Raw genomic sequence first — 115,343 nt, 5'->3', positions numbered from 1 at the left:
TCTTGGCTGTTTCGCCCACCACCTGCCCGGAGAAGATATTGCCGACCGTGTTCATCACCACTTTCGCCTCGCGGTCCCCATAGTCACGCACCAACTGGCTGAAATCCTGAAAACCCAGACACACGGCAACCTTGTTGCTTCGCGCGGTGGCGATAAGGTTGTCCAGCCCCTTGAAGTATATCGTCGGCAGCTCGTCTATGATGACCGACGACTTCAGCATCCCTTTCTTGTTGATAAGTTTAACGATACGGGAATTATACAGACCGAGAGCCGCCCCGTATATGTTCTGTCGGTCGGGATTGTTGCCCACGCAGAGAATTTTCGGTTCTTCGGGATTGTTGATGTCCAGCGTGAACTCGCTGTCCGACATTACCCAATAGAGCTGCGGGGAAATCATGCGTGACAGCGGAATTTTCGCCGAAGCAATCTGCCCCATTAACTGCTCCGCAGCCCCTCCGAGCCACGCGTCCATGAATGGCGAGAGATAGTTCTCCAGTTCGGGATAAGAGGTCAGAATCGGGAAAATATCCTCGTAACGGCGGTTCAGGAACTCGATGGCATGGGGGAACGTGCAATACTTGCCGTTCTGAAAAATTTTAAGATACCAGATGATAGCCGCGAAAAGGATGATGGGCGATTCCACAAAGAAGTCGCCCTGCTTCTGCACCCAACTCTTGTTTAAATTGAGCATGATGGTGTACGCGCTCTCGTAAGCGTCCGTAATGTCCTCCATGAAATCTGGGTGAATGGGATTGCAACGGTGGCTGCGTCGCGGGTCGTCGAAGTTTATCACGTAGAACTTCGGCTTCACCTTGTATCCCTCCGGGTGGTTGAGCAGATGATTATAGGCTATCGTGGACAAGTCACTGAATTTGAAATCATAGACATACATCGAGAAGCCCTTCTCAATCTGCTGCTTGATGAAACTGTTTACCACCGCGTATGACTTTCCGCTGCCCGGCGTACCCAGCACGATGGAGGCGCGGAATGGGTTCACCACGTTGATCCAGCCGTTGTTCCAACGTTTCCTATAATAAAAGCGGGTGGGCAGATTGACCGAATACTCGCTTTCGATGAGCCGTGTTTCCTGCATGAAGCTCTCGTTCTCGTTGTTGAACACGTCATCCATAAGGTTGTGTTTCAACAGGCGGCTCATCCACAGACCGCCCATCAGCAGGCAGACATAGCCCGTGCCTACGGTCAGCGCGTAAAGTCCCGTCACCGCTTCAACCGGCAGCGGCAATGCCAGTATCCACCAGTTGAGGAAGAACAACACGAACCCTGCGGCAAGTGCCGTCCAGATCCTTCCCCAAGTGATTTTCTCTCCCTTGACGCCCTTCGTCCCCAGACAGGACAGGGCAAGCAGGAGGACGGCGAACAGTTTCGTGTAGAGGATGGAATGGAACAGCCCCGCCGTGCGGTTGAAGTTCATCAGGATTCTGTCCACTACGCCGATGTCCACGCCCCAGAGCCGTATGGCTTCATAGCAGAACCAGTACACGTTCATGACCACTAAAATAATACTCACGGCACGCAGAAAATCCATGATTTTCGCCAATGCCCTCAAATCGTCTTCTTGTTGTGACATAGATTGAAAAATTTTGATGTTGATACTTACGGTTACATTCCCAAGCCCTTGCGCCTCTTCTTTTTCCTCTTGCGCTGCATCGCCCGGATAAAGGCTTCCTCCTCGGCATCCACAGCCGGACCTTCGGGAGTGAGCAGACCGACACCGCCCGCCGTGTTCTCGTGGTCGGATGCGGTCTGTCCGCGCATATCCTCTTCTGTTTCCACCGGAACGGACAGCGGAATCGGCGGCTGTCCGGCATAAGGCAGCGTAAAGTGTTCCTGCAAGGCGTTGGCGGAAAGTTCCTTGCCCATGCGCGAGCCGTTCAGCACGCAGCCCGTTCGGTGGTCTATGAACGTGGCTCCGTAGATGCGCCCTTCCTCCGTGTAGCGCAGTACGGTGTCGATGCCCTTTTCCTTGAGCCGCGAAACGAACTTCTCCTTGTCATACGTGCCTTCAAGCACGGAAAGCACGGTGCGTTTCGTCATGTCGGCGAGTTTCCGGTCCTTAATCTCCTGTTTGGAACGGGCAAACTTCTTCTGCACGGCTTCATAGCCTGCGGACTTCCCGAAAAGCGAGGACTTGAACGGGTTGCCAGTCTTGTTCCCGGCATCATCGGTGACGGAATAGACCAGCCCGTGATACTCACGCCCGCGCACGTTTCCCCGCGCTTCCTCCACCGTCATATTATATAAGGATAGGAGGGCGCGATATTCGCCCATCGTCCGGAAACGGTACTGTCCACTCAGAGCCTTGACGGTATTTCCGACCTGCCTCTTCACGTCGCCCGCCGAAGCGTCCACCTTGCGCAGCGGATTTTCCAGCCGTAGGTTCTTACGCTCCGCCGGGTGCAGCCCGTACTTCCGTTCCAGTTCCCTGCGGATGCGGTCGCTGCGGCGGAAGAGGAAATCCTGATTGAGCCGCCTGCCTTTCTCGTCCACATTGATTGTCACGATGTGCAGGTGGTGACGGTCTATGTCCTCGTGCTTGACAACAAGGTACGGCTGGTTCCCGTAGCCGAGTTTCTCCAGATACTCGCGTGCGATGTCCTGCAATTCCGTATCTGTCAGCACGTCGTCGGGATGCGGGTTGAGCGAGATATGGAGTACCGGTTTCTCCACCCTCGTATGCTCCGGCATACAGGCGAGAAAACCTTCCATCGCCTTGCGTATGTCCACCGTCCCCGTGCCGTCATTGTAGATGCGGTTGGTGGTGAGCAGCCGCCCTTTCGCCCCGTTGATCTTTTCCCCGTTGTAGGCAAGCGCGCCGTACAACGACTTTCCTACACTGATTTTTGCGACCATTTCGCCTCCATTTCCCTTGAAAGTTCCACAATCTGACGGCTCAGTTTCACGAGTTCGACGGTCTGTTGCTCCAGCTTGTAGAGCAACGCCATCGCCTTTTTCTCGGAAAAATGCAGCCTGAGTTCCTTCACGACTTGGTTGTAGTTCGTGCCTACCGCGCGGAACTGCGCATGGAAATCGGACAGTCTGGTGTAGTAATCCACCAGCGTCCTGTCCACTTTCAGCACCCTGAACGGTTGCCCGAAGAAGTGCGCCTTGATGAAAACCGACTTGGCGTAAACGCCCGACTTCTCGAACATGGCGAGGAAACGGTTGTGTTCCTCCTCGTTGAAACGGACGGTGTAACGGAACACCGCCGGGTCAAGTTTGGGATTTCTCCCGGTCTTGTTTCTTTTCTCTTTCATATAAACTTTGGATTTAGCGGATGGACGGCATAAGCCGCCGCTTCTTGGCACAGACACCGCAGGTTTGAAAGGCTTCCCGACTTCGGAGAGGAAGCCCGCCCCCTGCAAGGGCAAGTGCTTTTCGTGGCTGCTCAAAACGTTTTGAGCGGCTGAAAAGACATCTTGCTATGTTCAGGTGAACATAAAAATCCGTCGGGGACGGATTGGGGGAATGCCTTTCAAACTCCGGGCTGCGCCACCTGCGGCGAACCCTGCCGTTCGGGTGCAAAGTTACGCCCTTAAAGCGGTATCGGACAGGGGCTTGACCCGGACAATCAGTGCCAACCGACGCAACGTGCTGCCACTTGCCGGAGAAGTAATACAAGTTCCAAAATATCCTTGTTTATTTGCAGCGTGATTCGGATGTGGGACTGAAAATACACTCCTTCCGCCGGATGTTCGGACACCAATCCGGGCATCAATCCAAACGGTTGAAAACAGGTGTATGTATTCAGACAGTTTTCCAAGCACACGTCCATGCGGACGGATAAAAGCATGGGCGGTTGGACAAACCGATGATTACCCATAGGCACAGCCGGATTAAGGAGTGAATAAATAAATGAATGGGAGCGCGTGCGTACGTACTAATGGCAATACGCTACCGCCACCGGACAGATGTATAACCAAATAAATTATCAAACAAATGAAAGAAGCAACTTATGTGGCAATCTCCACGCAGAAAGGTGGAGCGGGTAAGACAACCCTGACGGTGCTTGTAGCAAGCTACCTGCACTATGTGAAAGGCTACAACGTAGCCGTGGTGGACTGCGATTTTCCACAGTACAGTATCCATGACATGCGCAAGCGCGACATGAAAGCTGTCATGGAGGACGGGCATTACAAGGTGATGGCGTATGAGCAGCTCAAACGGCTGAAGAAGAACCCGTACACCATCAGATGCAGCCGTGCGGAAGATGCGGTAAAGACTGCCGAAAATCTGGTGGCAGCGCAGCCCGACCTTGATTTCGTGTTCTTCGACTTGCCGGGAACCATCAACAATGCCGATGTGGTGCAGACCATTTCCAAAATGGACTACATCTTCACGCCCATCATCGCCGACCGTGTGGTGATGGAGAGTTCCATCAAGTTCGCCACTGTCATCAACGAACAGATGATAAGCACGGGCAAGTCCGGTATCAAAGGGATTTACCTCGTGTGTAACATGGTGGACGGGCGCGAAAAGACGGAACTTTACAAAGCATACGACAAGGTCTGTGCCGAGTTCGCCCTGTCCATTCTGGAAACACATCTGCCGGACAGCAAGCGTTTCCGCAAGGAGACGGCGGCAGAACGCAAGGCAGTATTCCGCTCCACGGCGTTTCCGGCGGACAAAATACTGGTACGCGGCAGCAACCTCGACAAACTCGTCGATGAGATTCTCGGCATCATCAAAAACTGAATGGCATGGCAAAGAAAACAAGAATCGAGGACATCGACAGCGAAGCCGTAATCAACTCGTTTCGACTGGACGATACAAGCATTCCGCCGGAAGCGAGAAGCACGGACGGAAACGCTACTTCTCCACCTCCGAAAGAAGCGATACAGGAAGCCGTTTCTCCACCTGCCTCGCACTCCAAAGAGGAGCCGGAACGCAGGCGCAGGAACAGCAAGCCGGAAAAATTGGATTATGACACCGTATTCATATGCGGGTCCAACGTCACGGCAAGACTCGGCAAGCAGGTCTATATCCGCAAGGAGTACCACGACCGCATACAGAAGATGCTTCATGTAATCGGTGGCAACGAGGTGACTATCGCGGCTTTTCTTGACAACGTGCTGACACACCATTTCACGCTGTTCCAAGACGAGATAGACGAATCGTTCAAACGGCACATGGAATCCTATAATTTATAAATACCCCAAAAACAACAAAGAAGTATGAAAAGAACAAAGAAGAACCGTCAGGCTGAGTGCCTGCAAACAGGAAAGAGTGAAAGAACCGCTGCCAATGCAGCAAAGTGTGCAAACGGATACGGTCAGGAAAAGACCGGCAGCGACTTCCGCAAGGATGAAGGCAGGGGCAAGCCGCTCTCTGTTTTCTTGGAAGCATCGGAAATCAAAACGCGGCAATGTATATACATCAGCCGAGAAATTCATGAGAAAGTCACTATCGTTGCCAGTCGGATGGGAAACGGTTTGAGCATCGGCAAGTTCGTGGACAACATCCTCCGCGACCATTTCCGGCAATACGGGCAGCAGTACATGGAACAGATTGAAAACGCCCAAAAAGTAAGATTATGACAAAGGCGTTTTTAATCGTATCGGTTGCTTGCAACGTGTGGTTCCTGTTCCTGCTGTTTTATGACCGCATCATGGACACGAAGCTCATCCGTTTCTTCAGACATATTGCCGGGTTGTGGCGATCATTGGACAGTACAGTGGCAGAGCAAGGAAAGGATAAGGAAATACCTCACGCAGACACCTCGGACATCATTGGCAAGAGCCGTTTCAAGATGGCATCGACCCGGACAACCGCTGCCATACTGGCGCAAGAAGCCGCCACTTCGGATAAAGGCATTGAGCTGTCGGAGGAAGAGGCTACTTTTGACGACGGAAACACGGAAACCGTCTCACGCCCGACACAAGTACCGGAGGACAAACTCGATGAAACCTTCACGAGCATCCCGCCCTCGGAACTGGAGTACGGAGAAGATGAACCGGAGGATGAAGAACCAGACAAAAAGCAGGCTTCGGGAAGCAGCTTCGAGGATATTGACATGGCAGTACGCACCATACGGAAGGAATCACCATCCGATGAGGAAATGCGACACGCCGGAAAGGTCATGACGGAACTGGACGGGACAGAGCTTTTCACAAGAATAACGGAACGCCTGACCGATGATACAATGAGCGAGAGGCTTGCAAAGGCGATGGCAGTTTTCGTGGACACGGTGAACATGACCGTGACACAACAAAAGGAAAAGGTGTTCGTGATTCCCGACAACATCGAGGAGTTCGACTTCCGAAACTATGTATAACAGCTAAAAAAGAATGGAAATGAAAACGTAAAATGACGACACCCATGCGCACGGCGGTACAAGGTACAGCCAATCCGCAACGGACACACCCAAGTCCGTAGAAACAAACGGGCAACCACTAAACCAAAGTAAAGTAATCAAGTATCAACCGCCCGAAAAAGGACTATCCACCCTTTGGACGGCACAAAACAAGAACTGTTTATGAACAAGAACATCAGACAAAAGTTCATCATCTCTGCGGCACTCATGATTGCCGCAACCGCCTCCGTATTTGCGCAAGGAAACGGTCTGGCAGGTATTAACGAAGCCACCTCTATGGTGAGTTCGTATTTCGACCCCGGCACGAAATTAATCTACGCCATCGGCGCGGTGGTCGGTCTTATCGGAGGCGTGAAAGTCTATGGCAAGTTCTCGTCCGGCGACCCCGACACGAGCAAGACAGCCGCCTCATGGTTCGGGGCTTGTATCTTCCTGATTGTCGCTGCGACTATCCTGCGCTCATTCTTCCTTTAATAAACAATGTATGGCTGAATACCCGATAAACAAGGGTATCGGCCGTCCGGTTGAGTTCAAGGGTCTAAAGGCTCAGTACCTCTTCATCTTCTGCGGAGGTCTGCTGGCTCTCTTCGTCCTGTTCGTCATCCTCTACATGGTCGGCATCGACCAGTGGATATGTATCGGCTTCGGCGCGGCATCGTCTTCCGTCCTCGTATGGCAGACCTTCGCGCTGAACGCCCGGTACGGCGAACACGGGCTGATGAAATTGGGAGCGGCAAGGAGCCATCCCCGATACCTTATCAACCGGCGGCGGATCACCCGATTATTCAAACGGCAACGAAAGGAAGAAACGACATGAGAAATACATCCAAAATGACAACACTGGAAAACAAGTTCCCGCTGCTGTCGGTGGAGCATGGCTGCATCATTTCCAAAGACGCCGACATCACGGTGGCTTTCGAGGTGGAACTGCCGGAGCTTTATACCGTGACAGGCGCGGAGTACGAGGCAATACACGGCTGCTGGTGCAAGGCTATCAAGGTGCTGCCGGACTTCTGCGTCGTGCATAAGCAGGACTGGTTCATCAAGGAACGCTACAAGCCGGAACTGCAAAAGGATGACATGAGCTTTTTGAGCCGCTCCTTTGAACGACACTTCAACGAGCGTCCGTACCTGAAACACTCCTGCTATCTCTACCTGACCAAGACGACGAAGGAACGTAACCGGATGCAGAGCAACTTCAGTACGCTGTGCCGGGGACATATCATCCCGAAGGAGCTGGACAGGGAAACCGCCGGGAAGTTCATGGAAGCCGCCGAACAGTTCGAGCGCATCATGAACGACAGCGGCTTTGTGAGGCTGCGCCGCCTCTCCACCGACGAGATTGTCGGGACGGAGAAGTCCGCCGGGCTGATAGAGCGTTACTTCTCGCTCATGCCCGAAGGCGACACGACCTTGCAGGACATCGACCTCTCGGCAAAAGAAATGCGTATCGGTGACAACCGCCTGTGCCTGCACACCCTCTCCGACGCGGAGGATATGCCAGGAAAGGTGGCTACCGACATCCGCTACGAGAAACTCTCCACCGACCGCTCGGACTGTCGCCTCTCCTTCGCCTCCCCCGTGGGGCTGCTGCTTTCCTGCAACCACATCTATAACCAGTATGTGATTATCGACAACAGCGAGGAAAATTTGCAGAAGTTCGAGAAGTCCGCAAGGAATATGCAGTCGCTATCCCGATACAGCCGGAGCAACAGCATCAACCGCGAGTGGATAGACCAGTACCTGAACGAAGCCCATTCCTACGGGCTGACCTCGGTACGGGCGCACTTCAACGTCATGGCGTGGAGCGATGACGCGGAGGAACTGAAGCATATCAAGAACGATGTGGGCAGCCAGCTGGCAAGCATGGAGTGCGTGCCGCACCACAATACCATCGACTGCCCGACGCTCTACTGGGCGGCGATGCCCGGCAACGCGGCGGACTTCCCGGCGGAAGAGAGTTTCCATACATTCATCGAGCAGGCGGTGTGCCTCTTCACGGAGGAAACCAACTACCGCAGTTCGCTCTCGCCCTTCGGCATCAAGATGGTGGACAGGCTTACGGGAAAACCGTTGCACCTCGACATCAGCGACCTGCCGATGAAGCGGGGTATCACGACCAACCGCAACAAGTTCGTGTTGGGTCCTTCGGGCAGCGGCAAATCCTTTTTTATGAACCACCTCGTGAGGCAATACTACGAGCAGGGTACGCACGTGGTGCTGGTGGACACGGGAAACTCCTATCAGGGCTTGTGCGAGATGATCCGGTGCAAGACAAACGGGGCGGACGGCGTGTACTTCACCTACACGGAGGAGAAACCGATTTCGTTCAACCCGTTCTACACCGATGATTACGTGTTCGACGTGGAGAAAAAGGACAGCATCAAGACATTGCTGCTGACGCTCTGGAAGTCGGAGGACGACAAAGTGACGAAGACGGAGAGCGGCGAACTGGGCAGTGCGGTGAACGCCTATATCGAGCGTATCAGGGCTGACCGGAGCATCGTCCCCTCGTTCAACACCTTCTACGAGTATATGCGCGACGACTACCGCCGCGAACTGGCGGAACGTGAGATAAAGGTGGAGAAGTCCGACTTCAACATCGACAATATGCTCACCACCATGCGGCAGTATTACCGGGACGGACGCTACGACTTCCTGCTCAACTCCACGGAGAACATCGACCTGCTCGGCAAGCGGTTCATCGTCTTCGAGATTGACAGTATAAAGGAAAATCGCGAGCTTTTCCCTGTGGTGACCATCATCATCATGGAAGCCTTCATCAACAAGATGCGCCGATTGAAAGGCGTAAGGAAACAGTTGATAGTGGAAGAGGCTTGGAAGGCTCTATCTTCGGCGAACATGGCTGAGTACCTGCGCTATATGTACAAGACCGTGCGCAAGTATTACGGGGAGGCAATCGTGGTGACGCAGGAGGTGGACGACATCATTTCCTCGCCCGTCGTCAAGGAGAGCATCATCAACAACTCCGACTGCAAGATACTCCTTGACCAGCGGAAGTACATGAACAAGTTTGATGCCATACAGTCCCTGTTGGGTCTGACGGAGAAAGAGAAGTCGCAGATACTCTCCATCAACATGGCGAACAACCCGTCAAGGCTCTACAAGGAAGTGTGGATAGGACTGGGCGGCACGCAGTCGGCAGTCTATGCCACCGAAGTTAGTGCTGAAGAGTATCTGGCGTACACCACCGAAGAAACGGAAAAAGTAGAGGTTTACCGTCTGGCGGAACAGTTGGGCGGCGACATTGAAGCCGTCATCCGGCAGCTTGCCGAAAGGCGGAGAAAAAAGGAATAAATAGAAACAGATTCATCAACTAAAAAAGAAAATGCGTATGAGTATATCAAGAACGAAAATGCTGCAAGTCAGCAAGTGTTTAATCGGGCTGGCGGTCATGGTGCTGCAATCCTGCGACATAACGGACAACCGACGCGACCTGCTTTGCGGAAACTGGGAGAGTGTGGAGGGCAAGCCCGACGTGCTTATCTACAAGGAGGGCGAAGCCTATAAGGTGACGGTGTTCAAGCGTAGCGGGCTGCGCCGCAAACTGAAGCCGGAAACCTATCTCTTGCAGGAAGAGAACGGCAACCTGTTCATGAACACCGGCTTCCGTATCGACGTGTCCTACAACGAAGCAACGGACATCCTGACCTTCTCGCCCAACGGGGACTATGTGCGCGTGAACCCGAAACCGGACCATCCGATAGGCAAGCAATAAATAATGAAATCCACTAAAATCCAAAGTAACATGAGAACAAGAATAACACTTATTATCTGCCTGTGCCTGTTTGCAGTCGGCAGGGCAAGCGCACAGTGGGCGGTGATAGACCCGTCCAACATCGCGCAGAGCATCGTGAACACCTCGAAGAACGTGGTACACACTTCCACGACCGCCCAGAATATGATAAAAAATTTTCAAGAGACGGTGAAGATTTACGAGCAGGGCAAGAAGTATTACGACGCGCTCAAATCCGTGAACAATCTGGTAAAGGACGCCCGGAAGGTGCAGCAGACCATCCTGATGGTGGGTGACATCACCGACACCTATGTGACCAGCTTCCAGAAGATGATGCGTGACGACAACTTCACGGTGGAGGAACTGGGAGCCATCGCCTTTGGCTACACCAAGCTGTTGGAGGAATCCAACGACGTGCTGACGGAACTGAAGAACGTGGTGAACATCACCACGCTCTCCATGACGGACAAGGAGCGCATGGATGTGGTGGAACGCTGTTACTCCAAGATGAAGCGTTACCGCAACCTCGTGAGCTACTACACCAACAAGAACATCAGCGTGAGCTACCTGCGGGCAAAAAAGAAGAACGACCTCGACCGCATCATGGGGCTGTACGGGAACATGAACGAAAGATACTGGTAGCCTATGAATTTCGACAACCTTCACCAGATTCTGCGCTCGCTCTATGAGCAGATGATGCCGCTATGCGGGGACATGGCGGGTGTGGCGAAAGGCATTGCCGGGCTGGGCGCGCTGTTCTACGTCGCCTACCGGGTGTGGCAGTCGCTGGCGAGAGCCGAACCGATAGACGTGTTCCCTATGCTCCGCCCCTTTGCGATAGGCTTGTGCATCATGTTCTTTCCGACGGTGGTATTAGGTACGATAAACAGCATCATGTCGCCCGTCGTGCAGGGTACGGCAAAGATGCTGGAGGCGGAAACGCTGGACATGAACCGATACCGTGAGCAGAAGGATAAACTGGAATACGAGGCGATGATGCGTAATCCCGAAACCGCCTACCTCGTGTCGAACGAGGAGTTTGACAAACAGTTGGAGGAACTGGGCTGGTCGCCCGGCGACATGGTGACGATGGCGGGGATGTATATCGAGCGCGGGATGTACAACATGAAGAAGGGCATCCGCGACTTCTTCCGCGAGATATTGGAACTGATGTTCCAAGCCGCCGCACTCGTGATAGACACCATCCGCACGTTCTTCCTCGTGGTGCTGGCGATACTCGGTCCGATAGCCTTCGCCATATCGGTATGGGACGGCTTCCAAAGCACGCTCACGCAATGGATATGCCGCTACATACAGGTCTATCTGTGGCTGCCCGTGTCGGATATGTTCAGCACCATACTGGCGAAAATCCAAGTGCTGATGCTGCAAAGCGACATCGAACGGATGCAGGCTGACCCGAACTTTTCGCTGGATTCGAGCGACGGGGTGTATATCGTCTTCATGATAATCGGCATCATCGGTTACTTCACCATCCCGACGGTGGCAGGCTGGATTATCCAAGCCGGAGGCATGGGAAGCTACGGTCGCAACGTGAACCAGACGGCAGGACGAGCCGGAAGCATGGCGGGCAGCGTGGCGGGTGCAGCCGCAGGAAACGTGGTCGGACGTGCCGGGAAACTGCTGAAATAATCAACTGACAATTAAAAACGAATAAACAACAATGGAATTTAAGTCACTCAAAAACATCGAATCATCGTTCAGGCAGATACGCCTGTTCGGTATCGTCTTCCTCTCGCTGTGCGCCGTGATAACGGTATGGAGCGTGTGGAGTTCCTACCGCTTCGCTGAGCGACAACGGGAAAAGATTTACGTGCTGGACAACGGCAAGTCGCTGATGCTGGCTCTCTCGCAGGACTTGTCGCAGAACCGTCCGGCGGAGGCAAGGGAACACGTGCGCCGCTTCCACGAGCTGTTCTTCACGCTCTCGCCCGAAAAGAGCGCGATAGAGCATAATGTGAAACGCGCCCTGCTATTAGCGGACAAAAGCGTGTACAACTACTATTCGGACTTCGCCGAGAAGGGGTACTACAACCGTATCATCGCCGGGAATATCAACCAAGTGCTGAAGGTGGACAGCGTGGTATGCGATTTCAACGGCTATCCCTACCGTGCCGTGACCTACGCCACGCAGAAGATCATCAGACAAAGCAACGTCACCGAGCGCAGCCTCGTGACGACGTGCCGCCTCTTGAACTCGTCCCGTTCGGACGACAATCCCAACGGTTTCACCATCGAGGGATTCACCATCATCGAGAACAAGGATTTACAAACCATCAAAAGGTAACGGACATGAAGAAAATCAGGAAATCATTTTGGCGTGCGTACTGGAAACTCCACGACAAAAAGAAAATGCTGGTGGCAAGGCTCAAAGGCTATCTGGACGGTTTGCCTCCGAAGACACGCAAACGCATCGTGCTGACGATGCTCGCCGCCTTCACGGTGCTTGCCCTCTACACCTTCGGAAAAGCCGTCTATGACATCGGCAGGAATGACGGCAGCCGTATGGTGACAGACCATGCCGGACAAGTGGAACTGTCCGTAAAGCCGGACAACAATCATAATGTAATACCTTATTTATATGGAACAGACGAAGAATGAACCTAAAAACGAGAACAAGGCGGCTCCCGACAACGGGAAACCGAAGAACCAACGCCAAGCCGAGAGCCATCAAGCCTGCTTGAATGGCCAAGGCGCGAAGGAGGAAGGCAAAGCCAAGGAGCGCAAGCCGCTGACCGAAGCCCAAAGGCTGAAACGTCAGAAAATGATAGTGTTGCCCGCTATGGTGCTGGTATTCATCGGGGCGATGTGGCTGATATTCGCCCCGTCTTCCGACAAGGAGCAGCAACCGGGGACGGGAGGTTACAACATCGAAATGCCCGACGCGGACAAGACGAACCGCCAGATCATCGGCGACAAGGCGAAAGCCTACGAGCAGGGGGCGATGGAAGAACGGCAGGAGAACCGCAGCCGTGCCATGCAGGAACTGGGCGATATGTTCGACCGCGAGGTGGCGGAAACGGACGGCGGCAGGGACTTCGACCTTGCTAATCCCGGAAATGCGGAAGAAGCAACATCAACATCATCCGCTCCGAAAACCATCCAATCATCCGCAGCCGCCTACCGCGACCTCAATGCCACGCTCGGCAACTTCTACGAGCAGCCGAAGAACGACAACGCGGAAATGGATGAACTGTTGGAGCGCATCGCCTCGCTGGAATCGAAACTGGAGAGCGAGAAAGACAAGGCGTCCGCTATGGATGACCAAGTGGCACTCATGGAGAAGTCTTACGAGTTGGCGGCGAAGTACATGGGCGGACAGAACGGCACACAGCCACCTGTCGGACAGGCGGCTGAGCCTTACCCCGTGCAGAAAGCCGGAAAGAACACGGCTGCACCTGTCAGGCAGGTGACGCATCAGGTGGTATCCTCGCTCTCACAGCCGATGAGCAACGCCGAGTTTGTCGCCTCATTCTCGCAGGAGCGTAACCGCAGTTTCAATACGGCGGTGGGCGTCACGACCGTATCAGACAAGAACACCATATCGGCGTGTGTCTATGGGGCGCAGAGCGTGACCGACGGGCAAGCTGTCAAACTCCGGCTGCTGGAGCCGATGGAGGTAGCGGACAAAATCATCCCCCGCAATGCGGTGGTGGTAGGCACAGCAAAGATTCAGGGCGAACGGCTTGACATAGGAATCACGTCGTTGGAATATGACGGCACTATCATTCCGGTGGAGCTGGCGGTGTATGACACGGACGGGCAACCCGGTATCTTTATTCCCAACTCGATGGAAATGAATGCCGTCAGGGAGGTTGCCGCCAACATGGGCGGCTCGCTGGGCAGCAGCATCAATATCTCCACCAACGCAGGGGCGCAGCTTGCCTCCGATTTGGGCAAGGGGCTGATACAAGGCACAAGCCAGTATATCGCCAAGAAGATGCGTACCGTCAAGGTGCATCTGAAAGCCGGGTATAAGGTAATGCTCTATCAGGACAGGAATTGAAAACAGAAAAAGTAACAACAATCCAATTTTTATTTACCACTAAAATCCAAAGTAATGAGAAAAGTAATCATCATGTTTGCCCTCGCTATGGGCATCGTAACTGCCAACGCGCAGGAGAACGTAACCGTTGGAAAGGACAACGGAAGTGAACCGACGAACGAAGCGAGAGCAGAGACAAGCTCGCTTGACTATGCCTCGCAAGGAGGAGGAAGGCAAAGCCAACAACCGACCTTGACAAAGGAGGTCTATCCGTAGAAGGAGGCGGACGGCGACCTGTATCACGGGCTGACAAAGAAGCTGACCTTTGACCGCATGGTCCCTCCGCACGGCTTGGAAGTGACCTACGACAAGACCGTCCACGTCATTTTCCCCTCGGAGGTTCGTTACGTCGATTTAGGTTCGCCCGACCTGATTGCGGGCAAAGCCGACGGAGCGGAGAACGTCATCCGCGTGAAGGCTACCGTGAGGAACTTCCCGAACGAAACCAATATGTCCGTGATAACAGAGGACGGGAGTTTCTATACCTTCAGTGCGCCCATAATAGGGGCTTGATAATAATCACTTTGGCAAGTGATTAGGTTAGTATTCCAATTTATAAACCTATCCCAGACCGACTTATCCGAATGGGAAACCAAACGGGGAGTGAAGCATGTCGGTAACGCGATAAGTCAGTTAATTGCTAAACTGCGACTGAATTGCTATGGGAAAAGACAGGCACGAGGATGAAACCTGATTGGTTGAACAATAGTCCTATGACTAATGTAGAGGTGGCAACGGAAAGCAGTTATATACGTTGCCTCGCAGTACCCACGCTTATTGAACGGAGTGATGGGCAAGGAATTTACTGCGACATATCCGTCAGAGAACAGAAAGGGATGTACGTTGCATCCGACAGTCTGTCAAGCCAAGTTATCAAGTCCACTAAATGGGGATTGCCTACACGGAGATGCCGAAAGGCTATGAGCACAGGCTCTGAAAACTCCGCATGGCAACGGAGTTCCCGTAGTAGTCTGAGCGTGGGAAAGCCACGTACATGGCGAAGGGGAACAGCTCGGTAATTTTAATATTGTCAAACGATAACGTGTGAGACGTATGAGAAATCCAGAGACCATATTAAACAGTTTATCTGCACATAGCAAAGATGTGCATTACAAGTACGAAAGGTTGTACCGCATCCTATTCAATGAACAGATGTTTTATGTAGCCTACCAGAGCATTTATGCGAAACCGGGCAACATGACACCCGGCTCAGACGGTAAGACCATTGACGGAATGAGCGTTGATAGAATAGGACATCTGATAGCTGCGCTAAAGGATGAAAGTTACATGCCAACGCCTGCCCGAAGAGTCTATATCCCTAAAAAGAATGGGAAGAAAAGACCATTGGGCATCCCATCAATCGAAGACAAGATGGTGCAAGAGGTCGTCAGACTTATTCTTGAAGCTGTCTATGAGGGACATTTTGAGAATTCCTCGCATGGATTCAGACCAAGAAGAAGCTGTCATACGGCTTTGCGTTCCATCCAAACTCTTTTCACTGGTGCGAACTGGTTCATCGAAGGTGACATCAAAGGATTCTTCGACAACATCGACCACCATATTCTGATTGAAACTCTTCGTGAGCGCATATCAGATGAAAGATTTCTTCGACTGATATGGAAATTCCTAAAGGCTGGATATATCGAAGATTTTACATTTCACAAGACGTATTCGGGAACTCCCCAAGGAGGGATAATAAGCCCTATCTTGGCAAATATCTACCTTGATAAGTTCGATAAATACATGCGTGAATATGCGGAATCATTCGACAAGGGCAAGAAAAAGCGGGAAAACCCACTCCACGCAAGTTACAGCCGAAAGGCTGTAAGATTACGCAAGACTATCCGAAACGCCACTGATGAGGATACGAAACGTGAATTGCTGACACAACTGAAAGAGGTGGAAGCTAAGACACGGAGAGTGCCGGCATCTATGGCAATGGATAGTAATTACAAGAGACTTAAATATATCAGATATGCCGATGACTTTCTAATCGGTGTAATTGGTAGTAAAGCAGACTGTGCGAAAATGAAAGAGAACTTTACAATATTCATGAGAGACAAACTAAAGCTTGAACTCTCCGAAGAAAAGACCCTTATCACAAATGCGCAGGATTCAGCAAAGTTTCTTGGGTATGAAATCTCTGTCAGAAAATCCGAAGCCATGAAGCGAAACAAGCTGGGATGGCTGAAGAGACCGTTCAGCGGACGCATAATACTGGCTCTGCCTATCGCCTCCGTCCAAAAGAAATTATTGGAACTGAAAGCAATGGAGCTTAGGGTAATCAATGGAAAGGAAATCTGGTATGCCATGCCACGCAATTACCTGACCAAAGAAGACCCAGCCACAATCTGCGCACGCTATACAACTGAAATCAGAGGTTTGTACCAATATTATAGGATTGCGGACAACATCTCTTTTGCAGGAAGTAAATTCGGTTACATAATGCGATATAGTTTCTGCAAAACTTTGGCAAAGAAACTAAATTCATCAACTGCCAAGGTTATACGAAAGTACAGAAGAGACCATGACCTGGCGATACCTTATCAAGCAAAGAAAGGAGAAACCAAGTTCCGAATACTCTATAATGACGGCTTTGCAAGGCAAGAGCCGGACAAAGACGCAACCTGCGATAATCTACCTAACACGTTTGTACTTCCTTTCCCCACTCTTGCGGAGAGACTCATGGAGCACAAATGTGAATTGTGTGGAGCAACCAATGTCAAGACCGTAATGTATCAAGTCCGTAAACTCAAAGGTATAAATACCGATACGGAGTGGCACCGACTGATGATTAAGAAATGGCGTAAGACGTTGGCAGTATGCAAACATTGTAATGCAAACATTCATGCTCATGACAAATAAACTGACATTACCAGTGGAGAGCCGTATGCAGGGAGACTTGCACGTACGGTTCGGGGGCAGGCTATGGGAAACCTACCACCGAAAGGTGGTAAGGCGCCCATCGCCGAGCCTACACGTGAAATATGCCTCCGAACCGTTGCTGCTCAATGTGGAGATGTGCGACTTCATCCATGACGGCGAGAAGGTGAACCGCCCGAACAATGCGCAGGAAATCTATCTGAAGGAACTGGGCAGCGAAAGCCCGATGCTGGTACGCCTTATCATGAAGTCCATCCACAAGCAGAACAAGCGCGAGGTGAAGCACATCGGCTGCAAGCGATTCGGTATCCAGTATCTGCTGAAAGGTATCTACACGCATAATGGTTTGCTCTATTTCCACACGGAGATAAAGAACCAGAGCAATGTGCCTTTCGATGTGGACTACATCACATGGAAAATCGTGGACAAGAAGGTGGCGAAGCGTACCGCCGTGCAGGAGCAGATCATCCTGCCGCTCCGTGCGCAGAATTACGCCACACTCGTGCCGGGCAAGAAGAGCGAGCGCACGGTGTTCACGATGGCGAAGTTCACTATCCCCGACGATAAATGCCTCGTGGTGGAACTCAACGAGAAGAACGGGGGGCGTCACCAGTCTTTCGTGATTGAGAACGAGGACTTGGTACGTGCCAATACCATCAACGAACTTCAAGTGCGCTGACCATGAGAAAGTACATCGCAATAATCATCGCGTCGCTTGCCCTGGTTACGGGGCAGGCGCACGCCCAGCGATGCCTGCCGAAGATGCAGGGCATCGAGGTCAGGGCGAACATGGCGGACCGCTTCAATCCCGGCGGCAACGACGGCGGGTACAGTTTCGGGGCGGCTCTCTCCACCTACACGAAAAAGGGGAACAAATGGGTGTTCGGCGGCGAATATCTGTTGAAGAACAACCCTTACAAGGACGGAAAGATACCCGTGGCGCAGTTCACGGTGGAGGGCGGATACGACTTCAAGATACTTTCCGATGCCCGTAAAATCGTGTTCGTCTATGCAGGTGCTTCGGCTCTTGCCGGATATGAATCGGTGAACTGGGGCGAAAAGGTACTGCATGACGGCTCCACGCTCCATGACCGGGACGCCTTCATCTACGGCGGTGCGCTGACGCTCGATGTGGAGTTTTACGTGGCAGACCGTATCGCCCTGCTCGCCAACCTCCGGGAGCGTTGCCTGTGGGGTGGCGACACGAGGAAGTTTCATACGCAGTTCGGGGTCGGAATCAAGTTCATCATCAACTGACACGGACATGGAACGGACGGAAATAGACATCATCAGACAAATGCCCATTGCGGTTTTTCTCGCACGGCTGGGGCATGAGCCTGTCAGAAGGAGCGGTAACGAGCTGTGGTATATCGCCCCGTATAGGGGCGAGCGCACGCCCTCTTTCCGTGTGAACGTGGCGAAACAGCTCTGGTACGACTTCGGTCTGGGCAAAGGTGGTGACATCTTCACGCTTGCCGGGGAGTTTATCGGAAGTGGCGACTTCATGGAACAAGTGAAGTTTATAGCGGGAACCTCTAATATGCAGATTGCAGAGTTTGACAAACCGACCTACATTCCGAAGCAGACAGAACCTGCCTTTGAGGGAGTGGAAGCCGTCCCTCTGCTTCGTTCTCCACTGACAGACTATCTGGCGGAACGGAGCATTCCTTACGTTGTCGCATCACGCTACTGCTGCCGACTGAATTACTGTGTGCGTGGCAAACGATATTTTGCCGTCGGTTTCCCGAACGTGGCGGGTGGATATGAGATCCGCAGCCGCTTCTTCAAAGGATGCGTGCCTCCGAAAGATGTGTCGCTGGTCAAGGCGGAAGGCTCTCCGGCTGACGTGTGCAGCGTTTTTGAAGGCTTCATGGACTTTCTTTCTGCTGCCACGTTCGGATTGGAAAAGGGTGAGTGCCTCGTATTGAACTCTGTTGCCAACGTGGAAAAGGCAATGAGGTATCTGGACGGCTGCGGGTGCATAGACTGTTATCTCGACCATGACGCAGCCGGACGGCGCACGTTGAAAACGCTGAAAGGACATTATGGAGAACGTGTCTATGACCGTTCCGCTCTCTATGACGGTTGCAAGGACTTGAACGAGTATCTGCAACTGACAACCAAAAAAGAACAATAACTTAAAAATCAAATGACAATGAACATACTGAACAACAAAAACAAGAGAATATCAATCTTCAAGACGTTGGCACTCTGCCTGTTCGCTGCCGTGTCGCTCACGCTCGTATCGTGTGACGACGACATGGACATACAGCAATCCTATCCCTTCACGGTGGAAACCATGCCCGTGCCGAACAAGGTGACGAAGGGGCAGACGGTTGAAATCCGCTGTGAGCTGAAAAAGACGGGCGACTTCGCCAACACCCTCTACACCATCCGGTATTTCCAGTTCGAGGGGGAAGGCACGCTGAAAATGGACAACGGAATCACGTTCCTGCCCAATGACCGCTACCTGCTTGAAAACGAGAAGTTCCGGCTGTACTACACGGCGGCGGGTGAGGAAGCGCACAACTTCATCGTGGTAGTGGAGGACAATTTCAGCAACTCCTACGAGTTGGAATTTGACTTCAACAACCGAAACGTGAAGGATGACGGGGTTATCACTGTTGTCCCCATCGGGAACTTCAAGCCCCTTACACGATGATGCGTGTATTCATGGCTATCCTCTGTTCGCTTCTGGCGGTCTGTTCCGTGTCCGCACGGAACAGACGCCATGAGGGAACGGACGGGCAGGCGGCTATCTACCGGCTGCCGCTTTTCGAGAGGGCGGTGCGATGCACGAAGTATTTTGAGGGCTGGCATTCGGAAAAACATCACCCGTATGTAGGATATGGACATCGGTTGCAGCCGGGGGAAAGGTATTCGGCACGCACCATGACGAAGCGGCAGGCGGACGCGCTTCTGCGAAAAGACCTGCGGAAGTTCTGCGCGATGTTCCAGCAGTTCGGGAAGGATTCGCTTCTGCTTGCCACGCTCGCCTACAATGTCGGTCCATATCGACTTTTGGGTAGCGGAAAGATTCCCAAAAGCACGCTGATCCGAAAGTTGGAGGCGGGCGACAGGAACATCTATCGGGAGTATATCGCTTTCTGCAACTACAAGGGGAAACGGCACGCCATGCTGCTCAAACGGAGAAAGGCGGAGTTTGCACTGTTGTATGTACCATAAATAATAAGTACCTGACAAAAGAAAATCCGATGAAGCCGCAACTTCATCGGATTTTCTAATATATTGCTGCTATCAGATAGTTTGAGATGGCAGTTCTTTTATATGAACTACATTATATTCTTTGCCTTTCTTTATGTCAGTTATCTCAAATTTTGTTCCTCTTTCAAATTCCACTTGATATTCAGGATACGGACAATCCTCTCCATGATTATATATTTTATATATTTCATAAGCTTTTGTTTGACCTTCCGGTAAAGGCTCAATTATCCATTTTATAGAATGAGCATTATCAAAATCATCTATTGATGTCGTAAAAAAGCCATTTACGGTAAAAATATCTCCAATCCTATTATTACCACGCATAAAACCATCATTGGCATATAACACAGGGTGAGTATTTTTAGGAGCTTTTCTTAATGCACTATCTAAGTTTTGGATTAAAACTTCTGTTAAGGCATTCAATTTACGCCTATTATACAGAGGTTCTTGTATGAACCGAGAACTACCAAAGCCTTCAAGGATGACGATACTTAATGCTTCTAAATCAGTCAAATTATATTCTTTATAATGTATTTTATTGACCTCTTTCAGATGTTGTATCGCTTTTATATGAGAATTCAACAACTCAACATCTCCTCCTCGTTTATATGCAGATGGATTGTGCTGATATATTGTTTCTACAATTAGTTGTAAATCTTCTATATTCATATTAATATACAAAAAAATAACAATGCAAAATTAGCCTTTTATGGCTAATTTTACATATTCAAATAAGAATTTTATCGAAGATTGGAACAAAGGTTTCTTTGCTACTTTCTTTGTCCGCCATCATGCTCACTGAAAGAAAGTAGGCGGCTTTCGCCGCCCATCGTTCAAAAACGGGTGTAAAGCCCCGTCACCATCGTGAACATTTCCTCCAGCATATCGCAATATATCCCCTCGTGCGTTTCTATGTCTTTCGTCTTGCACTCGAATGTCTTTTTGCTGAACGTCCTGCGGTAGAAGCGCATATTGTAGAGGTCTGCCCCTGCATCATAGATGATGTCAAGGCGGTTGGCACTCGTCTTGTTCCTCGCAAGGCTCATGCGTAAGCCGTTGCCCATGTCTATGAAGTCTTTGCTTCCCGTCATGGTGGCAAAGCGTCTGCCACCTATCTGCTCCAAAATTGTCTTCGCTATCATATTCGTTGTATTTTAGGCGTTATGTTGTGGCGGTGCGGACACCGCCACAACGTTCAAAATTCAGTTTTCTCGGCTATGGGTGTGCATCTTTCCAGCCACTCTTTCAGCCACTCCATGTTATACTCGCTCGTTATGACTGCCGTATGGCTGTCAATGGCAGTAAACCTGCTACTTTCATAGTTGTCTATCCACCCCTTCAGGGTATCAACTCCCCATGCTTCGGCATCATCAAACATTCCGTCCAATGCCTTGATTGGCTCGCTGAACTTGACTATCAGCGTTTGGTAGGCAACTTCGTTCATCGCTTGTCCTCCTTTCTTTCCTTTGCCGTCAGCCACTTGTCCCGTGCGGCTCGGCACTCGTCTAACGTGGGTTTCACACAAGAGAACAATTCCCCGTCCGTGTGGCGGTAGTCGTATTGCATAAGTGTCCGCTTACGTCTGCCGATACCCGTTTGGGACTTCTCGTATTTCTCTGTCCCTGCTTGCGTGCAGGTGCTTACTCCGTTGATGGTCATCCGTGTACTCATAATCGTTATTTTTAGATGGTTAGAAATGTACTGACAACACTCTGTTCTGCATCACTATTTCGGGGTTACTCGTATAGCGTTGGTGCAGGTAGAAATGATGTGAGCCGAAGCCGTAATAAAAGAACTTGTCAAGTTCGTGTTTCTCGGCAAAGTCCTTGACGCTCGCCCTTAATTGCTCCTCACTCTGACAAAGAGTGAGGAGGTTCATAAATTCAAGGAACATCGTGGGGATTTTATCATCCCATAGGAAAACCATGCTTTCAAATCTTACTTCCATAATGTTAGTTGTTAGATGTCGATATTATGCCGCTTTCATCCGCTGGCGGATAAGGTTGGCGTTCTTGTTCACAAGGGCGATGATGCGGTCGTGGTATTCGGAGTTCTCGTTGCATACGCCACGACACTGCACCACCTCAAAAGTTTTTAGTGACACCTCTATCGTTTCAATTCGTTTTCCGTCAATGGTGGCGGATAGGATAAGGGAGTCTTTTCGTTTGTGGTAACCGCCCACACAATGGTGCATCGTCCTTCCTTCCTCTGCCATTTCTTCCACGCTCTCTATGACTTTGACGCAAATAAGGCTGTCGGTAAAGGCAAGTCCGAAGAATATGCCCTTAGCTTTCAGATATTGTTTCTCGTCCTCAATCGCTTTCCTGCGTTGCTGTTCAGTCCACTCATGTTTCCTTTGCAGGTTGCGCTTTGCCACCAACTTGTCGTGTTCAACTTTGAGGTCGGCAGGGCAAACGTATTTCGGGCTGTTTGTGTCCTTGCCGAAATGACGCAGGAGGTCTATGGTGTCACGCCACATTGAGCCGTCCTCAATGGTATAGCCGTTGCGGATACATATCTTGATTGAAGCCCAATACTCTCCAATATTGAAAGAGTGGTACAGATAGTAGCGCAACATGGGATATTGCCCTGCCTTCAACAGCGTTTCCGCACGGCTGTCCGACAATAATGCCGGTATTAGTTTGGTGGGTACAATGTCGTGGAAATTGCCGTTAAAGCCGTTTCTGCGGAGCGTCGGCAACACCTTATATCTTGGATATATCGGGGAATATGAGATATGGCGGTACGCTTCATTGTCATTGCGGATAGCAAAAGGAGAAGCGAATGAGAACGTGTCGATGTAGCATCCCAATGTGCGTGGAATGGCAACAACAGCCTTACGCCCTTGTTCATTCCACCAATACTGCCCGATTTCAAGGGCATAGGACTTGGCATTAACCCCTTTCTCCATACCCACGACAAGCAAGAACATTCGTAGCACTTGGTATTCTCCGCTTGTGGTAAGGGTTGTGAAATACTGCTTTTGTCTTACCTTGCGCTGATAGGTGAGGCAGACTTTCAAACTTGCTCCACATTCGGGACACGTACAATGCTCGGTCTGCTCCGTCATTACCCAACTATGACCGCAATCCATACAAGTGGTACGACCTTTCGGCAAGCGGTGTGCATAATGCTCCACGCAATTACGGAATGCCCAATTTATCTGTATCGGGGTTATCGGGCGTAGTTTCTTGCTTTGGGCAAGAACTGCTTTTTCAAATTTGTTTCTCGGTTTCATAAGCCAAAATCAAATAATGAGGGTTGAACTTGGGTTTCTGTTTTCGCCTTTGTCGGCTTGGTGCGGTTCTGCAACTTGCGGAGTTCCTCGTCTTGGTATCTGCGGACTGCCTGCTGACGTGCTTCTGCTTTTTCCTCTGCCGTGAGTTCCACAATGTGGTTCACCGCCACTTGGCATTGGATAGGCTTGCCCACCTCAATCTCGTTCTCGTCATAGTAGTGTACTGCTTGTCCGTATATCTCTCCGTCCGTGAAGCCGTTACAACCGCTTTTCTGCACATAGTTCAGAATGTAGGTAACGCAATCGTCAATGTTCTTGGCTGGATTGCGGTAGTTCTTCGCAAAGAGCGTGTCTTCCTCCGCACGTTGTTCCAAATACATCTGTATCGTTCTCTTGAAATGGTCTGTTCCTTTCATATCGCTGTCGTTTTTATGAGTTGTCAAATAGTATGTTTCAAAATCTCCCTCCAATAAATCGGCTCAACCTCGCTCAATAGGAAGTCTATAAAGTCCTTCCGTGCGTCCTTGTTCAGTTCGTGGTAGAGTCCACGGAACACGGACATATTGCCGTTGAGGTATGTTTCCACCATGTACTCGAAGATGTTGCCCACCTCGTAGTATCTGCATTGTTGCTCCACTGTCTTGCTTCTTCTCTTTGCCATGTCGGTAGGGATTAAAGGGTGAATAACCAAAGAATGAAGCCGAAGAACAGGATAACGGAAAGAATAGCCACGATTACCCCTATTGCCACTCGGAACACTCCGTTTATTATCTCTCTGACGATGTACCAAAGGATGCCGGACACCCAAAAGGCGGTGCGCATGATTAGGGTGCATATCGCAAGCCCTATGTATTGCGCCATTTGTCTGAAATTTACCGTTGCTGTCATAGCCGTATCATTTGTTAAGTTCCACGATGCTGTCTATCCTGCCGTATAGGAAACTGCGGAGTGCGGTCTTGTCGGTAGCCTTGTATTCCGCCCAATGTCCATACTGCTTTACAATGTAGGTTCGGAGAATGTCGGAAAAGTCAAACATCCAACCTTGCAAGGGTACTGCGCTCTTGAAATAGGTGTTGCTGTTCACGTTGCGTGTAAGCCAATCCTTTTCCTCTCGGCTCAATTTCTCACCATTGTTCAGTTTGGTGCGAAGTCCGTACACCTTGCTGCCTTGCAGGTTCTCCAAACTTGGTACTTCCCATGCCACGAATTTTGTTGCTATTGCCGTTCTCATATCCGTTTTGTTTTTGATTTTTTGTTTTTTAATGCGGATTCAAGAGCTGAGGGAGTTGAGTTTCAAACTATCTTATCTGCTTCTCGTTTATCCGACATTTTTTTTAATGCGTCTTTCTGTCGCATCGGTCGTTTTCGTTTCGGGTGCTTAAAAAGGTAGGGATTAGGGAATGCAAGGTTTTTCGGAAAAATACTACCCGAAAGGCTGGAGATTTTTCCAGAAAACAGGAGGCTTGACCTTGCTTTCCCGTACAATCCCGGAGTTACCTTTGCACCCAGCACGAAAATGACTGCCTGATGCGGCTCACTGAAAGGCGCGAAAATGGAGGTAAACGGAAGTGGAGGCAGATTAGACAGGAAAACTTCAAAAGAGAAATCCGTGAAAAAGACATCCCCAACAGAAAAGAACATAGCCGGTAGCGTGAAACCGAGCAAACCATCGGCAAGGAAGTATGTTTTTATCTGTTTGGCCAAACGTGTTTGGTCGGATGGATAAAATCATTCTTCCCGGTTTGTCTGCCGTGAGTGACGGCTTGTTCCATTTATGGAATGTGCGGTCATACACGGCTTTCCGCTTCCGGCTCAAAAGGACAACGAAAAAAGAAAAATCGTCAAAACCCCGTAAAAGCACCTCTTTGGCATAAGCACAAAAGAAAGGGGCCTTGTCTCATCAGTCTAAACTATTGTTTAGGCATGAGGCAAAGCCCTTTTCTCCGCTTATGCGGCAGTCGGCACACGTTCGTTCAAAATCTTTTTGGGCGATGGTGTGCTGACGGATAAAATCGCTTTTACGGAAAAACTTGTGTGAGAAGAAAAATCAGGAGATTCATTTCTAAATCTCCCGTTTTATTGTTACTTTTGCATACGAAGAGTTCTTTGAAGGTTACGCAACGCACAGAAGAATAATGCAGTAGATAACTAACTAATTCGTAACCTATTACTATTATGAGCGATTACCCAATGCTCATTTCCAATAAATTACACTCTTTTCGTAACTTCACAATACAAAACAAAGAAATTCTCAACATCCTCATCACTAATTTTTATGTTATTACTAAAATTACCGGATAGCAAACCTAGTACAGACTAAACAAACGACCATAAACCTTATATCCAGGCCATGATCATCGTTTAGCCTGCACAAACAGTAACGTTTAATAAATATAAGCGTAATTCCAAACCAAAGCATTCAAACTGGGATCCCATCGATTCCACTGACGCCCCAGCATATCATATTTAACTTGATATGCAGCCGTTTTCATATAGAATCTATTACCTGTTTGACCATCTACCGCACAACCTCGCAGTCCCCCACCAATTGAGTTCGGATCAAATCCACATTTTGGAGACTCTTTAGTTACTCCCAGGGTTCCGTCCGGAAGGGTCACCATTTTTCTAACAATATAGATATCACAAAAGTAATAACCAGTAGGAATATTTGTAGGTGATTTGTTGATAAGAACTTTTTTATTTTCTTCCACTAAGAATGTGTTATCATATCCTGTCACACTAAAAGTCTCACTCGTAGCCTTAGTCTCAATTAATGGGGATTGTTCTGATTCCATAAATTCACCCATAAGTTCAATAAACTGATTCCACGTAATTGCACCATTAGCTTCCGCACATTTCCTCAAATCTTCTTCACTCATGTTATCATAGTCAAGACCATCTCCTACGATAACCTCTTCTTGGTTAGAACAAGAAGACACAAAAAACAAAAACAAACATGATAAAATTAGAATCTTTTTCATACAAAAAACTATTTATAAATTAAACATTGAATAATCAAAGAAATTAAATATTACAAATCATCCTCACATTCAATTTTAGAAAAGAATAAAAAACTCTTCATAGATGTTGTCTCCTTCTACTCTTATTAAATAAGGTTTAAATAAAAGACCTTGCATGGAAATACAATAGCTCTGAGAAGTAGAAAGAGGTACAGACTCTTCATATACGAGCATCCCACTATCATCAACAATTTGTATAAACACATTGTCTAATGGCTTCATAAAATAGAACATGATTCCATCATTTACAATCTTCACTTCTACCGGATTAGGAGAAATAGAGCGCTCCTCTTCCTCATCACGCTCATTCTTATGCTCTCTTCCAGCCACCGTATGTGTCCATAAGCATACACAACTCAATAAAGTCAAAAATAAAAATCTTTTCATCCCATTCATTTTTTGACTGCAAAAGTATCCGATAAGGTTGGATTCGGGGCTAAAACACTGTTCGCTTTTTGTTCGCTTTTTGTTCGCAGAGTTGTATAAGGCTAAAGACCAGCGATTAATTCATCCAGTTCATTCGGGGTTCCATCCTCTCCCTTTATTTTTTTATAAAGCCGTTTACGGGATGAGGATACGGAGGGTTTGGAGCGACCCAAGATTTTTGCCATATCAGTTACCTTGACTGATATCTTTATCAAGTAACAAATCCGGAGTTCTATCAATGACATTCCCGAATATAACTGATATAGACGATTCGTAAAATTATTGTATGTCTTATCTAACTCCTTCCGTAAAGCATTCCAATCTTCTTCCCTGATTATCTGATCTGCCTCATTCGTGGAATGGAATTTCATATAGATATCCGAATGCCTTAAATCCGACTCTAACAAATCACGCTCGGTACGCCGCAACTGTATTTGTTCATTGGTCACTTGCAAAAGTTCTTTTCGCACATGAAGCAATGAATTTGTATCTTCATGGTCTTTAGATAGTAAGGTTCCCAATTCATTCAATTTCACGTTATTCGCTTCTACATATTGAAAACTTCTCTCATATTGTTCTTGCTTTTCCCGCTGAAGCGCCTCAAACTGCCTAGCCAACCGCTCTTTCTGCCGTTTCAGTCTATATATAAACAATAAGGTTATCGAAAGCCCCAATCCGAACAAGGATAATATCCGGTAAATACGAATCTGCATCCGGTCATTCTCGCCCTTTAGCCGTAAATTCTCAGTTTCCCGCTTTTGATAATTATATAAAGAGGTCATTTTACGGATTTCCTCCGAATCGGTTATCTTGCGGATGGAATCTTGCACTTGCTGGCCAAGACGGACATAGCGAATAGCCTCCCGATAATTCAACCGACGCTCATACAAAAACGACAAGTACTCATAAATAGCGTCTCTAACATATAAATCAGGACTATCCAAGCATCTCCTTAAATAGTAGTCGGCAGAGTCCAATCTTCCCACCTCTAAATAAATATGTCCCAATGTAGAATAAGTGGGGTACATATTCCGGCCTACGGAATCTTTTAATGATTCAAACAAACATTCCAATGCCTTATCATACATTCCCAATTCCCGGTAAAGATCACCCTGCTCAGTCAATATACCGGAATATCGATGTCTATTTCCTGTTTCATTCGCTATAATTGCCGCTTTTTGAAAATAGAGAAGCGCACTGTCATTCTTATCGACCATATCATATACCCGGGCAATATCTCTCAGCACAAGAGACAAACTAGTACTATCTCCTTTCAGTAATTTATACTCAGCCGCTTTCTCATACATACGGATCGCCTCTTCATATACATTCTGATAATCATAAAGCATCCCCATCTGCGAATAGACATTGGACAATAATCGGTACTTTCTCGTATCTCCCGCCACATCCAATGCCTTTTGGAAATACTTCAACGCTTCCGGAGCATCGTTCAGATCCCGGTAGACACGTCCCATATAGTAATAAGACTCCAGTAATTTATCCCGATCGCCATATACCTCATAAAAAGCGGTGATTCGCTTGATCAGGGAATCGGAAGTATGCCGGACATACATCTTATCATTGACCTTCAAGTCGAGCAAGTCATAATACATACGCTGTTCCTCATCAAAGGACGAAAGGCTATCCCGCAATCGATCCAACAAAGGGGGGGCTTCCTCCGGATTTGTATCCGCAAGGGATTCGATCTGCGACAGGGTAGCGGGATAAGGCTTCCCCCGATGATCGCAAGCATAAAAAGCCGAGATCAAGACCGACATCAAGAGGATGTATATACGAGGCATTGGAAATCTGTTTTATCACTTAAACGCAACAAAGGTAAAAAATTAAAGTGTAATAGTTTCATTGATATTTATACAAACTTTTGAAAACCAATACGCAAAGTACGCTACGACCGGATACTTACAGGTTTTGCTTTCTACTCTTAACAGATCTGGGTACTTTTTGCTATCTATCTTAAACAAATCGTATATTTCTCATTCAATCAATCAGCGTATGGATAGCCTATTTATTAAACAAGAACGATTACTGGCACAAACGAGCACCCGTATCATAAGAATAGCGGATCTCCCCGATTCCTTCATCTTGGCTGACAATATGGAGTTCGCCTCTGGCAAGAAACTACCGTTGTGGATCGTGGGATTAACCTATTAAAAAAACACGTACGACTTTTTTTTTAAAAAAAAAGCGGTATCCAGCTTGCCGCCGGATACCGCTTTTCATTTATCTTTACCGATCAAAGAATCAGCAACGAGGCTTGATCTGCTTGAAGAAGTCATTACCCTTGTTATCTACCAAGATAAACGCGGGGAAGTTCTCTACCTCGATCTTCCAGATCGCTTCCATACCCAATTCCGGATATTCCACGCACTCGATGCTCTTGATATTGTTCTGAGCCAAGATAGCCGCAGGGCCACCGATAGATCCTAGGTAGAAACCACCGTGGTTCTTACAAGCGTCCGTAACTTGCTGGCTACGGTTACCCTTCGCCAACATGATCATGCTACCGCCATGGCTCTGGAACAAGTCAACGTATGAGTCCATACGACCCGCCGTCGTCGGGCCCATCGAGCCACAAGCCATACCTGCCGGAGTCTTAGCCGGGCCCGCGTAATAAATAGGATGATCCTTGATATATTGGGGGAGATCCTCGCCACGATCCAGACGCTCCTTCAACTTAGCGTGAGCGATATCACGGCCCACGATGATCGTTCCGTTCAATGACAAACGAGTAGATACCGGATATTTATCCAATTCCTTCAAGATATCCGCCATCGGTTGGTTCAAGTTGATCTTGACAGCGTCGCCCTCACCCGCTTGACGAAGTTCCTCCGGAATCAATTCGCCGGGATGGCTATCCAACTTCTCGATCCAGATACCTTCCTTATTGATCTTACATTTAATATTACGGTCCGCGGAGCAGCTTACACCCAAACCTACCGGGCAAGAAGCGCCGTGGCGAGGCAAACGGATGATACGGACATCGTGAGCCAAATATTTACCGCCGAATTGAGCGCCCAAGCCAATATTCTGAGCGGCGGCCAATACCTCTTTCTCCAACTCCACGTCGCGGAAAGCACGGCCACCCTCGCTACCGGTCGTAGGCAAGCTATCGTAGAAACGAGTAGAAGCCAACTTCACCGTCAATAAATTCTTCTCAGCGGAAGTACCGCCAATCACGATCGCGATATGATACGGAGGACAAGCGGCCGTACCCAACGTCTTGATCTTCTCTACGAGGAAGGGAACCAATGTACCCGGATTCAAGATCGCTTTTGTCTCTTGGTATAAATAAGTCTTATTGGCGGAACCACCTCCCTTTGTCACGCAAAGGAACTCATACTCCATGCCTTCCGTAGCCTCGATATCGATCTGGGCCGGCAAGTTACATTTCGTATTTACCTCATCGTACATATTCAGCGGAGCGTTCTGGGAGTAACGAAGGTTCTCTTCCGTATAGGTCTTGTAAACACCTAAGGAAAGCGCTTCCTCATCGCAGTAACCGGTCCAGACCTGCTGGCCCTTCTCGCCGTGGATAATAGCCGTACCGGTATCTTGGCAGAAAGGAAGTACGCCTTTAGCCGCTACCTCGGCGTTGCGAAGGAATGTCAAGGCCACGTACTTATCGTTGTCCGTAGCTTCCGGATCGCTTAGGATCTTAGCGACCTGCTCGTTGTGAGAACGGCGAAGCATGAATGATACGTCGCGGAAAGCGGCGTTAGCCATAGCGGTCAAACCTTCTTTAGCGACTTTCAAGATCGGTTTTCCTTCAAACTCAGAAACGGAAACATAATCTTTTGTAAGCAAATAATACTCTGTTGTGTCCGGTCCCTTTTGGAACATCGGCTCGTAGTGAAACGGAGGTGTTGCCATATCTTTAGAATTTAATTATATATTGGTTTTATTTAAGTTTGTCCGTACTTTTCGATTGGCAAACTTAGCGAAAAAACTTGATATATAGATCATGGGGTAAAGAAATATAGCTATATTTGCCCGATATGAAAAAGTTGACCTCTTTATACATTGTATTCCTGCTAACGATGCTAGGTTTTCAAGGAAATCTGAAAGCGCAGGTTAGCCACGGAGGCCGCCCGCTTCCGCTATCGCTCATGCGAAGTACAAACGGACAGATGTTTAAAGAAATGCCTCCGTTCGACGTCCAAGAGGAATTGCGTATCGACTCGCTGAATGAGAGCGACCTAAGAAGCGGTTTCCGTTTTGCCTATAAATTCATAACGGATTACAATCGGTACAACTCGGGCGTAACTTTCACCGGGCCGGATGGGACACGTGTATGGAGACTCGGGATCTACTCGCCCGGGGCCCTTTCCATCAACGTGCTCTTCACGGAATATGAACTGCCCGAAGGCGCCCAGCTCTTCCTATATAATGAGGACCAGACACAGATATTAGGCTCGTTCAATCACCTAAACAACTCGGAGTTAAACCTATTGCCGGTCTCTCCTATCCAAGGGGATCGCCTGATCATAGAATATCAAGAACCGGCCAACGCCTCTTTTCAAGGAAGACTGACCGTCGGGGAAGTCAACCATGGCTACCGGAGCTTGCGGGGGTTAGAACCGGGAGACAACACCTCACTGATCGGTAAAATTCCACCGTTAGCTTGCTATCAAGATGGGACAAACGATTACGCCCAATGGGGGCAAAGCGTCGTTCTCCTGATCATAGACGGAAGTGTAGGGTGCACGGGCACACTGATAAATAATACGGACAATGACGGAAAGCCTTATCTACTCACCGCCTCCCATTGCCTAAACAAGCAATTCACGATGAAAAACCCCGATTATGAGAAAATAGCCGGAAGTATCGTCTGCTTTTTCAACTTCAACAGCCCTTTCTGCGACCCGATCCTAAGGGGAACGGAAGAGATGTCTACCGCATCCACTTACTTCAAGGCGGTTAATGAAATGGCAGACATGGCCTTGTTGGAACTTACCGCCACACCTCCGGTTTATTACAGGCCTTATTACGCGGGCTGGAACGCACAAGAGGTAGGACCTGCCCCCTATACGTGCATCCAACATCCCCAATACTCGGTAAAGCGAATCAGTATATCCGATGAGGATCTGGCTCCCTTTACCTTGACAGATCCAAACATGATTTTTTACGAGAACGCTCATTTACATGTCAAGACTTGGGAAGTAGGTTATACGGCCAGCGGTTCCTCCGGATCTCCTTTATTCAATGCCGACGGAGAGATTATCGGAGCGTTATCCGGCGGGCAGTCCAGTGAGAATAGCCCGAAGAATGATTACTTCTTCTCTTTGAAGAAACCCTGGGACGCGATCGATACCCCCGAGAGACAGCTCAAATATTGGCTAAACCCGTCCGATGACGAGACCAAGGTTTGCGAGGGACTTGATCCGTATAAATCAACCCCTTGTTTCCGGTTGAGCAACATCTATGACTCCGGTAATCAAGAAAACGCCGAATGTACGCTCTATCCCGGGTCTGAAAAAGCGTATTTGTTCGGGAACAACCCCGCCAATATCACTGAATACGCGGAAGCTTACCAAGTAGCCAAAGCGGGTACCTTATACGGAGCTTATTTCGTAACACCGCCTGCCGGAGCGAATTACAAACAAATGGAAGTGGAAGTTACCGTTTACAGCGGTGACTCTAAGCCCTCTACATTATTATATACGGAAACATTCCAACCCACCTACAGCAATAAATCGATATTGGACGATACGTTTATTGAGACCGCTAAATCCCTAAATCGGTCACAGGAAAGTTATATCCATTTCTCCAAGCCCGTAAACGTTAGCGGAAAGTTCTACATCGGCTATAAGCTCAAGAGCGTCCCGGAGAACACGTATTTCTCCGCTTACAATTTGCCCAAAGGCAAAACGACCCGGAATACGGCTTGGGTTCATGATAAAAACGGCTGGAGACAAGCTACCGAATATACGCAAGCAGGTTTTAGCACCTCCTTGTTTATCGATCCCGTCATTCAATACGGTAACCCCGTCAGCAACGAAAAGCTCGAGGCGAACGAGCAGGTACTCATTCATCTCGGTCCGGAGAAAGGCATGGTACACCTTGTTTTGCCGGATGGAATAGAGAAAGCGACTTATACATTGCACTCGGCACAAGGAAAAGTGTCGGAAAACGGAGAGATCACGGACAGGCAAGCTACACTCCATTTCCTAAAATTAACATCTGGAGTCTACTTTCTAACCGTGCACTATGGCGAGGAGCATTATACACAAAAGATTATATTTTAATCAAAAAATATACAATAAGACTTCTGGGAAACCATCCATTGAAAAGAATGGCAAGAGGTACACAGCCATATTTTTTCAATAATTCTACCCATATTTTATGTATAAAACAAGCCTAGGATTCATTAATAAGTATTAATTAAAAAGATTTTATCGCTTCTTTGCTATCCATAACAAAAAAATACTTTAGTTTTGCACGATAATGGCTAAGGGATAATTTGGAAGTGAATATATTAACATAGTAACATTTTAAACTTACATCAAGATTATGAACAAAAAGTTTTTATTGCCATTCTTCGTATTGGCAGCCATTTTAACTCTTTCTTCTTGTTCAAACAAGTTGAAACCGTTGGCAGAACAGTACATTAAAGCAGAGCCGCAGCCGCTAGAGGCTATCGGAGGCAAAGTTCCTGTAACGATCAACGCGACTTTCCCCGCTAAATGGTTCAACAAGAAAGCTGTTGTAACTGTAACTCCGGTATTGCGTTACCAGGGTGGCGAAGCTTGGGGCACTTCTTACACTTACCAAGGTGAGAAAGTAAAAGGTAACAACCAAGTAATCCCTCAAAAAGAAGGCGCTAACGTAACTATGAAGTCTTCTTTCACTTACAAACCCGAGATGAAAAAATCAGAATTGTATTTGACTTTCGACGCGAAGATCAAAAACAAGACTGTTAAATTGCCGGACGTAAAGATCGGTGAAGGCGTTATCGCTACTTCCGAATTGGCAGACGCAGCTACCGCTACAGCAGCTATCGCAGCTGATAAATTCCAACGTATTATCAAAGAGGCTCATGACGCTAACATCATGTTCTTGATCCAACAAGCTAACCTTCGCGCTAAAGAATTGAATTCTGACGCTATCAAAGAATGGAAAGATCTTGTTAAGAACGCTGACGAGGCTCCGAACCAGAATGTAGCTATCGAGATCAGCGCTTACGCTTCTCCTGATGGTGGTTTCAAATTGAACAACACGTTGGCTGAGAATCGTGAAGGAAACACTACGAAATATTTGAACAAGGAATTGAAGAAGATGAAGGTTGACGCTCCGGTTGACGCTCGTTACACAGCTCAAGACTGGGAAGGTTTCAAGGAATTAGTTTCTGCTTCTAACTTGCAAGATAAAGACTTAGTATTGCGTGTGATCTCTATGTACCAAGATCCTGAGACAAGAGAGAAAGAAATCAAGAATATCTCCGCTGTTTACTCTGACTTGGCTGAGACTATCCTTCCGCAATTACGTCGTTCTCGTTTGACTGCTAACATCGAGATCATCGGTAAGTCTGACGACGAGATCAGCGCTTTGGCTAAGAGCAATCCTTCTGAGTTGAATATCGAGGAAATCCTTTACGCCGCTACATTGACTAACAACGACGGTGAGAAGATGGCTATCTATACAAAAGCTTCTGAATTGTATCCTAACTGCTACCGTACTTGGAACAACATCGGTATGATGGCATTCAAGGCTGGTGATTTGGCTAAGGCTGAGCAAATGTTCAACAAGTCTAACTCTATTAAGAATAACGCTTCCGCTAACATGAACTTAGGTTTGATCGCGTTAACTAAGGGTGACCAAGCTAAGGCTCAACAATTGTTCGGTAACGCTGCCGGCGTAAACGAATTGAGCGAGGCTCTTGGCGTTCTTTACTTAGAGCAAGGCGAATATGCTAAGGCTGTTAACTCTTTCGGTTCTGTTAAGACTAACAACGCTGCTTTGGCTCAGATCTTGGTTAAGGATTACAGCAAGGCTTCTCAGACTTTGAACGGTGTCGCTAATCCTGACGCTGTAACTTCTTATTTGAAGGCTGTTGTTGCCGCTCGTACGAACGACGCTAACGGTGTTATCAACAACTTGAAGGCTGCTATCGCCGCTGATAAGAACATGGCTAAGGAAGCTGCTATCGACTTAGAGTTCGCTAAATACGCGACTAACTCTGACTTCGCAGCTTTAGTAAAATAATTAGAAAATATTCTTTCTAAATAAGAAAAAGACCTCATCCTTTTGGATGGGGTCTTTTTTTATATCCCACCATCCAATCCTACATTTGATAAAAACGTAACAGGTTGAAATAAATACTGATTATCAATGATTTTTCATGAAATAAATTCGTAGATTTGCAAAATCTAACAAAGTTGTTGTAAATATTAATCAAATAGGGTAAAGAAATTATGAGATCACAAATCAGGAAACAAATGGTGTGGGTATTTTGTCTGCTCTTTCTAATGGGGTCATGCGTTAAACATGACATTTTTCAAGGAGAAGACCCCACGGTAGATCCGAAAGAACCTACCAAAGAAGAAGAAGATTACATAGCCCAGTTCGAGAATTTCGAGAACATACAGGTTAACATATCTTCTCAGCATGAAGGGACCCTATATTCTATTTATTATGAATATCCTTATGAGGAAGGCTCTTTAGTCAAAGATCCTTATTTAATTGGTAAAACTCCGATCCATATGGCTCTGGAAGTACCTACACACGTAAAGAAACTCTATATCCTAAGAGGGGATGGGGAACTTATCGAGAGTGATGTAAAGGACATCACGATCGGCAGCGATACCAAAAGTAGTTTACGGGCTACAAGTGCGATCAGTGATGAAGTCCTTCATTTGATCAATAACAAATACTTTCCAGAAAAAGCATACAATGTAAAAAGCGAGGATTTATATAGATGCTCTGATCTAAAAATCACGGAAACCGTTTTTACCAGTAGCTTTGAGAAAGCGGATATTTGGCTGACCTATATAAGCGATGGAGGAATGTCCAAAGACAATATGTATGGTAAAATTTGGTTCTATACATATCCCTTCGAGAAGATGGAGAATCTCACTTTAGACGACTGCACCTTCTATGGAAAGACTAATGGCACCATCCAAGTCATTGACTTCAATATGATCAACCAAGGCGAGAATTATATCTTTTACTCCAAAGAGGAACAGCCAAAGGCTAAGACAGAAGAATATACCCGAATCCCCCTAGGAAGATTCGACAAGGGGCTTAACGTCGGTTTCGTATATCGAGGCACAGACCGTCCACAATTCTCCACCCCGGCATTAAATGGGCCGGATAACAATAAAGTGCCAGACAATGGGGCATTCTCCCATAATTATATAGGCCATACCTTAAAATACGGCAATTCTTCTTTCAAAATAGAGAAAAACGTAGCAAACGGATTCATCCACCACATTCAAGAAGGTGATTTTGAAGGAAATATATTGGGAATGGAAAATCGCTGCCCAAACTATAGGGCCTACGACGGAGACTACAACGATATGCTTTGTCTAATCGAAAGTAATCCCGTTGCCATCGAGCCGGCAGAGCCGGTAACCCCTCCCGTCATAGAATCGCAAACGAACAAGAAAGGATTCCTCTTGTTCGAAGATAATTATCCAAACCAAGGCGATTTCGATTTCAATGACGCTGTCATATATTATAGCATCACAGCATATACCGATAAGAGTACCGCAGATGTTTATGCCCAGTTACTGGCTAAAGGCTGTACATTCCACAACCAATTTGGATTTAAGGACGCCAATGGACTAACTCCCTTTTTCTCCGATGTCAATGGATATGTCAATGTGAGAAAATTCGACAAGGAACCGGAAAGTGGGATTACAAAGACATTAACATATAGCTCAACTCAACTGATCATGCCTTACATTGATAACGGGAAGGGACCGGTAAGTAAAAACGTAAAGAATACGGATCTATACCCATATGTGTTGGATATCCCTTATTCGGAAAATAAACCTTTCCATTGGTGTATAGAGAATAAGAGTATTGACGATGCCTATAATTTTGATCAGGATTACCGCAAAGCGCACGGAGATTGGTATGAGACTCCTAAAGATGAATCGCTTGTAATAAAATTCACGACTTCGGATGAAGAGAAGAAAGATCCGGAAAATAAAGAATGAAGTTACGCGAACCCATTGAAGGATCTCTAAAATCCTATAACACATAAAAACGGCGGCCTTTTTAAAAGGTCGCCGTTTTTTATATTTATTCAATAGAAGAATTTATCTACCTTGGCGCTTACGCTCTGTCTCATCCAAAATGATCTTACGCATACGCATATTATTCGGGGTGATCTCTACGTACTCATCGCCCTTGATGTACTCAAGCGCATCCTCTAGGCTGAATACGACAGGAGGAGCCAAGGAAACCTTGTCGTCCGAACCAGAGGCACGCATATTCGTCAACTTCTTGGATTTGGTGACATTTACCACCAAGTCATTGTCTTTGGTATGCTCTCCGACCACCTGTCCAGCGTAAACCTCCTCGCCCGGGGCGATGAAGAAACGCCCGCGGGATTGCAAGTTATTCAGGGCATAAGCGAAAGCCTGACCTGTCTCCATAGCGATAATCGAACCATTCATACGTCGTTCAATATCACCCTTCCACGGTTGATATTCCAAGAAACGGTGTGCCATGATAGCCTCACCGGCAGAGGCGGTCAATACGGCGTTGTTCAAACCGATAATACCACGGGAAGGAATCGTGAACTCCAAGTGCATACGACCATTCTTGCTTTCCATCATGGTCATCTCGCCCTTACGCTTCGTTACCATATCGATAATACGGCTAGAGCATTCCTCCGGAAGATTCACCGTCAATTGCTCTACCGGCTCACATTTCTCACCATCGATCTCCTTGATGATAACTTGAGGCTGACCTACCTGCAACTCGTATCCCTCACGACGCATCGTCTCGATCAATACAGACAAGTGAAGCACACCACGACCATATACCAACCAAGAATCAGCGGAATCAGTAGGAACTACGCGTAAAGCCAAGTTCTTATCCAATTCTTTCTGCAAACGGTCAAAAATATGACGGGAAGTAACAAACTTACCATCCTTACCAAAGAACGGAGAATTGTTGATCGTGAAAAGCATAGACATCGTAGGCTCGTCGATAGCGATCGTTGGCAATGGCTCCGGCTCGTTCACGTCGGCGATTGTCTCACCGATCTCGAAACCATCGATACCGATAATAGCGCAAATATCCCCGGACTGCACGGAATCAACTTTCGTACGTCCCAAGCCCTCAAATACATCCACTTCCTTGATCCTCGATTTCACCATACTACCATCACGCTTACAAAGCATGACATCTTGGCCCTCTTTCAACTCGCCACGGTGTACACGTCCTACGGCGATACGACCTACATACTTAGAATAATCCAAAGAAGTAATCAACATCTGCGGAGTACCCTCCAACATCTTTGGTTCGGGGATATACTTGATGATCGCATCAAGCACAGCCGTGATATCCTCTTTCGGCTCCTTCCAATCCTCGGACATCCAGCCCTGCTTGGCGGAACCATAAATAGTAGGGAAGTCAAGCTGCTCCTCGGTAGCATCCAGACTAAACATCAAGTCGAATACCATTTCCTGCACTTCCGACGGGCGGCAATTCGGCTTATCCACCTTATTAATTACCACGATCGGCTTCAAACCCAATTGAATCGCTTTTTGCAAAACAAAACGAGTCTGCGGCATAGGCCCCTCAAAGGCGTCTACCAATAGCAAACAACCATCCGCCATATTCAAGACACGCTCCACCTCGCCACCAAAGTCGGCGTGGCCCGGAGTGTCAATAATATTGATCTTATATCCCTTATAATTGATAGACACGTTCTTGGCAAGAATCGTGATACCTCGTTCCCGTTCCAGATCATTGTTATCCATGAACTGATCCGGTTCTGCCTGTCCTTCACGGAAAAGCTTACCGGCTAATAACATCTTATCCACGAGCGTCGTTTTGCCGTGGTCTACGTGCGCGATAATCGCAATGTTTCTGATCTTTTGCATTGAAGACTAATTTATTGGCTGCAAAAATACGATATTTTTACGATATATATATGACATTCATGCTTCAAAACACAAAAAAGATAGTAGAATCTATTGCAAATCAAAAAGGAATGCCTACCTTTGCGACCGCTTAGATAACATAGTATTAATTTATTAAAGTAAAAAGAATCATGTATTTAGATTCAGCGAAGAAAAAAGAATTATTTGAAAAGTATGGCAAATCAGCAACTAACACAGGTTCTGCTGAGAGCCAAATCGCATTGTTCACATTCCGTATCTCTCACTTGACAGAGCACTTGAAAGTGAATCACAAAGATTACGCTACGGAAAGATCATTGAAGATGTTGGTAGGTAAACGTCGTCGTTTATTGGACTATCTGATCAAGACTGACATCGAGAGATACCGCGCTATCATCAAAGAACTTGGTATCAGAAAGTAAGAAAAAGCTTATGCGAGAATATTAAAAAGGGCAATCCCAAATGGGTATTGCCCTTTTTATTTGTCTTAATCCTAGATATAATAAAATATTAATGTAAATTTGCGCCGTTTAGTATCAAATTATCAAACATTACAGGACTATAAATAACAAATCATACACATGGGAAACAACAAAATTATAGGCGCGAAAATTAAAAATATCCGGGAATCGAAACAGCTCTCTATCGAGGAAGTAGCCGAACGCTCCGGGTTAGGTATCGAACAGATAGAACGTATCGAGGGTAACTTGGATTTTCCATCTTTGGCCCCTCTTATCAAAATAGCACGGGTATTAGGGGTACGTTTGGGTACATTCTTGGATGACCAAGCGGAGCTAGGCCCGGTCGTATGCCGCAAAAAGGATAGCGAGGCCGATGGTATCGGGTTCACGAACAACGCGACACAAGGGCACAAGCATATGGATTACCACTCGCTCTCACAAGATAAGTCCGGCCGCCATATGGAACCCTTCTTGATCGAGATCGCTCCCTCCGAGGAAGGCGAGGATTTCATCCTGTCCACGCATGAGGGAGAAGAGTTTATCTACGTATTGAGTGGCGTCGTAGAGATCAATTACGGAAAGAACACCTATATCCTAGAGGAAGGCGATAGCATCTATTATGATTCTATCGTGGCGCATCATGTACATGCGGCAGCCGACAACAGGGCTCGAATCTTAGGAGTTGTCTATACACCTTATTAAATCCGGCGTTTTATGGAATTACATAACAGAACCCTTGGCCAATGGCTGGAACATTGGGCCGAGACTACACCGGACAAGGAATATATCGTTTATTCGGACCGTGACTTACGTTTCACTTGGAGCGAATTCAACAAGCGTGTGGACGACATGGCGAAAGGCATGCTGGCGATCGGTATCACCCATGGCACACATGTCGGCGTATGGGCGACGAACGTACCGGATTGGCTGACTTTCTTATATGCCGGAGCCAAGATCGGTGCCGTACTGGTCACGATCAACACCAACTATAAACAAAGCGAACTGGAATATCTGGTTGAGAACGCCGATATCCATACGATGTGTATCACGGACGGCGTGTTTGATGGAAGTTACGTGGACATGGTCTATACCATGTTGCCGGAATTGAAGACCTCTCAACGGGGGTATTTGAAAAGCGAGCGTTTCCCACGCTTGAGAAATGTAGTATATATCGGACAGGAGAAATACAGGGGTATGTACAATACGCCCGAGATGTTGCTCCTCGGACAAAATATAAAGGATGAGACCTTAGAGGCTGCCAAAGCGAGAGTAAATTGCCACGACGTTGTCAATATGCAATATACGTCCGGTACGACCGGCTTCCCGAAAGGGGTCATGTTGACTCACTACAACATCGCCAACAACGGTTTCTTGACGGGTGAGCATATGAAATTCACCGCCGACGATAAGCTTTGTTGCTGCGTACCTCTCTTTCATTGCTTTGGCGTGGTATTAGCTTCCATGAACGTATTGACGCATGGATGTACGCAAGTGATGGTCGAGAAATTCGATCCGCTATTGGTATTAGCTTCTATACATAAAGAGCGTTGCACGGCCGTGTACGGCGTGCCTACCATGTTCATTGCCGAGCTGAACCACCCGATGTTCGAGATGTTCGACCTCACGTCGTTACGTACCGGTATTATGGCAGGTTCTCTTTGCCCGGTTGAACTCATGAAAACCGTGGACGAGAAGATGCACATGCGTGTAACCAGCGTGTATGGATTGACAGAGACCTCACCGGGTATGACCCACTCCCGTATCGAAGATCCGGCCGAGGTGCGTTATAATACTGTAGGCCATGAGTTCGAATTTACCGAGGTACGGGTTATCGACCCGGAGACTGGCGAGGAATGCCCCGTCGGCGTACAGGGCGAGATGTGTAACCGCGGTTATAATAACATGAAAGGTTACTATAAAAACGAAGCCGCTACCAATGAGGCGATCGACAAGGATGGCTTCCTGCATTCCGGCGACTTGGGCGTTCGTGATGAGAATGGAAACTTCCGTATCACCGGCCGTATCAAGGATATGATTATCCGTGGAGGCGAGAATATCTATCCACGTGAGCTGGAGGAGTTCCTCTATCATTTCCCCGGCGTGAAAGACGTGCAAGTAGCCGCTGTTCCTTCCAAGAAATATGGAGAGGAAGTGGGTGCCTTTATCATCCTTCACGATGGTGTGACGGCTACGGAGGAAGAGGTGAAAGACTTCTGCCGCGGAAAGATCGCCCGGCATAAGATCCCGAAATACATCTTCTTCGTCGATACCTTCCCGATGACCGGAAGCGGAAAGATACAGAAGTTCAAGTTGAAAGACCTCGGGCTGAAACTATTGCAAGAGCAAGGTATCACGCCGGCCTGACGATTTAGTGGACAGCTAACAGTTGACAGTTACTTTAAAATCTTCATAATGGGCGGCACGATCTTCCCGTGTCGCCCATTTTCCTAAAGAACGATGGACGGAATCAACACACTGCGTTACTCGGATTTATTTTTAGCGATGTATTTCGATGGCGGAAAGAGCTGCCTGCACCGGAATCATTCGCATGTGTTGGTGTATGTATATTCCGGAGAGATGGTAATCGACGAGAAAGGCCAAATCACCCGGTTACATAAAGGAGAATGCGCTTTCATCCGCAAGGACTTCAGCGTGCAGATGACGAAACAAGCATGGAATGGCGAGCAGTTCAAGGCGATCTTCTTGATGTTCACCATGAAGTTCCTACGCGACTTTTACAGCAAATTAGATCGAAATACTCTCCCTAAAGATGCCAAGCGAGATCAGGTCAGCCTTTACAAGCTACCGTCCAACCGTCCCGATATCGTAAGCTTGTTTGAGTCGATGACCCCTTATTTCAATTCCAAGATCCAACCGACAGACGAATTGCTGCAACTAAAAATGGTCGAGGGCGTTTATGTGTTGCTCCATACCGACAAGAATCTATATGCCTCTATCTTCGATTTTACCGATCCATGGAAGATAGACATACTGGAATTCATGGAGCGGAATTATATGAACGATATTTCCATGGAAGAAATCGCCAACTATACGGGACGCAGTCTCTCCACATTTAAACGTGATTTCAAGAAATGTAGCGCTCTCTCGCCCCGGGAATGGCTCATCCAACGCCGCCTTGAAGCCGCATATGGGCTGATACGTAAAGGGGGGCGTAAGGTCTCGGAGATTTGTTTCGAGGTAGGCTTCAAGAACCTTTCCCATTTCTCGAAAATCTATAAGATAGCGTATGGCGTACCGCCAACCGAGGATATATAATATTTATAATGGGCCACACAACAAAGCTATTTGAACCACATAACAAAGCCTCTATACCACTCCCTCCTTATCTTCGCGACATAAATAATAACAAAATGTAAATCAAATGATCATGACAAAGACAATGGAAGAGAAAGTAGCTTTAGTAACCGGTTCAGCGATGGGTATCGGACTCGCTTGCGCTGAAGCCTTCGCCAAGGCTGGATACATAACCGTATTGGCAGACATCCGTGAGCCGAGAGAACAGGTAGAGAAATTAGTAGCCGAGGGACATAAGGCCGTAGCGTATCGGTGCGACGTATCAAACACGCAAGCCGTAAAAGAGATGATCGACTGGATCGTAGCTACCTACGGAAGACTGGATGCGGCTCTTAACAACGCAGGCATACAAACACCGCAACGCCCAATGGCGGAAATCACCGACGATGAATTCGACCGTACCGTGGCTGTCGATTTGAAAGGTGTCTGGAACTGCATGCGTTATGAGATCCTGCAAATGCTGAAACAAGGCGGCGGCGCCATCGTCAACACCTCATCGCAAGGCGGAGTCACGGGATTTCCGGGGCAAGCGGCCTACATAGCCTGTAAGCATGCCGTTATCGGACTGACACGTACCGCCGCTATCGACTATGCGGCAAAGAACATCCGCATCAATGCCGTATGTCCGGGCGTTATCCGTACGCCGATGGCGGAAGACTTAATGCGGCGTGACCCTTCCTTGGAGAAGGAGCTGGTGCGCGACATTCCCGCAGGGCGGCTCGGTAAACCGGAAGAGATCGCCAACGCCGTACTTTGGATATGCAGCCCGCAAGCGAGCTTCGTAGATGGCCATGCGCTATTGGTAGATGGAGCCTTCAGTATTCATTAAATCGCAAAACTACAGAGAGCCCAATACTGCAACGGCGTTGCAGTGTTACTGCAATGCGGGTTGCAGTAATGCTGCATGGCTGTTGCAGAACTGCTGCAAGGCAGGTTGCAGTAACGAACCCACCGTACCCCTCGGCAAGCCTCTGCCCTAGATGGAAATTCATAGATAAAGAACACCTACTATCAACGCTTTTTCGTACCTTCGCGTCTCAACCATTTATAGTATTAATTTATGTCACAATTATTTCCAACTAATCTGCCTTATAAAGTGGCAGATATGAGTTTGGCTGAATTCGGTCGCAAAGAGATCGAGATCGCCGAACACGAAATGCCGGGATTAATGGCGCTACGCCAGAAATACGCCGATCAGAAACCCTTGAAAGGCGCACGTATCACCGGCTCACTGCATATGACTATTCAGACGGCAGTGTTAATCGAAACATTAGTTGCGTTGGGAGCGGACGTTCGCTGGGCTAGCTGTAACATCTTCTCCACACAGGACCATGCGGCGGCGGCTATCGCAGCTGATGGCGTACCGGTATTCGCTTGGAAAGGCGAGACGCTGGAAGAATATTGGTGGTGTACGGACATGGCGCTTCGTTTCCCGGAAGGCAAAGGTCCTCACATGATTGTTGACGATGGCGGTGACGCTTCCTTATTGATTCACATGGGCTATCGTGCGGAGAACGACGCGGAGACCATCAACCGCAAAGGCGGGAATCATGAGGAACAGGTTATTCTAGATACATTAAATCGTATCCTTCAAGAAGATAACAGCCGTTGGCACCGTACGGTAGCCGAGATGAAAGGTGTGTCGGAAGAGACGACCACCGGCGTTCACCGTCTGTATCAGATGATGGAGAAAGGTGAGTTGCTGGTTCCGGCTATCAATGTTAATGACTCCGTGACGAAATCCAAGTTCGATAACTTATATGGTTGCCGTGAGTCTTTGGCGGACGGCATCAAGCGCGCTACGGACGTGATGATCGCCGGCAAGGTGGTAGTCGTGGCCGGATACGGTGACGTAGGTAAAGGCTGCTCTCACTCCATGCGCTCTTACGGGGCTCGCGTACTCGTGACCGAGATCGATCCGATCTGCGCCCTGCAAGCCGCTATGGAAGGTTTCGAGGTTACGACCATGGAAGAGGCCGTGAAAGAGGGTAACATCTTCGTTACAACCACCGGAAACTGCGATATCATCACGATCGAGCATATGACACAGATGAAAGACCAATCGATCGTATGTAATATCGGTCATTTCGACAACGAGATCCAAGTGGACAAGCTTGTCAACTATCCGAATATCAAACACACGAATATCAAGCCGCAAGTAGACAAATATACGTTCCCGAACGGAAACTCTATCTTCCTGCTGGCAGAAGGCCGCTTAGTAAATCTGGGTTGCGCCACGGGACATCCGTCATTCGTAATGAGCAACTCATTTACGAACCAAGTTCTTGCCCAGATGGACTTATGGCAAATGGCCTATGAGGTAGGCGTATATCGTTTGCCGAAACGTTTGGATGAGGAAGTTGCCCGCCTGCACTTGGAACGCATCGGCGTAAAACTATCCCACCTGACGCAAAAACAAGCTGATTATATCGGCGTACCGGTAGAAGGACCGTACAAGGCTGATCATTACAGATACTAATTAATTGAAGATTGAAAGTTGAGAATTGATAATGAAGGGAGGGCAGCTCCTGTAGTTCTCGATTCTTAATTTTCAATTTTCAATTCTTAAATTTCAATTACCATGCGTTTCGCTATTCTCTCCCCCATTTATCCCTATCGTGGCGGTATCGCCCAATTCAGCGGGATGCTCTATACGGAATTAGTAAAAGAAGGTCATGAAGTAAAGGCTTTCAACTTCAAACGCCTTTATCCGGATATCTTATTTCCCGGCAAGACCCAATATGTGGAAGAGGGAGACCGTGCGATCGAGATCGAGAGCGAGCGAGTATTAGATAGCGTCAATCCGGTTAGTTATTTCAGTACCGTAAACGCCATTCGCTCCTATGCGCCGGACGTACTGATTATCTCTTACTGGATGTCCTTTTTCGTTCCCGGATACGCTCATGTAGCAAATCGGATGAAGAAGCATTGCAAGGTAATCACCCTTATCCACAATGCGATTCCCCATGAGCCGCGTTTCTTCGACAAGCCTTTAGCTTCGTTACTTTTCAAGCAATGCCATGGCTTTATCGTGATGAGCGATAACGTGCGGTATGATTTGCGGAAACTTTACCCGGGCGCTAAATATATCCAGAACCCACACCCGCTTTACAATCATTTCGGGAGTAAGATCAACAAGAACGAGGCGTGCCGGAAATTAGGAATCCATCCGTCCAAAAAGAATCTTCTATTCTTTGGACTGATACGGGATTATAAAGGATTAGACCTGCTGATAGAAGCGATGGGACAGCTTAACGAGGATTACCATCTCATTATAGCCGGCGAATGTTACGGTAGTTTCGAGAAGTATCAGGCTCTGATCGATGCATCTCCGGCAAAAGAACGTATATTCGTCCACTGTGAATATATCAGCGACGAGGAAATCCCCATTTATTTCTCAGCGGCGGATGCCTTGGTACTCCCCTATCGCTCCGCCACTCAAAGCGGTGTCGTATCCGTAGCCTACAATTACGATTTACCCATGCTAAGCACACCCGTTGGTGATTTCAAGAACAGCATCGAAAAGCCGGGTACAGGCATCGTAGTGCCTGAGATATCCGCAACGGCCCTCGCCCAAGGTATCGAGGAACTTTTCACCCCCGAGTGGCAAGCCACCATCCCCGCAAACATATCCAAAGAAAAAGCAGCCCTCTCGTGGGAAACCCTAACGAGAAAACTGCTCGATTTTATCCAGGACGAATTAAGATAGACCCAGCGGATCGGCCGGGCGTTTATCTTACTCCTCCCCTCGCTTCTTAGCTTTCCATACCGAATAGCAAATAGCTGCCAATAGCAGCAAGAGGATCAATATCGAACTGTAGGAGGCTACATAGGTGGCTGTTATATACCCTTCCGGTTTAAACTCGAACACGATCTCATGCTCTCCCGCAGGGATCAACATCGCCCGGAGTGTCCAATCCACCCGGAAATGAGAGACCGGCTTCCCATCGATGGTAGCCTGCCAACCCGGTTGATAATAGATCTCGGAAAAGACGGCCAGTTGCTCCATCCTCGTCTTAGACGTATAAACCAATTTGCTGGGACTATAGCTATCCAACACGATGGTAGCGGTAGAGTCCAGCACGGGCGTGAAGCCTTTCAACACATCCGCAAAACGCTTATTGACAACGGCCACTCGCAACGGATCGATCGTATTCAACGCCGAGATCTCCTCGTCCGCATTGCCAACCATCTCCACTTGGCCGACAAACCACGCATTACCATAGGCAAACGGGTTACGCAAGGGTGGTTGTTCCTGATTATAAACAATATAGCGGGCATTCAACATGTTCAACGAGGGGCAATGGGCGAACACGCCCATTAAATCTTGCGCCGACTGGGCCTTTTGCAAGGAGGTGATGATCGACTGGATCTCTCCTTGCAAACGAAAATCGATCAGCTCTTGATAGCGTCTCAATTTGGCGGCATGATATCCTCCGATTGATTTATGATAGTAAGAGGTATTCGTCTCCAAGAAAGGACTGTTCAAATTCAACACACGGTAAGAAGGGTCGGTATCCTTCAAGATTTCCGTATCCGATAACGACATCTTATGGACATCCGTATTCTGTTTCGGCGAGATGAAATTATTGTCGTTCAGATAACGGCGGTCCACCGTCCAAAGATCGCACAATGTCAGCACGCTCAATCCTAAGATTACGTAAGTCTCTATTCTCGTGCGATTTTTCGACTGATAGTACCAAAACAACAAGGACGCGCCCAACAGGATGAAAACCAACGAGCGCAAGGCATCTGCCGAGGCCAAGGAGGCACGATCCAGCAACAACGCGTTGTAATACCAATCCGGCAACTGATATTGGGCATCGTAAGAAGAACGAAAATCTAAGAATAAACTCGGCATCAGCCAAAGGATCAAGCTAAGCCCCCCGGTAAACGCCAACGAGGCGAGCAGCCCCTTTCGGAAACGAGCGTCGTCAACGGCTCCGGAAAGGATCTCTTTCAACCCCCATACTCCGATGATAGGGAACACCAAGCCCGGAATCACCAACGCCATCTCCACCGTACGGAATTTATTGTACATGGGTAGGTAATGAAACATGAAGTCATTGAAACCATCAAAGTTACGCCCCAACGCCAGCAGGATAAAGAATACCGAACCGGCGAATAGCCACCATTTCATCCGATGCCGGATCACGCACATCCCCAATACGAACAGCAAACAGACCAAGGCCCCAAAATAGACCGGTCCCGAGGTGAACGTTTTCTCCCCCCAATAGGTAGGCGCTTGCACCTCCTTGCCTACTTGCGCACCTTTCATACGCAATTCCTTATACAACTCGGAATCCGGCCCTAACATGCCCCCGGAACTGCCGCCATAGGCGTTGGGGACAAGAAGGGTCAGTAGTTCCCCTTTGCCGTAACTCCATGCGAAAGCGTAGTCCTTATCCAATCCCGAGGAGACCTTTTCCCCCACCGGGGTAGAGATGGTCAGCTCCGTGGCCCCGCGGGTGGTGGTCTTGCTCAACTCTAAGTTCGAGTAGATATTGTCCGCATTCGGCAAGACAGCCAGGCAAACGCCCCCTAACATCAAGAGCGTCACGTGCGCCAATCCCTTGAGATCCTTCTCTTTCATCTTTTCATACACATATCCCAAATAGATAAACGCACATAAAAGAACTAAATAATAGGTGATTTGCAAATGATTCTCGCGGATGGAGATCGCCACGGAGAACGTGAACAAAGCCACTCCCCAAAGGTATTTATTCTTGAACAAGAGGCACATTCCCGCCAATGTCAGGGGCATATAGGCCATCACGTAGGCTTTCGTGATATGCCCGGCCTCCAATATGATGAAGTTGTAGGAGGCAAACGCATACGCAATCGCACCCAAGATCGCCAACCATTTATTCACGCACATCACGCACATCAATATATAGAAACAGATCAAGGCGATCAAGACGATACGGGTAGAGGAATAATCGAACACGGACAAGACCTTATTCACAACATCCAAATGCACATCCGGCCGATTCATCACGGTCACTTGATATGAAGGCATCCCCGAAAACATACTGCCCAACCATGCGACAACCCCCTCCTGCCTCTCCTTTGGAAGCTCCAGCAACTCATGGGCCATACCTTCAAATTTCTGAGAATCGCCCTGACGGACCACTTTCCCTTCTAACTGAACTGGAGAGAAATAAGTCATAACCAGCACAAGAAAGATCACCAACGCAACGAGATGCATTCCCAATTTCCTTATAAAATTCCGCATTATTCTTTGATTTAATTAATACAAAGCGCAAATATACGACAACTTCAAAATATTTCCGTACATTTGTTTCCTCAAGATAAACTAATTGGCACAAACTATGTTCTTATCGGTTGTCATTTGTACATACAACAGGGGCAAGTATCTCCCTATGGTATTGGATAGCCTGAAACTCCAACAATATCCGACCGATTCTTTCGAGATCGTCCTCGTAAACAACAATAGCACCGATGATACAGAGCCGATCGTGCGGGCCTATCAACAGGAGGCTCCCTCCCTACCCCTCAACTATCTCGTTGAATATAACCAAGGAATCTCCCATTCCCGCAACCGGGGCGTAAAGGAGTCGAAAGGGGATATCATCGTCTTTATCGATGACGACGAGACCGTCGAGCCGGACTTCTTACGGAGCGTCAACGATTTTTTCACCCAATATCCGGATGCGGGTATTTCATCAGGACCGGTTATCCCTGTTTACGAGACCCGGCAACCCGAATGGCTGTCTCTTTTCACGATGCGCTTGATAACCGGGGCCTATGACAAAGGCGATCATATCAAACCGCTTCCCCCGAAAGACTACCCCGGCACGGGGCATGCCTGCTTCCGCAAAGATCTATTCGACAAATATGGCGCATTCGACACCGCGTTAGGCCGAAAAGGAAACTCCTTGATGGGGGCCGAGGACAAGGATTTCTTCCTTCGGCTGATGAATGGCGGCGAGAAATGCTATTACCTGCCAGCCGCCAAGATATACCACCATATCCCAGATAGCAAGCTGACCAACGAGCATTTCAAGAAGCTGACCTACGCCTTGGGACGGAGCGAACGGATCCGCACGCTCAACCTCGGCAAACCAGCTTTCTACAAACGCCTCTCGATGGAGATCGTCAAGTGGGGAGCCTCCCTTTTGCTATATGGCTGGTTCCTCCTCACCGGACGGGTATCGAAAGGATATAAATTACTCGAGTTCAGATGGCAGGTCGGGAAAGGGCTGTTGGGGAGATAATCACCATATCACCCATTCCGGCACATCTACCGAATAGGTCTTGTCCCGTTCCATCCGCATGCCTAGATACATGCCCGGATTAGAGCTGAAAGTCCCCACGAACAGTTCCGAGGAGGCAAGTATATCCATGGAGGCGAACAGCCTCAGGTGTTGAGCCCGGATAATCTCTTTCGATTGTTTCTTGAATTTTTGATGAAAATAGCCCCGCTCCTCCGGCGCACACAACGTATAGAAAGTCCAGTCGGGATACGTTCGTTCCAGGAGCTCAATAATCCGGTAATCATCCGTAAGCACGAACGCCTCTCGCAAAGAAGACAAACCACACATCTTTTGGATATAGACATCTACATCCTGCAAGCGCGCCTCGACAAATTTATCCCCTCCGCGTATATGGAAACCGACATAATGCATTGGAAGCCTCAACGACGCTATGTGATCGGATACGATCCGCTGAGTTTCCGCATTATACCGCCATGTATATTGGATGAGCTTCTGGCAAGCCGCCCTCAAATCCCCCGTCAATCCCAACTCCGGCATCTCGAAACTACCCAAGTCCTGTTTACGGATCTCATCCCATAGATCCGTAAGCGTCAACCGGTTTCTGCTGATACGGCGAAAAGCCAAGCTCAAACAATGATCCACCCCTCTTAACAGCCGATTCTTAAACCGAGGATTCGGCCTCCTATTCAGCCAATGGTGGAGAATATTACCGCTCTCCTCGCAAAAAGGGATAAAATAATCAGTCCAGCCCTTTAAATAGGCGAAATTCGCGTCCGAAGAGTAGAGAGAGAAACGAATCCGCTTTCTCAGGCAATACAGCATCCCTAGGATCATATTGTTATACTCCGAGAAAAATCCCGCCTCGCATCCCAAATGATAAACGAACTCCGGTGAGAAAGAGTCGTTCAACCTCCTATAAGCAGGTATTACATTCTTTTCCATGACAAAGGATAAAAATCTTCCGCATCATCGTTTGTATTGGTATATTTAGAGGGGCAAACCACCACCTTGGACGGATTGTCGATCAGCCACGCTCCCCACCAGCTAAACGTACTATTCGCTACGATCCCATGTTTACAGCAGGTCATCAAGTATAGATCCTGCCACGAGTCCACCCCGGTATTCCAGTCTACATATAGCGGATTCGGTATCTCCAAATGCTCCCTTACCCACGCTATATCATCCGAGAAAACATAAAAACGATTAACAGATGTCTCTCGCGACAAATATTGGATGGCGAGCGTATAGTACTCGACCGTGCAGATCCCACCAAAGATCGCTTTGTATTTATCCGACAAATAATCACCTCGCCGAATATGGATGAAAGCGGACTCCCCCGACTCCATCTCCGCCGCCAGTTTCTTATTCGCTGCCGAGATAAGGGACGGATCAAACCGGAACATCTCCCGGACCTCTTTCTCTACAGGCTTAAAATGGGACTCCGATTGGAACCTCCCATAGCAGATCGTTAGCCATTGATTCGGGCATGACAAACGATCTTTCAAGTAATCGGTGACGATCCCAATCCGTAAAAACCAGAGCATCCCAAAGATAAACCGCACAAACGACGGATAGATCTCCTTGAAGACAATACATTTACGGATACCCCATATAAAAGGTACCAAATAGCGAGCCTTGCTTATTTTAACATGAAAGACATCCATCAGCTCCGACCCGTAATGGCTTTGCCCATGGGCCGCCAAGAAATCATTCAAATCGGCATTGCCCCCCTTTGTCCTCAACGCAAGCGCATATGCCGCGTGAAACATTTGGTTACCTAACCCTCCGACAACACATACAACAGTCTTCATAATCAGCATGTTTTTTTCCAAAAGAATAATTTAGACAAATTATCCAGATCACACGCTCTTTGTTTATATCTTTTCGTGTAACCATATTCCGTGCATCGCCTCGCCTCCTCCAAGGGTTGGCCGACGATATGGAGCAAGAAGTTGTCCAAAGTGGCGAACCAATCCTCAGGCTTTTTCCCGGTCGGCAACCACGCCTCCGACATTTTCGCCAAATAGTATTCGTCGTCCGTATCCAGCCGGATAATCTCCTCGATGGCCGCTTCCATCGATCGTTTATCCGAGACACGGACAAACGACCGCTCGTTGAAATCAACGCTGACCTCCGGATTGCCCCAATAGATAGGCAGGGAGTTGACCACCATCGGCTCCATGATCTTCTCGGTCGTATAGCCCGGCTGCGAGCTATTCTCGAATGCGATGGTAAACTTATAATCTTGGATAAAAGCCATCTTATCCCCGACAGGCCCCCCGATATTATTCAAATACCTTCCCCCAGAATCTATTTTTTTATACTTGGAGAGCTCCCGGTAAAACTTATCCCGGAAAGGATCCGCCCATCTCGAGTTGGAGTAGACAAAGTTACAAAACTTACGGTCCAACACCTTCGATGCCTCGAAACGTTTCTCCACCAGCCGCTCAAAGCCATCATACAAGGCATAAAGCGGAAACCGCAAATACCGATCCCCGAAACTGATCGGATGGAACGCCATTGCGTAATCGAACAGATTGAAGTCGGGTACATCATTCTCGCCGGTGAAGTAAATCTTCACGCAATCTTTATAGCGTAGATGCCTATTCGAGAAAGAGGAACAGAAGAGATAATCCGGATCAGGGTCGATCTCGAACTCGTAATGATTCTCCACCAACCTCCGTGTGATAAAATTATCACACATATCCATCCCGGGCCAAAAACCCTCAAAATATATTCTCAACTTCCTCATAGATATCTCAATTTATAATAAACATACAACAGGCAATCCTTTAAGCGCATCGTGAGAGGTTTCACGCTACTATCGAATAAAGGATCACAAAACAGAGCGTTCACACGCCGGTAGCTAGCGATCACATCCTTCTTCTCAAACGGATTCAATAGCAGGCTTTTCATGAAATAAATCTTCAGGTTCCACAGGTAACGGCATAACAAGGAACGGGTTTGCCGATCCGTGATGCCTCGCGATTCGTTTATAATGGTCTCCAAGACAATACAAAGGCTATCGATATTACGCATCGACTTCTTGCGGGTGATCGACTGAGGCTGAATATAATAAACATACGTAACCTCCTGGCATACGCTCATCCGTTCGCTCTTGCAAGCCAAATAGAACGACCATAAATTATCCTCATGCACAATCCCCTCATAGAACCAGCAATGCTCCACATCGAACAGCCTCCGGTCTATCAATTTATTGCATGCCATCTCGCACCACTCTTTCCGCAAGAAGGAATGAAGGATCTCCGCACCGCACAATGTTTGGCACTCCAATTTCAACAGCGGGAATCTCAGCCCTTCCCCTCCTACGATCCGCATATCGCCCATCACGAAGTCCGGGCGGTCGGCGATCGCCTTATCCGCCAATATCGCTATCGCATTTTCCGGGAGCGCATCATCGCTATCCAGAAAATAGAGATACGCACCTGTGGAATGCTTCACGCCCGTATTCCGGGCGGCGGACAATCCTTTATTCTGAGGATGAGTCACGATCTTATAATCCAACTTCGGATAACCGGAGAGAAACCGTCTCGCCTTCTCCATGCTGTCATCGGGAGAAGCGTCATCCACCAAAATCACCTCCAATGCCTCATGTCGCTGCTCCACCACGGAAAGCAAGCATCTCTCGATGAAAAGGGAAACGTTATAGACAGGTATAATGATAGAGATCTTGAGCATATCCTACAACTTTGATAACATTTGAATACATAGCAATATCGACTTATACAGGGGTCTGCATCCTTTCGACCGTATCAAGAGCGTGCTAACCCCACGCTCGCGGAGCAAACGCAAGTCCTCCTCTCGCGCCAAGTCCTCTCTATGGACAGAGGAGATACCGGTCTCGCTGAAGCAGGTCACGAACACCGGCATAAACAAGAAGCCCACCTGCGCCTGAATCAGCTCCACGAACAACTTGTAATCGGCCGATATCTTATAGCTGGTATCAAACCGATATCGCTCCTCCACAAACAAGGAGACCCGGTAAAAGGAAGCGGGCTGCTGAACTGGGCATCCCAACAACATATTCAATCGCAATTTATCCTCCTTTATATCGGGCATCACCGAATGTATCCGGTCATGGATACAAATAGTCCTGCCATATACGACCGCGGCTTCCGTCCGCAAAAGATAAGGCTTGACGGTCTCCAAAACATACTCGTTCACATAGTAATCATCACTATTCAAGAAATGCGCCCACACGCCAGACGCCATCCGCACGCCTTTGTTCATAGCGTCATAAAGCCCGTTATCCTTTTCCGATACCCACTTGAAATCGACACCCGAGTCGGTAAAAAGTTTCTCATACGCCTGTATGATCGAGACGGTAGCGTCTGTAGACCCGCCATCCACCACGACATATTCCTTGGGCAAGGAGGTTTGCCTCAACACCGAGTTAAAGGTTCGCCGAATCGTCTCCCCCGAATTAAAACAAATGGTAATGACCGTGATATCGCGACACATATCCAAACCCGAACGCTCTTGATGCTCTATTCCCATATACGTAAAAACCTTAATTATTTCCTTTTAAGGATAAATTCGACAACCTCTTTAAAAATGACAGACTTACTAAAGTACATGATAGCCACATAAAATAATACCGACAATACGATTTTAGCGACCAGCGAAAGGTATAAATTCCCGATCGATCCCGTAAGGCAATACACGCACGCAAAGACAAAGATCGCCCCCCCCCCATAAGGGCATATATCCCGTAACAAATCCCCCAAGCGTATTCCGATCAACCGGTTGATATACCATTGCCAGATCAATGTCCAAACAAACGTATAAATCAATACATTCGCTAACACCATCCAGATAACACCAAAGCGCAACATCGCTAAAGCCACCACCAACTGCAATATACCGATAAAGATATGGCTCCTCATATAGAAATCGGAGCGGCCATAGGCAATCGCCAGTTGCGAGTACAGTAGTTGCACCGGACTAACCGTCCCCCAAACACAAAACAACTGGAGGATCGGGACGCTAGGCAACCATTTGTCCCCCACCGCAACAACGATCAACTCCCTCGCAATAAAGGCCAGCCCCAGCATGACGGGAAAAGAGACAAACGCCGCAAAACGGATCATCTTGCGCAAAACTATCCGCTGACGCTCCTTATCATCCGTTATCTCCGTGAAAATAGGCTGTGCGACCCCGTTTATCATCCCCCAGATAGACGAATACCCCATCGACATCCACTTGTTGCCTTGCGAATAATAGCCCACCTCCATCGCATTGTAGAATCTCCCCAGCAAGACGGAGAAGATATTGCTGTTGATATAATTGAAGATATTGGTCAACAACAATTTCGCACTAAACCCGAACATCTCCTTCACCGGCCAGAGGTCGACGTTGAGAGTTGGTCGCCAAGGCGAAAAATACCACCGCAGGAGCATCGTCACGACCGAAAACGTCACGGATTGCCATGCCAAGGCCCAATACCCGAACCCAGACAACGCCAGCAAGATCCCCACGACCCCAGACAACGCCAAAGCGCACAAATCGATCTTCGCCCGCTCTTTCACCATCATACGCTTGAACAAGATCGCACTATGGGCTGTAGCGAACGCCCCCAAAATAATCGTCAGAAAAAAAAGCCTGGATAAGGCGACCAACTCCACACGCCCAAAGAAACGGGCAATAAGGGGTGCGGCGAGAAACAAGACCACATACGATAAACTACCCGCAATCAGATTAAACCAAAAGACAGCGTTATAATCTGCGTGCTTGAACTCGTTCTTATTCGTTAACGCCGCAGTGAACCCACTCTCCGATATGGAATTGGCGATCGCCACAAAAATCGCCAACATCCCCACCAAGCCATAATCATCCACCGATAATATACGAGCCAAGAAGATACCGAACAACATACCCAATACCTGCTGCAAGCCATTGCTGACACCTCCCCAGAAAAGCCCTTTCGCCGCCTTGTCTTTTAATGATTGCTCTGCCATCTGATTTTTATAGTAAGTTGACAAAGATAAGCATTTCACGCATATTTCACGATCTATGATCCATGGAAATCCCGCTTAAAACTATGATTTCACATTTTTAAATTTACACTTTTCATTCTATCTCACAGTGCTCAAAACAGGGAGTAAATCGAACCACCATAATCAGACGTGTTCAAGCCTAAACTTGTCTGTTGAAAACGCAGTAGTACTGCAAGTGCCAAAGGATATATACTGCGTTGCCACTTGCAGTATATATTCTATGAAGAGGTAAGTAATGCTGACTTTTTCCCGCCTTACATATGCCCTCACCCCTTCCCCGCATAAATCCTCCGTATAATATCCACCACCTTCATACCTTCCAAGACGTTGGTCGTTATGATCTCGCCGGGGGCGCCAGAAAGGACATTGACTACGTTACGGATCACGAAGTTGTGGTTTTGGGCGGAGCCTTTGTAAGGGCCATAATCATTGCCGGGGTTGGTAGGGGCCAATTCCGGCATTTCATACCCCTTGATATGGCAATATTCTACCTCATTCATATATTGACCGCCGATTTTCACGCTGCCATTCTCAGCCACGATCAGCATGCTGCTTTCCAGATTCTTGTCCCATACCGCCGTAGAGTAGCTCAAACTGCCCATTCCACCGTTCACGAAATTAAAATTCACGAAACCGGAATCCTCAAAGGCGGTCAGTTTCTCGTGGTTGAAGTCGGCGAAACGGGTCTGGATATTACAGATATCCCCGAATAACCAGTACATAATGTCGATGAAATGGGAGAATTGGGTGAATAAGGTACCACCATCCAAGGCAGCGTCGCCATGCCATCCTCCGGGTTTATAGTAGCGTTCATCACGGTTCCAGTAGCAATTCAGCTGCACCATATAAATCTGGCCTAATTTTCCAGACTCAACCATCTCCTTGATCCAGACCGAAGGCGGGGAATATCGGTTTTGCATCACGCAAAATACCTGCTTACGGAATCTCAGCGAGGTATAAACCACTTTCTCGGCATCCGCCAAGGTCAAGGCCATAGGCTTTTCTATGACCACATGATGTCCGCTTTCTATCGCTTGGATCGCCATCTCGGCATGTAAACCGTTGGGTGTACAAATATTCACCACATCTATATCCAATCCCAAACGGAATAGTTCATCTATATTCCGGGCGAAAGGGACTGCGTAAGCCTCGATCCCCAGCTCCTCTTTCGGACGGATATCACACAAAGCGACCAACTCCGCCCCTTCATCCCGGGTAATCATCTCGGCATGACGCTTACCTATATGACCACAGCCGATCACGGCGAAACGTATCTTCTTATTCATAAAACACTTATTCATTAAAGAAGTACAAAAGTACTTCTTTTAGCAACAAGAACCTAAATATTGCCTTAAAAACAAAAAATGGGCTGAGAACTATCTTATTCTTTATATTATTCACACTCATATTAAATTTATTCCGATATTTAGGACGTTAATCTTAAAAACTCATTTTACAATGAAAATCATTGATAGCACATTACTAAATACCGTAAGCGAACAAGCTAAGACAAACGTACGCTTACGAATGAATTATAACTTCCATAAACAAATGGATGAGCCTGTTCAAAGATTATTAAATGCTCTTGAGCCAAATACATATTTACCTCCTCATAGGCATCTCCAAGCCCAAAAACAAGAGATATTCCTCGTACTAAGAGGGAGTGTACTTACATTTTTGTTTGATGACAAAGGCACAATTACACAAATCCACGAGATTAACCCTGCTAAAGGTGTTTTCGGAATGGAGATAGAGCCAGATATATGGCATTCTTTTATTGTTCTAGAAACCAATACTGTTATATATGAAATCAAACAAGGGCCATTTGCTCCTATAGACCCTAAAGATATGGCCCCATGGGCTCCAAAACCCCAAGAAACAGAAGCTGCGCAAAATTACATACAGGAACTATTATCAGCTTATCAATCCCAATATATAATCCACCCAACCGCAGAAGTAGCACCTTCCGCTACCATCGGGAATAAAACCATTATTGAGAACCATACAATAATCGGAGAGAATGCAAAGATTGGTGAACAATGTAAAATACACCGGAATATCTACGTAGACAATGATGTGCAAATAGGGAATAAAGTAAAGATTCAAGATAATGTCATGATTCCGCACGGAGTTACGATTGAGGATGGAGTATTCATAGGCCCCGGTGTAGCTTTCACTAATGATAAATGGCCTAGATCGATCACGGAAGATGGGGAATTAAAGACCTCCGAAGATTGGGTTTGTTCCGAAACCATCGTAAAATACGGAGCCTCTATCGGAGCGAACGCTACTATAGTTTGCGGAATAACTATCGGAGAGTGGGCCATGATAGGTGCTGGAGCGGTCGTAACCAAGGACGTACCGGCACATGCGGTCGTGATAGGGAATCCGGGAAGAATCATACAATAACATCTTAAATATAATATCATGATAGAATCTATTATAACATATCTAGCAGAGAATTATTTCTTCATAACATTAAGTATAACTATTGTATTTATATTAATAAAGGCATTTGAAACAATAATAAAACGCACATTATTAAAACTACATGAACAACAATTAAAAAGTAATAATTTTGCATACGTATTAAAACGCAAAATACATAACATTAGAACAGAATACTCTTCCGAGTATGATTTCTCATTTTTAGAACATGGTTGGAAAAATATTCCTTTTGAGAATCGAAATACACAATTAACAAAAAACAATGAGGCAACATCATTATTAAAAGATAGAATTAAACATTTAAATGATTACTATGAACGAATTAAAAAAGAAATAAAACCTGAATATCAAGATGCTATATCTATTGAAGATATAAATTTCATCCAAAAATTTGTCTTAGATGAGTCAAAAATAGTCACTATAATCGATAGGCTAAACAATCGTCGCAAAAACAAGGAATTAGATATGGCATTTATTGGAGACAAAGTGGGACTATATGATTATAATATCAAGAAAGATGATATTACATTAAAGTGCTATATTACAGATCATTTCACATGGAAAATATTTAAAGAGTTATATCTTGATCAAACAAAGAATGAAGATGGAAAAGAATCTAATAACGACTTTTTCAAGCGGCTATTCTTATCCTTATATCAAAACAAAGACAACGAAACAGTAAAGAGTTTACTAATGAGAACTTTGACTTACATATTTTCTTCAATGGGAGTTGATGCAATTGTCTGCGGAAAAAATGGGAAGAATAAAAACTCATGTCTCATAACTATACGTTCATCCAAAATAGACGCACAAAAGCAATCTCGACTTCATGTTTCTATTGACGAAGCTTTTTCCGAGACAGATAAAAATCCTGAAGGAGAATATGATGTACAACAATGGATCATTCGTGGACTGAAAGAAGAAATAGGAATATCTAATAAAAATGCTAAGGATATAATACCACAGTTCTCTGACTTTAGCATTATTACAGATAATGGAGAGATTGGTTTATGCTGTACTATTAAAACAGAGGACATCGAAGAGTTACAGTTTTATCCAGCACAAGATAAATATCTTGAGAGTGAAGGTTTTTTCATTGCAGAATTTCCATCATTAATTAAACTCTATTTTAAAAAAATATGCATATCCCCTAATAGAATAGGAGATCATTTTTATAAAAAAACGGCAAATGAAAAGCTAAGGCTTCCATGGATAAGTTTTGCCCCTATTATTTTCATTAGGACCTTTATTAGAGAAACTCGCTTATTCAATATTTCAACGCTAATCATATTTATATCCGCACTATATACATTATTATCATCAATCAAATCAATTCATGAAATATACAAAAGCATTTTATTAAATAACTTTTCAATAGAAATTCTAAAAGACAACACAAATATATCAACCATATTTGCATTAGTTATCACCATACTTTCCATCATATCTTCTTATCAGTTAAAAAAATCCAGAGGAAAGTACAAAAGTAGTATTTATCCATGGGTACCTTTATGGAATGGCAATGCAAAACCATTACAAACAACAGGCCAATTTAATTCTAATGATAAAGATTTTCACAACCCTAATTTCGGACTTTATTTTCTAGCTTCAGAGGAAATCCCTAATACAATTCTATCTTCATCAATACATTTATCTAATACACCTTTATGTGCGGTACGAAAACTTGAGAAAATGACAGAAACACCTATAAGTTTTTATCAAATAAGTAAAAATAAAGAAACAGGTACAACAAATAATTTAAAGTTTTTAAACATTGATTTCAAAAGTAACGAGACAAAGAAAACTCTGTATTTTTACCGAATTCATATAAAGAGAAAGAATAATCAAATACACACTATTTATTCTATAAATTTCCCCATGAAAGAAGATATTATACTACAATTCAATACTATCAACAATATAAACATCAGACCACAAAACCTAATATATTATTTCAATCTCAACTATTCACCAGAGGAACTATCTCAAAATTATAGATTTTCCACTAATCTAGGAACTGACCTATACAAAAAAAACATACAGCTTTATGACCTATATACTTATGGGAATAATTACTATTGGTCTACAACTTTTAACGCATCCAACATATTTAAGGAACTTTTATTGAAAATATTATCTCTACATAAGCTAGAAACCTCTCATATTAAAGGTTGGGGGAAAGGAATTCAACGAAATGACAAAAAAAACCCCTTCTATATAGAAGATACATACATTGCCTTATATGACGATACAAACAAAAAAGAGGAAATACAAATTGATTTATGCAAGATAGATGCTATGTCCGACAAAGATTTCGATCTCAAGATAAATAAGTTCATAATGCATAGTTCTCCTTGTTATGGAGGAGGATTAAATGAACTTGAAATCTTAGCATTACAATATATACTTATTAGATATGATATTTTAGTCGCTGAGAAAAAACTCAAGCCCTCATTAAAAGCATCTCGTATCTGGAAAATATTTGAAAAGCCTGATCAATTTATAGATTCTTTAGTGGTTTAAATAATCATGTAGTATATCTATAATATACTCTTGAACATCCTCTTCCATCTCCGTATGTATAGGGAGGGAGAGGACGTTTCGTGTAAGGCGTTTAGCTACAGACAAGTCGCCTCCATGCCGAACATGATCCTTAAACGCAATTTGTTCTTGCATTGGAACGGGATAGTAAATCAAGGCAGGGATTCCATGTTCTTTTAAATAATTTTGCAAAGCCTCACGACGGCCATCCAAGACCTGTATCGTATATTGGTGGTATACATGTGTTGAGGAAGGAATACAAGTAGGCAACAATATACCATCCAAACTTGATAAGCTTGCATCATATCGCCGGGCAGCAGCTTGTCGGGAGGCAATAAAGTCATCTATATGTTTTAATTTAGCATTTAAGATAGCCGCCTGTAAGGTATCAAGGCGGGAATTACAACCTATAATCTGATGATGATACTTTACATTTTGTCCATGCACCGTAGTCATACGGACTTCTTCTGCCAAGTCCGCGTCATGTACGATCACAGCTCCTCCATCACCATAACATCCTAAAATCTTTGTCGGGAAAAAAGACAAAGCGCCAATATCGCCTATCGTCCCGGTCTTTCTTGAGGTTCCGTCCGGGAATGTATATTCCGCGCCCAATGATTGCGCATTATCTTCAATAACATATAAATCATTTTTCCTAGCCAATTCCAATATCGGATGCATATCACAGCTTTGTCCAAAAAGATGGACCGCAATGATAACCTTCGTACGATCCGTTATAGCTTCAGCTATGGCTTCCGGAGAAATATTAAAAGTACGCTCATCTACATCAACCAAAACAGGAACCAGACCTAATAAAACCGCAGCCTCAGCCGCCGCCGCATATGTGAACGCCGGCACTATTACCTCATCTCCTCGCTTTAAATTCAAACGCATCAAAGCGATTTGTAAAGCATCGGTACAGTTTCCACAGGGAATCACATACTCCGTATCTAAATAAGCTGCCAGATTTGAGCCAAAAACCTTCACCATCGGGCCATTAATAAAAGAGCTACTCTCTATCATTGAAAACATAGCTTCATCTATCTCTTCCTTTAGTCGATGATATTGACCAACTAAATCAACCATTTGTATTTTTTTCTCCATATCTGCGATCTTATTATTTAAAAATGAAAAAGGAAGGACATTCAAATAGCACTTGAATGTCCCTACTTTTAATTATGCCATTCCAGAAGGATTTCCTATTTCACCTCACTACCCGGTTTCACCTCTTTCTCCGGGGTGATAACGGCCAGCTTTCCATCGAAATTCTCGGCGGAGAGAATCATGCCCTCGGAAACAATACCTTTCAGCTTACGGGGAGCTAAGTTAGCGATGAAGCAAACTTGCTTGCCTACCAATTCCTCGGGTTTATAATGCTGGGCGATGCCCGATACGATCGTGCGTTTCTCCAGGCCATCGTCTATACGGAACTGAAGCAGCTTATCCGCTTTCGGAACCTTCACGCATTCCAGAACCGTACCCACACGGATATCCAGTTTCATGAAATCATCGAACTCAATATTCTCACGGATCGGTTTCGCCTTATAATTCGCTTCCTCATTCGCTTTCTTCGTATCCAATAATTTCTGCACTTGGGCCTCGATCACGCTATCCTCTATCTTCTCGAACAACAACTCTGCCTTGCCCAATTGATGACCGGCCTCCAATAGATCCGTAGCACCTAGGCGATTCCATCCCAACGACTCTACATTCAGCATCTTATTCAGTTTCTCCATGCTAAACGGCAAGAACGGCTCAAAAGCGATCGCCAGATTAGCCGTAATCTGCAAAGCGATGTTCATGATCGTAGCGACACGAGGCATATCCGTCTTCGCCAACTTCCAAGGCTCCATATCAGCGAGATACTTATTTCCGATACGGGCCAGGTTCATCGCCTCTTTCTGAGCGTCACGGAAGTGGTAGGTATCCAACAGGCGTTCCACGTTCTCTTTCACATCCGCAAAATCCTTCAAGGTCTGACGATCATAATCCGTCAACTCGCCTGCCGCCGGCACCTTACCCTCGAAATACTTATCCGTAAGGACTAACGCACGATTCACGAAGTTCCCTAAGATAGCGACCAACTCGTTATTATTACGAGCCTGAAAATCTTTCCATGTGAAATCATTATCCTTTGTCTCTGGCGCATTGGCCGTCAAGACATAGCGCAACACGTCTTGCTTGCCCGGCATATCCACCAGATACTCGTTCAACCAAACCGCCCAGTTGCGGGAAGTAGAGATCTTGTCGCCCTCCAAGTTCAAGAACTCGTTAGCGGGGACATTCTCCGGCAAGTTATAAGAACCTTCCGCTTTCAGCATGGAAGGGAACACGATACAATGGAACACGATATTATCTTTACCGATGAAATGGACCATTTTAGTCTCCAGATCCTTCCACCAAGTCTCCCAGCTATCCGGCAGCAACTCCTTCGTATTAGAGATATAACCGATCGGAGCGTCGAACCATACATACAGCACCTTTCCTTCCGCCCCTTCTACGGGAACAGGGATACCCCAATCCAAATCGCGACTCACCGCACGGGGTTGCAGACCCATATCCAGCCAACTCTTACACTGCCCGTAGACGTTCGGCTTCCATTCCTTATGATCCTCCAAGATCCATTTACGCAAGAACGGCTCCCACTTATCCAAAGGCAGATACCAATGCTTCGTCTCACGCATCACCGGCTTGCTGCCACTGATAGCGGATTTCGGATCGATCAAATCCGTCGGGCTAAGGGAAGTACCGCAAGCCTCGCACTGATCGCCATACGCCTTCTCGTTTCCACAATGCGGACAAGTACCCGTGATATAACGGTCGGCCAAGAATTGCTTCGCCTCCTCATCGTAGTATTGCTCGCTTGTTTTCTCGATGAATTCGCCTTTATCATACAATGTACGGAAAAAATCCGAGGCCATCTGATGATGCGTAGCGGAAGTAGTACGTGAATAGATATCAAACGTGATACCGAACTCCTCGAACGATTTCTTGATAATACCGTGGTAACGATCCACCACATCCTGCGGCGTGATCCCCTCCTTCTTCGCTCTCAACGTGATGGGTACCCCATGCTCGTCCGAACCACCAATCATCAACACTTCTTCTCCCTTCAAACGAAGGTAACGGGCATAAATATCAGCAGGCACATACACCCCGGCCAAGTGTCCGATATGCACCGGTCCGTTCGCATACGGCAACGCCGTAGTAATCAGCGTTCTCTTAAAATGTTTTTCCATACCTTGTGTTCTCTTTTTGAGGGGCAAAGGTACGGAATAATTTGGTTAGACGAAAAAGAATAATTTCCTTTGTGAGTGAGTTTCCTCTTAATGAGGCTAGGAACTTTACCTCTAATAATAATATATATGGGAAGAAGACATAAAAACAAGGTATAAAAAAAGAGCTTACCGCTAGGGGACATAAGGCGGAAGCTCTTGACATCATCGAAAAAGGTAATTTCTTCGACAAAAAGAAGATTATTATAATAAAGATCGAAGATAAGATTTACACAGCGTCCATTACTACTTCCGAGAAGGGGACTTTAATCTCGTTTATTTAAATCCAAACCTATACACCAGCGCCAACCGGAAATTAAGCATGAAATGGGTCGCCGAGAAATTCTCCGTAGTCTCGCTCACCTGTGCATCATAATCCCGCTCGTAAGTGGAAGCATCAAAGATAATTCGTGAGCCAAAGCCAAACCCAGCCTCAAAAGCGAAATTCCCGGAGATAGGTTGCAAATAATTCAGCATCGCCCCGATACCGAAGAACTGTCCAGTCTCTCCATGTCCTAACGGCTCATTATCGCGCACGTTGAAGTTTCCGTATTTCATCTGCAAGCCCACGTTGAATCCCCGATAAGTACCATCATCGTTAAACCATAGTCGAGGCTCCAAAGATAGCACCGACACTCCCCACAAATTATTAGGATTCCCTTTATAACCAAACCGAGAATACATACCTCCCAATACGACAGAACCCCAACCTCCAAACATATACTCCAATTCCAAGTTTGGCATGATAGACCCTGTCTTCAATTCCGCTCCCTCCTTACCGACACTTAAACCCGGGGGAACCGTCATCCAAGGCAGTACATTCGTCCTAACAGTCAAATTTGTCATTTGGAAAGTAGGATAGACTTTCTCCATCGTCACGGCACGAGTCTCCGCCTGTCGGGGCTGATATGCGGTAGACTGCCGTTCCGGAGCTTGAGGCTCAGGGGTTACAGCTACCGTTGCCTGCCGAGTAATCTCAGGTTCCGTCCGAGCCGGTTGAGAGACTACCGGCGTTTGCCTCACCTTCTCCTGCGCAGGAGGAGCCACCGGAACCATCGCCCCTTCCTCATAAGGAAGATCGGCCTTATTGCTGATCACGACATAAGCGAACACCTCATCATCCACGCAAAGATCCGGATCATTGAGCACGTAAATATAAGGGACCTCCGTATATCGTTTTAGGCTTGCCGAGATAGCAGGTATAGACTGATCCGTGGAATAAAAGATCTGCTTATTGGCAAACTCCGGCATAGCGAAATAAAGCAGATACACATGCACGCTATTCCCCCATTCCCCGCTACGGTCTACATAGAAGGAGATTTGTTTATTATCAAGCTCGTATTTGTTTTTCAGATATTTCCTCACGGTATTCCCCCGCCACATGGCAGTGTTGACAGCGTTTTTGGATACCGCTCCTGTCTCAGTATAGATATGCGAGACGATCAGCACATGAAACTCCCCATCCATCAAAGGATTCATCACCGGCCAGATTTTCCGATTGAGTCGCTCCATCTCTATTGAATTATTCCCGTAGGTAGCTTGTAGATCAGCCTCTCCGGGTATAAAGGAAAACAAGAATGAATCGCCCTTGGATTTCTCATTCTCCGATTGCCCATGGGCCATAAAGATTGAGAGAAGCGAAAAACTGAATAGAATAATTAGCGAATGTCTCATACCTTGTTCTTTATGTTATATTTTTTGCAAAGTTACTACAAAAAGTAAGATACGTAATATCATTACACTTGGAAATCGGACGGAGAATCTGGATAAATGGAGACAATCACTCGTAAGGATTGACCTCGACCGGTATCTCGACAATCTCTACCGTTCCGTTTACATTAATGGTCAACGTTAATGTGCCTTGCGTGTTCGCAAGACTGTATTGTACGCTGTAGTTCTTGGTGGCGGCGGTGGTGGAAGTCGTTTCCGATTCCCGTATCTGCGACGAGGTGTCGAATGTCTTGCTCTCGTCCGCGATCAGCTTGCCTGCTATATGGATAAACACATTCGAGAGGCCGGGTTTCACGAACAAGGTCTTGCCGGCTTCCAAGGTATTCTCGGTGGATAGCAGGGAATATCTCTGGCTTTCGCCCGAAGGCAGGGAGCTTTCAGAGCCGGTGTACACATAAAGCTCGGTGATCGTAGCCATCTTCTGCAATTCGGCGAACGTTCCCTGATCGATCGTGATGATCGAGTTGGTGAGCGTGGCGGTGATAGAGGCCTTTGCAGCCGCAGCGTTGGGAGTGACGGTTACGGTTTCCGTTGTCTTCCCCGCAAGCATGGGGCTGTCGAACTGCAAATCGCCGGTCATTTGGCTGTACGTAGCCGATAGTTCCGTATAGGTACCGGCGGGAACGGCTCTTGTGACCCCATTGGCAAAATCAGAGGATTTGCCTAAAGTAATAGAGCTGCCCTCTTTTGTCCCGGTGATCACCAGATTGTTTTTAACTTCGTCACTAATCGTGACCGTTGATGTAGCTTTCGTTGTTACATTGACGGAGGCATCCGCCTCAAGGGCAAGGCTAAGCTTGCCGGTCTCGGCGATAGCCGAGGGGCTTCCGGAATCCTCTAGGATGTTGCTACAGGAGGGGAGGAAACCTAAAGCGAAGGCGGTTAGGCCTAATAGAAATGTTTGTTTCATATTGTTATTTTATTACACTCTTATCTATAATTAATTTTCACATAATAGACCTTTGAATGAGCGGAACTTAATCCATAACTATTATTACATTTTACATAATTATTAGAAGATGTCATCGTAGATGATACGGTACCTTCTTTGGTTTCTTTCCCCCAAAAAGAAACTTTTGTTGAAAATAATGTACTCTGGCCTAAATTTAAAGTAAAGGTATTATCAGCTGTCGCTGTTTGCACATAATACTTCGTTGCAACATCTACATTCACATTCCCTGGAATATAAAAATTCAATGTTATTGATTGAGAACCTGAACCAGCCACCCCTCCCAATTGCACAGAACCACTATCCCAGCTAATTTTTCCATCGCCTGTCCATGGATGATCCCCCGTATTACTCGGCGGTTCTGCCTTATACGGCAACCCCGTCACATGGCAATCAATCGGATTAGAAACTTTCTCTGTCCCATCAAAAGTAACCGTCGCAGTCAGGACGTGCTTTTGCCAAGCAAGGGAAGTGAAACTTGCTTTTGCACCATAGGCAAACTCTCCTGATTCTTGTCCGGTATCCGTTTTATAAGAACTCTTCAACAAACTCGAATAATTCGGATTATTCAATATACCCTCAGCTATACTTGCCGTAGCCACGATATCAACAATGCTTGATCCATCCATCGCATTCGCAGCGGTAGGATTATTCTCTTCCGCATAAACCGAATAACTCGTGCGACCGGAAACACTTACGGAGAAGTCCGGCTCTGTAACCGCAACATCTACCGGAGGAAGCGTAAGCTCCTCGCCTGTTCGCAGTCTAATAGAGGTAGACAACTTACATCCCTTCGGGACATACGGCCATCCCTCCACCACAGTCATGGCACCAGTAAGATTATTACCTGAATAAGTCCGGATAGGCGTGTCATTGTATAAAGCACTGATTGTCCAAGTATCTACCAACTCAATAGGAACCCCTTCCGCTACACAGCCCAACGTTATCCTAGAACCCGTCAGCAGACCTTCTTCATACGTTGGTGTAGCAAGTGCTTGCATCTGTATGTTCGAGAAAATAGACAAATCCGGATCACACTGAACGATATATTGCTTACAAGCCTCCGCTTGATCAATCAAGTCCCATCCCTTCGGGGTCGCCGGCTTGTCCAATAGATTCGTACCTTCGAACAGAGCTTTCACCGTCTGCCCGGAACGAACAAACAAGGTTCCCTCCGAAACCTCATGGGTAGCTAAAACATCGGAGGCTTCTCCCACCTCTACCGTCAGTTGCCAAGTCTTATAATGCTTTCTCAGATTTTCACTCACCGCAGCCACCAACATCGTATTCGCCAAGGAAGTCTCAATGGATTCCACCAAGCTCTCTCCCGGCACGATACGCACCTCCTTGGAACCATAAAAATAAGGACTCTCTTGGATCAGTTCATTCGTTCCCGCATATACCTCCAGAGTATAAATGCTCGTAGGCAACTCCAAGTTCTGCCCCTCTATCTCTGAAAAGGGTTTCGGATACCCTTCATACGAAGTACCCCCTTGCTTAATATCAATCATGAAATCCGTTTTCGCGGGAATATACGTATCGGGCAACGTAAGCGTTCCCGCCTTCGTCTCCACCTCCGCGGAAACAGCGGCCGAGATATCCCCCAGCGTAAGCCGGAGATACCCTGTGCCCTCCCCCTTCGGGGCAGAAAGCTCCTCGCCCACGCAAGCGGAGAGTGTCGCGAGCAGGGCGAAGAAGGGTAAATATATGTACAAGTGAATATGTCTCATTGCTTTCATCCTATCGTTTGTTTTCCTTATTGTTAGTCGTAAATCAATTCACATTCATCCAGCCAAAGCTTGCTACCCTCGCCACCCGTGAAGTAATCGCCATACTTGCTAGCAGAAGCGACTACCACGATGTATTTAGGCGTACGGTTCGTGTAGCGGTAATCCAGCACGATATCCGCTTGCGTCCACGAGGAGACAGGCTCGCCTTTCGTCAGCTCGCCGTAAGCGATCACTTTCGGATCCGAAGGGTCAAAGAGCTGACGTTCGGAAGGCCGAGTACGGATCTCCAGCGGAGCGTCCCAGTCAGTCAAGGCGATATAGACCTGACACGAGTCCGGGCGACCTACCAAATATTTGAAATCATCGTCGCCCGACTTGTTGATCGGAACGCAATTGTATTTATAATGGATCCGCAACTTCGAGGGGAAGCTCGTGAAGGGACGGCCGAATTGCAACACACCGTTCGTCCCATCTGTCCGCACGTAAGTACCCGTAAAGATGTTGCCGGCGGCAAACTTCAGGACGATATATTTCGATTCCAACGAGGCCGCCTGCCCGCTTCCCGTGCTCGTCTCGGTAGTAGGCGTGGAGTTGCTGTTACCCACGGTGGTAGCCCCTTTGTTTCCTGTATCCCAGAAGGAGGTTCCTCCCTCCGCCCAAGGCTGCCAAAGCGTATTCTTGCCTACGGCCACGGAACTCCAGTCATCAAATCCACCGTTTGTCAAGGGCACCGCCTCCACCGTGGTAAAAGATTGCTCCTCTCCCGCTGTTCCATCTACCGATACCCGGTATTGGTAGGCAGTGGCAGCCTTCAGTCCCGTCAGCGAGGCCGTAAAGGAGGTACCGGACACCTTCACAGCCGAAGCCGCCAACGTGCTCCAAGCCGCGTCCGCCTGTCGCTTATACTCCACGACCGGTGTCTTCCCGCTCTGGATCTTTCCGGAAAGCGTAGCACGGGTTACCATCGCAAAAGCTTCCGCACCACTTGCGTTACTCTCCTTATGATAGACGAAGACATTCCATTTCGACATCGTCTCCTCCCAGTTATACCCCACATAGAACTGCCGGGGACCTTTCGAATAATCTTTCTCCGCCGGATCGGTAGGATCCGGTTCCACACGCCCGAACTCCCCACCAAGCATCATGCTGTTCACTTGCAGGTCGCTTAACGATTGATCCGGAGATACATAGATAATCACGTTACGGTTCACCGGATCGATCACGGCATCCGCCACTTGCCCCGTCACGTCCACTTCTCGTTTGATCAATTGCGTCACCGACACCTTCCAGACATATTCCTGATACGTTTTCACCGTAAAGGAAACCGGCTTGGTAAAATCCACCCGCGTATTCGCATCGGAAGAGATACTGTCCAAAGAGGCGAAACCCGTTGTCGGGAAACGGAGTATATCCGCACACGCAGCCGAATCGGCCATCAAGGTAGCTCCCTCTGTCACTTTCAAGGATTTTATCTTCAAACGGGAGAGATCCACCGAGTCGTTCACGAATAGGGTCACCGTGCGGGCCTTCGCATCGATCGTAGCCTCCACGCTCTGTCCCTCCTCACCGGCACGCTGCCCTTCCACCGTCATCGAAAGGATGGCTCCCTCCAACAACGGATAAGGGATATCATCTTCAATCACGCAAGCGGTCAATGATAACAGACATATTATATAACAGATTATATTTCGATTCCTCATCTTCATTCCTTACAGATAAAACGTCATACCAATATTGATCGAGAAGAGATTGATCTTGAAATTTCCGGAAGAGACCCGCTGCCGTCCCTCCTCTACTTTGTTTGTTTCTTGATCGATCCACTTGAAGTCGAAGCCCATCACACCAACCGACACCTCTACCGCCGACCAATCCGTGATAAACGCCGTCATACCCGGGGCGAAACCGATCTGCATATTCTGTACTGTTTGATACGAGCCGTCATACTCCGCACCGGAACCGGTAGAGTTCTTTCCCGTGCCATACCCATACGTCAACCGAGCCTCATTGAAAAGACCGAAGATCTTGCTCTTACCGATCGGCATATACGTCCGAATAAAGCAAGAGGCCTCATATTTATGCTCCAGATAATACAAGTTCTTTAAACTGATATTGAAATCCTCACCCAAGTTTAGGTCGAAATTACCAAGATCCAAGTAATTCCGCTTATAGGCGAAACGTGCCCCCATAGAAATATTATCGCGAAAGAAATAACCAAAATAAGGGCTTACGCTGAAGTCGTATCCCTTCCCCTCAATATCTTTGAGGACGAGGAAATTCAGGTTACTCTCGTTATGCTCCGAATAAGATATCGTACCACCAGCCATCCATGTTCCTTTAGGAATAAAGACTGTCTTCTGTATCTCACGGTCGATACGTTGCATACGCCGTTGAGCCTGTGCCTCACCGACACCACTCAACAACAAAAAAAATACACCCAATAGGGGAACTATCAAAGTCTTATACATTATTCACCTTCTATTTAAATTCAAATATCTCCGGACGAACCTCGCTGACCTTCCACACGCCTAATTCCCCGAGCCTAAGAGCTTGGGGGAATCACCGTAAATGAGTTCGAGGTCATCGAGGTACAGCATGCTACTTGTACTTCCCGTAAAATAATCGCCATACTTGCTCGAAGAGAAAACGATGATGATATGGGTCGGTTTCTCCACCAAGTTACGATAGGTCAAGTCAATCGTAAACTGCTTCCACTCAGAAGAGGCGACGCATTCCACATCGGGCAACGCACCATAGGCGATTACGTCAAAACCGCTGGCATCAGGTTTCCCGCTCTCCAAGATGGACATAAAGTCCTTGGAAGTCCCTACCATATCCGTATTATTCAACTGATACTTGCCATTCGTAAGGACGATATAGGCAGACCAAAGGTCTGTATCGCCTTTACCTACAGGCAAACCGCTTTGCGCATAATCAATTGTGCCGGTAGAATATTGGAACCAGCCGGTCAATTGGGTCGGACGGGCGGTGAAGGGTTGGCCGAAGTTGATCTTAGCACCATTCATATCAACCAAACCGCCAAAAGAACCTGTATAAAGACTGGCAGCGGCGAATTTCACTTTATATTGAGATTTGAGCTCAGCAGAAGTTGATCCGCTATGCTTTTTCTCTGAATTAGGTTGAGTCGGATTTATATTAACAGTACCTCCTAATCCCATAGTCGTTCCTTGATTACTAGAATCCCAATAAATACCAACCTTATTATACTCCTCTTCTGAAGTTGCGAACCAAGTCTTTGTTGTTGTTGTTCCAATCAACCCTTGTCCTTTGTTTGTCCTTTCAAACCAATCCTCAAGCCCTCCATTGTAAAGAACTGTAGCATTTTCTGTCGTAAACATCACCTCATCGCTCGCATACTGATCACTTTCCTTATTATAAACAAGACGATACGTGTACGCCGTACCCGGTTCCAAACTTGTCAAGGTAGCTTTATATTTCTCCCCCTCTTGCGTGGGAGCTAAGGTATTCCAATTCGCATCATCTTTCTTTTTCCACTCGAATCTCATCGCACTCGGATCCGGCACGAAAGATTCCGACTTAGACAAGATACTTCCTTCCAAATGGGCGAACCGGCTCCATAGCACGGCCGGAGTCTCCACACCTAATTGCGTAGAAGCGACCGTGGGCACCTCGAAGGTATAGGTATATTCCTTCTCTGAATCATCCGCCTCCACGGTAATTCCACCATTGCCAGAATCACCCAACTTGCAATTCAATATATAATGATCACGCGCCTTGACACCCGTAATCGGTTTCTCTAACGCCGGGAAAGGAGTCCCTGCCATATTAGTCACGGAAGTTTTCACAGTCAAATCCCCCACCGGAAAATAGACCACCCGCTCGGTTACGGAACAGGAGGCCAGTTGCGAATCTACTCCCGACACGGAAGAAGAGACCTCCATCGCCAAGCTCCGAAACACATTCAACACAGAGGCATCGAAACGAAATGTCACCTTCACGTTTGCCAACCGGCAAACAATCGAGGCAGATACCGAACTACCATCCACAGGAATGGTCACCGTTGTGGAACCCGTATAATAAGGGATACCCTCACCCGAGGCGTTCCCGTCAAAACCGTTTGAAGAAGCGGATATCGTATAATTCCCCGGGGGCAGCATCATTTCCTCCCCTTTCCACTCCAGATCAAAATTGTCCGTGCGTTTCACGATGTTCCCACTCGCATCCTTGATCTCCACATGCAGTTGCTTCGGATTATAATTCTCCGGGACAGCCGACTTGGTATTCGTACTCGACACCGTTGCCACATCCAAACGCAAATAGCCCATCTTACCCTGTAAAGAGGTATCTTCCTCTTTACAAGAGACTACAAACAGACAAGCAATGATAAACAAACCTATAGCCAGTATATTTCTCATAAGATATTATTCTGTTATAAACACCTTAAATACATTAGACTTACTTTCATTATTACCATCAACCACAGTAATATGGAATTCATGCCCCTTTCCCATGTCAGTCACTCCAGAAGTATTCAATAATGAAAAAAATGTATCTATAGGAAACTCGTACAACGTATCTGTTGATTTCGGAGCTTTAACCTCCGGATAATTTAAAGAAGTAAATAATGCTTCTACAGTCTTACCTTGTGATACCAAATCTACGCCAGTCAAAAAATCTAAACCTATTGAATTTGCCAACTCTAAAGCCTCCGGTAAAAGCTCATTCCCCGCAACAATCTTAACAGTCATACTTTTTATTTTACTGGGAGCTAACACCTTAGCCACAGCTTTAGGAAATTCCGCATCCTTTATTGAATAAGTTATATCCTCCGGCAAATTCAGCACCAAATCACCATCCCCTCCCGGAGTCGGGTCTGGGTCCGGCTTTGGATCCGGAGTCTGATTCTTATCATTCACCTCGATCTTCACCTCCGTATCCGAGTTGGCGAAAAGGACATTCACCGTAACATCGATACCGATCGTACCACTCGTTGGTGCGTCCGGAGCCTTCGGCTTCAAAGTGATAAGCAACGCATCACCACCCATGAAATTAGCACCATCATTCTCATCATATCCACTCTCCGCATCTTTCTTGTAATAAGGCTGGGAAAAAGTAACCGCATTCCCCGTAACAGTAGTCGCACGAATATTCAACGTAACAAATTCAGCTCCGTTCTCCTCGAAAGCATAATAACCGGCCTTGGGAGATGTACCTACCCTATTATCGTGGCTAATACTATACGCTATATCAGAGCCATCGTCCAAGGTAATCGTCCATGATTCAAACGCAGCCAGGAATTCCGGTGTATAGGTCAATTGGATCCGGCTGTTTCGCATCTTGCACTGCACGTTAGCCTGCGTATCCTTACCATTCTCGATCAACAAGTCCTTGTTGCCCATGTAATAAGGATAATCCATCTGCTTCTCCAATTCGCCCGGCGTATGCGAAACCACATTATACGTACCCACCGACAACTCAATAGAGGCGGGCAAATCGCTCACTCGATCATAATTCTTCGTATCACCCTTCACCTCTTCGCTCACGCCCACTATACTCACTACAAAATCATCCGTAGCGACCGCAGCCTTCGTCTGTACCTTCGGGGCAATCGCCTCTACCGACAAACGCAACAAACCAGACTCCTGCGAGTCCTTCTTACCCAAGATCTCTTCCCGCATCTCGCAAGAAGCCAAGCCCACCAACAAGCAAAGGGCCATTCCTATATGATTAAATACTTTCATTTCCTTTTATTATTTATTTCCAATTTGGGGGAATTATAATATCGATCGGCTCGTCTACCGTTGTCTCATCAATCGTGATCTCCAAGCCCAGCTGACCGTGGTTATAATTAGGTTTCACCTTCAATGTCCAACCTTGGTTCGGACTTAACGTCTTTGTCTGGACGATCGTAGCTTCCTTGGTCTCATACTCCACCTTTGGAGTCAAGGAGATCGTAGCCTTGACCGTCTCACCCGTCTTATCAACCTTTAGATACCAAGGTTCCGTATCATCCTTCACCCACGTAGCCGTTGTAGCTCCATTCAACGCCTTGGTATCATATACCACCTTATAATCGCTGAAATAGGTCGCCATCGTCGCATCGAAATCCACTTGCACTTTGGCGCAAGTAGGCACACACTCCACGGAGACCAGCTTGTCCAGATCGCCACCTTTCACGCCAAACGCTTTCTCTCCATACACATAAAACTCGTTCCGGGAAGCCACTTGCTCATTGCCGTAAAAAGCTTTAAGCATATATGCGCCTTCCTCCAACTCTATCGAAACTGGCCGGTCCTTAAACAAGTACTCACCCTTAATATTATCGCCCGAAAGGATCCGCAACGTATATTCATTTTTATCTTTATAGGCAGCCTCATCCACCGCCTTCGTTTTGGAACCGGAGGCGAATCCCGGCTGCGCATTCAGTTCGAGCGTGATCGTCCCCGTCCCTTTCGCCACAGGCACTCCACCCAACTCCTCCTGTTGGCAAGAGACCAGCGACAGGCATCCACCCAGCAGGCAGGCCATCCCCCAACTCGTAAACTTCATCTTTCTCATATCAATACTTTAAATACTATTCACACCTATTAGAATAAGGATATTCAAACCCAAATTCAACTGCAAAAGAACAACATCCCAACAACACGTACAAGGTCTGTTTATATGATTACCTATTCTTTTTTTTAGATTTCGCTTCTCACTACCACACATACAGAAGTGTTTAAGAGAATCACTATGTCCGATTTTTGCAAGCCGATGTTCTCTTTTTCAAATAGCACAAAGCGACAAGCCATCGCCCCCAACGTGGAAGAAAGATCGTTGCAAAATGACAATTTGTAATCTTAACTCCCGAAGAATCGATTATTCCGGGCAAAAGTACGTGCCGCTCCCAAATTTTCAAGAAAAAAACCGCAATCCACTGCTTAACAGCCCTATAGCCCAAAACGGCCTTTTATTCTAGCGAAAACAATTCATGCTAATTCATATTCGAAGCGTAAAAAAGGGAGATCCGGGGGCAAGAATCGGGTTATACCAGTATACGAATGACCATTCACGACTACTCACGATCCAGTTCTCGGCTACTTACGATGCCCAACGGCAGTATCGGCGTTGCCCAACGACACCTATCGTGCGTACTTTCGCCGCCTAAAAGGTATCCAAAACACGGTTTTCTCACAAAAAAGGCCGATTATTACCTGTGTACTCCCGCTATTTTTGGAAGCCTAGAAAACAGTCTTGTCACGATATGCGGAACCTTTTGATCAAAACGTCACAAAAGAAAGAATTCCGATAACAAATGTGCTTTCCGGCAAAAGTGGAGCTCAATCCTACCAAGTACAAGAAATATTCTGCGAAAAGACACGACAAGTCTTTGAAAATATCTACTTTTGCCAAGTATTCATGCTTAAGGAATGATAAGAGAGACATGGAAAAAGACATCCCTAAAATAGACCTGCCCCAAGATTGGGTCATCGGGAAGCTCACGGCCGGAGATATTGGATTGCTGAACCTCTACGCCAATTATCCCTGCCGGCTGAAAGCGGGGATCTTCGTGCTCTGTCTGGGAGGAGAGGTGGAGGCTTCTATCAACTTGACGCAGTTCAAGGTAGAACCAGGAAGTTTTATCACGATCTTACCGGGTAGCATTTTCCAGATTCATAAGGTAGATGGAGATCTGCAAATCTATTTCATGGGATTCTCGTCCGATTTCCTTAGTAAGGCAAGCGCAAGTAAATCGGGTATAGATATGCACTATATCGTGAAAGAAAATCCGATCTATCAACCGAAAGAAAAAGCACTACCTCTGTTGAAAGATTATTTCGAGTTGCTGATCAAGACGTACGATATTTGTGGCTCCCAATTGAACAGGAATGTTATCAATCATCTGTTTGGCGGTATATTAATGGGGGTTAGCTCCATGTATAAAGATCAAATGACAGACAAGGCAAATCTCTCTAAAGCAGAGCAAATCAGCAAGAACTTCACACAACTAGTAATGCAAAACTACACCATGCAACGATCCGTTGCATGGTATGCCAAGCGGCTTGGCATCACACAAGCGCATCTAAGCAGCATTATCAAACAAACCACCGGAAAAACTTGCGTGGAGATCATCACCTCCATGGTAATCATGGACGCAAAGGCTCAGCTGAAATCAACAAACCTTTCCATACACGACATAGCCTATGCGCTTAATTTCACGAATATGTCTTTTTTCGGGAAATACTTCAAGCGCCACGTGGGTATGAGCCCGCAGGAATATCGGAATAGTTAAGTTGATACTCACATCCCCCAATTCTCCCTATCCAAACTCCTATACTGTATCGCCTCCGCCAAATGCCGAACTTCGATATGTTCCGAATTATCCAAGTCCGCTATCGTGCGGGAGACTTTCAGGATACGGTCATAGGCACGAGCGGAGAGGCAGAGACGTTGCATGGCGGTTTTGAGGATGGAGAGGCCGGAAGCGTCGGGAACGGCGTACTGATGGAGTAGCTTGGAGTTCATCTGGGCGTTGCAATAAATACCCTCATAAGCGGCAAAACGCCTTTCCTGGATCGCACGGGCTTTTATGACCCGCTCACGGATAGCGATACTAGGCTCTGAGGGCTGTTGCTCGGAAATCTTCTCGAAAGGGACAGGGACAATCTCTATCTGGATATCGATACGGTCCAATAAAGGGCCGGAAATGCGGTTCATATATTTCTGGACGGCTCCGGGAGAACAGAGGCAAGGACGGTCCGGATGGTTGTAGTAGCCGCAGGGACAAGGATTCATGGAGGCCACAAGCATAAAGCCGGCCGGATATTCCACCGTGAAACGGGCACGGGAGATATTGATCACTCGATCTTCCAATGGCTGCCGCATGACTTCCAAGACACTCCTGTTAAATTCCGGCAACTCATCCAAAAAAAGGACACCATTATGAGCCAAGCTGATCTCTCCCGGCTGCGGGAAAGTGCCACCTCCTACCATAGCGACATTAGAGATCGTATGATGGGGAGAGCGAAAAGGACGTTGTACCATCAAGGAGGTGCCACCTCCTATCTTACCGGCTACGGAATGGATTTTAGTTGTTTCCAAGGACTCATGCAAGGTAAAAGGGGGCAAGATCGTGGGGAGACGCTTCGCCAACATGGACTTGCCACTTCCGGGAGGGCCTACCATGATCAGATTATGTCCGCCGGCTGCGGCCACCTCCATCGCACGCTTCACGTTCTCTTGTCCCCGGACATCGGAGAAATCGCAATCAAACAATTGCTGGCGGTCGTAAAACTCCTTACGGGTATCAATAACCGTAGGCCGCAATGTAGGTTTACCCTCCATAAACTCCAGCACCTCTTTGATATTCGAAGCTCCATACACTTCCAGATCGTTCACCACCGCAGCCTCACAAGCGTTTTGCTTGGGTAAGATAAAGCCCTTAAAGCCTTCTTCCCTAGCCTTGATAGCAATAGGCAATGCCCCTTTTATCGGTTGGAGGCTCCCGTCCATAGAAAGCTCGCCCATCAATACGAATTTGGATAAGTTGGATGAATCTATCTGCTCTGCCGCCGCCAGAATACCGATCGCCAAAGGCAGATCATAAGAAGACCCTTCCTTACGGATATCTGCGGGAGCCATATTAATAACGATACGATTACGGGGGAATTTATAACCACATACTTGAAGAGCCGAGATAATGCGTTCATGGCTCTCACGAACAGCCACGTCCGGAAGACCGACTAAAAAGAATTGGATACCTTTGGAACAGTTCACTTCTACGGTAACGACCGTAGCGGAAATCCCCTGCACGGCAGCGGCATAAGATTTTACTAACATAGTTAAGAATTTTGAGTTACTAATTACAAATTAAAACCGGAATCTCCTGTTTTCAATCGCTCAGTCTTCGAACAAGTTCTCCAGTGTTTGCTTGATCTCGATTCCATTCTCTGTTTTCATCAAGATCTTATGATCCTCATCTATCAAGAAACAGCGTGGCAATACGCTTACGTTATACAGATCTATCAACATAGCCGCTTGTCCGGCCGAATCTGTTACCAGGTTCCACGCTATACTATCCTTCTTCAGTACATCCCGGACATTATCCGGATTATCGTCCAAGCTAACCAAAAGAATATCCAACTGATCTTTCGGATATTTCATCGCTACCTTATCCAGATATAGATCCTCTGTCTGGCACATATCACACCAAGGAGCGGTAAACGTCAGTAATAAATACTTCTGCGGGAAAGAATCCAAACTTACCGTATTCCCATAAATATTCCTTACGGAGAAATCTGGGGCTTCCGCACCCAAAGCCGTACGTTTCGCACGGGCGCTATATTGCTCCAGCTCCTTTACCAGATAAAAGTCTTTCAACCTTGGATTCAATAACGCCAACAACTCATCAATTTTACGAGTATCATCGGGATCTGAGAAAAAAGATTGAATCAAGACAACGGATGCCTCTTCATTCGGGTTCTCTTTCACGTACCGGATCGCTTCCTCGCTCAATTGCATATTAACATTCGCCAAACGAGCGGCGATATCCGTCTCCTCGATCGTATCGTTCAAATCCTTGCTATTTAAAGAATTTGATAAATTTGTCAATTCCGTCAATAAAGGAGCGATTTTCTTCTTAAAAGCGGTCAACTTATCATTTGTCCGTCCCCCCTTTACCTGCAATAGCAATGGAGAGTTAGCGTCGCCCGTGATTTTCACGGTTTCTCCCGGTTCCAGATAAGCCGTAACCCAATGCTCTTTATCCGCAAAGAAGATAGTCACACAATGGAAACCCGCTTCATTTTGATCGATCTGGAACTGCCCGGGTTTCGTACAAGCCACTGTATCAACCACTTTATAATTATCCTTCTCAAATACAGCATATACGGTTTGATCTTCCAGATTAGAAAGTTCCCCTTCAATCCGATAGACATAATCCTTGCCACAAGATGACAAACAAATTATAAAGCCAATAATAAGTGCCAGTTTTTTTATCATTACTCCTTTTTAAGCTCTTCTTATAACAGATAATCCGGTCTAAAGGTAGGAATATTTTTTAAAACTACTTCACATTTATAATAAAATTAACGCAGTTATCATAAAAAAAGCGCAGAATTAGTAATTCCACGCTTTTTTATAAAGATATTTTTAAACCTTGACCTTTTTTGATCAAGGTTTTTTAAGCAATTATAACTGAGGACCAGCAGCAACCAATGCCTTACCAGCTTCGTTGCCCGTGAACTTAGCGAAGTTCTTCTGGAAGCGAGCAGCCAAATCCTTCGCTTTCTCATCCCATTGAGCAGGATCAGCATAGGTATCGCGAGGATCTAAGATCTTCGGATCTACGCCCGGTAATGCAGTCGGAACCTCGAAGTCGAAATACGGGATCTTCTTTGTCGGAGCCTCGTTGATAGAACCATCAAGGATAGCGTCGATGATACCTCTTGTATCTTTGATAGAGATACGTTTGCCGCTACCGTTCCAACCGGTGTTCACCAAGTAAGCCTTAGCGCCAGTCATTTCCATCTTCTTAACCAACTCTTCGCCGTATTTTGTCGGGTGCAATGACAAGAAAGCAGCACCGAAACAAGCGGAGAATGTAGGAGTCGGTTCCGTGATACCACGCTCTGTACCTGCTAATTTAGCGGTAAATCCAGACAAGAAGTAGTATTGAGTTTGCTCCGGAGTCAAGATAGATACTGGAGGCAATACACCGAATGCGTCAGCAGACAAGAAGATAACTTGTTTTGCGTGCGGGCCTTTAGAAACCGGCTTAACGATGTTCTCGATGTGATAGATCGGATAAGAAACACGAGTGTTCTCTGTAACTGACTTATCAGCGAAATCGATCTTACCATCAGCGGCAACTGTTACGTTCTCAAGAAGAGCATCACGTTTGATAGCGTTGTAGATATCCGGCTCGCTCTCTTTATCCAAGTTGATAACCTTAGCGTAGCAACCACCCTCGTAGTTGAATACACCTTCGTTATCCCATCCGTGCTCATCGTCACCGATCAACAAACGTTTCGGGTCCGTAGACAAAGTAGTCTTACCAGTACCAGACAAACCGAAGAAGATAGCTGAGCTCTTGCCCTCTTTATCCGTGTTAGCGGAGCAGTGCATAGAAGCGATACCACGCAACGGGTTCAAGTAGTTCATGATAGAGAAGATACCCTTCTTCATCTCACCACCGTACCAAGTATTCAAGATAACTTGCTCTTTAGTCTTCAAGTTGAAAACAGTAGCAGTCTCAGAGTTCAAGCCTAATTCTTTGTAGTTGTCAACTTTAGCCTTAGCTGCGTTGAAAGAAACGAAATCAGGTTCGCCGTAGTTAGCCAATTCCTCAGCTGTCGGACGGATGAACATATTAGTTACGAAGTGAGCTTGCCAAGCAACCTCCATGATGAAACGTACTTTCAAACGAGTAGCCTCGTTAGCGCCACAGAATGTATCGACAACGAACAAACGTTTGCCAGACAATTCTTTTACGGCTTTAGCCTTCAAGTCTGCCCAAGCAGCCTCAGAACAAGGCTTGTTATCATTCTTATATTCATCAGAAGTCCACCATACAGAATCTTCGCTGGCTTCATTCTTTACGAAAAATTTATCTTTAGGAGAACGACCTGTATAAATACCAGTCATCACGTTTACAGCACCTAGCTCAGTTACTTGGCCTTTCTCGAAGCCTTCCAAACTCGGTTTAGTTTCTTCTGCGAACAGAACATCATAAGACGGATTGTGAACGATTTCTTTCACATCAACAATTCCGTACTTGCTTAAATCTAAATTAGCCATCTTGAATTTAATTTAAATGATTGACTTTATATAACTTTTCTCTCTACTCTAGTTCGATACGGTGAGTCTTTCCGACCTTTTGGAGCTTGCTGCGACTCCACCTTGTTAACCGCGGTACAAAAGTAATATTTTTTTTTATCGTACACAGCTTATTAAGGAAATTTTTCAGTAATAATTACTCTTTTCCATGCAATTAACAAAACCCTTAGTCTATTTGTAATATGGAGTTTACAAATCATATACTTTTAGCTAGCATCTCAACTATTTCCGAAGTTGTCATCATAGGTATTCGCTTTTATTGTGACTGAAACAAAGATATATACTTTTTTCCGCACAAACAAATCCAGCGTATAAATATAAGAAAGGCGCAGGATAAATATCTTGCGCCTTCTCTTATATCCAATCAGAAATATATTACTTTACCTCCCAAATCTCACCTTTCATCAAAAGGTCGTGTAATTTACGTGTAGGATTCTTCGCTTGTACCTCCTCGATTTGCTGGTGGACAGCCTCATCATAGGTCGGTCCCTCCACATCTCGTATTACGCCTAACGCGATTGGCATATCACCGCTCATCATGGCAAGCATCATATGCAAGGTGTTATCCTTCTCATGGGCGTCGTGTACCAATACGTCATCCATCGTATAACCATCTTGTCCGATCGTTACGGATTTCAGTTTTAGGCCGTCTAGCACAAGGCCTTTATCCATGTTAGCGCCGTAAACCATTTTCTCGCCATGGCGAAGGAAAATCGTACGATCCGCACGGTATGCCTTATCAACGATCCCCTTATGGATACCATCATTAAAGATCACGCAGTTTACCAACACTTCCGTAACGGAAGCGCCTTTATGACGGGCGGAAGCCGTCAATACCTCGGTCGTATTCTTCAAATCCACATCGATCGAGCGGGCGAAGAAATTACCACGGGCACCCAATGCCAACTCAGCCGGCACAAACGGATCTTCCACCGTTCCATACGGAGAGCTCTTGGATACGAAACCACGGTCGGATGTCGGGGAATACTGCCCCTTCGTCAAACCATAGATCTTATTGTTGAAAAGAACGATATTCAAGTCGATATTACGACGGACAGCGTGGATAAAATGATTACCGCCGATAGCCAAGCAGTCGCCATCACCCGTAATCAACCATACGCTCAAGTCCGGGCGAGCCGTCTTTACGCCGGTAGCGATAGCCGCTCCACGACCATGGATCGTATGGAAGCCATACGTATTCATATAATAAGGTAAGCGGGAAGAACAGCCGATACCTGAGATAACTGCCATATTGTGAGGAGCCACTCCTACCTCGGCCATAGCCTTATGCAGGCAATTCAGTACCGCATGGTCGCCACAACCCGGGCACCAACGTACGTACTGGTCGCTTTTATAATCTTTCGGTTGAAATTTAGTTTCTTCTGTTGTCATCTTTTAAGCCTCCAATATTTTAGTGAATTCCTCAACTAATCTCGCAACGACAAAAGGTTGTCCCTTTACACGATTGAAGCGATACGGGTTAAATCCGGGTACCTTTCCACGTAAATAGTTAGCGAACTGGCCGTTATTTTGCTCAGCCACCACCACTTTCTTATACTTAGAAAGAACCTCAGCCGTATTCTTAGGCAGCGGGTTGATAAACTTGAAGTGAGCGAAAGCCACCTTCTTGCCATTCTCCTGCATCGTCTCCATCGCCTCGTAAAGGTGTCCGTAGGTTCCACCCCAACCAACGATCAATAAATCAGCGTCCTCATCTCCGATCACTTCCAGTTCGGGGATATAGTCGGCGATCTTATCGATCTTAGCCTGACGGGTCGTCACCATCTTCTGGTGGTTAGCCGGATCGGTAGAGATTGCGCTCGTCTCGTAGTCTTTCTCCAGACCGCCCAGACGATGAGCGAAACCTTCCGTTCCCGGAATCGCCCAGTAACGAACCAAGCTTTCCTTGTTACGACGATACGCCTTCCAAACTTTCTCGTCTTGATAATTAGCTACGTAATTCGGCTTAATCTCCGGATATTTATCCATTTCCGGAATTCTCCAAGCGGAAGAACCGTTAGCGATAAAGGCATCGGTCAACAAGATAACCGGAGTCATATGCTCCACGGCCAACTTACCCGCCCAAAATGCGGCATCAAAACAATCAGTCGGCGTAGAGGCCGCTATTACCACGGCAGGGCTCTCACCATTACGGCCATACAGAGCCTGCATCAAGTCCGTTTGCTCGCTCTTCGTCGGCAAGCCCGTAGAAGGACCGCCACGCTGAACATCGATAATCACCAAAGGCAACTCGGCGATTACAGCCAAACCGATCGCCTCGCTCTTCAAGGCAAGACCCGGTCCGGAAGTAGACGTAGCCGCCAAGCAACCGGCGAAACTAGCTCCGATAGAAGTACAGATACCGGCGATCTCATCCTCGGCCTGAACCGTGATAACGCCTAAATCCTTACGTTTAGATAATTCATGTAAAATATCAGTAGCCGGAGTGATCGGGTAACTACCCAAGAACAACTGCAAACCAGCTTTCTCGGCAGCGGCTATCAAACCATAGGAAGTAGCCTTATTACCATTCACGTCCGTATAGAATCCGGGCTCGGCTTTCTTACTCTCGATACGATACGTAGAAACCGAGGCATGGATATTATTACCATAATTATAACCGTCCGTCAAAGCCTTGATATTAGCTTGGGCGATAACCGGTTTCTTAGCGAACTTATTCTGCAACATGTGCATAGCCTCCTCCAGCGGACGCTCGAACAACCAGCAAACAAGTCCTAAGGCGAACATATTCTTACAGCGAAGAGCCGATTTATTGTCCAAGCCAAACTCAACCAATCCGTCTTTTACCATCGTAGAGATCGGAGCGGCAACAACCTGCACGCCAGTCAATCCCAGCTCAGTAAACGGATCATCGGTCGTAAACAAGGCCTTATCCAAATCACTTTTCTTGAAAGAGTCCGTGTCGATTAAAACAATCGCATTGGGTTTTAGGTGTTTTACGTTCACCTTTAGCGCGGCGGGATTCATGGCCACCAATACGTCGGCCTTATCACCGGGTGTGAAGATCTTGCGCGATCCCAAGTGCACTTGGAATCCAGATACACCACTTAGTGTTCCTTGTGGAGCACGTACTTCTGCCGGATAGTCTGGGAATGTAGAAATCTCGTTCCCGAAAACCGCGGACAGGTTTGAAAAGATTGTACCGGTTAACTGCATACCATCTCCCGAGTCTCCCGAGAAACGAATTACAACCTTCTCCAGCGTCTTAACTTTTGTCTGTTCTGCCATAATATACTTTATTAGCTTTATCGCTTATTGGTATTTAGATCGTCCGCAAAGTAAAGCATAAACTTTGCGAGTTCAAAACTTTTCCGCATCAAAAAGCAGAGAGGTATAGATCAAGATTATTAGATGATAGATTAAAATGATTAGACACATAACTATTCACTGTCTTCCCGTAATACATATATACTCCCGCCCTAAAGCCCTTATCCGATTTGATCATTCCTTGCACGGAACCGGCGTCGCCCAACGACAATAATAAAGGCACGAATATATTACTATAAGCCATCGAGGTAGTACGAGCCACCCGGTTGCTGATATTCAGTTTACAATAATGTAATACCCCATATTGCTCGAACACCGCGGGATCTTCCCTCGACAAGCAGCATGTCGTCTCAAAGCAACCGCCTTGGCTTACCCTCAGATCGATCACCAAAGCTCCCTTTTTCATCGTACGCACCAAGTCCGTAGCGATAATATAGCGATGTCTCGTATTAATATAACGCATCGCCCCGATCACCACGTCAGCGCTACGAAACGCGTTATGCAGCACATTCGGATGGAACGTGGAAGTAAAAAGCCCTTGCCCCAAGACCTGTTGTATTATACGCAATTTATTGATATCATCATCGAATACTTTCACGGATGCTCCCAAGGCCAATGCGGCACGCGCGGCCACGGTCCCGGCGTTTCCGGCCCCGATGATCACCACTTCCGTAGGGGATACGCCCGGGATACCGCCTAATAAGATCCCTTTACCTCCTTGGGTATTGCTCAACAGCTCGGAAGCGATCGTTATGGAAGCCGCCCCCTCGATCTCGGAAGTGACATTCAGCACCGGGAAACGATTATATTCATCCGCCATCAACTCATAAGAGATAGCGGTAATCCGTTTCGCCATCATCAACTCGAAAGCCTCTTGAGCGAATAAATTAAACTGCACCAATGAGAAAACGGTCGTGCGAGGTCTCATAAGCGCGATTTCCACCGGCAACGGAGGCAATATCTTCAAGATCAGATCCGCTTGGAAAACTTCCGCGGGCGTATCGACAATCTCCGCCCCCGCCTCCGAGAAATGATTATCGGAATAGTTGATGCCTAATCCGGCGCCACTTTCCACCAGCACCCGGTGACCGCAATCGGTCAGCATATCCACTGCCTCCGGAGTCAACGGCAAACGTTTTTCCGCCTCGCATCGTTCACGAGGAATACCGATAAGCAAACGGTTATTCACCTTGCTGATCTCTTTCAATAATTCCTGCGGGATATAGGCCCCCTGTGCCTGCCGGCCGTCGTTCGCTTCCATATGCTATAGGATTTTCATTAACGCGTTCGATATGTCATGTACATCAGATTCTGTTAACATCTTCTCGGCATCAAACGTTATGGACGCCTTCGTATAAAACGGATTCCTTTTCTCCAGACTCTCGGCGATAAACGCCCTCAGTTCCTCCCCGGAACGTCCTTTCAACACCGGACGGGTATGTTTGCACAACTCCAGACGCTTCGCCAGCTCCTCGACTGACACCTTTAAGTAAACCGTCGTGCCAGAAGCGTTCATAAACTCCATGTTATCGAAAAAGCAAGGAGCGCCTCCTCCCGTGGAGATCAGCACGTCCTCAAACTCAGCGACCTCGTGAAGCATATTCCGTTCTATCTCTCGGAAAGCCTCCTCCCCTCTCTCGGCGAATATCTGCGAAACGGCCTTATGATAACGCCCTTCGATATAGTAATCAAGATCTATGAACGAAAGACCGGCGAGCTTGGCAAGCTCTTTTCCCACCGTTGTCTTGCCCGCTCCCATATATCCGACCAAAAAAACACGTTTCATACGTTATTATAATAGTTTTCGCAAATGTAAACTTTTTCCGGGAACTCCATCTTCTTTATTCCTAAGAATCAATAAAAAAATCATAGGCCAATGGCTTTTACTGTCTGGGTCGCACGATCCACTACCAATAAAGTATGACGAGCACCGGCTATTTTCTCGGGATAGACCATCGAATCTGTAAAGTCCTGCAATAATTTTCCGTTCTTAGGGCTGATCTCCCATAGCTCCGACCGTTTATCATCGACACGAAGCGTAACAAACAAACGATCCCCTACAAACGCTATCGACTGGGGAGACTTTTCAAATCCCAATGTCACCAGATACGGCGCAAAGCCCGTGTCCCCTGCCCGAATGTCCGCAGGATCGAATAAATAGATCATATTTTTATTCTGGGCCGTCACATATAAAAAGCCATCATTTCGTGCCGCTACCGCATAAGTACCCATTGCCTCTTGTAAATTTACGCTACGGCTATATATAGGTACCCGAGCAGCGGAACCGGGCTGTACATCTTGCTCCAAGACAACTACCAGTTTCCGTTTATCCCGGATAAAGACAGCCCCTTGACTAGCCGTCACATCAAACGCATGAACGGTCTGATAACCACCCTCACCCCAAGTACCCGTACCGATACAAGTAATGAACTCATACGTTTCCGCATCAAACACATCCGTACGGCTTCCCGTATTCGTGACATATATTTTCCCATACGAGCGAGTCACGCCGTTTGGCTCCCCCGCAAAGGTCTCTTTCTTATCTCCGTTCATCCACTCAACCATACTTTTCACATGACGCACATTACCGGAAGATACATCAAAGACCTCCAAACTATAATGTCCCGGAGCGTCATTTGCTACATATAGCGTATTCCCATAAAGATGGACCGCTTTCGGATGAAAAGTTTCCACAGTGGCACCGGGAATATCCAAGACAGAAAGTGTAAATGAGAGAGGAGAACCCTCATCACCAGCCCTATCCGTCTCCATCGGAGCAAGCCCAAGCCCGCCATCTATGGCATCCAATTCCGGATCATCGATAATGTATTTCGAGGAAGTATACACGTTTTTATTCTCTACCAGATTCTTATTCCTCCGGGTATGCAAGAAACGGCGGGAATAAACCGGTAAATTCTTGCTCACGGAAAGCTGTGAGTAAACCTTCATACAAATTGTAGGGAAACCGCCTTCCGCCGGATAGTACGTCATATTCCCACTATGCCCATACCCCAAGCAGTGTGCCAGCTCATGATACGGCGTGTCAGAACCATTGGCATCGTCGGCATAATGGGTCAGATAGACATATTCACCTAGCCCAAAGGTATTTCCTCCACCCAGACCGACAACATTCACCACGCGTCCATAACACAACCCGCCATGATTCGTGATCTGTTTCTTCAACACATCTATATCCACGATTTGCTCGTTATTTATCAGCTTGCCACGCCACTTCTCCAGTTCCTCATCAAAAAGCGAGGAAGAAAACATCGCGGCCATATTCAAGGAAAGGGCAACCGCCTCACGAGCCAGATGTGGCCTAAAGTTGCCCCAGTTCGAACCAGAATATTTACCAAACCAAATATCCCACTTAGGTTTCACGTTTATCATTCCTTGATAGACCGGATCTCCACATTCAACCCGCAAACTTATATTCTCGGCCACGATATCCGGATGGGCATCTATGGTAACCTCCTCGCCGGAACGTGTATAATAAACCTTCGCCCGTTCTAGAAAAGGCAACTTCATTTTAAACTCCTGAAAAGGTAAAACCGTAGTAAACTCCGCAAACCGTACCTCATCCTCATAACCCTCAACCGTAGCCCAGACAATCACATTATGGATAGCTCTAGGAGAATAGAAACGAAGCATCAACTCCTTCTGCCCGGTAACTGACACCTGCAAAGGCTCATTCACCTTGAATTTTCGCTTTGACGAATCGAAAAGAACCTCGTCCGGTTCCTCATCCTGAAGGATGTAAGAAGTATTCGACGAATCATAATCCTCCTCCGCCATCCGTATCAAACCATATTTACTCGTTCCTCCACTATTACCCACATCATCTTCATCCGAACATCCAAGAACAAGAAAGCCTCCCATTACAAACAGAATTACACGAATGATCGTGTATCTCAACATTTCATTCATAAATAATCTCTTACCAGTTTTGGACGCAAAAATAGTATTTTTATTTAACTCGCATAAAAGTCACCGTTTTTATGTAATTTTGCCCCGTAGACAGATGTAGATTCGATGATGAAATTTATAGATAAGTTCAATACAATCATCCATAAGCCATTTTTCAGCAAATATAGTACCTTAATGGGGCTATGGGCATTGCTGGGGGTTATCGCATGGATTACCAAGTATTTCCCCGGGAAATATAATAACTTCTCGATCTTCAGGCAATCCTTTTGGCATACGTTGAATGAATTGCCGCTCTATGCCGCCTATCCGGAAGAATACAACGATATTTTTCACTACGGGCCGGTATTTAGCTTGGTCATCGCTCCATTCGCCGTTACACCGTTATGGTTGGGATTGCTTACTTGGTCGGTGGCACAGAGCCTTTTCTTATTCTGGGCGATCAAGATGCTGCCGGGGATCAAGCGGGAACGTATCTTTATCTATTGGTTCTGTGCCCACGAGTTGCTTACCTCGCTTTTCATGTCGCAATTCAATATCAGTATCGCCGCTATCATTGTCCTCGCTTACGTATTGATAGAGAAAGAGAAAGACGTATGGGCCGCTTTCGTGATCATGTTGGGTACCTTTACTAAATTGTATGGGATCACGGGATTGGCGTTCTTCTTTTTCTCTCGCCATAAGATGAAGTTCAGCCTATCTTGCGTAGGATGGGCGGTCGTCATGGTCGTAGCCCCGATGATATTGTCCGGGCCGGATTATATAATGTCCCAATATACCGGTTGGTTCGAGGACTTATCCGGAAAAAATTCGGAGAACTTATTCGCGCTCATGCAGAACATTTCCTTCTTGGGAATGGTTCGTAAGATATCGGGATCGGTCAGTTACTCGGACATTTATCTGATAATAGGGGGATTACTATTATTCGGCCTGCCTTATCTACGCATCAGTCAATATAAATATGAGGCTTTCCGGAAAACGTTATTGGCCTCGGTGTTGATGTTTGTCGTACTGTTCAGCACGGGTAGCGAGTCCAGTACCTATATCATAGCGTTTATCGGAGTCGCTATTTGGTATACGGCTGTACCGTGGAAACGTTCGACATTGGATATTGTCTTGATGGTCTTCGCCTTTATATTGACCAGCATGTCTCCGTCCGATCTTTTCCCGAAATACATACGAGTGCATTATGTATACCCGTATGCGTTAAAAGCGTTGCCTTGTATGCTGATCTGGCTAAAGCTGACATTTGAGATGTGTACGAGGAGTTATAATCCGGTAAAGGTATAAATGGAATGAACGCACGAGCAGACATAGATTTGGTATTACCTTGTTACAACCCGCCTTCGGGCTGGGAGGAACGAGTAGCCACCCATTTCCGCGAAGTGGAGCGATTATTCAGCCCGGTACGTTTCCACCTTTTTATTGTCAGTGATGGTTCGAGACGGGGATACGAGCCGGAAACGATCGACCGCCTCCGGCAATTGATACCGGATGTCTGCGTCGTGGACTATAAGCCCAACCGGGGAAAAGGATATGCCTTGCGAGAGGCGGTAAAGCGATGTACCTCTCCTTACATTATTTATACGGACTACGATTTTCCATATACAAACGACTCATTCGGCAGGATGGTCGAGGCGTTGCTAGGAGGAGCGGACGTAGTCGTGGCTACCCGCGGCAAAAGTTATCAGGATAATCTACCTCCTTTCCGGCAAATGTTATCCAAACTGTCCCACATATGCAATACATGGGTCTTGCGGATCAAGATCAAGGATACGCAAGGGGGCATGAAGGGATTCAGCCAAGCGGGACAGGCGATATTCCTGACGACCCGTATCAATAGCTTCCTATTCGATACGGAATTTATCTATAAGGCAAGTCGCCGGAAAGAGATAAACTTACGGACGATCAACGCGAACATCAAAGAAGGACTGGCGGTATCCGATATGGGATTCAAGGTCCTGCGGCGGGAAGCGTTGAACTTCTTATCCATCTTATTTCATAGAGATTAATTGACATACATGATATTACTTAGTTTTGATATCGAGGAGTTTGACGCTCCATTGGAACACGGCGTGGAATTGCCGTTCGAGGAACAAATGCGTACTTCCGTAGAAGGAACCCGGAAGATACTGGCATGTCTGGCCCGTCACCGGGTAAAAGCGACTTTCTTTTGCACGGCGAACTTCGCCCTTCACGCAAAGGATTTGATCTTGGACATCCAAAAGGGTGGACATGAGATCGCTTCGCATGGTTTTTATCACTCGTCGTTCGAGACCGCCGATCTACGCAAGTCCAAAGAGGCGTTGGAGGAACTGACCGGACAACCGGTGAACGGTTTCCGTATGGCCCGCATGATGCCCGTCGAAGAAGAAGAGATCCATAAGGCCGGTTATCTATACAACTCGTCCTTGAACCCGACTTGCATTCCCGGCCGTTACAACCATCTGGGGCAGCCCCGTACCTATTTCATGAAAGCGGGCGTATTGCAACTGCCCGCCTCGGTGACCCCGATCGTCCGTTTCCCCTTGTTTTGGCTGGCTTACCATAACCTTCCGGCCACCTTGTACCGTAAGCTGGCGCTTTGGACGTGGAAAGAGGACGGTTATTTCCTGACCTATTTCCATCCGTGGGAGTTCACCTCCTTAAGTGATCGGAAAGAGCTAAAGTTACCGTTTATCATGACCAACCATTCCGGTTGCGGCATGGAAAGAAGGCTGGATGCCTTGATCCGTTTCTTCAAGGATAAAAGAGCGCCGTTCGGTACCTATACGCAATTCTCACAAGAAATCTTGAGTAAGAGCCATGGCCAAGAATAAGTTTTATGTCGTATGGAAAGGTTTGAACCCGGGAATCTATGATAACTGGGCGGAATGCAAGGCACAGGTAGACGGACAAGAGGGAGCCAAATATAAATCCTTCGAGAACCGGGAGGAAGCCGCCAAAGCCTTCGAGGCCGGCTATACCCATTACCTAAAGACCGTCTCTTCCCCGAAAGCCGTGGCCCGTCTCGCGCCGGAAGCCCCGATCGGGAACCCCATCAATGAGAGTCTTGCCGTAGACGCCGCCTGTAGCGGTAATCCCGGGGATATGGAGTACAGAGGCGTTTATACCGCTACCGGGCAAGAGATCTTCCATATCGGCCCGCTGAAGGAGGGCACGAACAATGTCGGGGAATTCCTCGCCTTAGTACACGGCCTCGCCTTGCTACAGCAAAAGGGAAGCGACCTGCCGATCTATTCGGATAGCCGCAACGCCATCAGCTGGGTCAAGAAAAAGAAATGCAAAACCCTATTAGCACGTAAACCGATCAACGAACCTATCTTCGACCTCATCGAGCGGGCCGAGAAATGGTTGAACACCCATACCTATACCACCCAGATCCTCAAATGGGAAACATCCGTATGGGGGGAGATCCCGGCGGATTTCGGAAGGAAATGAGGTAAAGGTAATTAAAATTATATCGTATATTTGCCCAATATATCGAATTCAAGCCTATGAAGATCGCTTTCGACGCAAAACGGATTACGCATAACGCTACCGGACTGGGTAATTATAGCCGGTTCGTAGTGAATAGTTTGTCCACTTCTTTCCCGGAGCATATCTATCAACTCTATACGCCGGGCAAAGGCAAAGAGGCGTTACGGAAACGGATCGAGGAGCGTCCAAGTGTCTCATTCCATTATCCGGAAGGCAGGTTCGATAAACTATTTCCGTCTTTATGGCGTACCTCCGGTCTAACGACTACGCTTCGAAAAGAGCACGTAGATCTGTTCCATGGCTTGAGTAATGAGATTCCTATGAATCTAAAACAGAACGGAATCCCAGCGGTCGTAACGATACATGACTTGATCTTCTTGCGTTACCCGCAGCTTTATAAACCGATCGATCGTTCCATCTATACCTACAAATTCAAGCAAGCTTGTTTACGATCGGACAAGATCATAGCGATCAGCAGGCAGACGATGCGAGACATCCGGGACTTCTTCCACATTCCGGAAAGCAAGATCGAGGTTGTTTACCAAGGTTGTGACCCGATATTCGGGCAAGCGGTTCAAGAAGACGTGAAATCGTCCGTACGCGAGAAATATCAGATAAACGGGCCTTATATATTATATGTAGGGAGCATCGAGGAACGGAAGAATTTATTGCTTCTGGTAAAAGCCCTGAAAGCCCTGAAAGAAGATATCTCCGTGATCGCTATCGGTAAGCATACGCCTTATACGGATACGGTAGAGACCTATATCCGGGAAAACAACCTGTCCGGTCGCGTCCGTATCTTGACCCATATACCTTTTAACGAATTAGCCGCTTTCTATCAGATGGCGACCTTATTTGTATATCCCTCGTTTTTCGAAGGATTCGGTATCCCGATATTAGAAGCCCAGCTTGCCGGTATTCCGGTGATAGCGGCTACCGGTTCTTGTCTGGAAGAGGCGGGCGGATCGTCCGCTCTATATACCGATCCGAGAAATGAGCAAGAACTGCGCGGCTTGATAGAGTCCGTATTGAACGAGCCGAAGCTGGCCGAATCCATGCGTTCCGGCGGACGAGAGAATATACGGCGATTCATGCCCGACGTATTAGCGGCTCATTTCATGCGAGTATACGAGAATATCTCACGATCTTAGCAAATCCATTTTATCCATACACAATGAATATACTTTTAGTCTATAAAGAAGCCGACATAGCGACCTACAAAATGCTGGAAGGATTGTCCAAGCTTGAGGACTTCAACATCTATATCGCTTCCCCCCAATCGTATACCGACAAAAAGATCTATGGGAATTGTACACCCTTGGATCTGCCGGTCATTACCTCGAAGTTCAACTGGAACGTTATTCGTGCCCTGCGCGAAATCATCAAGACTTATCGGATCGACCTTATCTACTCACCAAGTAGTTCCGGTTTATCAAACGCTTTATTCGCCTCCATAGGCACACGGGCGAAGAATATCGCATACCGAGGCACGCAGGCTAAATTGAAGCGGTTCGATCCGACCTATTATCTAGGCATATTAAATCCCGCCGTGGAGCATGTCGTATGCGAGACCAAAGATATCGAGGAATATCTCTCCCGATTCATCGCACGAAAAAGACTAACGACCAGCACAAAGCCATTTGATATCGATTGGATCAAGGAGGCAGTCCGTACGCCCAAACAAGCAGACGATATTCCGGACGACGCCTTTCGTTGCATCTATATCGGAGCGACGAAGAACAGGCCGTTCAAAGGCTTAACCGATTTGATTCATGCGTTTATCTTATTGGATGATCCACGGGTACATCTTACAATCGTGGGAGAATATGGGGAAAATGATTTCCAATTAGCCCAACAGTCGAAGGTAAGCGCACAAATTCATTTTCTGGGACAGCGTTCCGACGCCATCTCTTTTCTGGTCACGTCCCAGTTGTTTATACTTCCCTCGCACCGGGATGCCTCCCCGAGAGTCGTGCGGGAGGCTATGGCTTGTTCCGTTCCTTGTATCGTAACAAACATACCGGGAGCAAGAGACTTAATCATAGACGGAGTCACCGGATTGTTAGTGCCGCCTTCTTCTCCTCAAAAAATGGCGGCGTCTATCCGCTCGCTTATCGATAACCCGGAGCGATTGGAAGCGTTCGCCAAGGCCTCACGTGAGCATATCATCCAAGATTTCAGCGTAAAGGCTTATACAGATGGCTTCGCCACGTTATTCAGGTCGATCAAGAAAGCATAGATTATTTACAGATTCAGAAACAACGGATATAAGCTAATGAATAGCTATCATAAAGATGGTCCTTCATTCCATGTTTATATTGGAAGGACAGGATATTTTTCTTAAGCTCATAATTTAGCTTTGTCCGTAGGATCATCGGCTTATCCCCATTATCCCGATATCCCCGGAAACCGGCATAATTACAATCCAACGAGAACCCCCGATAGGTTCCTAACACACCTGCCCCATAACAGAAAGCGTCGTTCTGACGATTCACGACATCGTTCGTCATCCAACAATAAAAACCCGCTAAAGCTTGCACACGGATCGAAGCGTTTACATCTTTCCGCTTCCACAACGTACGTCCCAGATTGGCGTCGAACCAATAAGAGGCCGCATCCGTATAACGAGCGTCGCACAAGCGTCCGCCACTGGCGGTTTTCAGGTTGGCGCTTACCACGATATCCATCCACTTCTCGCTCCGGAGAGCTTGGAAATAAAAATTAAAGATCACGTCGCCCCGGCAAACAATCGGGGATTTCAGTTCTACCGCATAACGCTCATCCCGCACTTCCGGCGACATCTCATACCATTCTTGGAATACCCAACTGACATTCACCCCTACACGTCCCTTTACGACAGGAATGTACAAACGGGCAAAGATATCTTTCGTCTGATCGCCTCGCGTCTTATGATATTCCCCCCGAAGCTCCACTTCCCAACGGCTGGACAGGCTTCCTCCTACCAACTCGGGAATCGGAAAGGCATTTGGCCCGAAATAACGGGGCGAGTAAGTCAGATACTCTACCTTTTCCCACCATTCTAACGCCTTAACCGGAGATACATAGGTCAAAAGACAACTAACAACTAAGCAGAACCGGAGTATTTGTATTTTCATAAAAGTCTATAATTCAAATTCAATCTCATGCTTCAACGCATATTTCTTCCAGAAACGATTTCGATAATATAATATCCAACGAAGGCATTCCGCTTCATCAAAATGCCGGCTCTCGGCATAGGTCTCCGCCATTAAATGAAAAGCGGCTTCCCGTCCCCACAAGCGGGAGAAATTCGCGCATCCTCGTTTTAGCGAGACAGGCCCGAAGTGCATCCGGTTTATATCGATCAAGGAGAACTTAACCCCTTCCTCCGTACGATCGTACAATACATTTCCGGGAGAGAAATCGGCATGATAAACCTCCGCCTCATGCAACTTTGCCATATAAGTACCTAACGCACGGAAAATATCCTCGTTCTCCTCTACCGGACGCTGTCCGACTTTATACAATGTCTTATAGCTGGATTGCAGACTGATAAAATAACTATATTCCAAAAACCCTTTCTTCCTAAAAAGGATATAAGCGATCGGGGCAGGAGTCTCAAAACCCTTGGCGACTAAACGCAGAGCGTACTCATAGGCTCGCACGGCCTTAGGCTGACGGAAAAAACGATAAATAACACGGTTTATCAAGTGGGGGACTCTATATCGCTTGACATTCAGTTCCACACCATCTACCTCAAAAACCTTGATCTCATTCCTCGCCTTATAAATCGTTTTTCCCTCTTCTGAAAATATACGAGGTACACGCCTTACAAAATCCTCGAATCGCCTATACGCCGGGTTAATGACCTCCTGCATCCGAAATCGTTTCATTTAAAGAGGTTAATACCTTGTTTATGATTAGGTCCGGATTGAGCTGTTTCATACACGCCCAATCCTTCCGCAGGCAGGGCTTTTGGCCGAATACGGAACAAGGACGACAAGGTAAATCCAGCTGGATACAATCTTCCGGATCCTGATGATATCCGTAAAATCCGGCATAGGGATGGGTAGCGCCCCAAACAGAAATTACCCGTGTACCGACCAAGGAAGCGAAATGCATATTGGCGGAATCCATGCAAATCAACAGATCCAACCGGCTGATCAAGGCCAGTTCCTGATCCAAGGAATACTTGCCCGCCACGCTTTTTACCCGGGGATACTCAAAAGCCCATTGATCCAAGAGCGCCTCCTCGTAGCCACGACCACCGAACAGGAAGATGGTAAAATCCTCTCGATCGGAAAGCTCGGCCATGACCAGCTCCATCTCCCCGGTCGGATAAATCTTTCCCCGGTGCTTGGCGAAGGGGGCGATACCGATCCATTTGCCCGTCTTCGTTCCCACAAGGGGTTCCAAGGCGGATAAATCAGGGGTCGAGGTCTCATAAAGCGAGGTGAACGATTCCGTATAATGAAGTCCGGCGTTGCGGAACACATCTGCGTAACGTTCGATCACCGGGCGAAGTTGTTTAAATCGTTTATGCTTTGCGTCGGTCAACCGGGCACGATCTTTCCGGGCCTTATCCACGACAAACACCCGTCTGCCGTTCAAGCGGAACAGCGTACGGATGATCATGGTCCGCAATACGTCATGCAAATCCAGAACCACGTCGAAATCATATTTTACCAAGGCAGAGGCAAAACGAAGCAACCCCGCCAACGTTTTCTCCGTGCTCTTCGTATTGATGCCGATCACGTTCACGTTCTTCGGGCGGTTGATAAAGACCGGGATCAAGAACGCTTGCGTCAACACGGTAAACGAGTCCGTAGGATTCGCCTTGGCTGCGGAATAGATAACGGGAACGGTCATCGCCACATCCCCAATAGCCGAAAGTCGTATTACTAATATATTTGCCATTATTTCTTACCGTACAACACAGGATTCAAGGCCGGGTCGTTGTACATCTTCATTTGCTTGTAGACCTTCATGTATTTCTTACCGTCACGGATATCGGATAGCAATTGATCCAAAGCCATCGACAAATCCTTCTTCTGCTCCATCAGCACCGCCAGTTTCTGCTCACAACGAGCCTTATGCTCGGCAGTAGCATCCGGACGGTTTGCCTCCTCACGCATATGATAGATCTTTAGCGTAAGGATAGAGAGACGATCGATCGCCCAAGCCGGGCTTTCCGTATTGATCGTAGCATCCGGCAAGACTTTCACGTTCTTGTATTTATCCAGAAAGAAACTATCGATCAACTCTACCAAATCCGTACGATCTTGATTCGACTTGTCGATGCGGCGTTTGATAGCCAGCGCTTCCACCGGGTCGATCTCCGGATTCCGGATAATGTCCTCCAAATGCCATTGTACGGCATCGATCCAGTTCTTAAGATAAAGATAAAACTCGATGCTCTTTACCGCATAGGGATTATGCACTGTAGCATCTACATTATCAGTTACATGATAAGCCTCCGTAGCTTGCTCAAAAATGCGGAAACATTGTTCGCTGAAGTTCATATATGATTCATTTTCTTTCTGTGAATACTTTGTGGGACAAAGATAATGCTTACGGATCAGAAACCCAATTCTACCGGATAAATTCTATCCTCTTAGCATATATCCTTTCTTCGGCAAGGATACGATGCCGGTAGACGGATCGTTATGAAGCGCTTTACGGAGATAGGTGACCTGCACATTCAAGGCCAGGGAGTTGGCGTATGAGCTAGTTCCCCAGACGGTTTCCAACAGAAGGTCACGATCCACCGCCAGATTCAGGTTTGTCGCCAGGATTCGCAGAAGATCCGCTTGGCGGGAAGTGATCAATACCTTGTTATTGCCCGTACGGATCTCATTCGTGGTATAGTTGAAGGTCGTGTTTCCGAAATGGAAGCTCTCCTCCTGCACGTTTTCATGGACACCGATCTCAAAACGGTCCTTGATACGGGCGATCAGCTCTTCCGGATAGAAGGGTTTCGCCAAGTAATCGTTTCCGCGCAAGCTAAAACCTTTCAAACGGTCGTTCTTATCGGAACGGTCGGAAAGGAAAAAGATCAAGACATGGCGGTCTTGCTCACGGATCTTTTCCGCTACCTCGAAACCGTTTAGGCCGGGCATGTTGATATCCAGCAAGACCAGATCCGGTTTCACGACCGGGAATTGCTCCAAAGCCATGGTACCATTGCCGGTATAAGTCACCTCATACCCCTCCCGTTCCAAGAATCGCTTCAAGACGAGGGAATACTTAAGGTCATCGTCAGCGAAAAGTATTTTCAATGTCGATTTCATAAGGCTGTAGTCGGTAGATTTATAGTAATTCGAGTGCCTTCACCTAATTCACTTCGCAGGGATACAGAGCCATGATGCGCCTCTACTATTTGGCGAACGTAGCTCAATCCCAACCCAATACCCGGAATTTGCTTATCCGGCAGATGAGACGAACGGTAAAATTTATCGAACACCTTTCGCCGCTCATCCGGAGCGATACCGAAGCCATTATCCGAAACGGTCAATTCCACCCTTTGCTGATTCCAAAGCACTACGATATCGATATCCACTTCCTCTCCCGAATATTTGATCGCGTTCTCTATCAAGTTAGACAAGACATTCGCCACATGTACCGGATCGGCCGTCAGATCCGGCATATCCGGGGGAAAGGCCGTCGAGAAAGAGACTTTTTTCCCGGCGGGGATATTGGTTAGGCGTACCACCTTCTCCACCAACTCACGGAGATTAAAAGCGGAAGGTCTTAAGAGCGTCTCCGTCTCGCTCTTAGGGTACCAAACCCAGCAACAAGCCGTACATGCCGGACAAACGCTTCGTTTTGAGATGGAGCCGCAGGTATTCAGCCTAAAGGAGGTGGAAATCCGTCCGGGACGTGTCTGGGGGCGGCAAGATACGATCAATTATGATGTCACTCGCTTTCTCTCCCCAAAGGATCAATCCATCAAGGACGTATTACGGAAACTTCCGGGTATCGATATCGATGATCTGGGGAAGATCTCTTACAACGGGAAAGAGATCCGTAATTTCTATGTGGAGGGACTGGATCTCACCAACGGGAAATACAAGCAAATCAGCGAGAACCTGCGAGCCGACGCCGTACAGAACATACAAGTGATGGAGAACCACCAACCGATCCGTGTGTTACAGAGAAAGATCAAGACCGAAGACGTAGCGTTGAACCTCAAGCTGAGACCGGAATTCCGGGATCGCTGGCTGATCAATGCCGAAGGCGGTCTCGGCGCATCCCCGTTCTTATGGAAAGGAGCCGCTGACGCCTTGCAGATCAGCCGCAGCAGCCAATCCGCTTATCTATATAAAGGGAATAATACCGGGCAGGATGTATCGGACGAGCAAAATACGCTTACCGAATCACCCGAATCCCGTTTATCCGAGCCCAAGGTTCCCCAATTTCTGCTACAGCCCTCATTCTCCGCCCCGCTAAAGAAAGAGCGCTGGCTGTTCAACCATATACACAGCCTATCCGCAAATCGCCTATATAAACTGAACGAGAACACCCAACTCCGTATAAACGCCGGTTATATCCACGACCGGCAAACACAGGAAAGGGGGAGTGAGACGACTTATTACCAATCCGAGGATACGATTCATCTAACGGAGCAAAGCGATAGCCGCATTCGCTCGGATCAAGCCAACCTAAATATCGGAGTGGAAAACAACTCGCAGGAAAGGTATCTCAAGAACCAGTCCTCAGCCACCGGAGATTGGCAATCCAGCCTTTCCCATATAACCGGAAACATGGCTTCCACCGGCCGTACAGCATTGAACCAACGCATCAAAACCCCGAACCTCGACTTGCGTAATAATTTACGGAGCCTGTGGAGCTTGGACAAATACACGTTGGAAGTCCAGTCTTTGCTCCGTTACCACAGCAACGCGGCCGATCTTCGCTTGGATAACCACCCTTATCCGATGAACTTACGCGACTTTTATACCGATAATTCCTTCTCATTCCTGAAAAAGAGCGGTTCCCTCACCCAGCGATATACGGTGGGCATAAACGGGGAGATCAGCAATATCGAGAAAAGCCTGCAAACTTATCTCTCACCCGATTACCAATGGAATACCTATAAATGGACCCTATCCCTCAGCGCCCCTCTCAGATGGACCGGATATACAGGGGTCGGTTTCTCCCGCATCTCGGTTAATCCGTCCCTGTCCATTATCTACAAACTGAATTACGCATGGCGTTTCACGGTACACGCCTCCTATAAGGAAAGATACGGAGAGATGACCGACTTATACGACCGGCCTTATCAAACGGATTACCGGAATAGCGTCTGGAATTGCGGAATCCTCCCGGTTTACAGACAACAGCTTTATTCCGTTTATGGGGAATACAAGAGTACGGCACGGGAATTCTTCGCCACGGTAAACCTGACACACAACCGGGAGTGGTACAATCGTATATACGAGCAACGTATAGAGAACGGGCAGGTACAACGAGTCTCCTTACCGCTGTCCAACCACGGTTCCGGCTATACCGTCAAAAGCACGCTATCCAAAGGCTTTTACGATCTAGGGCTAAAGACCTCGCTCATGGCGCTCCTCAATATCAGCAAGGCCGAGCAAATCAGCGGGGGACAAAGGCTTCCTTATCAATATCGCCTCATGCGCCTAGAGCCCAAAGTGATCTGGACTCCCAACCGCCATTGGGAAACCAGTTACCAAACCGATATCCGGTACGGAGGAAGTAAAATAGGAGAACGTACCCGTTTGGCGCCCTTATGGAACGTCATCCAACAAGTACAACTCTCCTACATTTTCTCACCTATAGAAGCAAGTCTTTCCGTAGATCATTACCACAATGACGTGAATGAAGACCAATCCGTCAACGCCGTTTTCGCGGACTTCTCGGTCTCATGGAAATCCGGGCGTTGGCAAATCACCGCCACGGCGACAAACCTGTTCGACAAACGTACCTACGCATACACACGATACGCATCGTTGGAAAGCTATACCTCATGGGTACGTATCCGTCCCCGGGAGTTTCTGGTAGCGATCCGCTACCGTTTATAATTATTAGGTCGTTTAGGGGATACTATTGTGAAAAATCAACTAATTTTGCGTCTTGATAAATAAGCGGCTTTATGAATAATGATAAGATCGTCACACCCAGCTTTTGCTATATACTAGCGGCGAATTTCCTGCTTTTTTTCGCTTTCTATCTAATCCTGCCGATCTTGCCTTTTTATCTGAAGGAAGAATTCATGATCGGGAAGTCTATGATCGGGTTTATCTTGTCGTACTATACGCTAGCGGCGCTCTGTATCCGTCCGTTCGCCGGATATTTACTGGATACTTTCGCCCGCCGTCCCTTATATCTGGTGGCTTATTTCATTTTCACCGCCATATTTGGCGGATACATGGTAGCCACGGCGCTTACCCTCTTTATCGCCTTACGCGTCGTACACGGTTTCGCCTTTGGCATGGTGACGGTGGCCGGAAATACGATACTGATCGATATCTTGCCCTCCTCCCGCCGTGGGGAAGGTATTGGCTATTACGGCCTAGCCAATAACATCGCCATGAGTTTCGGCCCGATGATCGGTCTGTTCATGCAAGGGAACTTCACATACGACGTGATCTTTTCCTGCTCGTTGCTATCCGGAAGCCTTGGTTTTATCATGGCCTATATGGTCAAGACTCCTTATAAGCAACCGGTCAAACGAGAACCGATCTCCCTAGACCGCTTTTTCTTGGTGAAGGGAACTTGGGCGGGTATCTCCCTATTATTACTCTCCATTCCTTATGGTATGACTACCACTTATGTAGCGATGTACGCCGCTGAGATCGGGATCAGCGTAAACTCCGGACTTTATTTCACCTTTATGGCCCTGGGACTAGCCGTCTCCCGCCTGTTCTCCGGACGGCAAGTGGATAAAGGACGGATCACGCTTGTTATCTCCCTCGGGATGTATTTGGCGGCGGCCACATTCTTTCTTCTCGCGGCACTCAAGGAGTTGATGCATTGGAATCCGGTATTTTCCTCTTATCTCTACATAGGTATAGCCCTCTCGCAAGGCGTGGCGTTCGGAACCATGTTCCCTGCTTTCAACACGCTTTTCGTGAATCTGGCACCCAATAACCAGCGGGGTACGGCCACTTCTACATATCTAACGAGTTGGGATGTAGGTATCGGTATCGGGTTGATGGCCGGGGGCAGCATCGCACAAGAGCTGGGTGGCTTCAACTACGCCTACTTGTCTGGCGCTTGCCTTACGGTATTGTCTACGTTTTTCTTCTTGTTCAAGGCAGGGCCTCATTTCAATCGGTACAAGCTGAGATAAGTACTGCACGGCTCTTCCATTAATCTATCCGTTTTAGTTAAGCCGAGAAGCTTTAATTCCATACAATAAGCCTACTCATGAGCTGCGCACGTAAGAAGCTAAGAATCAGCGTCAAAAAAACACGAGAATCTTTCCGTCAAAACACGTACATGTTTTTTCAAAAAGTCGTACGTGTTTTGGATGAAACTCGTACGTGTTTTCCCGAATCTTTCGGCTGAGAACAAAAGCACAAATAGAAATCGACAAGAAGCCATCATCACTTGTATATCCCCTGTTTTTTACTTAATATCGCGTAACGATAATCAAGCTGATAAGATGAAAATAATAGCAGATAACACGGTTCCTTACCTAAAAGGGATCTTGGAGCCGATAGCGGACGTATCCTACCTTGACTCCAAAGAGTTTACGCCCACGAACATAAAAGACGCGGATGCCTTGATCGTACGTAGCATAGATAAATGTACACGCGAGCTATTGGAAGGTAGCCGGGTTCGCCTCATCACGACAGCTACGATCGGGTACGACCATATCGATATCCATTATTGCGAGAAGGCAGGGATCACGTGGAAGAACGCCCCGGGTTGCAACGCCGCTTCCGTGGGGCAATATGTATTATCCTCTTTGGTAGCCGTCGCCCTCCGCAAAGGAGAGAGACTAGCAGGGAAGACTATCGGTATCGTTGGCGTAGGCCATGTAGGGAGTATCGTGGAGATGCTATGCGAGGCCATGGGGATGCGTGTGCTTCGCAATGACCCGCCCCGTGCCGAGCAGGAAGGTGAGGATGGATTCGTATCCTTGGACACGATCGCGAAAGAGGCGGATATCATAACCTTGCATGTGCCGTTGACCAAAGAGGGACGTTTCGCCACCCGCCATCTCGCCGATCCTGCTTTTTTCGACAAATTGGAACGAAAACCATGGTTTATCAACAGTTGCCGGGGTGCCGTACATGATACGCAGGCCTTATTGCAGGCCAAACGAACCGGCAAGGTCAGCGAACTGATCATCGATTGCTGGGAGAACGAACCGGATATCGACCGGGAATTACTGTCGGAAGCCACGATCGCCACTCCTCATATAGCCGGTTTCTCCGCCGACGGGAAGGCGAACGGGACACGAATGTGCTTGGAGAATATAGGATGCTTTTTCGGTATCCGTATCGAAAAGATCAAGGAAGTCATTCCGCCTGCCCCAACCAACCCGTTCATCGACTTGGGACAATTCAAGGAGCACCGGGTGGAAGAAGCCATCTTGAGAAGTTTCAACCCAGAAGTAATCGAGCAAGCACTAAGAGGGAATCCTCATCATTTCGAGCGATTTAGGGCAACGTATGATCATCCCCGTGAGTTCCATGCTTACCAAGCGATCAAAGCTGACCCGGAAGAATTCGCCGTACTCCAGAAACTAGGTTTTCAAGTAGGCTAATGACAAAAAAGCCTTACAGTAAACTTTCGATCACATGAGGATAATGCGCATACTCCAGGGCATGCACTTTCGAGGCTACTTCCTCCGGCGTATCCGAAGGTAATACCGGACAAGAAGCCTGGAAGATGATAGCGCCCTCATCATAATGCTCATTAATATAATGTATAGTAATACCCGACTCCCGCTCACCAGCCTTCACGACCGCCTCATGCACATGCATGCCATACATCCCCTTGCCGCCATATTTAGGGAGTAATGCGGGATGGATGTTCACGATCTTACCGGGAAAAGCCTGAAGAATAACGTCTGAGATCTTATTCATAAAACCGGCCAACACGATAAGGCAGACATCATATTCCGCCAACTTTTCCAAGATCGGCACACCGGCAATAAATTCCTCCCGTGAAAACACGAAAGAAGGTACGCCCAACTTATTTACCCGCCCATGCACGCCAACATTACGATTATTTGATAAAACAACCGCAACATTAACGTTTTCACTGTTAGCAAAATATCGGGCGATGTTCTCGGCATTCGTACCAGATCCGGAAGCAAAAATCGCTATGTTTTTCATATTTTTAGATGTTTAAATGCACAAGAAAAGAAAAAATGTGCAGTTTTCCGCATTTTTAGCTTATTAAATTTGCTTTGTAACATAAAAAATTCTTTTCTTTGCACTGCAAATTTAAAAAGTATATTCGTATTTATTAATCTAAATTGAAAAAGTTATGTCTGAAGTTGCTGAAAGAGTAAAAGCTATCATCGTTGACAAGTTAAGTGTTGAAGAAACAGAAGTTACAAACGAAGCAAGCTTTACTAACGATTTAGGAGCAGACTCTCTTGACACTGTAGAATTGATTATGGAGTTCGAAAAAGAATTCGGTATCTCAATTCCTGACGATCAAGCAGAAAAGATTACAACTGTAGGTGACGCTATCGCTTACATCGAGGCTAACGCGAAGTAATCAATCCTTTTAACTAAAGGTATGGAATTAAAAAGAGTTGTAGTAACAGGTCTTGGAGCTATTACTCCTCTTGGTAATACCCTCCCCGAAACATGGGAAGGTATTATCAATGGAAAAAGTGGCGCTGGACCTATTACTCAGTTTGATGCATCCAAATTCAAGACACAATTTGCATGCGAAGTTAAAGGCTTCGATCCGTTGAAAGTTATGGATCGTAAGGAAGCCCGCAAGTGTGATCGTTATAGCTTATTCGCGATCGACGCGGCGAAACAAGCGATCGAGGACGCGGCAATGGACTTGGATAACGAAGATAAGAACCGTATCGGCGTTATTTTCGCTTCAGGTATCGGTGGTATCAAGACATTTGACGAGGAAGTATTGAGTTATGCGAAGATCAAGGATACGATCGGTCCGAAGTTTAACCCGTTCTTCATCCCGAAAATGATCTCGGATATCGCGGCTGGACATATTTCCATGCTTTATGGATTCCACGGCCCGAACTTTGCGACCGTCTCAGCTTGTGCATCTTCTACAAACGCTATCAGTGACGCATTCAATTATATCCGTTTAGGCAAGGCTAACGTCATCATCACCGGTGGAGCGGAAGCTGCTGTTTCTGAATCGGGTGTAGGTGGATTCAACTCCATGAATGCGTTATCGACACGTAATGATTCTCCCGAGACCGCATCTCGCCCGTTCAGCGCTAGCCGTGACGGATTCGTGATGGGTGAAGGTGGAGCTTGCTTGGTATTGGAAGAAATGGAGCACGCATTGGCTCGTGGCGCTAAAATATATTGCGAGATCGCTGGAACCGGAATGTCTGCCGATGCTTATCACTTGACCGCTTCTCATCCGGATGGTTTAGGAGCGAAGCTGGTTATGCGCAACGCATTGGAAGACGCGGGAATGACTCCGGAAGATATTGATTACATCAATGTTCATGGAACATCGACTCCCGTAGGCGATATCTCAGAGGTTAAGGCGATCAAAGATGTGTTCGGAGAACATGCTTATCAACTGAATATCAGTTCTACAAAGTCAATGACCGGTCACTTGCTTGGTGCTGCCGGAGCGGTAGAGGCGATCCTGTGTATTATGGCTATAAACGATGGTATTATCCCGCCGACCATTAACCATGCGGAAGGCGACGATGATCCTGAAATAGATTATAAACTGAATTTCACATTCAATAAGGCTCAAAAGAGAGAAGTGAAAGCCGCTTTATCGAATACGTTTGGTTTCGGTGGACACAACGCTTGCGCCATTGTTAAAAAATTCGTGAAATAACGTGTTTAGAAAGCTATACAAACAGCTACATAAAAGAATAAGGCTCCTGCATAATAAAGGTAGGGAGCCTTATTTGTCTTTATCAAAGATTCTAGGTTTTTATCCGGATAATCTCCAGATTTACGAGCAGGCCTTGTTGCATAAATCATCATCGGTAGAGACGGATGATGGTAAATGGCTTAACAATGAGCGTCTTGAATTTTTAGGAGATGGCATTTTGGATGCGGCGGTCGCCGATATTGTCTATAAGCGCTACCCGAATAAGCGGGAAGGCTTTTTGACAAACACACGCTCCAAGATCGTACAACGGGAAACGATGAATAAGGTCGCCGTACAACTCGGCCTCGATCAAATGGTAGTCTATTCAACCAAGATAAACTCTCATAACAATCATATGTATGGTAATGCGCTCGAGGCTTTAATCGGCGCTATTTATCTGGATCAAGGTTATGACGTTTGTTATAAGTTTATCCGTGACGTGATGATAGAAAAGTATATCGATGTAGATACACTCGTCCGGAAAGAGATAAATTTCAAGTCAAACTTGATTGAATGGAGCCAAAAGAACAAAATATCGATCTCGTTCGATCTAATAGAGTCTTTTACAGATCATGATGGAAATCCTGTATTCCAAAGCGCGATTAAATTGCTCGGCGAGCAAATTGGCATAGGTATCGGTTACTCCAAAAAAGAATCCCAGCAAGCGGCTTCTAAAATGGCGGTCAAAAGATTGCGGACAGACAAAGAACTCCAGCAACGTATCTCTGCCACAAAGAAAAAGAAGACTGGTGAACTAACCGATGAAAAAGAGTTTTCTGACCTCCCAGAGGAAGAAACTGTATGATAAATAGCAGAACTTGGGTATATCGTTTGATATACCCAAGTTCTTAGTTATATAAGAATAAGCTCATATAAAGTTGTATGTATGAAAAAACAGTACAGTAAATTTCTCCGAATATTAATAACCAGCATATTATATATCGGCTATTTCTCGATTTCAAGTTCGTTGGCGCAGATCAGCGAAGGAGGACTCCCCCCCAGCTTTCAATTCGCAGGTTCACTTCGAAGTGAAAAGCTAGCAGAACAAGTTCCAGTGAATTTCAGTGTGGAAGACCTCAAGGCGGTCGATGCGTGGAGGGTCAGCCAAGGCGCTCCGTTGCGTGTAGCCAAGTCGATTCCAACCAGCTTCGACATCGCCAATAGCGGCGATTGGATTTCACTACCTGACGGTAGCCAAGTATGGCAACTTCACCTTCAAGCGAAAGGAGCGATCGCCTTGATCCTGTATTACTCCGATTTTTATATACCCAAAGGTGCCCGGTTATACCTGTATAACGCAGCGAAAACCCAAGTATTGGGTGCCTATACGCATCGTACGCATCCTAAAAACGGACCGTTCGCAACCCAAGCCGTAGCAGGCGATGAAGTGATCCTCGAATATGTACCTGCACCATCCGGCGAGACACCTCGACTACGCATCCGGGAGGTCGGTTACGGGTATAATCATCTTGAAGCGATCATGCCAGAAGTACAGGAAGCGCCGGGAGCCGACTTTTCAGGAGCTTGCGAAGTGAATATCAATTGCGAGGAGGGAGCCGATTGGCAGGAGCAAAAGAAGGGGGTGATACAAATGATTCAATACATCCGTAATAAAGAGGGAGAAGGAGGAAGCTATATTTGTACGGCTTCTCTGGTAAATAATACGGCCCGTGACAAAAAGCCTTATGTATTATCCGCCTTCCATTGTTCGCAAGATATACTGGGCGAACAGACGGTTACTCCCGAGGAATTAGCGGTCTGGTTGTTTTATTTCCACCAAGAACATGTGGGCTGCGATAATGAGTCACCCATTTATCCGATAAAAACCATGGTAGGATGTACACGGAAAGCCTCTACCCCTGTCGAAAACGGTTCCGACGGACTGTTGCTGTTGCTTAACGACGAGATCCCCGACGATTATAATGTATTCTTTAACGGATGGGATCGTTCAAATATGCTTTCACTCTCGGGCGTAGGCATCCATCATCCTTCCGGCGATTATATGAAAATCTCCACCTATGGAAATTATCCGACAGAATCGATTACATGGCGTAATAGTGATGTTGGGAAAACCGGGGCCACGAACGCTCATTGGAATGCGACTTTCGATGCCACGCTAAACGGACACGGGGTGACCGAGGGAGGTTCTTCCGGCTCGCCTTTATTTAATAGCAAAGGCTTGATTATAGGCACGCTGAGCGGTGGAAGCTCCAGTTGCGAACTGCCCGAAGGATTGAATTTATACGGTAAATTGTATTATCACTGGAATAAATACAGTGATAATGATACAGCCCGGATGGATGTCTGGCTAGATCCACTCGGAACGGGCGTCACCTCGTTGCAGGGAATGACGCAGGATGGGAAAACGATCGGAAACGAGTATGAAGGTCCGACTGATTTGAAATACAAACAGATCTCCACGGGTGAGATTCAACTGACATGGAATGCCCCAGTCCTCGAAAAAATAGCTGGTTGGGGATCACAAGATCGTTATCAACAGTTCAGTCTCGGAGGAGATCCATTCTATTTCGCTCAGAAATGGGATACGAAAGATCTACAACCGGTGCATAAAAAAACGATCCGGAAGGTTAATTTCTATCCACAGGAAGGGGTCACTTATGGAGTCTATATCAAACAGGGAAACCGGGAGTATGAAGAGAGTTTCACTCAACTGAAATCAGGTAAAATAAATTCGGTCACACTTAAAACACCATTCGTAATCGACGCGAAGCAGGATTTACTGGTAGCCATTCATGTGATAAGCTATGCCAATAACACATACCCGGCATGCTCCGATGAAGGCCCCGCAGTCGACGGAAAAGGGAATTTATATTCTTTGGACGGAAAAAAATGGGAAACATTCTCAGATGATGAGCTAGATGCCAATGTTGTGTTATCGATCGTAATAAGCGCGGAAGAAGGTGAGCTCCCCTCAAGTTCCGTATTCTCCACGAGCACTTTCTCGGAGAAACCGCAACCCATGAGAACGGGCCGATTATCATTCCGGAAACTGGCTATCGCCTCTGATGCGCAAGAAGCAGAGTTGATCACGGCTTTTCCGGAGCTGACCGGTTATAAGGTATATCAAGATACCCGGGAACTGACGACATTACCTGTTTCTCAACGGAATTATACGGTGAAAAATCTGACAACAAGTACCCCTCTGCTCCAAGTAACGGCACTTTATGGTACCGATGAGAGCGCCCCGGTTACGGTAATTCCGGAAACGAGCGTAGGTAACGAACTGAAGCCAACAGGCGAAGAAGTAGATATTCAACCACGTATCTTCTCGAATGAAGTACAGATCCAGAATTATCAACAACTGAAATCGCTTGAGATCTACAGGGCCGATGGAAAGTTGATACGTAGCGTCCCGCAACCGGGAAGCAGTCTCAGCACGGGTGATTTTGCCACTGGAATGTATATCTTCCGCTTGACTACCGAAAAGGGAAGCCAAACCGTTCAAGGTATTAAAAAATAAACGGCCGCCTACTAGTATAAAGTAAAAAAGGTTGTGCGTTCTCTGACACACAACCTTTTTTATTTTATTTCCCGAATGTTACCCCCATCCGTTTTCCTTGTACGATCAAATCATGATCCGGTGTCACTAATTTTAGTTTTCCCGCTACTTCTAACAAGGGAATGGATTCTACCCTATCTCCTTTCATACAAACCATACGTCCGAATTCACCATTAGCGATCAGTTCCGTGGCATGGCCTCCCAAGCGAGTCGCAAGGTTACGGTCGAACGGAGAGGGGTTTCCACCCCGTTGGGTGTATCCCAATACGGTATCCCGGGTCTCGATACCCGTTCCCGCCTCGATAGCCCGGGTAATATAATCAGAAGGACGCTTTTTATCCGGAGTCTCGATACCCTCGGCTACTACAACGATGGAATAAGGTTTGCCCCTGCGAGCCCGATCCAAGATCGCCTCGTTCACCTTATCGATATCGTATCCCAATTCCGGAAGTAAGATCACGTCGGCACCTCCAGCCATCCCGGCATACAAGGCGATCCATCCGGCATGATGGCCCATCACCTCCACGACCATCACCCGCTTATGTGAACTAGCCGTAGAATGAAGACGGTCTATAGATTCCGTGGCGATATTCACGGCGGTATTAAAACCGAACGTAATATCCGTACCCCATATGTCATTATCGATTGTCTTGGGAACGCCTATCACGTTCAATCCGATCTGAGATAACAGATTGGCCGTCTTCTGCGTACCGTTTCCTCCGATACAAACCAAGCAGTCCAGCCCCAGCTCCTCATAATTTTTCTTAATGATCTCCGGCTTTTCCGAATCTCCCGAGGCCAAGAGCTTACGGAAAGGCTTCTCTCTGGACGTTCCTAAAATGGTTCCCCCTAAATTTAATATGCCGGATAAGCTCCGTTCATCGAAAACTTGGACGTCTTTATTCAAAAGACCTATAAAACCGCTATGAATACCTATCACTTCCATGCCGTAATGCATGATAGCGGTCTTGCCAACACCACGGATCGTAGCGTTGATACCGGGGCAATCGCCACCCGATGAGAGAATCCCTATTTTCATCGTAACGTTAATTTAGTACCTAGCAAAGATATAAATAAAAAGAGAATGCCTACATTTGCACTCGAACAAATAAAAAGAGCATGGATATTTTAACACAGACGATTTCGCTCCTTTTCCGCCATCGACAAACGGAGATCGGACGATTTGGGCAGGATATAGACCATATCCAGCGCAAACAGCTGCATGCTCTGCTTTCGACGGCACGCAAGACGGAATGGGGACTCAAATATGATTATAAAAGCATTCGCTCTTATTCTGACTTCTGCCAACGTCTTCCCTTACAGACTTATGACGAGATAAAGCCGTATGTCACCCGAATGATAAACGGAGAAAGGAATATTCTCTGGCCTTCGGTGGTGCGGTGGTACGCTAAGAGTAGCGGGACCACGAACGACAAAAGTAAATTCCTGCCCGTCACTCCCGAGATATTAAAGGGTTGCCACTATAAAGGCGGCTTTGATTGCGTAGCCATCTATCTGCGGAACAACCCGGAAAGCCGTTTCTTCTCCAAGAAAGGCTTGATATTGGGCGGTAGCCATAGCCCTTCCCCGCTAAACTCCGAGGCTCATCAAGGCGACTTATCCGCCGTATTACTTCAAAATCTCAATCCGCTCGTCAATTTAATACGCGTCCCCAAGAAACCCATTATCCTAATGGATGAATGGGAAAGCAAGATCAAGGCGATCGTGGAGAACACTTGGAATAAGGATGTAAACAGCCTATCCGGTGTTCCTTCTTGGATGTTGGTCTTGATCAAGGCCGTATTGAAAAAAACGGGTAGGGAATATCTTACGGACGTATGGCCTAATCTGGAGGTCTTCTTCCATGGGGGAATCAGTTTCGAGCCTTACCGGGAGCAATATAAAACCTTGATTCCATCGAATAAGATGCATTATATGGAGACCTATAACGCATCCGAGGGCTTCTTCGGGCTGCAGGACGATCCGACAGACCCCAGTTTGCTTATGATGCCGGATTACGGTATTTTCTATGAGTTCATCCCGATGAACGAGGTGGGTAGCGCCCATCCGACCGTGTTGCCGCTGGAATCGGTAGAGACCGGGAAAAACTACGCGATGGTGATCACGACCTCGGGAGGATTATGGCGCTATCAGATCGGGGATACGGTACGTTTCACCTCGTTATTCCCTCATAAATTCGTTATCTCCGGACGTACCAAGCACTTTATCAACGCCTTCGGCGAGGAGCTAATGGTGGATAACGCCGATAAGGCGATCGCCATGACTTGCCTACGAACCGGGGCGAAAGTAAAAGAATATACCGCCGCCCCACTTTTTATGCTGGATAAGGCGAAAGGACGGCACCAATGGTTTATCGAGTTTGACAAGAAACCGGAATCTCTCGATGAATTCGCCACTTTATTAGATCAGAACTTACAAAAGCTGAACTCGGACTATGAGGCGAAGCGGTATAAAGAGATCTCCCTTCAACCGCTGGAAATCGTTATCGCCCACGACGGTGCTTTCTATGAATGGCTCAAGCAGAAAGGTAAATTAGGCGGCCAACACAAGATCCCACGCCTCAGCAACGACCGCACGCATATAGAGGAGCTTTTGCGCATCAACCAGTCTCTATAAGCCGACATGCGCTTGATCCATAAGACGCATTAAAATTGATAAGTCAGATAGAATCCCGCCATATTCGAACTGAATACCGGAGCGGCCACGATCGGGCAGTTCTTCACATTTCGATTGATCCGCCGGGCGATAGCGTTACGAATCGGGAAATAGATCAGATACGATAACTCTACCGACAAGATCCCGAAACCTGCGCCGGCTACTACATCCGCCACCCAATGCCTGTTATTGTATAAGCGGGAACCCGCCACGAACGCCGCTATCGCATAACCCGAGTAAGCGAGTATAGGCGAGCTATCCTTAAATTCCTTATAAGCCATATGCGCCCCTAAGAAAGCATTCGAGGTATGTCCGGACGGAAACGAATAAGGCGCCCCGTCCGGGCGAGGCTCGTTTACCCAGTTCTTCAGCCCATGCACCATCAAGCCGTTCATCCCCTCCGCTAAAGCGACCAAGCAAAGTTGGTCCACCCAGTTATGCTTCTCTTTTCCCATAAGGTCGCAGACAAATACCCAACCCAGCATTCCCCACTCCAAGTAATTGTCGATATGGATTTGCTTCACGGAATCTTTCCGGGAAAACAGGTGAAAGTCATTCATCCCGTCAATCGCCGTGCCTACGGCTCCCACCGTTATCAATGAGGCCGGAAGAATCAAGCTTTTCGGGTTAAACTTATAGGCGACGACAGGCATTCTCTCCTTGACAGGGGCTTGAGAACGTACGTTTAACGTATCGAGATCACCAACGCCGGCGAACGCAATGTTTACGAAGCCTATCAAAAGGCTTACCAAGACGATTAATTTCCTATATATCATATCCGTTATTTTCCTCTAAGACATCCCTCTCCCGGATAAACCCTTCATCAAAATAGTTGTTCTCTATTTTCGAATGGATCACCCGCTGGAAATAGAAACGATGGTTATTCCAATGGAAGGCTGGGTATTCCTTATTTTGTTTGACAATATTATTCGTGAAGACCAACCCGTCCACGGACTTGGCGTATACCAATGGCCTATCGAACGTAATAAACTCGTTCGCGTCGATCACGATATCACTGTGGAAATATTTCCTTTGCGACGCTAAATCCGGGATTTCGGGATAAATAGAGATAATAGCGTTCGTAAATTGGAACATATTCGTCAAGGAGTTGATGAACTTATTCTTACGGATCAACACGTTCCGGCAAGCGCCGGTCTCGAACCAGCCGTTGCAATCACCGCACAGCAGGATCGCCGTCCCCGAGGTATGATCGAAAACATTATTCTCTACGACCGTTTGCCGAGGCGTGCTGAACAAGGAACCGCGGGCACGGTTATTCCGGATCACGTTATCCGAGAATAGGACCGTCGGCGTCCACTCCAGATTCTCTATGCCGAAGCCGCTTCCCTCATGGATCGAAGGATTCACCGTATTCTCAAACCGGATCTCGAACTCCTTCGCCCCTCGGTAATCCGGTTGATCAACTGCCTTGATAGCGGTAATCCGGTTTCTCGCCCCTATCAATTCCATGGTGCTCGAATGGATGAACTGCACGGAATCCCCTACCCTTCCCCATTCGAAACCATACGATTGCGGGTGCATATACCGGCCTACCAAGGTAGAGTCATTCACTCGTCTCACCACTTTCAGGTAAGTTCCATGCACATTGATAGCGTCGTCCATCATCCCTTCGTACAAGCCATTCTTGGAGATGATCGCTCCCTTGCAGGCCGAGAAATGGGTAGCGTCCGCCTGTGTCGTGAAATACCGCGGATCGTCCGCCCCTTTCAAGCAAACGGAGAAACCATCCAGCGTGATATTCTCGCTCACTTGCGCCAAGAGGCCCATTCCCTCGGCATAATGAACCTTGATATTCTCCAGAGTCGTATTCACGTCATGATACAGGAAGACACCGGGAGCCGGACGTTCCCAAGAACGCATGGCGATCACCGTACCGGGCACCAAACGGCTGTCTTTCCAACGGGGAGACTTTATCAGCCTTGGAGAAACCTCGATCAAGCCCCGCACGCCTACCGGGATATCGCTTGTATTATACACCAAATGACGTGTATCTCCCTCGAAGGCGATACCGGAACCGGGAGTCAACTCCCAGCCTTCTCCCTTCGCTACAAACACGCTATCCCGTATCTCATAGCGTACCCATGGAGCCACCTCGAAGGTGATCCCGCCTTTCAGCGTATCGTTCTCCACCACTTTTACCTGTGAAATCTGAGGATGCTTGAAGTCTATACTGAAATTCTTCAAGACACAATTCCTCGAATCCAGCAAAGAGACCGGCAACATCCTGCCGTGGAAGATTAACTCCGAGCCTTGCCCGTCGAACACCATATTCTTCATCCCCTCGAAAGGCAAACCTACTTTCTTCGGATTCATTTGATCATGATTCGAGATGAAATAGACACGCTCCGCCGCGCTATCGGGATAAAACTCATAGCGGCCCTTAGGCAAGGTCACCACAATTGTCTGGTTTTCCTCGCATTTCTCCCGTATCTGCTCCAATGCCCTCGCCATAGCGGGCGCATTATCCACATGCTCGACCGGGGATAAACCATAAGCCGACAAATCATACCTCCGTTCCGTAGAACAAGCGCTTCCAAACAGGGAATAAAGCAGGACAACTGCCCCCCATAGATACCATTTCATAGAAAATCAATTAAATATATCCGCGAAGGTATGTATTTTACAGGGTAAGCGCACTAAAAACAGACAATAACTTTCCGTCTCATGAATCCTATCACGAATCTCCTATAATAGCAGCCTGAGTTTTCTCCTAATAAAACAAAAGTTTCCTCAGTAAGAAACTTTTGTTTCCCTATATAGAAACGAAAGTTTTTCCTTGAAGAAACTAAAGTTTTCCGTATAAGAAATTTAGAAAAACTGCAATAGACTGTCTTTTCCTGATTTATCTAGACACTTTTTTTGTTTATAAACGTAATCAGT

The 115,343-nt window shown here is 47.0% G+C and carries 104 protein-coding genes and 3 pseudogenes (1 of these 107 running past the window's edge); 51 read left to right on the top strand and 56 right to left on the bottom strand.

The window, feature by feature from the left end; genetic code table 11:
- From mobC to DWY79_RS23070, 4 genes are all read right to left on the bottom strand, one after another.
- A protein-coding gene (mobC, locus tag DWY79_RS15275; protein ID WP_008645597.1) for a conjugal transfer protein MobC crosses the window boundary here: on the bottom strand, nt 1–1,588 show its 5' portion. 422 nt of this gene lie to the left of the window's left edge; only the first 1,588 of its 2,010 coding nucleotides appear in the window; it begins with the start codon at nt 1,586–1,588; its stop codon lies off the left edge, out of view.
- Between the two features lie 32 nt (nt 1,589–1,620).
- On the bottom strand, nt 1,621–2,871 hold the full coding sequence (mobB, locus tag DWY79_RS15270; RefSeq protein ID WP_008645598.1) for a conjugal transfer protein MobB: 1,251 nt from the start codon (nt 2,869–2,871) through the stop codon (nt 1,621–1,623).
- On the bottom strand, nt 2,850–3,275 hold the full coding sequence (gene mobA, locus DWY79_RS15265; protein WP_005944180.1) for a conjugal transfer protein MobA: 426 nt from the start codon (nt 3,273–3,275) through the stop codon (nt 2,850–2,852). The genes mobB and mobA overlap by 22 nt, the downstream gene beginning before the upstream one ends.
- Before the next feature lie 270 nt (nt 3,276–3,545).
- A complete protein-coding gene (locus tag DWY79_RS23070; protein WP_080728637.1) occupies nt 3,546–3,725 on the bottom strand; it encodes a hypothetical protein in 180 nt (59 codons plus the stop codon).
- 232 nt (nt 3,726–3,957) lie between these two features.
- Here DWY79_RS23070 and DWY79_RS15250 point away from each other — a divergent pair, with 232 nt between their 5' ends.
- The 20 genes and pseudogenes from DWY79_RS15250 (at nt 3,958) to DWY79_RS15150 (ending at nt 20,220) form a co-directional block, all read left to right on the top strand.
- Entirely contained in the window at nt 3,958–4,713 is a 756-nt protein-coding gene (locus DWY79_RS15250) for a ParA family protein (protein ID WP_117678590.1), read from the top strand.
- A gap of 5 nt (nt 4,714–4,718) precedes the next feature.
- Nucleotides 4,719–5,168, top strand: a complete 450-nt coding sequence (locus tag DWY79_RS15245; RefSeq protein ID WP_032567521.1) for a DUF3408 domain-containing protein — start codon at nt 4,719–4,721, stop codon at nt 5,166–5,168.
- Nucleotides 5,169–5,192: 24 nt separating this feature from the next.
- Nucleotides 5,193–5,555, top strand: coding sequence for a DUF3408 domain-containing protein (locus DWY79_RS15240; RefSeq protein WP_008645858.1), 363 nt, complete (start codon nt 5,193–5,195; stop codon nt 5,553–5,555).
- Nucleotides 5,552–6,292: a hypothetical protein gene (locus DWY79_RS15235; RefSeq protein ID WP_032567520.1), complete on the top strand. Its 741-nt coding sequence runs from the start codon at nt 5,552–5,554 to the stop codon at nt 6,290–6,292. Before DWY79_RS15240 ends, DWY79_RS15235 begins: the two co-directional genes overlap by 4 nt.
- A 201-nt stretch (nt 6,293–6,493) precedes the next feature.
- Nucleotides 6,494–6,805 carry a DUF4134 domain-containing protein gene (locus tag DWY79_RS15230; protein WP_008645856.1) on the top strand — a complete coding sequence of 104 codons (312 nt, stop codon included), beginning with the start codon at nt 6,494–6,496 and terminating at the stop codon, nt 6,803–6,805.
- Nucleotides 6,806–6,815: 10 nt separating this feature from the next.
- Nucleotides 6,816–7,148 (top strand): DUF4133 domain-containing protein, encoded by a 333-nt coding sequence (locus tag DWY79_RS15225; protein ID WP_007749041.1) that lies wholly within the window; start codon nt 6,816–6,818, stop codon nt 7,146–7,148.
- Nucleotides 7,145–9,649, top strand: a complete 2,505-nt coding sequence (locus tag DWY79_RS15220) for a TraG family conjugative transposon ATPase (RefSeq protein WP_122369628.1) — start codon at nt 7,145–7,147, stop codon at nt 9,647–9,649. Before DWY79_RS15225 ends, DWY79_RS15220 begins: the two co-directional genes overlap by 4 nt.
- A gap of 37 nt (nt 9,650–9,686) precedes the next feature.
- Complete coding sequence (locus DWY79_RS15215) at nt 9,687–10,070, top strand: DUF3876 domain-containing protein (protein WP_122369634.1); 384 nt, start codon at nt 9,687–9,689, stop codon at nt 10,068–10,070.
- A 30-nt stretch (nt 10,071–10,100) separates the two neighbouring features.
- Nucleotides 10,101–10,730: a DUF4141 domain-containing protein gene (locus tag DWY79_RS15210; protein ID WP_004308927.1), complete on the top strand. Its 630-nt coding sequence runs from the start codon at nt 10,101–10,103 to the stop codon at nt 10,728–10,730.
- A gap of 3 nt (nt 10,731–10,733) precedes the next feature.
- Nucleotides 10,734–11,738, top strand: a complete 1,005-nt coding sequence (traJ, locus tag DWY79_RS15205) for a conjugative transposon protein TraJ (protein WP_005643924.1) — start codon at nt 10,734–10,736, stop codon at nt 11,736–11,738.
- A gap of 31 nt (nt 11,739–11,769) precedes the next feature.
- Nucleotides 11,770–12,393 (top strand): conjugative transposon protein TraK, encoded by a 624-nt coding sequence (gene traK / locus DWY79_RS15200; RefSeq protein WP_004308925.1) that lies wholly within the window; start codon nt 11,770–11,772, stop codon nt 12,391–12,393.
- 5 nt (nt 12,394–12,398) lie between these two features.
- Nucleotides 12,399–12,707, top strand: a complete 309-nt coding sequence (locus DWY79_RS15195) for a TraL conjugative transposon family protein (protein WP_032567516.1) — start codon at nt 12,399–12,401, stop codon at nt 12,705–12,707.
- Nucleotides 12,688–14,112 carry a conjugative transposon protein TraM gene (traM, locus tag DWY79_RS15190; protein WP_117678604.1) on the top strand — a complete coding sequence of 475 codons (1,425 nt, stop codon included), beginning with the start codon at nt 12,688–12,690 and terminating at the stop codon, nt 14,110–14,112. Before DWY79_RS15195 ends, traM begins: the two co-directional genes overlap by 20 nt.
- 54 nt (nt 14,113–14,166) lie before the next feature.
- Nucleotides 14,167–14,643 (top strand): annotated as a pseudogene (locus DWY79_RS15185) (DUF4138 domain-containing protein); the annotation flags it as partial.
- A 561-nt stretch (nt 14,644–15,204) separates the two neighbouring features.
- Nucleotides 15,205–17,016 carry a reverse transcriptase/maturase family protein gene (locus DWY79_RS15175; RefSeq protein ID WP_044545269.1) on the top strand — a complete coding sequence of 604 codons (1,812 nt, stop codon included), beginning with the start codon at nt 15,205–15,207 and terminating at the stop codon, nt 17,014–17,016.
- A gap of 106 nt (nt 17,017–17,122) precedes the next feature.
- Nucleotides 17,123–17,713, top strand: a pseudogene (gene traN, locus DWY79_RS15170) (conjugative transposon protein TraN); the annotation flags it as partial.
- A gap of 2 nt (nt 17,714–17,715) precedes the next feature.
- Nucleotides 17,716–18,291: a conjugal transfer protein TraO gene (locus DWY79_RS15165; RefSeq protein ID WP_117681730.1), complete on the top strand. Its 576-nt coding sequence runs from the start codon at nt 17,716–17,718 to the stop codon at nt 18,289–18,291.
- 7 nt (nt 18,292–18,298) lie between these two features.
- A complete protein-coding gene (locus tag DWY79_RS15160) occupies nt 18,299–19,171 on the top strand; it encodes a toprim domain-containing protein (RefSeq protein ID WP_008645933.1) in 873 nt (290 codons plus the stop codon).
- Between the two features lie 18 nt (nt 19,172–19,189).
- On the top strand, nt 19,190–19,696 hold the full coding sequence (locus DWY79_RS15155) for a DUF3872 domain-containing protein (RefSeq protein WP_008645930.1): 507 nt from the start codon (nt 19,190–19,192) through the stop codon (nt 19,694–19,696).
- Entirely contained in the window at nt 19,693–20,220 is a 528-nt protein-coding gene (locus tag DWY79_RS15150; RefSeq protein ID WP_008645928.1) for a glycoside hydrolase family protein, read from the top strand. The genes DWY79_RS15155 and DWY79_RS15150 overlap by 4 nt, the downstream gene beginning before the upstream one ends.
- Before the next feature lie 72 nt (nt 20,221–20,292).
- Here DWY79_RS15150 and DWY79_RS15145 read toward each other — a convergent pair whose 3' ends face one another.
- From DWY79_RS15145 to DWY79_RS15080, 14 genes are all read right to left on the bottom strand, one after another.
- Nucleotides 20,293–20,928 carry a hypothetical protein gene (locus DWY79_RS15145; RefSeq protein WP_117678617.1) on the bottom strand — a complete coding sequence of 212 codons (636 nt, stop codon included), beginning with the start codon at nt 20,926–20,928 and terminating at the stop codon, nt 20,293–20,295.
- 164 nt (nt 20,929–21,092) lie between these two features.
- Nucleotides 21,093–21,401 (bottom strand): hypothetical protein, encoded by a 309-nt coding sequence (locus DWY79_RS15140; RefSeq protein ID WP_008645916.1) that lies wholly within the window; start codon nt 21,399–21,401, stop codon nt 21,093–21,095.
- A 53-nt stretch (nt 21,402–21,454) separates the two neighbouring features.
- The gene (locus tag DWY79_RS15135) at nt 21,455–21,760 is read right to left on the bottom strand and encodes a hypothetical protein (RefSeq protein WP_032567514.1); all 306 of its coding nucleotides are present in this window, start codon (nt 21,758–21,760) and stop codon (nt 21,455–21,457) included.
- Nucleotides 21,700–21,930 carry a DUF3873 domain-containing protein gene (locus tag DWY79_RS15130; protein ID WP_008645914.1) on the bottom strand — a complete coding sequence of 77 codons (231 nt, stop codon included), beginning with the start codon at nt 21,928–21,930 and terminating at the stop codon, nt 21,700–21,702. The genes DWY79_RS15135 and DWY79_RS15130 overlap by 61 nt, the downstream gene beginning before the upstream one ends.
- 19 nt (nt 21,931–21,949) lie before the next feature.
- Complete coding sequence (locus DWY79_RS15125) at nt 21,950–22,207, bottom strand: hypothetical protein (RefSeq protein ID WP_008645913.1); 258 nt, start codon at nt 22,205–22,207, stop codon at nt 21,950–21,952.
- A 24-nt stretch (nt 22,208–22,231) separates the two neighbouring features.
- Nucleotides 22,232–23,497 (bottom strand): PcfJ domain-containing protein, encoded by a 1,266-nt coding sequence (locus DWY79_RS15120; RefSeq protein WP_008645912.1) that lies wholly within the window; start codon nt 23,495–23,497, stop codon nt 22,232–22,234.
- Entirely contained in the window at nt 23,494–23,913 is a 420-nt protein-coding gene (locus tag DWY79_RS15115) for a PcfK-like family protein (RefSeq protein ID WP_004310304.1), read from the bottom strand. The genes DWY79_RS15120 and DWY79_RS15115 overlap by 4 nt, the downstream gene beginning before the upstream one ends.
- Nucleotides 23,914–23,936: 23 nt before the next feature.
- Nucleotides 23,937–24,158, bottom strand: coding sequence for a hypothetical protein (locus tag DWY79_RS15110; RefSeq protein ID WP_008019901.1), 222 nt, complete (start codon nt 24,156–24,158; stop codon nt 23,937–23,939).
- A gap of 11 nt (nt 24,159–24,169) precedes the next feature.
- Entirely contained in the window at nt 24,170–24,385 is a 216-nt protein-coding gene (locus tag DWY79_RS15105; RefSeq protein ID WP_005643957.1) for a hypothetical protein, read from the bottom strand.
- Nucleotides 24,386–24,392: 7 nt separating this feature from the next.
- A complete protein-coding gene (locus tag DWY79_RS15100; RefSeq protein ID WP_004310306.1) occupies nt 24,393–24,728 on the bottom strand; it encodes a hypothetical protein in 336 nt (111 codons plus the stop codon).
- 62 nt (nt 24,729–24,790) lie between these two features.
- A complete protein-coding gene (locus DWY79_RS22790; RefSeq protein ID WP_032588465.1) occupies nt 24,791–25,201 on the bottom strand; it encodes a hypothetical protein in 411 nt (136 codons plus the stop codon).
- A gap of 680 nt (nt 25,202–25,881) precedes the next feature.
- A complete protein-coding gene (locus DWY79_RS15090) occupies nt 25,882–26,478 on the bottom strand; it encodes a hypothetical protein (RefSeq protein WP_005864140.1) in 597 nt (198 codons plus the stop codon).
- Between the two features lie 75 nt (nt 26,479–26,553).
- Nucleotides 26,554–26,904, bottom strand: a complete 351-nt coding sequence (locus DWY79_RS15085) for a DUF3244 domain-containing protein (RefSeq protein WP_005864139.1) — start codon at nt 26,902–26,904, stop codon at nt 26,554–26,556.
- 101 nt (nt 26,905–27,005) lie between these two features.
- Nucleotides 27,006–28,745: a tetratricopeptide repeat protein gene (locus tag DWY79_RS15080; protein ID WP_122369626.1), complete on the bottom strand. Its 1,740-nt coding sequence runs from the start codon at nt 28,743–28,745 to the stop codon at nt 27,006–27,008.
- Between the two features lie 211 nt (nt 28,746–28,956).
- On the opposite strand from DWY79_RS15080, the gene DWY79_RS22785 reads away from it, so the two are divergent.
- Nucleotides 28,957–29,115: a hypothetical protein gene (locus DWY79_RS22785; RefSeq protein WP_008778786.1), complete on the top strand. Its 159-nt coding sequence runs from the start codon at nt 28,957–28,959 to the stop codon at nt 29,113–29,115.
- 90 nt (nt 29,116–29,205) lie between these two features.
- Here the strand turns inward: DWY79_RS22785 and DWY79_RS15070 are convergent, their stop codons facing one another.
- Complete coding sequence (locus tag DWY79_RS15070; RefSeq protein ID WP_005860810.1) at nt 29,206–30,834, bottom strand: fumarate hydratase; 1,629 nt, start codon at nt 30,832–30,834, stop codon at nt 29,206–29,208.
- A 125-nt stretch (nt 30,835–30,959) separates the two neighbouring features.
- Between DWY79_RS15070 and DWY79_RS15065 the strand changes: the two genes are divergently transcribed.
- The 3 genes from DWY79_RS15065 (at nt 30,960) to DWY79_RS15055 (ending at nt 37,124) form a co-directional block, all read left to right on the top strand.
- Nucleotides 30,960–33,209: a trypsin-like peptidase domain-containing protein gene (locus DWY79_RS15065; RefSeq protein ID WP_034528008.1), complete on the top strand. Its 2,250-nt coding sequence runs from the start codon at nt 30,960–30,962 to the stop codon at nt 33,207–33,209.
- A 265-nt stretch (nt 33,210–33,474) separates the two neighbouring features.
- Nucleotides 33,475–35,166, top strand: coding sequence for a hypothetical protein (locus DWY79_RS15060; RefSeq protein ID WP_005864135.1), 1,692 nt, complete (start codon nt 33,475–33,477; stop codon nt 35,164–35,166).
- A 209-nt stretch (nt 35,167–35,375) separates the two neighbouring features.
- Nucleotides 35,376–37,124 (top strand): LruC domain-containing protein, encoded by a 1,749-nt coding sequence (locus tag DWY79_RS15055; protein ID WP_122369624.1) that lies wholly within the window; start codon nt 35,376–35,378, stop codon nt 37,122–37,124.
- 102 nt (nt 37,125–37,226) lie between these two features.
- On the opposite strand, the gene typA is transcribed toward DWY79_RS15055, so the two are convergent.
- Nucleotides 37,227–39,023 (bottom strand): translational GTPase TypA, encoded by a 1,797-nt coding sequence (gene typA, locus DWY79_RS15050; RefSeq protein ID WP_122369621.1) that lies wholly within the window; start codon nt 39,021–39,023, stop codon nt 37,227–37,229.
- Between the two features lie 170 nt (nt 39,024–39,193).
- Here typA and rpsO point away from each other — a divergent pair, with 170 nt between their 5' ends.
- The 7 genes from rpsO (at nt 39,194) to DWY79_RS15015 (ending at nt 46,526) form a co-directional block, all read left to right on the top strand.
- The gene (rpsO, locus tag DWY79_RS15045; RefSeq protein ID WP_005864132.1) at nt 39,194–39,463 is read left to right on the top strand and encodes a 30S ribosomal protein S15; all 270 of its coding nucleotides are present in this window, start codon (nt 39,194–39,196) and stop codon (nt 39,461–39,463) included.
- 159 nt (nt 39,464–39,622) lie between these two features.
- On the top strand, nt 39,623–40,204 hold the full coding sequence (locus DWY79_RS15040) for a helix-turn-helix domain-containing protein (RefSeq protein ID WP_036613898.1): 582 nt from the start codon (nt 39,623–39,625) through the stop codon (nt 40,202–40,204).
- Between the two features lie 12 nt (nt 40,205–40,216).
- Nucleotides 40,217–41,866: an AMP-binding protein gene (locus DWY79_RS15035; protein ID WP_057326727.1), complete on the top strand. Its 1,650-nt coding sequence runs from the start codon at nt 40,217–40,219 to the stop codon at nt 41,864–41,866.
- Nucleotides 41,867–41,959: 93 nt separating this feature from the next.
- A complete protein-coding gene (locus tag DWY79_RS15030) occupies nt 41,960–42,778 on the top strand; it encodes an AraC family transcriptional regulator (protein WP_122144702.1) in 819 nt (272 codons plus the stop codon).
- 112 nt (nt 42,779–42,890) lie between these two features.
- On the top strand, nt 42,891–43,646 hold the full coding sequence (locus DWY79_RS15025; RefSeq protein ID WP_121961150.1) for a glucose 1-dehydrogenase: 756 nt from the start codon (nt 42,891–42,893) through the stop codon (nt 43,644–43,646).
- 231 nt (nt 43,647–43,877) lie between these two features.
- Nucleotides 43,878–45,296: an adenosylhomocysteinase gene (gene ahcY, locus DWY79_RS15020; protein ID WP_122369619.1), complete on the top strand. Its 1,419-nt coding sequence runs from the start codon at nt 43,878–43,880 to the stop codon at nt 45,294–45,296.
- A gap of 102 nt (nt 45,297–45,398) precedes the next feature.
- Nucleotides 45,399–46,526: a glycosyltransferase gene (locus tag DWY79_RS15015; RefSeq protein WP_122369617.1), complete on the top strand. Its 1,128-nt coding sequence runs from the start codon at nt 45,399–45,401 to the stop codon at nt 46,524–46,526.
- Nucleotides 46,527–46,553: 27 nt separating this feature from the next.
- Here DWY79_RS15015 and DWY79_RS15010 read toward each other — a convergent pair whose 3' ends face one another.
- Entirely contained in the window at nt 46,554–49,052 is a 2,499-nt protein-coding gene (locus DWY79_RS15010; RefSeq protein ID WP_122369615.1) for a YfhO family protein, read from the bottom strand.
- Nucleotides 49,053–49,137: 85 nt separating this feature from the next.
- On the opposite strand from DWY79_RS15010, the gene DWY79_RS15005 reads away from it, so the two are divergent.
- Nucleotides 49,138–50,055 (top strand): glycosyltransferase, encoded by a 918-nt coding sequence (locus DWY79_RS15005; protein ID WP_147431805.1) that lies wholly within the window; start codon nt 49,138–49,140, stop codon nt 50,053–50,055.
- On the opposite strand, the gene DWY79_RS15000 is transcribed toward DWY79_RS15005, so the two are convergent.
- The 7 genes from DWY79_RS15000 to DWY79_RS14970 form a co-directional block, all read right to left on the bottom strand.
- Nucleotides 50,056–50,997 carry a hypothetical protein gene (locus DWY79_RS15000; RefSeq protein ID WP_057328625.1) on the bottom strand — a complete coding sequence of 314 codons (942 nt, stop codon included), beginning with the start codon at nt 50,995–50,997 and terminating at the stop codon, nt 50,056–50,058. It abuts the gene before it with no gap.
- Nucleotides 50,982–51,866: an alpha-1,2-fucosyltransferase gene (locus DWY79_RS14995; RefSeq protein ID WP_157403838.1), complete on the bottom strand. Its 885-nt coding sequence runs from the start codon at nt 51,864–51,866 to the stop codon at nt 50,982–50,984. Before DWY79_RS14995 ends, DWY79_RS15000 begins: the two co-directional genes overlap by 16 nt.
- Nucleotides 51,867–51,868: 2 nt before the next feature.
- Nucleotides 51,869–52,807: a glycosyltransferase family 10 domain-containing protein gene (locus tag DWY79_RS14990; protein WP_057328623.1), complete on the bottom strand. Its 939-nt coding sequence runs from the start codon at nt 52,805–52,807 to the stop codon at nt 51,869–51,871.
- Nucleotides 52,804–53,754, bottom strand: a complete 951-nt coding sequence (locus DWY79_RS14985) for a glycosyltransferase family 2 protein (protein ID WP_057328622.1) — start codon at nt 53,752–53,754, stop codon at nt 52,804–52,806. Before DWY79_RS14985 ends, DWY79_RS14990 begins: the two co-directional genes overlap by 4 nt.
- 3 nt (nt 53,755–53,757) lie before the next feature.
- The gene (locus DWY79_RS14980; protein WP_057328621.1) at nt 53,758–54,573 is read right to left on the bottom strand and encodes a glycosyltransferase family 2 protein; all 816 of its coding nucleotides are present in this window, start codon (nt 54,571–54,573) and stop codon (nt 53,758–53,760) included.
- Nucleotides 54,574–54,590: 17 nt separating this feature from the next.
- Nucleotides 54,591–56,033, bottom strand: a complete 1,443-nt coding sequence (locus tag DWY79_RS14975) for a lipopolysaccharide biosynthesis protein (protein WP_057328620.1) — start codon at nt 56,031–56,033, stop codon at nt 54,591–54,593.
- Nucleotides 56,034–56,338: 305 nt separating this feature from the next.
- Complete coding sequence (locus tag DWY79_RS14970) at nt 56,339–57,358, bottom strand: Gfo/Idh/MocA family protein (RefSeq protein WP_122369632.1); 1,020 nt, start codon at nt 57,356–57,358, stop codon at nt 56,339–56,341.
- A gap of 172 nt (nt 57,359–57,530) precedes the next feature.
- On the opposite strand from DWY79_RS14970, the pseudogene DWY79_RS23065 reads away from it, so the two are divergent.
- The 3 genes and pseudogenes from DWY79_RS23065 to DWY79_RS14960 form a co-directional block, all read left to right on the top strand.
- Nucleotides 57,531–57,986 (top strand): annotated as a pseudogene (locus DWY79_RS23065) (WbuC family cupin fold metalloprotein); the annotation flags it as partial.
- Between the two features lie 162 nt (nt 57,987–58,148).
- Nucleotides 58,149–58,481 (top strand): acyltransferase, encoded by a 333-nt coding sequence (locus DWY79_RS23305; protein WP_333559018.1) that lies wholly within the window; start codon nt 58,149–58,151, stop codon nt 58,479–58,481.
- A gap of 18 nt (nt 58,482–58,499) precedes the next feature.
- Nucleotides 58,500–61,043 carry a hypothetical protein gene (locus DWY79_RS14960; RefSeq protein WP_122369613.1) on the top strand — a complete coding sequence of 848 codons (2,544 nt, stop codon included), beginning with the start codon at nt 58,500–58,502 and terminating at the stop codon, nt 61,041–61,043.
- Here DWY79_RS14960 and DWY79_RS14955 read toward each other — a convergent pair.
- The 10 genes from DWY79_RS14955 to DWY79_RS14910 form a co-directional block, all read right to left on the bottom strand.
- Nucleotides 61,032–62,165: a DegT/DnrJ/EryC1/StrS aminotransferase family protein gene (locus tag DWY79_RS14955; RefSeq protein WP_199705241.1), complete on the bottom strand. Its 1,134-nt coding sequence runs from the start codon at nt 62,163–62,165 to the stop codon at nt 61,032–61,034. The two genes, DWY79_RS14960 and DWY79_RS14955, sit on opposite strands and share 12 nt — an antisense overlap.
- A 95-nt stretch (nt 62,166–62,260) precedes the next feature.
- The gene (gene metG / locus DWY79_RS14950; RefSeq protein WP_122369611.1) at nt 62,261–64,300 is read right to left on the bottom strand and encodes a methionine--tRNA ligase; all 2,040 of its coding nucleotides are present in this window, start codon (nt 64,298–64,300) and stop codon (nt 62,261–62,263) included.
- A 312-nt stretch (nt 64,301–64,612) separates the two neighbouring features.
- Nucleotides 64,613–66,010 (bottom strand): DUF3575 domain-containing protein, encoded by a 1,398-nt coding sequence (locus DWY79_RS14945; protein WP_122297614.1) that lies wholly within the window; start codon nt 66,008–66,010, stop codon nt 64,613–64,615.
- Between the two features lie 106 nt (nt 66,011–66,116).
- Entirely contained in the window at nt 66,117–66,977 is an 861-nt protein-coding gene (locus DWY79_RS14940; RefSeq protein ID WP_122297613.1) for a DUF4493 domain-containing protein, read from the bottom strand.
- 20 nt (nt 66,978–66,997) lie between these two features.
- On the bottom strand, nt 66,998–68,755 hold the full coding sequence (locus DWY79_RS14935; protein ID WP_122297612.1) for a DUF4493 domain-containing protein: 1,758 nt from the start codon (nt 68,753–68,755) through the stop codon (nt 66,998–67,000).
- Between the two features lie 23 nt (nt 68,756–68,778).
- Nucleotides 68,779–70,446 carry a PCMD domain-containing protein gene (locus DWY79_RS14930; RefSeq protein WP_172986701.1) on the bottom strand — a complete coding sequence of 556 codons (1,668 nt, stop codon included), beginning with the start codon at nt 70,444–70,446 and terminating at the stop codon, nt 68,779–68,781.
- 9 nt (nt 70,447–70,455) lie between these two features.
- On the bottom strand, nt 70,456–71,127 hold the full coding sequence (locus DWY79_RS14925) for a hypothetical protein (RefSeq protein WP_370449986.1): 672 nt from the start codon (nt 71,125–71,127) through the stop codon (nt 70,456–70,458).
- A 144-nt stretch (nt 71,128–71,271) separates the two neighbouring features.
- Nucleotides 71,272–73,140, bottom strand: a complete 1,869-nt coding sequence (locus tag DWY79_RS14920; protein WP_122297609.1) for a PCMD domain-containing protein — start codon at nt 73,138–73,140, stop codon at nt 71,272–71,274.
- A 6-nt stretch (nt 73,141–73,146) separates the two neighbouring features.
- On the bottom strand, nt 73,147–74,466 hold the full coding sequence (locus DWY79_RS14915; RefSeq protein WP_122369609.1) for a DUF4493 domain-containing protein: 1,320 nt from the start codon (nt 74,464–74,466) through the stop codon (nt 73,147–73,149).
- Nucleotides 74,467–74,479: 13 nt separating this feature from the next.
- On the bottom strand, nt 74,480–75,283 hold the full coding sequence (locus tag DWY79_RS14910) for a DUF4493 domain-containing protein (protein WP_122297607.1): 804 nt from the start codon (nt 75,281–75,283) through the stop codon (nt 74,480–74,482).
- Between the two features lie 415 nt (nt 75,284–75,698).
- Between DWY79_RS14910 and DWY79_RS22600 the strand changes: the two genes are divergently transcribed.
- Nucleotides 75,699–75,875: a hypothetical protein gene (locus tag DWY79_RS22600; protein WP_154396225.1), complete on the top strand. Its 177-nt coding sequence runs from the start codon at nt 75,699–75,701 to the stop codon at nt 75,873–75,875.
- 276 nt (nt 75,876–76,151) lie between these two features.
- Nucleotides 76,152–77,000: an AraC family transcriptional regulator gene (locus DWY79_RS14905; RefSeq protein WP_008774338.1), complete on the top strand. Its 849-nt coding sequence runs from the start codon at nt 76,152–76,154 to the stop codon at nt 76,998–77,000.
- 8 nt (nt 77,001–77,008) lie between these two features.
- Here DWY79_RS14905 and DWY79_RS14900 read toward each other — a convergent pair whose 3' ends face one another.
- From DWY79_RS14900 to DWY79_RS14865, 8 genes are all read right to left on the bottom strand, one after another.
- A complete protein-coding gene (locus DWY79_RS14900; RefSeq protein ID WP_009276655.1) occupies nt 77,009–78,547 on the bottom strand; it encodes a YifB family Mg chelatase-like AAA ATPase in 1,539 nt (512 codons plus the stop codon).
- A 60-nt stretch (nt 78,548–78,607) separates the two neighbouring features.
- Entirely contained in the window at nt 78,608–79,708 is a 1,101-nt protein-coding gene (locus tag DWY79_RS14895; protein ID WP_005860735.1) for a TlpA disulfide reductase family protein, read from the bottom strand.
- 189 nt (nt 79,709–79,897) lie between these two features.
- A complete protein-coding gene (gene pckA, locus DWY79_RS14890) occupies nt 79,898–81,505 on the bottom strand; it encodes a phosphoenolpyruvate carboxykinase (ATP) (RefSeq protein WP_005860732.1) in 1,608 nt (535 codons plus the stop codon).
- A 414-nt stretch (nt 81,506–81,919) separates the two neighbouring features.
- Nucleotides 81,920–82,936, bottom strand: coding sequence for a 2-oxoacid:ferredoxin oxidoreductase subunit beta (locus DWY79_RS14885; RefSeq protein WP_005864059.1), 1,017 nt, complete (start codon nt 82,934–82,936; stop codon nt 81,920–81,922).
- 3 nt (nt 82,937–82,939) lie between these two features.
- Complete coding sequence (locus tag DWY79_RS14880; protein ID WP_048928484.1) at nt 82,940–84,793, bottom strand: 2-oxoacid:acceptor oxidoreductase subunit alpha; 1,854 nt, start codon at nt 84,791–84,793, stop codon at nt 82,940–82,942.
- A gap of 88 nt (nt 84,794–84,881) precedes the next feature.
- Nucleotides 84,882–86,093, bottom strand: a complete 1,212-nt coding sequence (locus tag DWY79_RS14875; RefSeq protein ID WP_005860726.1) for an alanine dehydrogenase — start codon at nt 86,091–86,093, stop codon at nt 84,882–84,884.
- A 3-nt stretch (nt 86,094–86,096) separates the two neighbouring features.
- The gene (locus DWY79_RS14870; RefSeq protein ID WP_005860724.1) at nt 86,097–86,618 is read right to left on the bottom strand and encodes a shikimate kinase; all 522 of its coding nucleotides are present in this window, start codon (nt 86,616–86,618) and stop codon (nt 86,097–86,099) included.
- An 80-nt stretch (nt 86,619–86,698) separates the two neighbouring features.
- Nucleotides 86,699–88,759, bottom strand: a complete 2,061-nt coding sequence (locus tag DWY79_RS14865; RefSeq protein WP_122369607.1) for a hypothetical protein — start codon at nt 88,757–88,759, stop codon at nt 86,699–86,701.
- A 105-nt stretch (nt 88,760–88,864) separates the two neighbouring features.
- Here DWY79_RS14865 and DWY79_RS14860 point away from each other — a divergent pair, with 105 nt between their 5' ends.
- The 6 genes from DWY79_RS14860 to DWY79_RS14835 are packed head-to-tail and all read left to right on the top strand — an operon-like array spanning nt 88,865 to nt 94,475.
- Nucleotides 88,865–90,046 (top strand): glycosyltransferase family 87 protein, encoded by a 1,182-nt coding sequence (locus tag DWY79_RS14860; protein WP_122369605.1) that lies wholly within the window; start codon nt 88,865–88,867, stop codon nt 90,044–90,046.
- A gap of 5 nt (nt 90,047–90,051) precedes the next feature.
- A complete protein-coding gene (locus DWY79_RS14855) occupies nt 90,052–90,768 on the top strand; it encodes a glycosyltransferase family 2 protein (RefSeq protein WP_005864051.1) in 717 nt (238 codons plus the stop codon).
- A 9-nt stretch (nt 90,769–90,777) separates the two neighbouring features.
- A complete protein-coding gene (locus DWY79_RS14850; protein ID WP_122369603.1) occupies nt 90,778–91,575 on the top strand; it encodes a polysaccharide deacetylase family protein in 798 nt (265 codons plus the stop codon).
- Nucleotides 91,562–92,197 (top strand): viroplasmin family protein, encoded by a 636-nt coding sequence (locus DWY79_RS14845; RefSeq protein ID WP_122369601.1) that lies wholly within the window; start codon nt 91,562–91,564, stop codon nt 92,195–92,197. Before DWY79_RS14850 ends, DWY79_RS14845 begins: the two co-directional genes overlap by 14 nt.
- 56 nt (nt 92,198–92,253) lie before the next feature.
- Entirely contained in the window at nt 92,254–93,387 is a 1,134-nt protein-coding gene (locus DWY79_RS14840; RefSeq protein ID WP_005864045.1) for a glycosyltransferase family 1 protein, read from the top strand.
- Between the two features lie 23 nt (nt 93,388–93,410).
- Nucleotides 93,411–94,475, top strand: coding sequence for a glycosyltransferase (locus DWY79_RS14835; RefSeq protein ID WP_122369599.1), 1,065 nt, complete (start codon nt 93,411–93,413; stop codon nt 94,473–94,475).
- A gap of 13 nt (nt 94,476–94,488) precedes the next feature.
- Here DWY79_RS14835 and DWY79_RS14830 read toward each other — a convergent pair whose 3' ends face one another.
- The 6 genes from DWY79_RS14830 to DWY79_RS14805 form a co-directional block, all read right to left on the bottom strand.
- A complete protein-coding gene (locus DWY79_RS14830) occupies nt 94,489–95,352 on the bottom strand; it encodes a hypothetical protein (RefSeq protein WP_122369597.1) in 864 nt (287 codons plus the stop codon).
- A gap of 6 nt (nt 95,353–95,358) precedes the next feature.
- Nucleotides 95,359–96,093 carry a lipopolysaccharide kinase InaA family protein gene (locus DWY79_RS14825; protein ID WP_122369595.1) on the bottom strand — a complete coding sequence of 245 codons (735 nt, stop codon included), beginning with the start codon at nt 96,091–96,093 and terminating at the stop codon, nt 95,359–95,361.
- A complete protein-coding gene (locus DWY79_RS14820; protein ID WP_122369593.1) occupies nt 96,077–97,132 on the bottom strand; it encodes a glycosyltransferase family 9 protein in 1,056 nt (351 codons plus the stop codon). The genes DWY79_RS14825 and DWY79_RS14820 overlap by 17 nt, the downstream gene beginning before the upstream one ends.
- The gene (locus DWY79_RS14815; protein ID WP_005860709.1) at nt 97,132–97,737 is read right to left on the bottom strand and encodes a DUF4254 domain-containing protein; all 606 of its coding nucleotides are present in this window, start codon (nt 97,735–97,737) and stop codon (nt 97,132–97,134) included. The genes DWY79_RS14820 and DWY79_RS14815 overlap by 1 nt, the downstream gene beginning before the upstream one ends.
- A gap of 84 nt (nt 97,738–97,821) precedes the next feature.
- On the bottom strand, nt 97,822–98,505 hold the full coding sequence (locus DWY79_RS14810) for a response regulator transcription factor (RefSeq protein ID WP_005864037.1): 684 nt from the start codon (nt 98,503–98,505) through the stop codon (nt 97,822–97,824).
- A complete protein-coding gene (locus DWY79_RS14805; protein ID WP_232428613.1) occupies nt 98,502–98,936 on the bottom strand; it encodes a sensor histidine kinase KdpD in 435 nt (144 codons plus the stop codon). The genes DWY79_RS14810 and DWY79_RS14805 overlap by 4 nt, the downstream gene beginning before the upstream one ends.
- Here DWY79_RS14805 and DWY79_RS14800 point away from each other — a divergent pair.
- The 3 genes from DWY79_RS14800 to pdxB all read left to right on the top strand — a co-directional run bounded on the left by DWY79_RS14800 (nt 98,911) and on the right by pdxB (nt 103,955).
- The gene (locus DWY79_RS14800) at nt 98,911–101,259 is read left to right on the top strand and encodes a TonB-dependent receptor (RefSeq protein WP_233563991.1); all 2,349 of its coding nucleotides are present in this window, start codon (nt 98,911–98,913) and stop codon (nt 101,257–101,259) included. The two genes, DWY79_RS14805 and DWY79_RS14800, sit on opposite strands and share 26 nt — an antisense overlap.
- 71 nt (nt 101,260–101,330) lie before the next feature.
- The gene (locus tag DWY79_RS14795; protein ID WP_122369591.1) at nt 101,331–102,530 is read left to right on the top strand and encodes an MFS transporter; all 1,200 of its coding nucleotides are present in this window, start codon (nt 101,331–101,333) and stop codon (nt 102,528–102,530) included.
- Nucleotides 102,531–102,845: 315 nt separating this feature from the next.
- On the top strand, nt 102,846–103,955 hold the full coding sequence (gene pdxB, locus DWY79_RS14790) for a 4-phosphoerythronate dehydrogenase PdxB (protein ID WP_122369589.1): 1,110 nt from the start codon (nt 102,846–102,848) through the stop codon (nt 103,953–103,955).
- Between the two features lie 13 nt (nt 103,956–103,968).
- On the opposite strand, the gene DWY79_RS14785 is transcribed toward pdxB, so the two are convergent.
- Nucleotides 103,969–104,529, bottom strand: coding sequence for a phosphoribosylglycinamide formyltransferase (locus DWY79_RS14785; protein WP_005860699.1), 561 nt, complete (start codon nt 104,527–104,529; stop codon nt 103,969–103,971).
- Nucleotides 104,530–104,683: 154 nt separating this feature from the next.
- Here DWY79_RS14785 and DWY79_RS14780 point away from each other — a divergent pair, with 154 nt between their 5' ends.
- The 4 genes from DWY79_RS14780 to DWY79_RS14765 all read left to right on the top strand — a co-directional run bounded on the left by DWY79_RS14780 (nt 104,684) and on the right by DWY79_RS14765 (nt 109,727).
- Entirely contained in the window at nt 104,684–104,920 is a 237-nt protein-coding gene (locus DWY79_RS14780; RefSeq protein WP_005639879.1) for an acyl carrier protein, read from the top strand.
- A gap of 21 nt (nt 104,921–104,941) precedes the next feature.
- Complete coding sequence (gene fabF, locus DWY79_RS14775; RefSeq protein WP_005860697.1) at nt 104,942–106,207, top strand: beta-ketoacyl-ACP synthase II; 1,266 nt, start codon at nt 104,942–104,944, stop codon at nt 106,205–106,207.
- Between the two features lies 1 nt (nt 106,208).
- A complete protein-coding gene (rnc, locus tag DWY79_RS14770) occupies nt 106,209–107,051 on the top strand; it encodes a ribonuclease III (protein ID WP_005864026.1) in 843 nt (280 codons plus the stop codon).
- Nucleotides 107,052–107,132: 81 nt separating this feature from the next.
- The gene (locus DWY79_RS14765; RefSeq protein WP_122369587.1) at nt 107,133–109,727 is read left to right on the top strand and encodes a T9SS type A sorting domain-containing protein; all 2,595 of its coding nucleotides are present in this window, start codon (nt 107,133–107,135) and stop codon (nt 109,725–109,727) included.
- A 64-nt stretch (nt 109,728–109,791) separates the two neighbouring features.
- Here the strand turns inward: DWY79_RS14765 and DWY79_RS14760 are convergent, their stop codons facing one another.
- Nucleotides 109,792–110,805, bottom strand: a complete 1,014-nt coding sequence (locus DWY79_RS14760) for an ATP-dependent 6-phosphofructokinase (RefSeq protein ID WP_005864022.1) — start codon at nt 110,803–110,805, stop codon at nt 109,792–109,794.
- An 80-nt stretch (nt 110,806–110,885) separates the two neighbouring features.
- Between DWY79_RS14760 and DWY79_RS14755 the strand changes: the two genes are divergently transcribed.
- Nucleotides 110,886–112,403 (top strand): GH3 auxin-responsive promoter family protein, encoded by a 1,518-nt coding sequence (locus DWY79_RS14755; RefSeq protein WP_005864020.1) that lies wholly within the window; start codon nt 110,886–110,888, stop codon nt 112,401–112,403.
- Nucleotides 112,404–112,432: 29 nt separating this feature from the next.
- Here DWY79_RS14755 and DWY79_RS14750 read toward each other — a convergent pair whose 3' ends face one another.
- A complete protein-coding gene (locus tag DWY79_RS14750; protein WP_005864018.1) occupies nt 112,433–113,218 on the bottom strand; it encodes a phosphatase PAP2 family protein in 786 nt (261 codons plus the stop codon).
- Nucleotides 113,208–115,046, bottom strand: a complete 1,839-nt coding sequence (locus DWY79_RS14745) for a right-handed parallel beta-helix repeat-containing protein (RefSeq protein WP_122369586.1) — start codon at nt 115,044–115,046, stop codon at nt 113,208–113,210. Before DWY79_RS14745 ends, DWY79_RS14750 begins: the two co-directional genes overlap by 11 nt.
- Between the last annotated feature and the right edge of the window lie 297 nt (nt 115,047–115,343).

Source organism: Parabacteroides sp. AF27-14 (genome assembly GCF_003635425.1).
Taxonomy (GTDB): domain Bacteria; phylum Bacteroidota; class Bacteroidia; order Bacteroidales; family Tannerellaceae; genus Parabacteroides; species Parabacteroides distasonis.
Note: the sequence above shows the minus strand (reverse complement) of the source record. Positions and strands in the feature narration are given on the sequence as shown.

Bases quoted from the DNA above. Each gene is read 5' to 3' on its own strand.
- mobB (WP_008645598.1), bottom strand. From the start codon at position 2,871: ATGGTCGCAAAAATCAGTGTAGGAAAGTCGTTGTACGGCGCGCTTGCC.
- mobA (WP_005944180.1), bottom strand. From the start codon at position 3,275: ATGAAAGAGAAAAGAAACAAGACCGGGAGAAATCCCAAACTTGACCCG.
- DWY79_RS15250 (WP_117678590.1), top strand. From the start codon at position 3,958: ATGAAAGAAGCAACTTATGTGGCAATCTCCACGCAGAAAGGTGGAGCG.
- DWY79_RS15245 (WP_032567521.1), top strand. From the start codon at position 4,719: ATGGCAAAGAAAACAAGAATCGAGGACATCGACAGCGAAGCCGTAATC.
- DWY79_RS15240 (WP_008645858.1), top strand. From the start codon at position 5,193: ATGAAAAGAACAAAGAAGAACCGTCAGGCTGAGTGCCTGCAAACAGGA.
- DWY79_RS15235 (WP_032567520.1), top strand. From the start codon at position 5,552: ATGACAAAGGCGTTTTTAATCGTATCGGTTGCTTGCAACGTGTGGTTC.
- DWY79_RS15230 (WP_008645856.1), top strand. From the start codon at position 6,494: ATGAACAAGAACATCAGACAAAAGTTCATCATCTCTGCGGCACTCATG.
- DWY79_RS15225 (WP_007749041.1), top strand. From the start codon at position 6,816: ATGGCTGAATACCCGATAAACAAGGGTATCGGCCGTCCGGTTGAGTTC.
- DWY79_RS15220 (WP_122369628.1), top strand. From the start codon at position 7,145: ATGAGAAATACATCCAAAATGACAACACTGGAAAACAAGTTCCCGCTG.
- DWY79_RS15215 (WP_122369634.1), top strand. From the start codon at position 9,687: ATGAGTATATCAAGAACGAAAATGCTGCAAGTCAGCAAGTGTTTAATC.
- DWY79_RS15210 (WP_004308927.1), top strand. From the start codon at position 10,101: ATGAGAACAAGAATAACACTTATTATCTGCCTGTGCCTGTTTGCAGTC.
- traJ (WP_005643924.1), top strand. From the start codon at position 10,734: ATGAATTTCGACAACCTTCACCAGATTCTGCGCTCGCTCTATGAGCAG.
- traK (WP_004308925.1), top strand. From the start codon at position 11,770: ATGGAATTTAAGTCACTCAAAAACATCGAATCATCGTTCAGGCAGATA.
- DWY79_RS15195 (WP_032567516.1), top strand. From the start codon at position 12,399: ATGAAGAAAATCAGGAAATCATTTTGGCGTGCGTACTGGAAACTCCAC.
- traM (WP_117678604.1), top strand. From the start codon at position 12,688: ATGGAACAGACGAAGAATGAACCTAAAAACGAGAACAAGGCGGCTCCC.
- DWY79_RS15175 (WP_044545269.1), top strand. From the start codon at position 15,205: ATGAGAAATCCAGAGACCATATTAAACAGTTTATCTGCACATAGCAAA.
- DWY79_RS15165 (WP_117681730.1), top strand. From the start codon at position 17,716: ATGAGAAAGTACATCGCAATAATCATCGCGTCGCTTGCCCTGGTTACG.
- DWY79_RS15160 (WP_008645933.1), top strand. From the start codon at position 18,299: ATGGAACGGACGGAAATAGACATCATCAGACAAATGCCCATTGCGGTT.
- DWY79_RS15155 (WP_008645930.1), top strand. From the start codon at position 19,190: ATGAACATACTGAACAACAAAAACAAGAGAATATCAATCTTCAAGACG.
- DWY79_RS15150 (WP_008645928.1), top strand. From the start codon at position 19,693: ATGATGCGTGTATTCATGGCTATCCTCTGTTCGCTTCTGGCGGTCTGT.
- DWY79_RS15145 (WP_117678617.1), bottom strand. From the start codon at position 20,928: ATGAATATAGAAGATTTACAACTAATTGTAGAAACAATATATCAGCAC.
- DWY79_RS15140 (WP_008645916.1), bottom strand. From the start codon at position 21,401: ATGATAGCGAAGACAATTTTGGAGCAGATAGGTGGCAGACGCTTTGCC.
- DWY79_RS15130 (WP_008645914.1), bottom strand. From the start codon at position 21,930: ATGAGTACACGGATGACCATCAACGGAGTAAGCACCTGCACGCAAGCA.
- DWY79_RS15125 (WP_008645913.1), bottom strand. From the start codon at position 22,207: ATGGAAGTAAGATTTGAAAGCATGGTTTTCCTATGGGATGATAAAATC.
- DWY79_RS15120 (WP_008645912.1), bottom strand. From the start codon at position 23,497: ATGAAACCGAGAAACAAATTTGAAAAAGCAGTTCTTGCCCAAAGCAAG.
- DWY79_RS15115 (WP_004310304.1), bottom strand. From the start codon at position 23,913: ATGAAAGGAACAGACCATTTCAAGAGAACGATACAGATGTATTTGGAA.
- DWY79_RS15110 (WP_008019901.1), bottom strand. From the start codon at position 24,158: ATGGCAAAGAGAAGAAGCAAGACAGTGGAGCAACAATGCAGATACTAC.
- DWY79_RS15105 (WP_005643957.1), bottom strand. From the start codon at position 24,385: ATGACAGCAACGGTAAATTTCAGACAAATGGCGCAATACATAGGGCTT.
- DWY79_RS15100 (WP_004310306.1), bottom strand. From the start codon at position 24,728: ATGAGAACGGCAATAGCAACAAAATTCGTGGCATGGGAAGTACCAAGT.
- DWY79_RS15090 (WP_005864140.1), bottom strand. From the start codon at position 26,478: ATGAAAAAGATTCTAATTTTATCATGTTTGTTTTTGTTTTTTGTGTCT.
- DWY79_RS15085 (WP_005864139.1), bottom strand. From the start codon at position 26,904: ATGAAAAGATTTTTATTTTTGACTTTATTGAGTTGTGTATGCTTATGG.
- DWY79_RS15080 (WP_122369626.1), bottom strand. From the start codon at position 28,745: ATGCCTCGTATATACATCCTCTTGATGTCGGTCTTGATCTCGGCTTTT.
- DWY79_RS22785 (WP_008778786.1), top strand. From the start codon at position 28,957: ATGGATAGCCTATTTATTAAACAAGAACGATTACTGGCACAAACGAGC.
- DWY79_RS15070 (WP_005860810.1), bottom strand. From the start codon at position 30,834: ATGGCAACACCTCCGTTTCACTACGAGCCGATGTTCCAAAAGGGACCG.
- DWY79_RS15065 (WP_034528008.1), top strand. From the start codon at position 30,960: ATGAAAAAGTTGACCTCTTTATACATTGTATTCCTGCTAACGATGCTA.
- DWY79_RS15060 (WP_005864135.1), top strand. From the start codon at position 33,475: ATGAACAAAAAGTTTTTATTGCCATTCTTCGTATTGGCAGCCATTTTA.
- DWY79_RS15055 (WP_122369624.1), top strand. From the start codon at position 35,376: ATGAGATCACAAATCAGGAAACAAATGGTGTGGGTATTTTGTCTGCTC.
- typA (WP_122369621.1), bottom strand. From the start codon at position 39,023: ATGCAAAAGATCAGAAACATTGCGATTATCGCGCACGTAGACCACGGC.
- rpsO (WP_005864132.1), top strand. From the start codon at position 39,194: ATGTATTTAGATTCAGCGAAGAAAAAAGAATTATTTGAAAAGTATGGC.
- DWY79_RS15040 (WP_036613898.1), top strand. From the start codon at position 39,623: ATGGGAAACAACAAAATTATAGGCGCGAAAATTAAAAATATCCGGGAA.
- DWY79_RS15035 (WP_057326727.1), top strand. From the start codon at position 40,217: ATGGAATTACATAACAGAACCCTTGGCCAATGGCTGGAACATTGGGCC.
- DWY79_RS15030 (WP_122144702.1), top strand. From the start codon at position 41,960: ATGGACGGAATCAACACACTGCGTTACTCGGATTTATTTTTAGCGATG.
- DWY79_RS15025 (WP_121961150.1), top strand. From the start codon at position 42,891: ATGACAAAGACAATGGAAGAGAAAGTAGCTTTAGTAACCGGTTCAGCG.
- ahcY (WP_122369619.1), top strand. From the start codon at position 43,878: ATGTCACAATTATTTCCAACTAATCTGCCTTATAAAGTGGCAGATATG.
- DWY79_RS15015 (WP_122369617.1), top strand. From the start codon at position 45,399: ATGCGTTTCGCTATTCTCTCCCCCATTTATCCCTATCGTGGCGGTATC.
- DWY79_RS15010 (WP_122369615.1), bottom strand. From the start codon at position 49,052: ATGCGGAATTTTATAAGGAAATTGGGAATGCATCTCGTTGCGTTGGTG.
- DWY79_RS15000 (WP_057328625.1), bottom strand. From the start codon at position 50,997: ATGGAAAAGAATGTAATACCTGCTTATAGGAGGTTGAACGACTCTTTC.
- DWY79_RS14995 (WP_157403838.1), bottom strand. From the start codon at position 51,866: ATGAAGACTGTTGTATGTGTTGTCGGAGGGTTAGGTAACCAAATGTTT.
- DWY79_RS14990 (WP_057328623.1), bottom strand. From the start codon at position 52,807: ATGAGGAAGTTGAGAATATATTTTGAGGGTTTTTGGCCCGGGATGGAT.
- DWY79_RS14985 (WP_057328622.1), bottom strand. From the start codon at position 53,754: ATGCTCAAGATCTCTATCATTATACCTGTCTATAACGTTTCCCTTTTC.
- DWY79_RS14980 (WP_057328621.1), bottom strand. From the start codon at position 54,573: ATGGGAATAGAGCATCAAGAGCGTTCGGGTTTGGATATGTGTCGCGAT.
- DWY79_RS14975 (WP_057328620.1), bottom strand. From the start codon at position 56,033: ATGGCAGAGCAATCATTAAAAGACAAGGCGGCGAAAGGGCTTTTCTGG.
- DWY79_RS14970 (WP_122369632.1), bottom strand. From the start codon at position 57,358: ATGAATAAGAAGATACGTTTCGCCGTGATCGGCTGTGGTCATATAGGT.
- DWY79_RS14960 (WP_122369613.1), top strand. From the start codon at position 58,500: ATGATAGAATCTATTATAACATATCTAGCAGAGAATTATTTCTTCATA.
- DWY79_RS14955 (WP_199705241.1), bottom strand. From the start codon at position 62,165: ATGGAGAAAAAAATACAAATGGTTGATTTAGTTGGTCAATATCATCGA.
- metG (WP_122369611.1), bottom strand. From the start codon at position 64,300: ATGGAAAAACATTTTAAGAGAACGCTGATTACTACGGCGTTGCCGTAT.
- DWY79_RS14945 (WP_122297614.1), bottom strand. From the start codon at position 66,010: ATGAGACATTCGCTAATTATTCTATTCAGTTTTTCGCTTCTCTCAATC.
- DWY79_RS14940 (WP_122297613.1), bottom strand. From the start codon at position 66,977: ATGAAACAAACATTTCTATTAGGCCTAACCGCCTTCGCTTTAGGTTTC.
- DWY79_RS14935 (WP_122297612.1), bottom strand. From the start codon at position 68,755: ATGAAAGCAATGAGACATATTCACTTGTACATATATTTACCCTTCTTC.
- DWY79_RS14930 (WP_172986701.1), bottom strand. From the start codon at position 70,446: ATGAGGAATCGAAATATAATCTGTTATATAATATGTCTGTTATCATTG.
- DWY79_RS14925 (WP_370449986.1), bottom strand. From the start codon at position 71,127: ATGCAACGTATCGACCGTGAGATACAGAAGACAGTCTTTATTCCTAAA.
- DWY79_RS14920 (WP_122297609.1), bottom strand. From the start codon at position 73,140: ATGAGAAATATACTGGCTATAGGTTTGTTTATCATTGCTTGTCTGTTT.
- DWY79_RS14915 (WP_122369609.1), bottom strand. From the start codon at position 74,466: ATGAAAGTATTTAATCATATAGGAATGGCCCTTTGCTTGTTGGTGGGC.
- DWY79_RS14910 (WP_122297607.1), bottom strand. From the start codon at position 75,283: ATGAGAAAGATGAAGTTTACGAGTTGGGGGATGGCCTGCCTGCTGGGT.
- DWY79_RS22600 (WP_154396225.1), top strand. From the start codon at position 75,699: ATGCTAATTCATATTCGAAGCGTAAAAAAGGGAGATCCGGGGGCAAGA.
- DWY79_RS14905 (WP_008774338.1), top strand. From the start codon at position 76,152: ATGGAAAAAGACATCCCTAAAATAGACCTGCCCCAAGATTGGGTCATC.
- DWY79_RS14900 (WP_009276655.1), bottom strand. From the start codon at position 78,547: ATGTTAGTAAAATCTTATGCCGCTGCCGTGCAGGGGATTTCCGCTACG.
- DWY79_RS14895 (WP_005860735.1), bottom strand. From the start codon at position 79,708: ATGATAAAAAAACTGGCACTTATTATTGGCTTTATAATTTGTTTGTCA.
- pckA (WP_005860732.1), bottom strand. From the start codon at position 81,505: ATGGCTAATTTAGATTTAAGCAAGTACGGAATTGTTGATGTGAAAGAA.
- DWY79_RS14885 (WP_005864059.1), bottom strand. From the start codon at position 82,936: ATGACAACAGAAGAAACTAAATTTCAACCGAAAGATTATAAAAGCGAC.
- DWY79_RS14880 (WP_048928484.1), bottom strand. From the start codon at position 84,793: ATGGCAGAACAGACAAAAGTTAAGACGCTGGAGAAGGTTGTAATTCGT.
- DWY79_RS14875 (WP_005860726.1), bottom strand. From the start codon at position 86,093: ATGGAAGCGAACGACGGCCGGCAGGCACAGGGGGCCTATATCCCGCAG.
- DWY79_RS14870 (WP_005860724.1), bottom strand. From the start codon at position 86,618: ATGAAACGTGTTTTTTTGGTCGGATATATGGGAGCGGGCAAGACAACG.
- DWY79_RS14865 (WP_122369607.1), bottom strand. From the start codon at position 88,759: ATGAATGAAATGTTGAGATACACGATCATTCGTGTAATTCTGTTTGTA.
- DWY79_RS14860 (WP_122369605.1), top strand. From the start codon at position 88,865: ATGATGAAATTTATAGATAAGTTCAATACAATCATCCATAAGCCATTT.
- DWY79_RS14855 (WP_005864051.1), top strand. From the start codon at position 90,052: ATGAACGCACGAGCAGACATAGATTTGGTATTACCTTGTTACAACCCG.
- DWY79_RS14850 (WP_122369603.1), top strand. From the start codon at position 90,778: ATGATATTACTTAGTTTTGATATCGAGGAGTTTGACGCTCCATTGGAA.
- DWY79_RS14845 (WP_122369601.1), top strand. From the start codon at position 91,562: ATGGCCAAGAATAAGTTTTATGTCGTATGGAAAGGTTTGAACCCGGGA.
- DWY79_RS14840 (WP_005864045.1), top strand. From the start codon at position 92,254: ATGAAGATCGCTTTCGACGCAAAACGGATTACGCATAACGCTACCGGA.
- DWY79_RS14835 (WP_122369599.1), top strand. From the start codon at position 93,411: ATGAATATACTTTTAGTCTATAAAGAAGCCGACATAGCGACCTACAAA.
- DWY79_RS14830 (WP_122369597.1), bottom strand. From the start codon at position 95,352: ATGAAAATACAAATACTCCGGTTCTGCTTAGTTGTTAGTTGTCTTTTG.
- DWY79_RS14825 (WP_122369595.1), bottom strand. From the start codon at position 96,093: ATGCAGGAGGTCATTAACCCGGCGTATAGGCGATTCGAGGATTTTGTA.
- DWY79_RS14820 (WP_122369593.1), bottom strand. From the start codon at position 97,132: ATGGCAAATATATTAGTAATACGACTTTCGGCTATTGGGGATGTGGCG.
- DWY79_RS14815 (WP_005860709.1), bottom strand. From the start codon at position 97,737: ATGAACTTCAGCGAACAATGTTTCCGCATTTTTGAGCAAGCTACGGAG.
- DWY79_RS14810 (WP_005864037.1), bottom strand. From the start codon at position 98,505: ATGAAATCGACATTGAAAATACTTTTCGCTGACGATGACCTTAAGTAT.
- DWY79_RS14795 (WP_122369591.1), top strand. From the start codon at position 101,331: ATGAATAATGATAAGATCGTCACACCCAGCTTTTGCTATATACTAGCG.
- pdxB (WP_122369589.1), top strand. From the start codon at position 102,846: ATGAAAATAATAGCAGATAACACGGTTCCTTACCTAAAAGGGATCTTG.
- DWY79_RS14785 (WP_005860699.1), bottom strand. From the start codon at position 104,529: ATGAAAAACATAGCGATTTTTGCTTCCGGATCTGGTACGAATGCCGAG.
- DWY79_RS14780 (WP_005639879.1), top strand. From the start codon at position 104,684: ATGTCTGAAGTTGCTGAAAGAGTAAAAGCTATCATCGTTGACAAGTTA.
- fabF (WP_005860697.1), top strand. From the start codon at position 104,942: ATGGAATTAAAAAGAGTTGTAGTAACAGGTCTTGGAGCTATTACTCCT.
- DWY79_RS14765 (WP_122369587.1), top strand. From the start codon at position 107,133: ATGAAAAAACAGTACAGTAAATTTCTCCGAATATTAATAACCAGCATA.
- DWY79_RS14760 (WP_005864022.1), bottom strand. From the start codon at position 110,805: ATGAAAATAGGGATTCTCTCATCGGGTGGCGATTGCCCCGGTATCAAC.
- DWY79_RS14755 (WP_005864020.1), top strand. From the start codon at position 110,886: ATGGATATTTTAACACAGACGATTTCGCTCCTTTTCCGCCATCGACAA.
- DWY79_RS14750 (WP_005864018.1), bottom strand. From the start codon at position 113,218: ATGATATATAGGAAATTAATCGTCTTGGTAAGCCTTTTGATAGGCTTC.
- DWY79_RS14745 (WP_122369586.1), bottom strand. From the start codon at position 115,046: ATGAAATGGTATCTATGGGGGGCAGTTGTCCTGCTTTATTCCCTGTTT.